This is a genomic window from Aestuariispira insulae (assembly GCF_003385955.1).
Classification (GTDB): Bacteria; Pseudomonadota; Alphaproteobacteria; order UBA8366; family Aestuariispiraceae; genus Aestuariispira; species Aestuariispira insulae.
On the sequence record NZ_QRDW01000003.1, the window covers coordinates 340481 to 430152 of the forward strand.

An 89672-nucleotide genomic window follows, 5' to 3' on the forward strand; every position below is an offset into this window, starting at 1 on the left:
TTCGGCGAATTGATGACCCAGGACCAGCTCAGCCTGGAAAAGCGGATTGAGCGTATGGAGGCCGAAGTGGTCGCCATGAAACTGTGGGCCCAGGAATTTGAAGAGGATAACCGCGATGCCATCAAGGCATCGGAAAAGCGTCAGCCGGGATCGCGCGGCATGCAGATGGTCGCGCGCGGCATGACCATGGCGGTTGCCGTCTTTGTATTGCAGGCCACCTTCCATGTGGCGGGTGACAATGACTGGCGCACCGCGCCCCACGGCCCGGCGGTGGTGAAGGTGAAGCGGCGTGAATTTACCTTGGGCGCAGCCTGACCGGCGATTATTGAATGGCCTGAAACGGCAGTATCATCGATAGCCCCCTAGAAAAAAACGGGCGGAACAAGACCGCCCGTCCTTAAAAGGGGGAAGGCGTATCAGTTTAAATGTTGATTGAAGAACGCTACGGTCCGGTCCCAGGCGATTTTGGCCTGCTCCTTGTTATAGCGCGGCGTTGAATTATTGTGAAAACCGTGCCTTGTGCCTGGATAGCTGTGCATTTCAAATGTCTTGCCATTGGCCTTGAGGGCGGCTTCGTAATCCGCGCGCATGGCATTAATGCGTTCGTCATCTTCGGCATAATGGATCATCAGCGGGGCTTCGATTTTTGGCACATCTTCTGCCTTGGCCGCCGCACCGTAAAAGGGGACGCCCGCATTTAGATCACCGCCCATCTCAACCGCCAGCGCATTCACGACGCCGCCGCCATAACAGAAACCGGTCGCGCCCAGTTTTCCGGTGGATAGTTCATGGGCTTTCAGGAATTTGGCACCATTCAACAGATCGGTGAAAAGCTGCCCTTTATCCAGTGATTTCTGCATCACCTTGCCATCATCATCATTGCCGGGATAGCCGCCGACGGGATAAAGCCCATCTGGCGCAAAGGCCAGGAAACCGGCGACGGCGGCGCGTCTGGCGACATCTTCAATATGCGGGTTGAGGCCTCGATTTTCGTGAATGACCAGAACGGCCGGAAAGGGGCCATCGCCTTCCGGCTGGACCAGATAGCCGCGCATTTGGCCCGACGTGCCGCCGGGTGAGGCATAATCCACATAGCGGGCCTTGATCCGCTTATCCGTGAAGGAAATCATATTGGCCTTGGCATAGCTGGGCAACAATGCCTTTGCCATGGCAAGGCCGGATCCCCCGATGACCACCAAGGCGGCAGCCCTGCGCAAAAACTCCCGCCGGGGCATGGCGGAATGGCAATATTCGTCATAGAGATCGTAAATCTTGGGATCAATGAAGATCGGTTCTGCTTCATCTGAGGTCGTTTTGACGGGTTCTGTTTTGGTGGCTTCCATACTGTCCTCCCTGGGGCATCGGATGTGATCACGAACTACAGAATTACCCTATATGCCCAAAAGCATAGCGCGCATGGGGTTGGATTCATATGACAATACGCAAAAGGAACCTGATTGGATGCACCGCCCGGCGGGGATACCGACCGGGCGGCGCAAGGGGATTGCCTAACCGGCGGCCTTGTCAGGCCAGGCCGTGGACTGGGCCGGTCTGGAAGTTGCGGATAGCCCGTTCATGGCCATCAGGCTGATATTCTCCTGGAAGGGAACACCGGATGTTTCGGCGGTGAATTTACCATTATCGGCCTTGAGTTGGGCCAGCCCCCGATCAATGGCCTGCTGGGCCAGAAACAGGCAGGGCGTGGAATAGATCACCAGACTGGCGCCCAGCTGCTGCAGTTTGCTGACCGTGACCGGTGGGGTTTTTCCACCGGCGATCAAGTTGATGGTCAGCATCAGATCGGGACCGATGGCCTCCCGGATTTCCGGGATGACTTCCAGGCTTGGCACACCTTCCACCAGGATCCCGTCGACGGGGCGGGTGGCATATAGTTTGGCCCGCCGGATGCCTTCCTCCAGGGTCGTGGCATCGGTCCGGGCGATCACACAGAGATCTTCGCGGACATCCAGGACCTTATCCAGGCGTTTGAGATAATCGTCGGTATCCAGGATATCCTTGCCCGGCAGATGCCCGCATTTCTTAGGGCGTCTTTGATCCTCCAGGATGACCGCGGAGGCCCCGACCCGTTCCAGCCTTTTGACGGTGTTGGCTGCCAGTTTCGGATCGCCATAGCCGTCGTCAATGTCGACCACGATATGCTGATCCGGCAGGACCGCGCGGATCCGTTCCACATAGGCCACCATGTCCGGCCAGGCAATATAGCCCTCATCGGGCAGGCCATAATAGCTCGCGGCAAAACCATAGCCGGAACAAAAAACCGCTTCAAAATGCCTGGCCGCCAAACTGGCTGAAAACAGATCGAATATGCCAATCAACGGCAGGGCACCGCCATGGGACACCCGCTGGCGCAACTGTGCGCCATATAGTTCCTTCCCCCAAACTTCAGTCATGAAATCCTCCTGATCAATGATGCCGGTCCACTTCTCTCCGGCATAAAACCCCTCCCGCCTGCGGTCCGTTTACGGTCTGCAGGATGCTGGTTTAACGATACTTAGGATTGCTATCATCATCCGGTGCGATGCGCCGGTTTGTCAAGATTATAAGTTGTATAATGTTAACATATACTCGCATGAATCGAATTTTATATGCAATTTAAAGTGGTTTATGATATATTGATACGATCGATGCGTGATTCAGGTGAGTAGATTGTGAGGGGCAAGATCACGTTAATTTGGCTGTTATCTTTTGTCCGATAAGGACGAAGGGGGGAAACTATGAATATCGTGAAAACTCTGTCTTTTTCCGTCGCTGCTGTTGCGTTGACCTTTGGCACGGCTTTGCCAATATCCTCCGTCTCGGCGGAGGAAGCCTATGAGCAATCAATTCGCGAAGTCGTTGAAGCTAAGCTGCGCGGCGTGCTGAGCGATAGCGTTGTGATTGAAGCCATCCAGGAACAAAATCTACGGCATCAGAAGCTTCAACTGGCGGATATCGACCGCCTTGACAAGGAATGGCGCGCTCAAGTTGATGCTGCTGCAAAACCGTTGATCACGGAAGTGCTCAATAAGCCCGTATCCGATTATTTGCGGGAAGTTCTGATCTCCGGAAAAGGCCTATACACTGAAATCATTGTCATGGATTCAAAGGGTCTGAATGTTGGAGCCAGCACAATCACGTCCGATTATTGGCAGGGCGATGAGGCGAAATTCACCAAAACCTTCGTTCAGGGGAAGGACGCCATGTTCGTCGATGCGGTGGAAATGGATGAGTCCACCCAGACACTGCAATCCCAGGTCAGTTTCACCATCGTTGATCCGGTCAGTGGACAGCCCGTTGGGGCGGTTACGGTCGGTATCAATATGGATGAGCTCTGATCCGGCGCAAAACCGGTCCCTAAATTTTTATGATGGAGGCTGTGATGCGAACATGGTCTGTGGGTCGGCGCGTGGGCCTTACGATGGCGGCGGCGACAATGGTTGGATGCTTGATTCTCGGGGGCGCGCTGGTCGTGACCCAATTCGGTGAAGCGAAGGAAAGCGAGCGGCAGAATATTGCGTTGCTGACAGGTCTCTTCTCCGAGCAGATTTCGGGATTTGTGCGCTGGAACAAAACCGAATTGATGGATGCAACGGTCCAGAATATGGGATCAGCGGCCCAGCGCCGGATGGCTGAAGTTCTAATTCTCGATACGGATGGAAAACCGGTATTTGAAGCACCGGCAACCGGAGCCGAAAGCTATGGAGCCCTTTACCCCCTGCCGGACGCGCTGGCGGTTGGGCTGGACCATGATGCCATGACAGTTGCCGACGCAGGTGGGCATTTCCTGACCCTGCAACCGGTAACAATCCTGAAGAAAGGTGAAAAGGTCAGGGTTGGCACCTTGGCGGTGGCCTGGAGTCAGGAATTGCTGCGGGAATCCCTGTTGCACCTGATTGGTATTGCAACCTTGGTGACCTTGGCGGTGATGACTGGTTTGGTTCTTTTGTTAAACGGGGTCCTGCAGCGCCTGCTGATCCGGCCGATCAACGCGATCACCCAGGTGATGACCCGTTTGGCCGATGGCCAGAATGATATTGAGATACCGGCCCTGGAGCGCGGGGACGAGATTGGTCATATGGCATTGGCGGTTCGGGTATTCCGCGACAATGCATTGGAACGCGAACGGCTGGAAGCGGCGGCGGAAGCCAACCGTGCCCGCCGGGAAAAACGGGTCGCGCGTGTCGATGAACTGGTTCACAGTTTTGAAGATGCGGTTACAGCCGTGATCCAGAGCCTCTCGATTTCGGCCAATGATCTTCATTCTACTTCGCAACAGCTCTCTTCAACCGCCAGCCAGACCACCAGCCAGGCGGCCACGGTCTCGGAGGCATCGGACCGCAACGCGGCCAGTGTACAGATGGTGGCAACCGCATCGGAAGAGCTTTCGGCCTCTATCCGCGCGATCAGCCAACAGGTGCATGACACATCCGAAATGACCAAACAGGTGGCGGGCGAGGTGCATGCCACCAATGAGGCCGTTGATAAACTGGCCGATGCGGCGCGCGAGATTGGCGATGTGGTCTCCCTGATCAATGATATCGCCGAACAGACCAACCTGCTGGCGTTGAATGCCACGATCGAGGCAGCCCGGGCCGGGGATGCCGGCAAGGGCTTTGCTGTAGTCGCAAGCGAGGTCAAGGGACTGGCCAGCCAAACCTCGCAGGCGACTGACAATATCACCGGTCGGATCACGGAAATACAAAACACGGTTTCTGTTTGCGTGGATGCAATCCGTTCGATCACCCGGAATGTCGGTCATGTGGAGGAACTGGCCGCCACCATTGCCGGCACAACGGAACAGCAGACTGCCACCACCGGCGAGATTGCCCAAAATGCCCAGATGGCCGCCGAAGGCACCGATGCCGTGGCCAGCAATATTTCCGGCATCATCAATGCGTCCAAAGAAACCGGGGATGCGGCATCGGTGGTGCTGCAATCCGCGTCTGGTTTAAGTGAGCAGGCGAGCACTTTATCGGCCCAGGTCAGCCGCTTCCTGGAAGATGTGCGAGCCGCCTGATGGGTGAAGGTCATCCTGGGCCGCGGCTCTCCCCACCGACCGCTGCCCGAACCATCCACTCCCGGCTGCAAACAAAGTCTCCCACAGCCGGGCGTGGATCGGTTGCTTGACGCCAGAAGGGAGGATTCAGCCAGGTCGCGGCTTATCTCCGGTCAAACAGGCCGCTATCCCGATATTGGCAAATGCCCGGAGGGCTATAAGATCACTTTTCTGATCAAACAGTTCAACTCAGGAAATGTGATCGATGGAACATGGCGGCCTTCTGGTGAATGCGGTGATTTATCTGGCGGCGGCGGTGATCGCGGTGCCGCTCAGCAAGCGCATTGGGCTGGGGTCGATCCTGGGCTATCTGTTGGCGGGCGTCATCATTGGCCCATGGGGCTTGGGCTTGATCACCGATGTGGAGGATATCCTGCATTTCTCTGAGTTTGGCGTGGTCTTGATGCTGTTCCTGATCGGCCTGGAGCTGAACCCATCCAAGCTTTGGAGCATGCGCAAACCGATCCTGGCGCTGGGGGGCGGCCAGGTGCTGCTCAGTGCGTTGGCGCTGGCAGGCGCGGTATCATTACTGGGTCACGGTCTGTCCGCGGCGATTGTTGCCGGAATGGGGCTTGCGCTATCCTCCACAGCTGTGGCGTTGCAAACGCTGGAAGAAAAGAAGCTGATGGGGACGCTGGCCGGTCGCTCCGCCTTTCCCGTACTTTTATTCCAGGATATTGCGGTGATTCCCATGCTGGCGATTGTGCCCTTGCTGGCGGTGGGTGCGGTCGAAACCGAAAGCCCGGCCGGGGCCGGCTGGATTGGGGCGCTGGAAATCCTGGGTGTCTTTGCCGGTATCATCATTGGCGGGCGCTATCTGCTGCGGCCCATCTTCCGCTATATCGCCAATACCCGCATGCGCGAGATTTTCACCGCCTTTGCCCTGTTGCTGGTGATCGGGATCGCGCTGTTGATGCAGATGGTGGATTTGTCCATGGCTCTGGGCACGTTCCTGGCCGGGGTTTTGTTGGCGGATTCCGAATATCGTCACGAGCTGGAGATCAATATCGAGCCGTTTAAGGGCCTGTTGTTGGGGCTGTTCTTCATTTCGGTCGGCATGTCGGTGGATCTGTCTGTCCTGCTGGCCAGCCCGCTTTTGGTGTTGGGCATGGTTCTGGGGCTGGTGGCGATCAAATTCCTGATTTTGTTGGGGATCGGCCGATTTGCAAAGATGGACGGCGCAGATCGCACGGTCTTTTCATTTGTTTTGTCACAAGGTGGCGAATTTGGCTTTGTCCTGTTTGCCATGGCGGAGAGTGCGGGCATTTTCTCGCCCGAGGCCAAGGCCCTGTTTGTGGTAACAGTCGCACTTTCCATGCTGACCACACCTTTGTTGATGCTGTTCAATGACCGGGTGCTGCAGGGGCGGTTCCATTGTGCCAATGAACCGGCCAGCGATGTGGAGGATGAAGGCTATGATGTGATCATTGCCGGCTATGGCCGTTTCGGCCAGATTGTCGGCCGCCTGCTGCATTCGCTGAAAATCCCCTTCACGGTGCTGGAATCGGATCCCAACCAGATCGAGTTGCTGCGCAAATTCGGGCGCAAGGCCTTTTATGGCGATGCCTCGCGGCTTGACCTTTTGGAAACCGCGGGTGCGGGGCATGCAAAACTGTTGGTCCTGGCGATCGATGACCATGAAAGTCTTCTAGAGACGGCGCGGCTGGCCAAGGAGCATTTCCCAAACCTGCGCATCCTGGCCCGTGCCAGGAACCGGACTGTTGCGGTGGAATTGATCCAGCTGGGCGTGGACAAGGTTAGCCGGGAAACCTTTGGATCGGCCCTGGAGATGGGTGAAAAAACGTTGCTTGAGCTTGGCTTCAGCGAAGAAAAAGCAAAGCGCGCGGCGGAAATTTTCCGGGCCCATGACAAACGCAATGTGACCAAGCTGGCTTCGCTGGAGATGGAAGAAGATGAGGTATATTCCTATGCCGCCCAGGCCCGTGCGGAGCTGGAGCAACTGATGCAGTTTGATGAGGATGAGGCGGTCCAGCCAAACGGGAAGCAGCCGGAAATATGATTTGCGGTAGCCTATTACGGTAAAATTTCCGCGAGCATGACTTGGGGAATACTGCCCAAGTATCTGAAAATAAACAATTCATCGGTAGGGTTGTGCTTGCCCAAAAAATGCCACAATTCGAACACTGTAAAAACCCATTAACCCTCCCATATTAGAGGTGCTGAGACCTCCCCTCTCAACGGGGCCTTTCCCCAAGCCCAGGCCCCGTGGCGGTTGAAAAAACCGTTGCAGCAGCGCGACCATCGGTACCCCCTACCGATGGTCGCAACTTTTTTGTGCCGCATCCGAAATAATCAAGAATCTGGTTGGCGAGAGGGCCTATGCGGCAGTATAAGGGCCGCCAAATCCCGTTTTAGAAAGGCTTGGGCCGTGGCAAATCAGAAAACCGATTATTCAAAATGGTGGCATGAGGAATCTGAGGATGTGGGTTTCACCCATGCGCTCGACATGCAGCTGGTCAAATCGGTGCAGAGCCCGTTCCAACTGGTGGAGATCTATGACCACCGGGAATTTGGCAAAGTGCTTTGTCTGGACGGCATTGTCCAGGCCAGCCAGGCGGATGAATTCATCTATCATGAAATGGCGGTTCATGTGCCGTTGCTGGGCCGCAAACGCGAGAATGTCTCTGCTCTGATCATCGGTGGCGGTGATGGTGGATTGCTGCGCGAACTGCTGGTTCATGATCATGTGACCAAGGTGGTGATGGCCGAGATCGACCGCACGGTGATTGATCTGTCCAACGAATATCTTCAGGTCAACGGCGATTATGACGACCCACGTGTGACCCTGATCTGTGATGATGCGGCGAAATACGTGAAGGCCGCGGTTGAGCGCGGCGAGCAGTTTGATGTGATCTTCCTGGATATCACAGAACCGGTCGGCCCCAGCGCCTCCCTCTTTACCGAGGAATTCCTGAACAATCTGGTCACGGTTCTAAAGGATGACGGGGTCTGTGTTGATTCAGACAGCATCTTCATCGGCAAGGACCGTATCCGCTTCCTGCAGGAGATTTGCGGCGAAGAGGAAAAAAGCCTGCTGGAGATCATGCGCTCAGGTGTCTATTTCCCGCATCTGGCCGGATACCGCTCCATTGTGCCCATGTATGCCGGCGCGGAATTTGGTTTCTTCCTCTATACCAAGGACGGTTTCGATTATTCCAAACCGTTCAAGGATCTGACCGGCCGCCATTATAACCCGCCGGTCCATTCGGCGGCTTTCGCCCTGCCGACCTGGTGGCAGGAACAGCTGGGGTTTTAAGGCTGACTCGCGGATCTTGAAAAGGGTCAGGCGGCGGTAAATTCCGATTGACGTTGGGAACGGATCTTTCTATTATTTCTGTAAGGACAGAAATTACGGAAATGACAAATGCAACTGACGGCACCAATGGAAAAATTCATCCTGCATTGGGGGGAGATGGGCACACGCTGGGGCGTGAACCGGTCGGTGGCACAGGTTCATGCGCTGCTCTATCTGATGCCCAAGCCCTTGTCGGCCGATGACATTGTGGAAACGCTTTCCATGGCGCGGTCCAATGTGTCCAACAGTTTGAAGGAATTGCAGAGCTGGGGCTTGGTGCGGGTGACCCATATTCTGGGCGACCGGCGCGATCATTTCGAAACGTCGAAAGATATGTGGGAGCTATTCTCGATCATCGTCGAGGAACGAAAACGGCGCGAGATCGACCCGACCCTGACCATGCTGCGGCAATGTGTGCTGGAGTTTGACACCGATACGGAAACGCCGGCGGATGTGAAAGAGCGGATCCAGAATACGCTGACCTTCATCGAAACCCTGACCCTTTGGTACGACAAGATGAAAGCCCTGCCGCGCGGCACCCAGCAATTGCTGATCAAGATGGGCGACAAGGTGGCCCGTTTCATCGGAAAGAATGAGTGAGGGGGAGAAGGTGTCAAAAATTTTTTACCCAATAGTTTCTCTCAATACAGAAATTAATGAAATAAAGAAAAAGACGGCGTAGATCGGGTTGGATGCAAAGGAGGTGCGATATGCACATCATGCAGAAAAACAGAATAGGGTTTGAATTTGCGGCCAGTCCGTCCTGGCTGCCGGGGCTGGTCCGGCGCTGGCTGACCGGTTCGGCCCGCCACAATCCCGTGCACCGCCGGTTGCCACGTAGTGTTCCGAACCTGTCGGAAGCCGATAATGACATTGTTCGAGCCATGGGGATTGCCGACTGGCGGCGGCTGACGCCGTCTATCCGGGCGCGCTTCCTGAAAACCTGCGACCATGCCAGCCATCTTCTCTATCAGGGCGTGATGACCAAGGTTCAGGCAAGCCCGCTTGGCTGGATGCTTGCACAGATCTGCCGCTTGACCGGCACGCCGCTGGCCCCGCACCGTGGCGAAAAAGTGCCGGTGGAGGTGGCGGTCTATCCGGACAGCGAGGGCAAAGGGGTGGTCTGGGCCAGGCGCTATTTCTTCGAGGGCAAAAAGCCGGTCACGGTGAAGTCCGCCAAGGCGCTCGATGCCCATGACCGATTGCTGGAATGTGTTGGCGGTGGGTTTGGTATGTTTTTACGGGTTTATGAAGAAAATCGGGCGCTGCATTTCAGGAGCACGCGTTATTTCTGGGAAGTCTTCGGATTGCGCCTGTTCCTGCCGGATTTGATCTCACCGGGTGTTGCCCACGTAATCCATGCGGATATGGGCGATGATTATTTCCGCTTCACCATTTCGATCAAGCATCGCTGGCTGGGAGAGTTGTTCTTCCAGGACGGTATCTTCAAAGAGAAGAAAGGAGGCCTGTAATGGAACTGGTCCTGATCATGCTGACGATCCAGGCGCTGATGGGTGCCTTTGATAATCTCTATCATCATGAAATCACCGAACGCCTGCCGTCCAAGCCAGAGGCCAGGGGCGAGTTGGCGCTGCATACCACGCGGGAGTTCCTCTATGCGTTGATTTTCCTGATGATTGGCTGGACCCAGCCGCAAGGGCTTTGGGCCTTGTTCCTGATCGGTCTCATGGCGGTGGAGATCGTGGTGACGCTCTGGGATTTCATTATCGAGGATCAGACGCGAAAATTGCCGAAATTCGAACGGGTCCTGCATACGGTGCTGGCAATCAATTTCGGGGCAATCCTGGCCTTCCTGCTGCCGATCCTGTGGGCCTGGACGCAGCTGCCAACCGCGTTGGTGCCGGTCAATTACGGCCTCTTCACGCCGGTCATGACGGTGTTTGCCATCGGTGTCTTCCTCTGGGCGCTGCGTGATCTGGTGGCGGTTATCCGCCTGGGCGGCGGCGGTCTGCCCGCCTGGCAGCGCCGCCCGATCAAAAAAGGGCAACAGGCAAAGCCGCGCACGGTCCTGGTGACGGGCGCCACGGGTTTCATCGGCAATCATCTGGTCCGGGTGCTCCTTGAGGAAGGCGATGATGTGATAGTTCTGGCGCGGGATGAAAAAAAGGCAAAATCCCTGTTCGGGCCGCATGCCGAGGTGGTGAGTGATTTGGCCCTGATCCCTGATGACCGTAAGATCGATGCCATCGTCAATTTGGCGGGCGCACCCGTGATCGGCCTGCCCTGGACCAAGGCCCGGCGGCAGGCATTGCTGGAAAGCAGGCTCGGTGTGACGGCACAAGTAAACGAATTGATCCAGCGCCTGAGTGAGAAACCGGAATGCCTGATTAACGGATCCGCCATCGGCTTTTACGGCAATCGCGGTGACGAGCCGCTGGATGAAGCCGGCGGCAGCCAGGATATTTTCATGGCCGAACTGTGCCGGCGCTGGGAGGAGGCGGCGAAACTGGCCCGGAATTTCGGGGTGCGGGTCTGCTGTGTGCGCACGGGCCTGGTTCTTGGCCATGATGGCGGGGCGCTGCCGCAATTGGCGCGTCCCGCCGCCTTTGGGCTTGGGGTGATTTTCGGTAGGGGCGATCATTGGCAAAGCTGGATCCATGTAGCGGATCTGGTGGCCTTGATCCGCTATCTGGTTGATCACCGGGACATCAAAGGCGCGGTCAATGGCACGGCCCCGCATCCGGTGCGGCAACGGGATTTCGTGAAGATCCTGGGCCGGGTGCTGGTCCGCCCGGTCTGGCTTCGGGTGCCAAAGACGCTCATTCGCCTGGCGCTCGGTGAAATGGCGGAGATCTTTACCGAAGGCCAGAAGGTGTTGCCCGTTAAGGCGCAGGCCCATGGTTTCAATTTCCACTATCCCATGCTGGAAGGGGCGTTGCGGGCGCTCCGCCATGATAAGGCCAAGGTGAAGCCGAACCGGGAGCCTCTGACGGTCTATTACAACCACGCCTGTGGCATCTGCCGCCGTGAGATCGGCCATTATCAAAAACTCGCGGAAGCCGGGAAGCGGCCGCTTGAATGTTTGGATATCAACAGCCATCCTCGGGCGCTGGCGGCTTATGGCCTGGGACCCAATGATATCCGGCGGCGCCTCTATGTGTTGGATGGTGACGGGCATTTATTTGGCGGAGTGGACAGTTTCATCCGGATCTGGGCTCTGATCCCGCGCTTTCACGGGCTGGCCGTCCTGGCCCAGATGCCGCTGGTCAACCCGCTGGCCGGTCTGATCTATGAACGAATGATGGTGCCCTGGCTTTGGGCGCGGAACCAACGTTTGAAACGGACGGAATGTCCGGTCTGCCATCAGGAATAGGCACCTGTGCCCGGCGGGCCTTGCCGCATCGGCGGGGCCCGCCTTCCGCCCGGTTGATCCTTATCAATCTTGTCCGTTCCACCCTTTCCCTTCCCCCATTCTTGCGCTAAGCAGGATTCATGACTGAATTTAGCGCCGTCGATATGGCCTGCCTGCGTGGCCAGACCCTGGTATTTGCCGATCTTGCCTTCCGCCTGAAAGCGGGCGAGGCCATGGTTCTGTCCGGGCCGAATGGCAGCGGGAAATCCAGCCTTCTGCGGGTGTTGGCAGGGCTGAACGCGCCTTTCAGCGGCGATGTTTCCTGGGATGGCGAGAATGTGTTCGAAGATCGCCAGGCCCATGCGGACCGCTTGATCTATGTCGGCCATCTCAACGCCATTAAGCCGCCCCTGACGGTGCGGGAAAACCTGGATTTTTGGGCGGGCATGCTGGGCAACCGGCCTGCGGTTGCCGATGCCATGGCGGCCTTTGATTTGACCGCGATCGCTGATGCGCCGGGCCGGGTCTTATCCTCCGGCCAGGGGCGCAGGCTGAACCTGGCCAGGCTCTGTCTGGATGATCGGCCGCTCTGGCTGCTGGATGAACCGACCGTCGGGTTGGATGTGGCCTCCTGCAGGAGATTGGAGGCATTGATCCAGGGGCATCGGGACAAGGGCGGCATGGTCATTCTTTCGACCCATGTGGGGATCGATGTGCCGGACCCAGTCACCCTGGATATGGCGCGCTTTTCAAGGACCGTTGATCTGCTGGATGGGGGCGTGCGGTGATGGCGGCGTTCTTTTCCCTGATCCGTCGGGATCTGCAACTGGCGCTGCGCCAGAGCGCGGATCTGGCCATGGTGCTGGCTTTCTTTGTGATTGCTGCCTCCCTGTTTCCCCTGGCGGTGGGACCGGACAAGGTGGTTCTGGGCCGGATTGCCGCCGGGGTAGTTTGGGTTCTGGCTTTGCTCTCTGTGATGATGTCGCTCGATCGGCTGTTCCATAATGACTATCAGGATGGCGCGCTGGAGCTGATCGTGCTGGGTCCGCAGCCGTTGATCCTGGTGGTATTAGGCAAAGTTCTGGCCTATTGGCTGAGCACGGGGCTGCCGTTGCTGATCCTGGCCCCGGTGATTGCCATGATGCTCAATCTGGAAGAGGCGGCTTATCTGCCCTTGATGACTGGATTGTTGTTGGGGACACCGGTCCTGGCGCTGATCGGCGCTGTGGGGGCGGCGCTGTCCCTTGGGGCCAGGCGGGCTGGGCTGTTGATGGCCCTGCTGGTCCTGCCGCTTTATATGCCGGTGCTGATTTTCGGGGTGACGGCGATTGAGGCAGCGACCACAGGTTTCAACTGGCAGCCGCATATGCTGTATCTCGGCGCGATCCTGGCCGCCGCTTTGCCGCTGGCCCCCTGGGCTGCGGCATCGGCCATCCGCCAGGCGCTGGATTAAATATTAGTGCGGCAAATCGTCATTGAAGCGCAATCAGGGCTTGAAAGCGGGCGTCGAAAGGAAAAGATTAGGGCCAATGATAAGGGCCATCCCAGATGATCAAACAATTCTTGATGATCTGGTGAGCCATAATTGATCTGGATCGTATCGACATGGAGCTCTCCGGCCTGCTATCAGTTTCCGGACAGTAACCTTAAGAAGACGGAATATGCACAGATTTGCCAATCCGACCCGCTTTATGAAGGTGGCAGATAGATTGTTTCCCTTTGTGAGTGCCGGTTTTCTGGCTCTGCTGGCCTGGGGCCTTTATGGCGCACTCCTCGCCTCGCCGGAGGATTACCAGCAGGGCAGCACGGTCCGGATCATGTATATCCATGTGCCGTCCGCCTATCTGGCCGTGATGATCTATGGTGTGCTGGCTGCCTGTTCGGCCAGTGTCCTGATCTGGAAACATCCGCTGGCCGACCTTATTGCCCGGGCCAGCGCGCCTGTCGGGCTGGTCTTCACCGTTTTGTGCCTGGCGACGGGATCGCTCTGGGGCAAGCCCATGTGGGGCACCTGGTGGGATTGGGACGCACGTATGACTTCCGTGTTGATCCTGTTTTTTCTCTATCTTGGCTATATCGCGCTCTTGAATGCGTTTGACGACCCGGCCCGGGGATCGAAACCTGCGGCGATCCTGGCCCTGGTCGGGGTGGTGAACCTGCCGGTGATTAAATTCTCCGTTGATTGGTGGAACACCCTTCATCAGCCGGCCAGCCTGTTGCGGTTTGACGGGCCGGCCATGCCGGCATCCATGTTGCAGCCGCTTTTGGTGATGATGGCGGCCTTTACCTTTTTCTATCTGATGGTCCTGGTGATCCGGCTGCGCGCGGAATTTGCTGCGGCCCGGATCCGGACCTTGCGTATTACGGGGGCCAGCGAATGACCGAGTTTTTCCAAATGGGTGGCTATGGCGCCTATGTCTGGAGCGCCTATGCGCTGGCGGGTGTTTTGATGGTCGTGGTTTTCGTTCTGTCCTGGGCATCCTGGCGCAGGAATGAAAAGACCCTTGCCGCGCTCAAGGCGGTGCAGGAACAATCGCGCAATCGGAGGGCTGCCTGATGGCAAAAAGCCGGGCGCGGGCCCGTAAGCAGGTCCGGATGAATATCGTGATTGCCGGCATGGTCATGCTGGGGCTTGCGGTCGGGCTTGGCCTCTATGCTTTCCGCGGCAATGTCTCCTTTTTTGCCTCTCCCTCGGAAATTGTTGCGGGCCAGCTGGTGTCGGGTGAAACGCTGGAAAGCGGCACCAGGCTGCGACTGGGCGGCCTGGTGGAGGAAGACAGCTGGCAGCAAAGCGATGACGGCGTTGTCCATTTCTTCCGCGTAACCGACGAAGTGCAGGCAGTGAAAGTGGAATATAGCGGTATTCTGCCGGATCTGTTTCGTGAGGGCCAAGGGGTAGTCCTGACCGGCCAGATGAATGACAAAGGTGTGTTCATGGCCAGTGAAGTCCTGGCCAAGCATGATGAAAATTATATGCCCAAGGAAGCGGTGGATGCCATGAAACGGGCCGGTACCTGGAAACATGCGGAAGAGGCGGAAGACGCCGGGGACGGGTCAGGACAATGATCGCGGAAATCGGACATTTTGCGCTGATCCTGGCGCTGATGGTGGCGGTTGTACAGGGCACCGTGCCTTTTATCGCGGCGGCAAAAAACCACATGGGTGGCATGCGCCTGGCATCCTCGGCAGCGATCGCCCAGTTCCTGTGTCTGGCGGTTTCCTTCGCCGCTCTGACCCATGCCTATGTGACATCGGATTTCTCCCTTTTGAATGTGGTGAACAACTCCCACTCCCTGAAACCATTGCTCTATAAGGTGGCGGGGGTTTGGGGCAACCACGAAGGCTCACTGCTGCTTTGGGTTCTGACCCTGACTCTGTTTGGTCTGCTGGTGGCGGTTTTTGGGCGCGCCCTGCCGCCGGGGCTGAAATCCCGGACCCTGGCGGTGCAGGGGCTGATTTCGGTTGGTTTCCTTATTTTTGTGTTGTTCACGTCCAACCCGTTTGAACGCATTCCCGTGCCGCCGCTGGAAGGGGGCGACCTTAACCCGCTGCTGCAGGATCCGGGTTTGGCCTTCCATCCGCCCATGCTCTATCTGGGCTATGTGGGTCTTTCCATAACCTACAGCTTTGCGGTGGCGGCCCTGATCGAGGGCAAGGTGGATGCGGCCTGGGCAAGATGGGTCCGGCCCTGGGCGCTGTTGGCCTGGGTGTTCCTGACCGGCGGCATCGCATTGGGCAGCTGGTGGGCCTATTACGAATTGGGCTGGGGCGGCTTTTGGTTCTGGGATCCGGTGGAAAATGCCAGTTTCATGCCCTGGCTGATTGCGACCGCGCTGATGCATTCCGCGATCGTGGTGGAAAAGCGCGATACGTTGAAATCCTGGACGATCCTGTTGGCGATTGTCGGTTTCTCCATGAGTTTGATCGGTACTTTCCTGGTGCGATCAGGCGTCTTGACCTCGGTCCATGCCTTTGCCAACGACCCGGAGCGCGGGGTGTTCATCCTGCTGCTGCTCATGATTTCCATCGGCGGCAGCCTGTTGATTTATGCCTGGCGTGCGCCGAACCTGCAGGGCGGCGGTTATTTCAAACTGGTCAGCCGGGAAGGCGCATTGGTTTTCAATAACATGCTGCTGACAGTGATCACGGCGCTTGTGTTCCTCTTCACCCTGGCGCCCCTGATTTTCGAGTTGTTTGAAAAACAGATCACCGTCGGCCCGCCCATGTTCAATTTCTTCTTTGTGCCATTGACCACCATCCTGGTGCTGGCCTTAGGGGTGGGGCCGTTGCTGGCCTGGAAACGTGGTGACTGGGCGGATGCAAAACGGCGCTTGCGCCTGGCTCTGCTGCTGACCCTGATCCTGACGGCATTGAGCGCGATTGTGGTCTGGGGGCGGGATGCCTATGCCCTGGTCGGGGTGGCGCTGGCGATATGGCTAACCCTGGCGGTAATTGTGGAAATGGCCAAAAAAGCTGGCTGGCCGCGTCAGTCTCTCTCGGGAACGTTACGGCGCGCGATCCGCCTGCCACGGGCATCCTGGGGCATGACGGTGGCCCATATCGGGGTGGCGGTGGTGATTGCCGGTGCGACGGGGGCTTCCCTGCTCACAGTCGATAAAACACTTTCCATGAGGCCGGGGGACCGGACCACCATTGCCGGTTTCGAGATTGAATTTACCGGCGCGGAAGAGGTTAATGGACCAAATTACATCGCACTACGCGGGCATTATACCGCTTATGCGGATGGTCAGGCGGTTTCCCGTTTTGAGCCGGAAAGACGGCGTTACATCGCCAATGGCCAGCAGACCACAGAGGCCGCCATCGAAACCCATTCCTGGTATGACTTATATGTGGTGATCGGTGATCAGACCAAGAATGGCGGCTATGTGACAAGGCTCTATCACAAACCGCTGGCACCCTGGCTCTGGCTGGGGTCCATCCTGATGATGCTGGGCGGCATTTTGTCCCTGACCGATCGTCGGCTGCGGGTCGGTGCACCCCGCAGGGCGGCTGCTCCCATCCATCAGCCAGCGGAATAGAGAGGGCCATGATGAGCAAACGTGTCTTTTTCCTGGTGCCCTTTCTTGTGTTGTTCGGGCTGGGTGTTGCCTTTTATTTCGGTCTTTTTGCTGCCGCGGAGCGTGGTCAGCGAGTGATACCCGATGCCATGGTCGGAAAACCGGTGCCGAATTTCGATCTCGCTTCTTACCGTTCGGATCAACCAGGTTTGAACACCGCGGATCTGAAAGGGCAGCCGCAACTGGTGAATTTCTTTGCCTCCTGGTGTGTGCCCTGTCTGGCCGAACATCCCCTGATCAGCAAGCTTGCAGAAGAGGAAGGGGTGATTGTGAATGGAATTGGTTACAGCGACACGCCGGAAAATATCGAAAACTGGTTGAAACGGCACGGCAACCCCTATGCCCGGGTCGGTGTGGATGAAACCCGTCGGATCGGAGTTGACTGGGGCGTTTCCGGCGTGCCGGAAACCTATTTGGTCGATGCGGAGGGCAAGATCGTCTTTAAATATGGCGGACCGTTGACCCGGCAGGTGATTAAGGAAGAGATTCTGCCGTTGATGAAAGGCCTTTCCCGATGATCCGCCATTTTCTGATTGTTGTGACGGCCTTGTTCTTTCTGGCCCAGCCGGGGGGGGCGGTTCAGCCAGATGAAATTCTAGCTGATCCGGTTCTCGAACAGCGGGCGCGGGAACTGTCCAAGAATGTGCGCTGTGTTGTCTGTCAGAACCAGACCATTGATGAATCGGAAGCCGATCAGGCGCGTGATCTGCGCCTGGTTGTACGCGAACGCCTGATGGCGGGCGACAGTGACGAGGAAGTCCTGGATTATCTGGTCTATCGCTATGGTGACTGGGTGCTGTTGAGAACCCCGGTCAAAGCTGAAACCCTGGCACTGTGGCTGTTGCCGCTGGTTCTGCTCGGGATTGCGGCAGCTTCGGTTCTTTTCTGGTATCGCGGTGTCAGCCGACGCGCAAAAAAACCGGCACAAGCCCTTTCGGCCGAAGAAAAAGCGCGTCTTGACGCTCTGCTGGGAGAGGATGATTGATGATGACCCTATGGCTGATCCTGGTTGTCCTGACCGTCGGCATCGTAGCCCTGCTTGTCTATCCGTTTCTGGTCAAGTCGCAAGAGGTTGCGGCGAGCACGGCGGATTATGATCTCCAGGTCTATAAGAAACAGCTTCGTGAAGTGGGCCGTGACCGGGACCGGGGTGTGATCAGCGCCGAGGATGCCGAAGCAGCGGAGGCAGAGATCGGGCGGCGCATCCTGGCTGCGGACCAACAGCGTCAACGTCAGGGCGGGGTCGGGAGCGGGCCATCGCGCCCCTGGGCCGCGGTCATGTTGCTGGCGGTGGTTGTGCCGGGCGGGGCCTATCTCATATATGACCGTCTCGGCAGTCCGGGACTGCCGAATTTCCCCTATGCGGAACGCAGTGAGGAAATCCGGGCGGCGCAGACGCAGCAAAACCGGGTGCAGGGCATGGAACAGGCCATGGCCCAGCTGGAAGCCCGTCTGGCCTCAGATCCCGATAATCTTGACGGCTGGATGCTTTTGGGCCGCTCTCACGTGATCCTGAAACGCTATTTGGAGGCGGTGCAGGCCTATGAGCGTGCGGTGGCGCTGGATGGCGGCAACCCCAATGTGCTGGGCCCCTATGGCGAAGCCCTGGTGTTGGCGGCGCAGGGTCAGGTGACCGAAGAGGCAGAGGCCACTTTCCGGCGGGTGGTGGCGATCGCGCCTGGAGACCCGCGGGCCAATTTTTTCCTGGCCCAGGCGGATTACCAGAAAAGCCGCTATCAGGCGTCCCTGGACCGGTTGCTGCCGATTTTGGCGCAGGCCAAAGGGGATGAGACCTGGTTGCCGGGTGTATTGGCCATGGCCCGTGGTGTCGCCGGCGAACTGGATCAGGATATCAGTGCGGAGATAGCTGCCCTGGAGGGTAAAAGCGGGTTGAATACTCCGGCGATGCCCCAGCCCTCTGAACTGGAAGCAATGAGCGAGGATGAACGCCAGGAGATGATCGAAGGCATGGTCGATCGTCTGGCGGCAAGGCTGGAAGAAAACCCGGATGATCTGGAAGGCTGGCGCCGCCTGGCCCGCGCCTACCAGGTTTTAGGTCGCAGGGAAGCGGCCTTGGCGGCCTATGACGGCATGATCAGGGCGGGGGCGGAGGAAGTGCCGGTCTTGCTGGCCAAGGCCGAGGCAATCCGTGCATTTAATAACGGGGAACCCAATGATGAAAGCGCAGCCCTCATGGCGCGTGTGCTGGAGTTGAACCCGGACCAGCTGGAAGCCACCTGGTACAGCGCGCTTGCGGCGCTGCGCAATGGCGACAAAACAGCGGCAAAAAGCCTGTTTGACCGGGTGCTGGCGGGCCTGGATCCGCAGTCGCCGGAATATGGGAAACTGGCGGCGGAAGTCGACCGCCTGATGGGAGAAGAGGGCTGAGTCCGATCGGCCCATTTTCCATTATTTGCAATTTTCGATAAAAATTTCGTTTTGTTATCCGAAATTTACGTCCTACTAATAGTTGGCGTATTATAGTAGCCGGGTGGATTGGTTATTGCTTGGAATGCCTTGCGGCATTTGCAGGGCGGTTAGAAGGACCAAACGGTGCAGAAAATGCAGGCAAAAAAAACATTCCGGATCGAAAAGAACCTGAAGCAGATGCTGCGTCAGGCGGATAACATCCAGCCCGGCAGCGGGGACGCCTATGATGACGAACGGGCGGAAGAGCGTCATCAGGAATTAATGTCTGCAATCAACAAGTTGCGGGATGAGTTGTCCAAGGGCGCTGTCCTGGAATCCACCAAACCGGCGGAAGCCGTGGATAAGGAAGTGGTGGAAGATTACAAACAGCAGGTGATCGAGGCCACCAACCTGCGCCGGGACCTGCAAGAGCTTTCCGAGGCGATTGAGAAGACCAAGCAGGAAATCGCCATGCTGGGGACGGAAAACGAGTCCGATGATAAATTGAACTCTGCCAGTATCGAGCTTTCCGCTGTTGTCCAGGATACAGAGGCGGCGACCGACAATATCATTGCTGCAGCGGAAAAAATCGAAGGATTGGGCGATACAATCCGTAATCATACGGATGATCCGGAAGAACATGCGACCCTGGATGAACTGAGCGAACAGATCGTTCAGATCTTCGAGGCCTGCAACTTTCAGGACATTACCGGCCAGCGCATCACCAAGGTGGTGAATACAATGAAATTCATCGATGATCGTATCAAGCGTATGATGGATATCTGGGGTGGCAGCGAATTGTTCAAAGGGTTGGTCGAGGCCGAGGAAGTGGTCGAAGATGGCGAGGTCATGCATGGCCCGGCATTGCCCGATGAACGGATCAGCCAGGCCGATATTGACGCCCTGTTCGATTAACGGACCTGTCCATGGATTGTCGCGGCATCTCCTTGTTTTTGCCATATTTCATGGTTAACAAATCCTCATGAACGTATCGCGCCAAGCCCGCATTGCTATGGCCTGCCTGGGTGCTGCCTTGGTGGGCTACCTGTGTTGGTGGGGTTTTGCCGCCTGGCAGATGCGCACAATCGTTCTCAGCCAGTTTGATGACTGGCGTGCCAATGGTTTGCATGTGGGGGGAGACAATCCGGATTTCGGCGGATTTCCTTTCGCCATCAGGCTGGATTTTGCCAATCTGGAAATCACTCATCCCCAGCATCAATGGCAGTGGATTGCGCGGGATTTGGAACTGGAGGCCAGACCGTGGAATCTGCGCAGCCTGAACCTTCATTTAGGGGGGACACAACGCACGACGGTGCCGGTCAATGGCCGTTTACTGATCCTGGAATGGCGGGCTGACCGGGCGGATTTCCTGGCGAGTATCGGGGACGGCGGTCGTTTGGAGCGGATTGATGTGGCCATGGACCACCTGACCGCGACCACTCCGCGAAAGCCGTTTTTCTTCCGAATGGCGGCCCTGGCCTTGGCCCTGGATTTCAACCCGGTGCCGGAACCGGGGAGCGATCCGGCTTTTGCGGAACTGATGTTGTCGGTCAGGGCGCTGGATCTACCGGATATCCTGTCCAAGCCAATGGGTAGTCGGATCGAGCGGTTTTCCACCCGGATGCTGATCCGGGAGATTGTGCCGTCTCTGGAATTGCAGGCCGGTCTGACCGGCTGGCGCAATGCGGGCGGTGCATTGGAAATTCCGCAATTGTCCATTGCCTGGGCGGGGCTGGAAGGGGACATGGCCGGTCGATTGACCCTGGATGATTATTTCCGGCCGGAGGGGGCATTCGAAGCCTCGGTCGCCGGGTTGCCCCAGGCCCTGTTGAACCTGGGGGACGCGGGGCTTATCCCGAAAAAAACCGCCGGTCTTGCCGCGGCGGGTGCCCAGTTTTTTGCTGTTGATCGCAATGCCGCAGGTCAACCCTCGGTCACTTTGCCGGTGTCCCTGCGCAATGGTGGACTGTTTCTGGGGCCCTTGAAAATGGCGGGAATTCCGTCCCTGCTGGGGCTTGAACCGGAATCGGAGCCAGCAAGAGAACCGGATCTTCCGGACGGTCTGCCCAGTGCCGATCATTTGGCGGAACCGCCGGTTTTTAGGATTCCGGAAGCCAGGCGCGAAAGTAAATAATCACAGGTGTTGGAAATTTTCCCTCTTTTGCTGCAGTTGATAGTTTTCTTCATTGATTCTTGGGGCTAAAACGCTATCTCCAAGGGGCAAGGGGCAAGGGGCAAGGGGCAAATGGGGATGGCAGGCATGACCAGTATTGATCACTTCAATCTTCGATCCTTTGATCTCAATTTGATGATCGCCTTTGACGCGATGATGAAAGAGCGCAGTGTCACCAAGGCGGCGGCAAAGCTGCGCATCCAGCAGCCCGCCATGAGCCATAATCTTTCCACATTGCGGATGCTGTTGGATGATGAATTATTCATCCGGATCGGCAATGTCATGCAGCCGACTGCCAAGGCAGAGGCGATTGCCGTATCGGTTGCGGACATTCTTGACCGCGCGCAATCGGTGATCCAGGCCAAGGATTGCTTTAATCCAGCCTGTGCCGAACGGGAATTCAAGGTTGGTTTCACCTGCGAGGAATTACTGCTATTGCCGGATCTGGTGGCGCGGATGGCTGTATCTGCCCCCGGTATCCGGATCCGGGCGGTACGCGTTTTCGGCGATGATGTGGGACGGGCTTTGGACCAGGGGGATATTGATCTCTCCGTCGTGTGTTTTCCGCTGGTACCGGCACGCTATCGCCACCAAAAGCTGCTCAATCAAACCCTCGCCTGTGTCTATAACCCTGATCTTTTGGCAGTCTCAGGCGCGCCGAGCAGGACGGAATATTTAGCGGCCCGCCATGTTTTCATCGCACTGCAGGATGATATTCGCGGCTGTGTCGGCACGCTCATCCGCGAAGCCGGGTTTGATCTCGATATCGTTGTCGGTGTGCCCGATTACATGGCTGCCCTGGAAATTGCTGCGGTCAGCCCGATGATAGCGACCATGCCCGATTTGATTGCCAGCCGTTATGCGAGCCGGTTTGGCCTGGCGGTTCACCCGGCTCCGGTGCCGATCGACCTGCCATCGGTCTCTATGGTCTGGTCGGCGCGCGGGGAAAGTGATCCGGCCATTCAGTGGTTGCGGGCGGAGATCACCGATATTGCCGCTGGTATCACCAGTGAGGGCCGTTTGCTGGCAGCTGAATAACACTATTAAAATTATCGATTTGGACCATAATCCAAATCGATTTGGATTATGGTCTGGGTCAGACTATCTGAAACCTATCGCAACAAGAAAGGTTTCAGACCCATGATTTCCCCCTCTCTCTCCTCCCGCTTTGCCAGCACCGTTTCCGCCGCGGCCCTTCTCACGGCCGGCTTGCTGATGGCCTCCCCGGTCTTTCAGCCGGGAATGGCCCATGCGGAAAGTGCTGCCATGGCTGCACCGATGGAAAAAGCCCAGGCAGGATTTTATCGGCTGCGCGTCGGTGATGTTAACGTGATTGCTGTCTCTGATGGCACGGTGCCCCTGGATATGGGCGTTTTGCATGGTGATGCGGATCATGTGCATGAGCTGCTGGTCCGGTCCCATCAGGCTTCGCCGGTTCAAACCTCTGTGAATGCCTATCTGATCGAATTGGAGGACCGCCTTGTCATGGTGGATGCGGGCACGGCCGACCGGTTTGGCCCAAGCCTGGACAAGCTGGAGATGAGCATCCGTAATGCCGGTTACACGCCGGACGACATCACCGATATCCTGATCACCCATATCCATCTTGATCATGCGGGTGGATTGGCAGCCCATGGCAAGATGCGTTTCCCCAACGCGACCATCCATGTGGACAAAACCGAGCTTGATTTTTGGATGGATACGGAACAGCAGGCCAAGGCGGCGGATCATCATAAGCCCGGATTTGACATGGCGCGCGAAGTCATGACGCCCTATCTGGAAAAAGGGCAGGTAAATGCCTTTGAGGATCATGCGGAACTGTTTCCGGGACTGACAACCATTCCGACGCCGGGCCATACGCCGGGCCATTCCTTCTATCAGCTGGAAAGCAAGGGCGAGAAGCTGGTTTTCTGGGGTGACATCATGCATGTGGCCGAAGTCCAGTTCCCCGATCCTTCGGTTACCATTCTGTTTGATATCGACCCCAAAGCAGCGGAGACCCAGCGCAAGCGTGTCTTTGCCGACGCAGCAAAGAACGGCACCCTGGTGGCGCCGGCCCATGTTTCCTTCCCGGGGTTCGGCCGCCTGCGGGCGGATGGTGACAGCTATGACTGGCTGCCAGTGACCTATGTGAATGATGCGGTGATCCCGTCCAACTAAACCGCTGGGCACCTGGCCGGTGGCTCTGTCCCCGGCCGGGTGCAGTCATTGCGCTTCCCGATTAGGCCCCGGTTAACTTTGATATGTTAGGCTGCCTTTCTCTTGGGCTGATTGGGGCAATGACATGCGAAATCTCTTGCGAATGGTCCTGCTGCTTTTCTTGCTGCCCCCCTGCCAATCCTGGGCGCAAAGCCAGGTTATCCGTCTGACCAATGGGGAGTTTCCGCCTTTCCTGACGGAGGAAAAAGAGGGCTATGGTGTTGCCTCGCGCATTGTGACCGAAGCCTTTGCCGCCTCCGGCTATCTGGTCAATTACGGTTTCTTTCCCTGGAAACGCGCCCTTGTCCTGGCCGAGCGAGGCGAATGGGACGGCAGTGTGGTTTGGTCCTGGTCGGAAGAAAGAGCCGAGAGTTTCCTTTATTCCGACCCGGTGATTGTCACCCGAGAGGTGTTTTTTCACCGATCCACCCGTGATTTCACCTGGGACGGCTATGAAAGCCTCACAGGATATCGGATCGGTGCGACCATCGGCTATTTTTACGGAGAAGAGTTTCATCATGCGCAGGATACGGGCCTGATCCAGGTGGAACATGTGGCAACCGATTACCATAATCTGCGCAAACTTGCCCATGACCGGATCGATATCTCGCTGGTGGAAATCAATGTGGGACGGGCCTTGTTGAAAGAACAATTACCTGAATTCAGGGATATGGTAGTCCCCTATGATGAAAAACCGGTGCGAGTAACCACGCTTCATCTGGTTGTTTCCAAAACCCTGATGGACGGTGAGGGGATTGTTTCAGCCTTCAATAAGGGAATGAAGCAGATCGACGATACAGGCAGGATTGAAGAAATTTTCAGGCAAGCGGGGCTAACCCGTCGGATGGATCATTACGAATAGCCGGCGGAAAGCAGCTTCGATGCGGTCCATGTCTTGGCTGAATTCAATTTTGCCTGCGCCAAATATGGAATGACGAGCCTTGGCGCTGCTCTCTTGCCTATTCGGTCAAATCCGCATCCGGTGAGCGGGACGGCTGGTTTACGACCGAACGCCTGATCTCGCGCGTCCTGGTGAACCAGTCATGCAGTTTCTCGCCCTCGCCCCAGCGGATCGCGCGCTGCAGGGCGACCAGATCTTCCTGGAACCGGCCCAGCATCTCCAGTGTTGCTTCCCGGTTGGTGAGGAAAACATCCCGCCACATGGTAGGGTCGGATCCGGCAATCCGGGTGAAATCACGGAAGCCGGAGCCGGAATAGCGGATAACCTCATTGGTTTTGACCAGATCGTCCGCATCGGCATTTTCCCGGTGCAGCTGGTTTTCCAGATCACTGGCGGTACCGACGATGGTATAGGCAATGAGATGCGGCAGGTGGGAAGTGATGGCCAGAACCCGGTCGTGATGTTCGGGTGACATAACCTCCACCTGGGAGCCGATGGCCTTCCAAAGCGCCTCGACCTTTTTCAGCGCGCCCTTGTCGGCTTTCGCTTCCGGGGTCAGGATCACATAGCGCCCGTCGAACAGTTCGGCAAAGCCAGCTTCCGGGCCGGAATTTTCCGTACCCGCGATGGGATGCCCGGCGATAAGGTGCACACCGTCGGGCCTATGCGCGTTGATATCGGCGATCACCTGGGATTTGCAGGATCCTACATCGGTAATGATGGCGCCTTTCTTGAGGGCAGGGGCAATGGCCTTGGCCACGGCTTTGTATGCTCCCAAGGGTGTGCAGATCACAATCAGGTCCGCCCCTTCAACCGCTTCCGCCATATTGTCGGAAACGCTGTCGACAAAACCCAATTCCAGAGATTTCTCGCGTGTGTCGGCGCTGCGGGCCGCGCCCACGATATGGCCTGCCAAACCGCCCCGTTTCATGGCACGTGCCATGGAGGAACCGATCAGGCCAAGCCCGATGAGACAGACGCGGTCAAACAGAACGCCCATGCTTACCCCTTGAATTCCTTCATAATATCCACGCAGAGCCGAACCTCTTTTTCCAGGCCGACGGTGATGCGCACATAATCCGCCAGGCCATAGCCGCCCATTTGACGGGCAATGACACCATTGCTGCGCAGATGGTTATAGGCGCGGTCGGCAGTATCTTTATCCCCGAACCCGGCAATCAGGAAGTTGCCGACCGAAGGCGGCACCTGAATGCCCAGATTTTCAAACTCGGTGGTCATGAAACTCAGCCATTTGTCGTTATGAGAGATGGATTTATCCGTGTGGCTGAGATCGGCAATGGCGGCGGCACCGGCGATCTGTGCCGGCACACCCACATTGAACGGGCCGCGTGTGCGGTTCAAAAGCTCGGTGATTTTCGGCGGCGCATAGACCCAGCCCAGGCGCAGGGCGGCCAGGCCAAAGATTTTTGAAAAAGTCCGGGTCATGACGACATTCTGGTATTTATCCACCAGTTCAACACCGTCGTTATAGTCATTCTTGCAGACATATTCCGAATAGGCGGCATCTATCACCAACAGCACATTGTCCGGCAACCCTTCCACCAGGCGCTTCAATTCTGCGGACGGGATATAGGAGCCCGTCGGGTTATTCGGGTTGGCGACAAAGACGATCTTGGTTTTATCGGTGACCGCCGCCAGCAGGGCATCCACATCGGTGGTCAGGTTGCTTTCCGGTGCCTTGACCGGGGTCGCGCCCACCTGGAGGGCGTTGATCGGATACATCAGGAAACCATGCTCGGAATAGAGCACTTCATCGCCGGGGCCAGCGAAAATGCGGGTCAGCATGGTGATGATTTCATCGGAACCGGCGCCGCAGGTGATCTGGTCCGGATTGAGGCCGAACCGCTTGCCGATTGCCGCCCTCAAATCAACCGCGCCGCCTTCCGGATAACGGAACAGTGCGTCGGCGGCACCATGATAGGCATCAATGGCCGCCTGTCCCGGACCCAGCGGGTTTTCATTGGCCGACAGGATTGCGGGTTCCGCAACGCCTTCCACATGGTGGCTGCCGGGGATATAGAGCGGGGCTTTTTCGATGCCTGGTCGCGGCACGAGGGGCATGGGTCTTACTCCGAAAAGATACGCTTGGGACGGTGGCTGTCAGTAAGATTACTTCTTATACATCTTGCGGAAATCCTGGGACCGGATCACATCGGCATAATGGCCGATGATGTGGGTGCGCTGAATGGAATCGCGCACTTCCAGCATTTCCAGGCGCGGGTCATCTGCCTCCAGATATTCATCCAGCTCCACCAGGTTCATCCAGCCTTCCACATCGGCGGATGTCGTATAAACCGCGTTCAGTTTGGCGGCTTTGAGGATCTTTTCCAGGCCCGCATGGCTCATTTGATCCGTGCTTTCGATCACCAGCAAGGTGCGGTCCCGCCCGGTCGGCTGGAGGGGGATCGAGGCAACGGCGAGGGCTTCCATCGGCGTGCCCCGGACATTGCCGACCCCGGCAAATGGCAGGCGTGAAATAACCTTGGGCGCGTTGGCTACCGCCAAAGCGGTCCACCAGGGATACATGTTTTTCACCGTCGGCAGGGGCAGCACAGCTACACCGGCCCGGCCCTCAAAAACCTGGGCCAGGGCTTCGCGTGTGCTGGGAAAGGCCGTGATCGGCGTTTGGGCGCCGAACTGGTCGCGCGCCAGATCCCACATGCTCTGATGATCGTCATCCACATAAACGGCGATGGAATATTGGTTCTGGATCTGGGTGAAGGCGGCGATCATTTCCTGCCAGATCCGGGCCAGAGCTTCGAACGGGAAGGGATCGCGATGATGGGCGGCCAGACGGCGCAGCATGGCTGCTTCGCGCGCCGGGCGGATCGGCAGATCGTTCCTTTCGGCAATTCCCTTGGCCGCAGCCACATGCTGGACCACGTCGGCCCGCTTCATGATCAATTCATGAATGGCGTCGTCAATCTCATCAATTTCGCGGCGCAGATCGTCCAGAGACCTGTTGGACATCGCGATGCCCCCTAACGTAATAAACTCCCAGAAGGACTTTGGTAGCGCCAGATTGCTTGGAAATCAAAGAAAAAGAAGGATGGGCGGCTGTCTCATCCCGGCCAAGCTGTTTATAATCCGGGTCACAGATGAAAGTGATTATGGTGCCGTGATCGTTTCCGCCAGCTACCGTACCGATATTCCGGCCTTTTATGCGCCCTGGTTTCTAAACCGCCTTCGGGCGTGTGAAGTCTTTGTCAAAAACCCCTATGGCGGCCGGGATTACCGGGTTTCCCTTGCTCCCGATGACGTGGATGGTGTTGTCTTCTGGACCAGGAATATGGCACCTTTGATGGCGGAGCTGGATCTTGTGCGCGAGGTGGCACCTTTCATTGTTCAATTCACCATGACCAACTATCCAAGAGCCCTGGAAACCAGCGTGATCGCAGCAGACCGGGCGATTGCGGATATGAGGGCGCTTGCCGGTCGGTTTGGCGCTCGGTCGGTGGTCTGGCGTTATGATCCGGTGGTGGTCACCGATCTGACCCCGCCGGAATGGCATCTGGAAAATTTCGCAGGTCTTGCCGCCCGGATGGAAGGGGTGACGGACGAGGTGGTGCTGTCCTTTGTGCATCTTTATAGCAAAACAAAGCGCAATATGGATCAGGCCGCGCGTTCCGGCGGGTTTGGCTGGCGGGATCCGGAGGTGGCGGAGAAACGATCATTGCTGGCAAAACTGGCTGGGATTGCCAAAAGGCACGGCATGGCGGCAACTCTCTGCTCCCAACCGGATCTATTGGCGGACGGTATGACGGGTGCTGCCTGCATTGACGCCAACCGCTTGGCGGATCTGGGCGGGCAATCGTTCAAATCCCGGCAAAAGGGCAATCGTGCAGGCTGTCTTTGCGCGGAAAGTCGGGATATCGGTCGCTATGACAGCTGCCCCCATGGTTGCGCCTATTGTTATGCCACCAGGAACCGGGCGACGGCCAAAAAAAGCTATGCCGGTCACAATGAAGACATAATCTGTTTGTAGCAGGCAGTAGAAAGCGCTCAAATCTTTCTATAAACTGATTTGTGCAGGAGTGGCAGAAGCCCATAGCAAAAAGGAAGTATTTTTATGATCCGGATCTTGATGATGCTCACACTCGCAGCCTTTACCGCAGGATCCCTGTCGGCCTGCCAGGTTTCCGCCAAAGGCAAGGAAGGCGCTGTCACCGTTGAAACCGGTGATGTGGATGATGACGGGGCGAAGAAAGACGGTAAATTCTGTCCGCCGGGTCAGGCCAAAAAAGGCACCTGCTGATAGGGAATACTCGACGGTTTGTGTCAAGGCTGGCATCATCTGCGGGAACCTGATCCATAGAATGTCAATCCAGGAAAAGAAATGGACTATATTCTCGCGCTTGCCACAGATCCGGCTGCCTGGGTAGCGTTTGCCACCCTCGCCACCATGGAGATTGTGCTTGGCATCGACAATCTTCTCTTCATTTCAATTTTGACGAATAAACTACCCGAGGAACAGCGCTCGAAAGCGAGAAAACTTGGTATCGGCGCGGCCCTAATCCTGCGACTTGGCCTTCTGGGAACGGTGGCCGTTATCGTGCAGCTGACTGAACCGGTTCTCACCGCGTTTGGGCAAGGCTTTTCCTGGCGAGATATTATCCTGATTGCGGGCGGATTATTCCTGGTCTGGAAAGCGACCAAGGAAATTCATCATCGTGTGGATCCAGATACGGAAATGGAAGGGGCAGGCGCGTCTGCGGTGACTGCCACCATGACAGCGGTGATCGGTCAGATTTTGGTTTTGGATTTGGTCTTTTCTATCGACAGCATTATTACTGCGGTCGGGATGACTGACCATATTCCGATCATGGTTGGGGCGGTGGTGCTGGCAGTGACAGTGATGTTGATCGCGGCTGATCCGTTGGCGAAATTCATTGAAGGCAATCCGACCATCATCATGCTGGCCCTTGGCTTTTTGATGCTGATCGGTACCACATTGATTGCGGATGGTTTTGGGGTTCATGTGCCGAAAGGTTATATCTATGCGGCCATGGCCTTTTCAGCCCTGATTGAAGCATTGAATATGTGGTCGCGGCATTCCAGGCGAAAACGTGCCCGCGACACCGGCGCGTGATAAGACTAAAAGGCTGTTAGGTAATCACAAAAGGCCGGGCATCGCCCCGGCCATTTTAGACTGGATTTGACTGGAGCTAGCTCAGGATTTTATATCCAGGACCTCTTCTTCCAGCTCAGCCGCGGCCTCCAAAACCTTGGCATTGGCCTTGTAGCTGTTTTCCGCAGTAATCAAATTGACCAGTTCTTCGCCCAAATCCACATTGGGGGCTTCCACCAGGCCTTCATCATTGGCCAGCGGCGAATTGGGGTCATAGGCCAGAAAACTCTTCGGATCGCGGGAAACGAAGGACGCAGAGGTGCCGCCCTGTTCCTGGGAGGTTTGGACCACATCCACTGCCTGATACACACCATTTTCATCCACCGAGGTTCCAACCTCACCCACCGTGCGGTGATTGGCGATGTTGCTGGCGGTGGCTTCAACCCGTTTTGACGAGGCTTTCAGCCCGGAAACGGCAATGTTCAAGGCATCAATGGCCATGATTACGGTCCTTCGGTTTTCTAACCTTTGGGTCTCAACTGTTAACTACACTAGCAGATCAAAGGCCTTCTGTCCGTGATCATCGTCACGGATTTTATCTAAATTTACCGGCTTTCCAGGCTATGATGCACGTTAACCAAGCTTTATCAGCTGATTGGGTATAAACGGCTTGGTGGGTATCTTCGATACATCCGCTCTGTTTGAGAGGCTCTATTGCGTCCGTTTTTTTCGCTACTTACCTTGATGTTTACAGTTTTGATCGGCCTGTCAGCCGATCGTCCGGCTCGGGCGGAGCCGTTGCGCCTGGCGGTCGTGGAATGGGGCGGCCTGACCTACAAGGACAACAATGGGCAATATACCGGACCGTGGTTCGACATCATGACCCGGATAGTGGCGTCACTGGGGCAGGATACCGAATTGCTGGTCCTGCCATTGCCCAGGATATTTCGCAGACTGGATATAGGTGAGACGGATCTCACCCTGTTCACCACCAATCTGGGTCAGAAATTCCTGGATATGGGCAATGGGCACGAACCCTATCACCGGGTGGTATTGGTGCATCAGGAGACGGGTATTGTAATTGTCGGTCGGAAAGAGAGCCAATTCACCGGCTATGCGGATCTAAACGGCCACCGGGCGGCCATCGGCATCGGCGGCTGCTGCTTTGCCGGTTTTTCGGACAATCCAAAAATCGAAAAGCTACAGGTGCCCGACAATGTGATCTTGAAAATGGTCACTGCGGGCCGGGTGGAAGCCGGGATATTGCTGGATCTCGACTATAATTTCTATGTAACCCATGCGGGTTTTAATGCCGCCGATTACAGCCCGCCCGTGGTCGCCACGCCCCTGGAGGCCTGGATCCATAAAACAAAGCATTTCAAGGACAATGCGGCCCTGAAAAGGGTCACCGAAACGGTGAACAGGCTTCGAACGCAAGGGGTGTTTGACCGGATCCTGGCCCGTTATCGCCCGCAGAGCTGAGCAGTCAGCTCTCGGAGTTACCCGACCATTCCCCCAGCAAATCAAACGCCTGGTTATGTTTGGTTGACCACAGACCCCGGTCGAGCGCCTCGCGCAGCCGATCGGCGATGTCTTTAAGCGCGTCCGGATTATGTTTTTCCAGGAAATCGCGCACCTGGTCATCGGCGAGATAAGCTTCATAAACCGCATCGAAATGATGGTCGCCGACGCATTTGGCGGTGGCGGCAAAGGCAAAGAGATAATCCACCGTAGCGGCCATCTCGAAGGCACCCTTGTAACCATGGCGCATTACGCCATCGATCCATTTGGGATTGACCACGCGGGCGCGCACCACCCGGCCGATTTCCTCTTCCAGCGTCCGGATCTGCGGGCTTTCCGGCCGGGAATGATCATTGTGGTAAACGGTGGGCTGGTCGCCCGAAAGCATGCGGATAGCCGCCGTCATGCCGCCTTCGAACTGGTAATAATCGTCCGAATCCAGCAAGTCATGTTCGCGGTTATCCTGGTTGTGCAGGACCGCTTCCACAGTGGAAAGCCTGCGTTCGAACAGGCCGTGCGCGGCCTCCCCCGTGGCCCCTGCGCCATAGGCGTAGCCGCCCCAGGCCACATAGGCCTTGGCCAGGTCGTCTTCGCTTTCCCAGCCTTTTTCATCAATCAATGCCTGCAGTCCCGCACCATAGGCGCCGGGCTTGGAGCCGAAAATACGCGCACCCGCCCGCTTTTCCGCATCCTCTGCAGCTATGCCGCCATTGATCAGCTCTTCCTTTTCCCGCTTCCAGCTGGCGGCTAGTGGATTGTCGGCTTCCGCTTCATCCAGTTTGGAAACCGCGCGTGCCGCACTGTCGACCAGATCGATCAGGCCGGGGAAGGCATCACGGAAAAAGCCGGAGATGCGCAGGGTCACATCGACCCGGGGTCGGTCCAGGATATCAACGGGCAGGATCTCGAACCCGGTCACCCGTCGGCTGGCCGGGTCCCAGGTCGGCTGGACGCCCATCAGGGCCAGCGCCTGGGCGATATCATCGCCGCCGGTGCGCATGTTGGAGGTTCCCCAGGCGCTCAACGCCACCCGTTTGGGATAGGAACCATGTTCCTGGGCATGGCGCTCGACCAACAACTGCGCCGATTTCCAGCCCAGTTTCCAGGCGGCGGGGGTGGGCACGGTCCTTGTGTCCACCGAATAGAAGTTGCGCCCGGTGGGCAGGACATCCGGGCGGCCCCGTGTGGGTGCGCCAGAGGTGCCGGGCTGGACATAACGGCCGTCCAGACCGGTCAGGATACCGTCAATCTCCGCCGTGCCGCAGGCTTCCACGGTGGGGCGCAGATGGTACCGGATCTTTTCCAAAACAGCGGCGGAATGTGCGCCGGGTGCGGCTTGTTTGTCCTGGACCAATGCCAGCGCCAGCGCCTCCAGCCGTTCCACCACATCGCCTTTGGTGCGCCAGGGGGCCTCGACTAGATCCAAAGCAGCTGGTTTTGGACCGTGCCAGGCGTCCCCCATCTGGCAATCCAACGGGTCGAAATCATCCCCCAGCGCCAGATCCTTGGCCAAAGCCCGGTGCAGGGAGGCATCTGCGCCTTCGCCGGTATCGCGCGGGACGCGGGCCAGCGCCACCAGCAGATTATCCAGCAATTCCCCGTCCGGGGAGGCCCCGAAGATATGCAGCCCGTCGCGGATCTGCAGCTCTTTTAGTTCACAGAGATAGTTATCCAGCTGGGCCAGGGCATCTTCGTCACTGGCGTTTTTCTCAATGCCGCAATCCTTGTCCAGCCCGATAGAGCGGGTCAGGTCCAGGATTTCGCGCTTGAGTATCTTGAGGCGGCGCGGATCGACACCGGCGGCCTCGAAATATTCATCCACCAATTGTTCCAGGTCTTTGAGCGGGCCATAGCTTTCCGCCCGGGTCAGCGGCGGGGTCAAATGATCGATGATCACCGCCTGCGCTCTGCGTTTGGCCTGGGTGCCTTCGCCCGGATCATTGACAATAAAGGGATAGAGATGGGGCAGCGGACCAAAGACCGCTTCGGGGAAGCATTCTTCAGACAAGGCCACCGATTTGCCCGGCAGCCATTCCATATTGCCATGTTTGCCCATATGGATAATGGCGTTGGCGTTGAACCGGTTACGCATCCAGGCATAGAAGGCCAAATAGCCATGGGGCGGCACAAGATCGGGGCTGTGATAGGTCTCGACCGGGTTGATGTTATACCCCCTTGCGGGCTGCAGGCCGATTGCCACATTGCCGAGCCGGAAGACGGAGAGCGCAAAGACACTGCTATCCGCCATGAAGAAGGGATCTTGCTCGGGCGCTCCCCATTTTTCCGTAATCTGGTCGCGTACAGCCTGCGGCAGATTGTCAAAGAAGGCCTGATAGTCGGCAAGATCCAGGGTCTCGCGGATTTCGCGGCCCTCAAATTCCGCATTGGTTGGTCCTGCCGCGAGGTGGTTGATCAAGGCGTCACTGTCGGCAAAGGGGATATCAACCATATAGCCCTGTTTTTTCAGCGCATGGAGCACATTCATAGCGCCTGCCGGGGTATCGAGGCCAACGCCGTTGCCAAGCCGGGCGTCGCGGTTCGGGTAATTGGCGAAAACCAGGGCCACCTTTCGTTCGGCCGCTTTCAAATTCCGCAGTTTTAGCCAGTTGGCGGCCAGATCGGCGACAAAGGCGCAGCGGTCCTCGACCGGTTGATACTCCACCAGATCCGCCTGGATGTTTTCGTCCCGCTGGGCCAGGCCTTTGAAGGAAACCGCACGGGACAGGATGCGCCCATCCACTTCCGGCAGGGCAACATTCATGGCGATGTCGCGGGCGGAGAGCCCGTTGGTGTTTTCGTGCCACAAATCCTCGTTGCCGCCGGAAAAGACCATCTGGAACACGGGACAGTCCAAGCTGTCGAACGGGGTTTGGGATTTTTCCGCACCGGGGGTCGAGATGGCAAAGCTGGTGGCGTTCAGGATGGCACCGGTTCCGGCTTCCTGCAGCAATTCCTCAACCGTGGCGGCGACCACCGGGTCCTTGAGGCTTGCGGCATAAAGCGGCAGGGCGTTGACCCCGGCCTTGTCCAGTGCCTCGATCATGGCATCCAGCACGCGGGTATTGGCGGCCTGGTAGAGCGCGCGATAGAAGGTGATGGCGGCCACCGGGCGGCCTGCGACCCAGGGCAGGTCGCTGATCTGTGGCTGGGTCAGGCCCGGCCAATAGATCCCGGCCCGAAGCAACGGGGCCGGTTCCAGCCAGTCTGTCTCACGGCCGATCAATGTGCCGGCATATTTCAGGAAATTGATTGCGTTATCCACACCACCCTGCACGCAATATTGCCACAGGCGGTAACTGGCATCCTGGGCGAGCGAGGAAAGCCCTGCCAGTTCTGCGTCGGGCTGGTCATCGCCGGGAATCCAGGTGAGCGGGATTTTCTTCTTACGGCAGAGCGCGGTGATCTGCTCGACACCATATTCCCAGTAGGAGCGACCCCCCAAAAGGCGGCCGACCACCAGTTTGGCATTGGCTATAATCTCTTCCGCATATAGATCGACGGAATAATTATGGCCCAAATGCAGAAGGTTTGCGACACGCACGCTGGGTGCATCCGGATTGTCTTTCAGGATCTGCGCCTGAGCGGCGGCCAGACAGGCAATCTCGGTATCCGCTGCCGTCAGGATGACAATATCGCCCGGAGTCTGTCCCAGGTCGATCGCTTCCGATCCGTCGTCCACCGCGCCCGGTGTCGCTGCCAGCAGATGCATAGGCCTATTCCCTGTCATTAAAACGGGCGCAAAGAAAAACGGGCCCGCTGTATCTCATACTGCGGACCCGTTTGCCTGTTTATAAACCCGGCGTCAAGCCTCGGGAACAGCCATGCCAATCACGTGATAGCCGCTGTCCACATGGTGGGTTTCCCCGGTCACCCCGGTGGAGAGGTCGGAGAGGAAATAAAGTGCACAGCCGCCCAGATCATCAAGCGTGATGTTCCGGCGCAGCGGCGAGTTCTCACCCTGCCAGTTATAGACAAAGCGGGCGCCAGAAATGGCGGAGCCCGCCAGGGTTCGCATCGGGCCGGCAGAAATGGCATTGACGCGGATTTGCTTGGAACCAAGATCGGTTGCCAGATAGCGGACAGAGGCCTCCAACGCCGCCTTTGCAACCCCCATGACATTGTAGGATGGCATGACGCGCTCGGACCCGGCATAGGAAAGCGTGATCAGGCTGCCGCCGTTGGGCATGACCGCTTCGGCGGCCTTGGCGACCGCGGTGAAGCTGTAGCAGGAGATATCCATGGTGCGGGCGAAATTATCCCGTGTGGTATCCACATAACGGCCTTTCAGCTCATTCTTGTCGGAATAGGCAATAGCATGGACCACGAAATCGACAGAGCCCCATTTATCGGCCACGTCGTTAAAGGCGCGCTGGATATCCTGGTCGTTTTCCACGTCACAGCTGATGCAAATCTCGGAACCGATGGAATCCGCCAATGGCTTCACCCGTTTGGCCTGGGTGTCCCCCTGATAGGTGAAGGCCAGTTCCGCGCCATGTTTGGCCAGGGCCTGGGCGATGCCCCAGGCGATGGAATGGTCATTGGCGACACCCATTACGATGCCGCGCTTGCCGGCCATGATTCCCTGTTTTTCTTGTTCACTCATGACCTGATCAACCTTCAAAGCGTTTCAATGCCAGGGTGCAGTTGGTGCCCCCGAAGCCAAAGCTGTTGGACAGCACCAAATCAAGATCCACGTCATCAATGCGGCTTGTGGCGATCTTCATGCCTTCCGCACCCGGATCCAGGTTTTCGATATTGATGCTTTCCGCGATGAAGCGGTTCTTCATCATCAGCATGGAATAGATCGCTTCCTGGGCACCGGTGGCACCAAGGCTGTGTCCGGTCAGGGATTTGGTGGAGCCGATCACCGGAAGGTCTTCACCAAACACTTCGCGAACCGCTTCCAATTCTTTGGTATCGCCAACCGGGGTGGAGGTGCCATGGGCGTTGATATAGGCAACCGGATCATTGATGCCGTCCAGTGCCTGTTTCATGCAGCGCACCGCGCCTTCACCGCTGGGGGCAACCATGTCATAACCGTCGGATGTGGCACCATAGCCGACCACTTCGGCATAGATCGTCGCGCCGCGGGCCTTGGCATGTTCCAATTCTTCCAACACCACGGTGGCACCGCCGCCGGCAATCACAAAGCCGTCACGGTCGGCGTCATAGGCGCGTGAGGCCTTTTCCGGGGTGTCGTTATATTTGGAGGAAAGTGCGCCCATGGCGTCAAATACCACGGTCATGGTCCAGTCCAGTTCCTCGCCGCCGCCGGCAAAGACGATATCCTGCTTGCCCCACTGGATCAGTTCTGCGCCATTGCCGATGCAATGGGCGGATGTGGAACAGGCGGAGCTGATGGAATAGTTCACGCCTTTGATATGGTAAGGGGTCGCCAATGTCGCTGAATTGGTCGAGGACATGATACGCGGTACCATGAAGGGGCCGACCCGCTTGGCGGATTTTTCCCGCGCCGTGTCCCAGGCCCACAACATATTCTTTGTGGACGGACCGCCGGATCCCATGATCAGGCCGGTGCGTTCGTGGCTGACTTCCGCCTCGGTCAGGCCGGCATCGGCAATTGCCTGCTGCATGGCGATATAGTTGTAGGCTGCGCCATCACCCATGAAGCGCATCAGCTTTTTGTCCACATGGTCTTCGATATTCAAACCCTTGATATCGCCATGGACATGGCTGCGGAAACCGCGCTCTTTGTAATCTTCGCAGAAAGAAATTCCCGACCGGCCGTTTTTCAGCGAATCCAGCACTTCTTCCTGATTGTTTCCGATGCTGGATACGATACCGATCCCGGTAACGACTACTCGACGCATGCGGTGCTCCCTTAGCATATCTTGAATGACCGGGACGGTGTTTTGCGACAATCGCAGGCCGTCCCGTCTGGTTTAATCCGGTGTCCGTCAGGTGCTTTCCGGAATGAACAGGCCAACCTTCATGTCGCGGGCTTCGGAGGCGGGCTTGCCGTCCACCTTCATGATGCCGTCGGCAACGCCCATGACCAGCTTGCGCATGATCACGCGTTTCAGGTTGATTTCATAGGTGACTTTTTTGGCGGACGGCAGAACCTGATCGAACAGTTTCACTTCGCCCACACCCAGCGCGCGGCCTCTGCCTGGTGCGCCCATCCAGCCGAGGAAAAACCCGACCAGCTGCCACATGGCATCCAGGCCCAGGCAGCCCGGCATGACGGGATCGCCTTGGAAATGGCAGTCAAAGAACCAGAGATCGGGTTTGATATCCAGCTCTGCCAGGATATGCCCCTTGCCATGCTCGCCACCGTCCTGGGTGATCGAGACAATCCGGTCCATCATCAGCATGTTGGGCAGTGGCAATTGAGCATTGCCGGGGCCGAACAGTTTGCCTTCTCCGCATTCGATGAGCTCTTCATAGGAAAAACTGTTCCGGTCGGTCAAGCCACCCGAGGTTTGGTTCGACAAGGGCGTCCTCCGTCTATTCTAATGTTTCTCTTCATATGTTCCGACCGTTTCCCCCTGTGTTCACGACCGATACATATTTTTTCCATCCTTATACCACAGCAACCGACAACACAATGCAAAGGAAGGCATTAAGCTGACAAACCGGGGTGGGATAAGCGAATAATCGGGTTGGATGTCACACATCCGGAAGAATGACCTTCGGTTTACGCGGCCGTTCCCGGTGGATGATGTAAAGCCCCCCGCCGATGATGATCGCGGCCCCAAGCCAGACATGTTCCGCCGGCAGGTCGTTCCAGACCCAATATCCGATCAGCACCGACCAGATCAGCGATGTATATTCAAACGGCACGATCACGCTGATTTCACCCACCCGGAAACCCATGGTCATATAGATATGGCCGGCCAGTGCCAGGGTCGCCATCAGGCCAACCACACCAAAATGTTCCCAGGTCATGGACGTCCAGAAGAAAGGCGCGATCGCGCTGGCGATCAGGGCGGTGCCTAGATTGAAATAGAAAACAATCTGGAAGGCACTGTCGGTGCTGCTGAGCCAGCGGGTCATGATATTGATCAACGCATAGGCGACGCAGCCGATGAAAACGATGAGCGCCGTGAACTGGAAGGCATCGGACCCCGGCTGCATGACGATGACAACCCCGATGAAACCGACAATCACAGCTGCCCAGCGATGCGGGCCGACGGTTTCCTTCAGCAAAGGAACGGACAAGGCGGTCATGATGAAGGGCGCGGCAAAGAAAATAACGGTGGCATCGGCCAGCGGCATGGTTTTCAGCGCGGTAAAAAAACAAAAGGGCGCGGCAATGCCGATCGTGGTCCGGATCGCATGCATTTTCCAGCGGCTGGTTTTCAGCGTGGGGATGATTCCGCCGCGCATCTGTGCCCAGAACAGCATGGCTATGGTGATCAGCCAGCCCCGTACCGCCAGGATCTGGATCACCGGATAATCCGCCTCCACCAGCCATTTGGCCACCGCATCCATGACCGACAGCAGGAAGATCCCGATATTCATGTAAAGAATGCCGCGCAGGTTATCCCGCGCCGGTGCAGCCGTCATGTCCGCCATGGATTTGTTCCCCAAATATTCTAATCGCCCAACCTACAGTATTACGGGCGTACAGCAAGGGGGAAAAATAGCAGTCGCCCTTATTGCAAACGATCGAGGCGCAGCCGGTGCCGCTGATCGGTCAGGCGCAAGATGCCAAGCCCGACGGCAGTGATGACGCCAAGCCCCGTACCGCCGAAGATCAGGAACATGATTAACATCTGATACTGGATCGCCTGCATGGGTTCGACCCCGGCCAGGATCTGGCCGGTCATCATGCCCGGCAGCGAGATGATACCGGTGGCGGCCATGGAATTGATGATCGGCATCATGCCGGTGCGCATGGCCTGGCGCGTGACGCCGGACAGGGCGATGAGGCGCGGCTGGCCCAGGGCAAGGCGGCTTTCAATGGCCTGGCGTTCACGAAGTGCCGTGGCGGTCAGGGTGTCGAGCCCCAGGCTGATCCCGGTCAAGCAGTTGCCCAAGATCATGCCCAACATGGGGATCGCATATTGCGGCATATACCAGGGATCGGGCCGGATGGCGGAGCCAAGCCCGACCGCGGTGGCCAGGCTGGCCGCCATCAGCATCGCCCCCGTGCCGATCCCATAGCCCCAAATTCCGGAGAATTTTTTATCCTGGCGGGCCCAAGCCTCGCGCCCGGCCAGCAACAGCATGACCAGGGCGATGCCGAGGATGAATACCGGGTTGGCGCTGTCAAAAAGCCAGGTGAGAATCAGGCCAATCAAACTGAGCTGGATAACCATCCGGATGACGGAAACCGCCAGGACCCGCAACAAGCCAAGCTGCATCAGAATGGAAAGGCCTGCATTGAAGATCACCAGCAGGGCAGCGGGCAACAGGTCGAGATAACCAAGCTGGATATAATCCGTCATGACGATCCCCCAACGGTATGCAGCTGCCCTTTTTCCATCCGATAGCTTTTATCCGCCAGCCGGGCGCTTTGTTCCGCATCATGGCTGACCAGCAGGATGGCGCCGCCTCGTTCCATAAAAGACCGGATCAAATGTTCGACAGCTTGTGTGCTTTCCGGATCCAGCGCGGCGGTCGGTTCGTCCAGCAGCAGGACCGAGGGTTCCGGTTCCATTGCCCGCAATAGGGCCAGGCGCTGGCGCTCGCCGGTAGAGAGATGAAGCAGGGGGCGGTCCAGGATATCTTTGTCCAGATGAAGCTTGGCTAGCGGCACCTCTACCGGATTCTTGAAATGCGGCCGCGCGGTTTCTAGCCACCAGCCGGGTTCCGCTGCCAGATAGCCAACCTGTTCACGCCATTTGGGCGCGGTAAAATCGTTTCGGTCCTTTCCATCCAGCTGCACCGTTCCCTGATTGGGGTCGAGATCGGCGATGGCACGCAAAAACAGGCTTTTGCCCGACCCGGACGGTCCCTGGATTGTGACACATTCCCTGCGCTCCATTGTCAGGCTGGCGGGTTGGAGCGGCGGGGCGGTCAGAGTCTGGATTTTGAGATAAGGCACAGGCCTGTCCTGGTTTCTGATCCGGGTAACCCGTTGACGGGGGCGGTTGCTTGGGCAATCTTTTCAGCAGATTAACGGGAAAAGGCGAATATTCAAATGGCCGTGACACATATCTGTTTCCTAGGTGCCAGCACGACCGAGGGCCAGGGCGATGAAACCGGCCTGGGCTGGCCCGGTCGATTGATGGATTTGACCTATCCGGCGACAGAGGGGGGTCGGCCGGCAGCTTATAATCTGGGTGTGCGCGGCCAGACCACCCGCATGCAGGCCAAACGCTGGGAAGCCGAATGTCTTGAACGTCTGCCCGATTACGGGAAATGTGCTCTTGTTGCATCCTTCGGGCTGAATGACGTGGCCCGTGTCGATGGCGGCCCGCCGCGCGTTCCCATGCGCCGTACTCTGGAAACGGTGCGTGCAGTCATGGAAAAGGCTGGATCCCTTGGCGAGGTTTTGTGGTTAGGGCCGGCCCCGGTGGATGAAAGTGTCATGCCGATTGTTTCGGAGGCGGGATATGAATTCCTGTTCACCCATGAGGCGATCGGGGAATTGAACCAGAACTACATTCGTCTCGCGGCAGAGCTTGATATTCCCTATCTTGATCTGTTTACGCCACTGCTGGGGGATGCGGGCTATCTGGCAGCGCTAAAGGCCAATGACGGTCTGCACCCAACAGGAGACGGGTATCAGATCGTGGCGGAACGGGTGGCTGTTTGGGATGCCTGGCGCTGCCTGACCGGATGAACCCGTCATCCCGGACTTGATGCGGGTGTTAACTGCCTGCTGTACCCTGGGAGATGTATTTCCCGATAATTTCAGCCATGCGTTCCGGCGCAGTGCCGTGGGGAATGAGGCTCAGGAAGTGACCGTCCGGCCCCATCAGATAGGTGAGGCTGGAATGGTTGACCAGATAATCATCCTCGCCTTCATCCGGCTGCGGCACCTTGACCCGGTGCACCCGATAGGCCTTGGCGGCGGCTCTGACCTGGTTCTCCGAACCGGTCAGGCCGATCAGGCCGGGGTGGAAATTGGCGACATATTCTTTCAGGATCTCGGGACGGTCCCTGCCGGGATCAACGGAGATAAAGAGGGGCTGCACCTTCCTGGCATCCTCTCCCAGTATCTCCAACGCCTGGTTCATCAGGAAAAGGTCTGTGGGGCAGATATCCGGGCAATAGGTATAACCAAAGTAAACCAGCATGAATGAACCGCGGAAATCCTTCTCTGTGCGGGGCTTGCCCTCGTGATCCACTAGTTCGAACGGGCCGCCGAATTGGAAGGGCAAGGCGGTTTCTTCGGCTTTCGCGGGCAGGGCGGCGAGGCTGAAAAACAGCCCCGCCAGGATCAGCTGTGCGATGGATCGCATGGTTTATTCCTCTGGTTCCAGGCCCGGAATGCCAAAGACCCCATCCTGTTCAATCAGGGCTTTGACCGTGGCATCGGACCGGAACCACTGGCCGGCCTTCTTGCCGCCATTGGCCTGTGACCAGTTCTGCCCGAATGCATTGGCGCGTTTCCATTTGCCGCCTTCCGGCCGGGTGAACTGGATTGCAAAGATTGGCATATGGGCTGTGGTGATCATCAAGCCGTCGGCGGTGATTTTCTTGCCGCAATGGGGGGCCAGATCATCAGCACCTCCGGCGAAAGGATCAAAATTCTTGGCCACCATGACCAGGGTGCCGTCTTCTTTCAACAGGCCGAGCTGGCGTTTGCCATCCCCGCAATTGTCGGGGCAGTTGCCGGTCAGCTCGCAGAGGATATCGACGACCTTGGCATCAAAGCGGGCTTTTTCCTCGCCCTCGATGCCCCATTCATTGGCGGCCTGGGCGGAGAAAGAGAAGGTGAGGGCGGCGATGGCTGTCAGGATTTTTTTCATGATCATTCTCCAAACGGCATGATGCCGTATTCTTCATGGGTCAGGTTCACCACGCCCTGATCGTCGGCCACCTGGGTGACGATTAGATATTTGACCCCGTCGCGCTCTATCAGGTCACCATCCACGGTAACCTTGTGGCTTTGAACGGTGAGCATGCGCGGACTGGCCACATTGGTGTCTTCATCTTCGACCCGGAGCACCACATAGACATTGCCGTCTTCGCCAAGAACGCTGACCGGAATACCGCCGACTGCACACCAGACCGCACATTGATGATGGGCGGTGCCTTCCGCATACATGATCTCGGTGACATAGCACCAAGTGTCGATCACTTCGCCTGTGACCTGGATGCGTGTGGGTTCGGCGGCCTGGCCGGTGCCCGACAGAGTCACGACGGCCAGCATGGCCGCCGCAGTTTTGATCGTTCGTAAAATCGTTCCCATGGGATTTACCTGTTCAATGTAATGCGTCTCCATTCTCTATAAAACCGACAGGGGGCGGGGGCTATTAACGTTGAATCGCAAAATCGTGAGACTGTGTTTATGAAAATACCGTTCCGTTGGACTTGATGTTGTGATTGGCGTTATACCGGTAGGAGCTGAATTGTTGCCGAGGGAGCCCGGTTCGTGAAATCGATTGTCACTTGTTTCGCGTCGTTATTGTTGCTGGCCACAGCCCTTGGCGGGGCCTTGGCGGATGTGAAAAAGGATGCGATTCAGGCTTTTCGGGCGGGCGATCACAAACGTGCCATTGCCCTGCTGGAACCGTTTGCGAAAGACGGTGATCATCATGCCCAGGCGGAACTGGCGCTGTTTTTCAGTCTGGCCCACAAGGATCAGAGGGATTACCGCCAGGCTTTCCATTGGGCAAAACAAGCGGCGGAAGCGGGCCATGGCGGGGCGCAGCTGACCCTGTCGCGCCTCTATGCCAGGGGGCAAGGTATTAGGGCGGATCATATCGCCGCTTTCAATTGGGCCAAGGCCTCTGCCGCGAATGGCATTCTTGAGGCGGAGATAGACCTGGCGGTAATGTATCGGGACGGCTTCGGTACCCCAAAGAAGCCGCATGAAGCCTATAAGTATATGAAGGCGGCGGCGGAACAAGGGTCGGCCAGGGCCATCCTGGCTTTGGCGGATATGTATCTCAAAGGTATTGGTGTCCGCCGGAATCCGGAAAAGGCGGTGGAGCTCTATGAGGGATTGTCAAAGGGCCAGGATCATCCGGAGGCGCATTATCATTTGGGACGGCTTTATTATGCCGGCGAGGCGGTGCCGCGGGATTATGGCCGGGCGATGCCGCTGTTGGAGCGCGCGGCGCAAAAGGAAGTATCGGGAGCGCAATATTTGATGGGCCAGGCCTATGCCCATGGCCACGGCCTGTCAAAGGATCAGGGGCGCGCTTTTTACTGGACTGAAAAAGCCGCCCATGGCGGGCATGATGCGGCCCAGCTTTTCTTAGGAATTCTCTATTCAACGGGAAAAGGCGTTCAGGCTAGCGGTGAGCGGGCACTTCATTGGTTTGAGCGCTCGGCCCTGCAGGGCAACGGTGCGGCTGCCTTTGATATCGGGGTCACCTATTGGTCGGGCAAGCTGGTGGAAAAAGACCCGGTCCTGACCTATGGCTGGCTGATCATTGCGGGCAAGTTGGGCCATGACAAAGCCCATGACTTTTCCAAAACCGTGCACCCGCATCTCAGCCAGACCGAACTTGACCAGGCCCGGCATCATGCCGGGCGCTGGTGGGATCGTTACAAGGGCCGCTGATAGATCTGCCGGGCCGGAATCAACCGGTTCTAACCGCTTTTGCTTGATGCGCGCCTCGGGGGACCAGTTTCCCGGCCAGTTGCAGGGCCAGTTTCACATACTCCCGGGATTGTTCGGTAGTGATCTGAAAATGGTCCCAGTGGGCCACCTTGTTCCGCAGGTCGCGCAATTCGTGATAAATTGTAAGATCCTTGTTCGCCAGCAGATCATGGTCCTGCAGCATCTGGCCAATCAGCAGATATGGCGCGCGGCTGTTATAATCCAGGGATTGGCCATGGGCCATCAGCAGGGATTTTGCCGCCGTTTCCAATTCGATCCAGGCCTCCAGGACAGCCGCTTTGGGGCCGAATGTAGCCATGTCGGACAGCTCCTGACCACGTGACCGCAGGGCTTTATCCTGAACGGCCTGAATGTCGCTATCGGCCTCAGTATGTCTTTTGATCTGTTGCAGATCTTTGGCAAACTCGGCTTCAAATTCGCTGATTTTCACTTTTGTGATGCCGGGCAGCAAAGCCAGGACCGGTTTACGCAGCATCAGAAATCCGGTAACGGCGGCGACGGGCCAAGCCAGCGCGCTGACCAGATTGGATATAAATGTCAGCCAGTCCATATTGCTTTCCCCAAAATTCTTCAATCTTGCAGCGATTTGATAAATATAAAGCAAGTATGAGTATCAGATCTCAGGGATCAAGCGGCTTTTTGAGTAATGATCGGCTATAGCCTGACGACTTCGCCGGTTCTTACTGATTGATCAGCAGCCAGGACGATGGCCATGGAATTCAGGGCATCTTCCAGATGGCTGGTGAGATCGATGTCTTTTTCAATCGCTTCCAGCAGATAAGCCTGCTCGCGCGCACAAAGAGCGTCGTGATCCGGTTCTTCCTTCATGCTTATCAGATCGTCCTGATGGCGGAAACGGCCGGTATGGTCCAGGTCCGCATGATGGATGCGCAACCGGTCGGTCTTGGTATGGGCATTCACATCATCCGATTGATGCCCCTGGCCCGATTGCTCGGCGGCGACAATGCTGACCGATCCTTCCGGGCCGATCACGTCTTTGACGAAAAAGGCGGTCTCGCTCATCATCGGGCCCCAGCCCGCCTCGTACCAGCCGACGGATCCGTCATCGAAACGAACCTGCAACTGGCCGTAATTATACATATTGGGGGCGATCTCTTCCGTCAGACACACGCCGATGGCATGGACGGAAACCGGCTTTGCACGAGTCATCTGGCACATGACATCCACATAATGAACCCCGCAATCGACAATCGGGCTGATGCTGTTCATCAGGTTCTTGTGGACGGTCCACATGGCGCCGCTGCTCTGTTGGTTCAAATTCATACGCATGACCAGCGGCTTGCCCAAAGTCTGGGCAATCTCGATGAATTTCTGCCAGCTTGGATGCTGGCGCAGGATATAGCCAACCACCAGCTTGCGGTTGGCGCTAGTGGCTGCGGCAATGACGGTGCGGGCATCTTCCAGGGTTTCGGCCAGTGGTTTTTCCAGGAAGACATGGGCCCCGGCGGCAAAGGCCTTCCTGGCAAAATCCGCGTGGCTATCGGGCCATGTGCAGATGCAGACAATATCCGGCTTCAACTCTTTGAGCGCGGTTTCATATTCGTCAAAGCGGGGATAGGTGGCCAGGTCTTCATCTAGATCCGTGATGGTGCTGGCCGAGCGGCTGCAAAGTCCCGCGATCTCGAACCCGTCCAGGCGGTGATAGGCCCGTGCATGGCTGAGCCCCATATTGCCGAGCCCGACAATCAATACCCGCTGCGTCATGCTTATCCCTTATCAGTGATGGTTTTGCCCTGATCCCTTGATCCAGGTCTTTTGAACGGCAAAATCGCTGTCCAATAGAACAAGGTCGGCATCATATCCGGCTTTGATCCGGCCGATTCGGTCATCCAGGCCCAGGAATTGGGCCGGGTAAAGCGATGCCATGCGCAGGGATTCCTCAATTGGCTGGCCCAGCCGGTGGATGGTATTTCTGACCGCGGTTGCCATATCCAGATCCGATCCGGCCAGGGTGCCGTCTGCAGTGGCGCATTTGCCCCCTTCGGCATAGATGGTCTGACCATAAAGTGTGAAGCTTTTTTCTGCTGCGCCGACCGTTGCCATGGCATCGGTCACCAGCATGATCTTGCCCCGGGGTTTTGATTTGATCGCGATGATCAGGCTGGCGTCATGGACGTGAAAGCCATCGGCAATGATGCCGCACCAGCCGCTGTCATTTTCCATCGCGGCCCCGACAACACCGGGTTCACGCCCGGTCAGGGGCGACATGGCGTTATAGAGATGGGTAAAACCGGCCAGGCCGTTTTCCAGTGCGATCTCGATATCACGGAAAGTGCCTGCGGTATGGCCGGCGCAAACCCGAACACCGGCTTCATCAAGCTGGCGGATATAGCGGGGATCAACACATTCCGGTGCAAGCGTATGGACAACAATGCCCATGCCACCGCCGGTCAGCAGGCCAATGGCCCGGTCATCCACCGGGCGGATGATTTCTTCCGAATGTACACCCTTGCGGGCCTTGTTGAGATAAGGGCCTTCGAAATGAATGCCCCGGACACCGGGCAAATCGGCGGCGATGGCGGTGCGCATGGCGTCTGCCGCCTGCTCCATCACAGACCAATCATCACTAATTAGGGTCGGGATCAGGGTGGTGCTGCCATAAGGGCGATGGCCCTCAACCATGGTGGCGATGCCTTCGGGGGTGGTGCTGTTATTGAACATAACCCCGCCACCACCATTCACCTGGACATCCACGAAGCCGGGGGCCAGCAGCTGGCCATCAAGATCGATCCTCTCGCCCCGACCGTCTTCGGCGTTGATCAGGCCTTCGATCCGGCTGTCGGCAATCTGGACCGCCTTATCCTCAAGGATTTCCTCGCCATCGAAAATCCGGCCATTGACCAGGATCTGATCCATCAAAGGGTCTCCGTCACTTTTTGAAGATTGGCCGGGCGGTCCGGATCATAGCCACGGGCCAGCGCAATGGCATTCACCAGCAGGTAAAAGCTCTGGATCATGGCGATCGGGGCGGTGGCAGCGGGCATGTCTGGCACGATTGGCAAATGCCAATCGCTTTTGCCTTCGGTTTCGGCGACAAAGGCGCGTGCGCCTTTGGACCGCAGGTTGGTGACCAGTTCCTTCACACCATCACGGGTTTCATCCTGCTGGCTGAAGACCAGCAGAGGATAACGGTCCTGGACCAGGGCCAAAGGCCCATGCATGACTTCCGCCGCGCTGAAGGCCTCGGCATGCAGCGCGCTGGTCTCCTTGAATTTGAGTGCCGCTTCCTGGGCGATGCCAAAGCCGAGACCGCGCCCGATCACCAGCAGGTCATCGCTGGCCGCCAGAGGGACGACAGCTTTCGACCAATTCAGATCGACCGCTTGGCGCAACTGGTCCGGCAGGGCCTTGGCGGCATTGATCAAGGTGTCCGATCCGCTCAGATAGGCGGTGACCTGCAGGATTGCGGTCAGGGAGGCAATATAGCTTTTGGTCGCCGCGACGCTATTTTCCGCACCGGCATGAAGCGGGATCACCATATCGGCGATCTCGGTGACGGGGGAGCCTTCCACATTAACCAGGGCCAGGATAAAGGCACCGTTGCGTTTGGCCCAAGCCGCATTGGCCACCAGATCCGGGCTTTTGCCGGACTGGGAAATCACGATGAACAGCGTATCCTGCAAATTCATCGGCCGGTTATAGATTGATCCCATGGAGGGGGCGGAAGAAATCACCGGCAGACCCAGTTCGGTTTCCATCAGGTATTTTGCATAAGCCGCGGCATGGTCCGAACTGCCCCTTGCGCAAGTGGCAATCATGCGCAGCGGCCGGTCCTTGAAATGGTCGGCCAGACGGGTGCAGGCATCTTCGTTGGCCGCCAGCTGTCGCGCAACCACGTCGGGTGCTTCCCTGGCTTCGCTTTCCATCAGGGTCATGGCGTCGTTCCTTATTTCTGGTAAGGCGGTCATAGTTGCAGCTCCGCGATGAAGTCATAGGAATCGCCCCGATAATAGGAGCGCACGAATTCGATGGGCCGGCCGCTGTTTAAGAAAGAGCGGCGTTCGATATAGAGACAGGCGGTGCCGGGCTGCACATGCAGCAGATGGGCCTGTTCCATCTCGAACAATTGGGCGCGCAGTTTTTGGAGTGCGCGCACCGGTCGGCTATTTTGTTTTTCCAACACCAGATACAATGAATGGCTGACTTCCGTCGGATCGGGCAGGATGTCGCTGGGCAGGGTGGCCTGTTCCAGGCACATGGGTTTGTCATCCGCATAACGGATACGATATAGCCTGGAGACCGGGGCACCGGGCGACAGGTTGAGGGCGATGGCCTCGTCCGGCGTGGCAAATCCAATGGCCCGGTCCAGCCATTTGACCGAGGGTGCCATGCCGCGGTCTTTCATGTCTTCCGTGAAGCCTGTGAGCCTGGAAAGCGGCTGTTCCACGCGCTGGGCGACGAATGTGCCTGCTCCCTGGCGCTGGACCAGCAGCCCTTCTTCCACCAGATTGCCCACCGCCTTGCGTACGGTCACCCGGGAAACACCAAGTGTGTTGGCAAGATCCCTCTCGGGCGGCAGGGCCTCCTCGCCTTTGATGACGCCTTTTTCCACCGCATTGCGGATGCCGTTCTGCAGCCGCTTGTAAAGCGGTGTCGCACTCTGGCTGTCGAGGCCCGCTTCGTCGCGCAGGGAGTCCATTACGGATTTATACATTGGTATTGCCCTCCGCCTGGGCGTTGCGAGCCATTCGAATGGCGCCATCCAGCGGATCACCTTTGGCGGTGACCAGCAGATGATTGATCTTGTCCGGCAGCCAGGGGCTGAGATATTTGAAAAATCCGCCCAGGCAGGCAATCTGCGCCACGCCTTTTGCTGCAACGGCCTGGATCAGATGGGTCGCTTCCTCTGCCGCCTGCAGCATCAGGTTGCGGGCAAGTGCATCCCCGCTTTCGGCACGGCTGACCACTTTCGGGGCGATCGCACCATAGTCCACCGGGCGGGCGGTTTCTGCCCAGATCACCGCTTGTTCGGCGCTGTTGGCAAATTCCGCCATGATGTCCTCTGCCAATGTGGAGGGGGGCAGGATGCCATCAAAGGATTGAAGAGCGGCCTGGACGGCCCGTTTACCGACCCAGGCACCACTGGCGTGGTCTGAGAGCCTGAAGCCCCAGCCGCCCACATTATGGCCGCGGCCCTCAAGGATGGCATAGCCACAGCTGCCGGTCCCGAAAATGACGATGCCGCCATTGCGGCCTCCATGGGCGCCCAGACAGGCGGTATGGGCATCCGTATTGACCGCGAGCGACGCAAAGGGGTGGGGATAGTTTAGCAACCGGTTTCGGTCGCGCCCATCGGGCAGTCCGGCCAGGCCAAAACCGGCATGGGTATGGGAAAAGGTGCTTTTATCCAGACCGGCCTGGTCGCAGGCGGCGTAGGCGGCTTTCAGGATCTCGCCAAAGGCCTGGTCAATACCAAGGGTGGTATTGGAGGGGCCCGCCCGTCCTTCGCCCAGGACCGTGCCATCCGCATCCACCAGGCGCGCCCGACAGTTGGTGCCGCCTCCATCAATGCCCAGGAACATCTCGACCGTCATGTTATGCCTGTCCGTTATGGTTTTTTATTTTAACACTCTAGATACCAATAGTAACAGGATTTCAAATTCAATCAATACCAATAAGAGACCAATATTTCGTTTCTAAAACCAATTTCCATATAGTTTCAAATTCAACAAATAAATATATCAATAAAAACAGCATGATATACTCGATTCACTGAGGGTGTGGTGGTGTTTGTGAAAAATTTCTGAAAAAAGAGTCGCCAATTATGTCCATTTGGTATTATATTGGTATCTAGATTGGATTTGTTACTGGTAGGAACCATGCGTGAGTCAGAGCGGATATCGCCCAAATACAAAGGGTTGGATACCTGGGGGGACGAGGATGTGCTGTCCGCCCTTTGGGATAGCCAAATGGCCGCGGTGGCGGCTGTGCGCCCGGCCCTCCCTTCCATTGCCGCGGCGGCACAGGCAATTGTGACCCGATTGAAAGCCGGGGATGCCCGCCTTGTTTATGTCGGGGCCGGATCATCAGGGCTGCTGGCAACCCAGGACGGCATGGAACTGCCGCCGACTTTTGGCTGGCCGCGCGAGCGCCTAACCTTCCTGATGGCCGGCGGCAGCGCCGCCAGGCTCTCGCTGGAGGGGGCTTCGGAAGATGATGCGGATGCTGCGCGTCAGGAGGTGGCTCATTACCATCTTGGTGAGGCCGATGTGGTGATCGGTGTGGCCGCCAGCGGCGGTACGCCCTATACGGTTGCTGCGTTGGAAGCCGCCCGTGAACGCGGGGCATTGACCGTTGCCATCGCCAATACACCCGGCTGCCGTTTGCTGGATGCCGCCGAATTTCCGATCTGTATTGAAACCGGATTGGAAGTGATTGCCGGTTCGACAAGGCTTGGTGCGGGCACAGCGCAAAAAGCGACCCTTGGCATGCTGTCATCCCTGGTGATGACCCGTATGGGGCATGTGATCGACGGCATGATGGTTTCGGTCGAGGCCGACAATATCAAACTGCGTGAGCGTGCGATCCGGATTGTGTCCGTCATCGCCGAATGTGACGAGGCGGCGGCCAAGGATGCGCTTGGCCGGACGCAAGGAAAGGTTAAGCCTGCGATTCTGGTGGCCATGGGCATGGCGCCGGAAGATGCCGACAGGCGGTTGAATGACAATGGCGGCGACGTTCGCTCGGTCATGAATTTGATCCAGGCTCAATAAAAACAAGAAGCCGGATCTGGTACCTTAGTAACTTTGTAAAGACTTGTTTTAATTATCAATCTATCCAAGGACAGGGGAGAAGATAAATGATGAAGAAGCTGATCAGCACGACTGCGTTGACAGGTGTTGTGGTTGGGCTTGGTATGAGTGCGGCGGTGGCCGACGCCAGCCTGACGATTGAAAGCTGGCGCAATGATGATGCGGATATCTGGAATGAGAAAATCATTCCGGCCTTTAACAAGGTTCACCCCGATATCAAGGTGACCTTCGCGCCGACACCCCCGGCGGATTACAATGCCGGCCTGAATGCCAAATTGGCGGGCGGCACTGCGGGTGATCTGATCACCTGCCGTCCGTTTGACGCATCCCTTGATCTTTACAACAAGGGTCATCTGACGGATCTGGGCAGCCTTGACGGTATGGACAATTTCTCCGATGTGGCCAAAAGCGCCTGGCAGACAGATGATGGCAAAGCGACCTTCTGCCTGCCGATGGCGTCCGTGATCCACGGTTTTATCTATAACAAGGAGATCTTTGAGGAAGTCGGCATCGATGTTCCGAAAACCATTCCGGAATTCATGGATGCGGTGAAGAAGATCAAGGATGAGACCCGTTATGTGCCGATCGCCATGGGTACCGCCGACCAGTGGGAAGCGGCCACCATGGGCTATCAGAATGTCGGCCCGAACTTCTGGAAGGGTGAAGAAGGCCGCAAGGCGGTGATTGACGGCAAAGAGAAGCTGTCCGATGACGCCTATGTGAAAACCTTCGAACATCTCGCCCAGTGGAAGGACTATATGGGCAACGGTTACAAAGCCCAGAAATATCCGGACACCCAGAATCTCTTCACCCTTGGCCGTGCCGCGATCTATCCGGCCGGCAGCTGGGATATCACCACTTTCAACAGCCAGGCCGACTTCAAATTCGGCGCCTTCCCGCCGCCGGTTCCGGCCAATGGGGATGAATGCTATATCTCCGACCATACCGACATTGCGCTTGGCATCAATGCTGCCTCGCCCAATAAGGAAGCGGCCGAGAAATTCCTGAGCTGGATGGCAACCTCCGAATTTGCCGAGATCTATTCCAACTCCCTGCCGGGCTTTTTCTCGCTCTCCAACCATAAGGTTGAGGTGCAGGATCCGGTTGCTCAGGAATTTGTCTCCTGGCGCGACAGCTGTAAATCCACGATCCGGAACAGCTATCAGATCCTGAGCCGTGGCACGCCGAACCTGGAAAACGAGCTTTGGAACGTGTCGGCCCAGGTGCTGAACGGCACCATGAGCCCGGAAGACGCGGCTGCCAAGACCCAGGATGGTCTGGCCAAGTGGTATAAGCCGCAGATGTAAGCTCCCTGCCTTGCCCGGGCCGGTTGGTTCGTCTTCCGACCCGGGCAGGTCTTTGTGGCACACTCCAAAACTATAAATGCGAGATCAGGGATGAAGACCACCCAAACAGGCTGGCTTGGGCGTTTCCCATGGCATATTGCCGTTTTTCTGGCACCGGCCGTACTCATCTACACCTTGTTTATGATCTATCCCCTGTTGGATTCGATCCGGCTGAGTTTTTTCACGGCTGACGATAGTGGCGCGATCAGCTATGCCGGTTTTGCCAACTATGTGACGATCCTTGGCGATCCGGAATGGCGCGCGAGTTTTTTAAATGCGCTCTATAACAACCTGGTCTTTTTCCTGGTGCATATGCTGGTGCAAAATCCGGTTGGCCTCTTGCTGGCGGCATTGCTGAGCCTGCCGCGCCTGAGGCTGCGGTCTACCTACCGGACATTGATTTTCATGCCGACCATGCTGTCGGTGGTGATCATCGGCTTCGTTTGGCAGCTGATTTTGAGCCCGCTGTGGGGGATTTCGGAAACCCTGCTTTATTATGTGGGACTGGTCGATTGGTTTGAACCTTGGCTGGGCCAGGAGAATACCGCCCTGGTGACATTATCGCTTATTTCTGTCTGGCAGTTTGTCGGCATTCCGATGATCCTGATCTATGCGGCACTTTTGCTGATCCCCGAAGATCTGACCGAAGCGGCTGAGATCGACGGCGCCAATCATTGGCATATCTTTTGGCATATCAAACTGCCGTTGATCCTGCCGACCATTGCCATGGTCTCGATCCTGACTTTCATCGCCAATTTCAATGCCTTTGACTTGATTTATGCGGTGAAGGGGGCATTGGCCGGGCCGAATTTCTCAACCGATATCATGGGAACGCTGTTCTATCGCACCTTCTTCGGATTCCAGCTGCAGCTGGGCAGCCCGACCATGGGCGCGACGGTGGCGACTCTCATGTTCCTGGTGATCTTGGTCGGTGTGCTTTTCTACCTGTTCGGTGTGCAGCGCCGCCTGCGCCGCTATGCAATGTAAGGGGGGTGGGGTCATGTCGATGCAAAAAATGAGAAAACCCCTGGGTGCTGCCGGTGTGCATGCCATTTTGGGTGCCTATACCGTGCTGGCGCTCTGGCCGATCTTCCTTGTGATCGCCAACAGTTTCAAGGAAAGGAAGGCGATCTTTCGCGACCCGCTGGCGCTGCCGACGATCGACAGTTTCAGCCTGATTGGTTTTGAAAAGGTCCTGGGCAAATCTTCCTTTGGGCTTTACTTGTTCAACAGCTTGTCCGTGACCCTGATCACCTTGGCGATTGTGCTGCTGATCGGGGCGATGGCCGCCTGGGCCTTGTCTGAATATAAGTTCAAGGGCAACACCTTGCTCTCGATTTATATGGCGATCGGGATCATGGTGCCGATCCGGCTGGGTTCGGTCTCGATCCTGCAATTGATTGTGGATCTGGATTTGACGAATACAAGGACCGCCCTGGTTCTGGTCTATGTGGCACAAAGCCTGCCGCTGGCGATATTTATTCTAAGTGAGTTCATGCGCCAGATTCCCGGTGATCTCAAAGAGGCGGCGCGCTGTGACGGGATCAGTGAATATGGGATCTTCTTCCATATCATTCTGCCGCTGGTCCGGCCCGCGATCGCAACCGTCGGGGTCTTTACCATGGTGCCGATTTGGAACGATTTGTGGTTCCCACTGATTCTGGCACCCAGTCCGGAAACGGCAACCATTACCTTGGGTGTCCAGCAATTCATCGGTCAGTATGTGACCGATTGGAATTCTGTTCTGGCCTCCCTCACCATGGCGATTCTGCCGGTTCTCATCATCTATCTGATTTTCTCCCGCCAGCTGATCCGTGGGATCACGTCTGGCGCGGTCAAGTAAGGATATCAATCATGTCCAGCATTCGATTGAATAACGTCAAAAAGGCCTATGGTGCGACCGAAGTGATCCACGGGGTGGATCTGGATATCAGCGAGGGCGAATTTGTGGTTTTTGTCGGCCCGTCGGGCTGTGGTAAATCCACGCTTTTGCGCCTGATCTCGGGGCTTGAGGATATCACCGACGGCGATCTTTATATCGGGGATGAACGGGTCAATGATTACCGGCCCAAGGAACGCGGCATTGCGATGGTGTTCCAGTCCTATGCACTTTACCCCCATATGACGGTCTATAAGAATATGGCCTTCGGGCTCAAGCTCGGCAAAACCGATAAGGCTGAGATTGACCGGCGCGTGCGGGAGACGGCAAAGATCCTGCAACTGGACAAACTGTTAGACCGGCGACCGTCTGAATTGTCCGGCGGCCAGCGCCAGCGCGTTGCCATTGGCCGTGCCATTGTGCGTCAGCCCAAGGTTTTCCTGTTCGACGAGCCGTTGTCCAACCTGGATGCGGCGCTGCGGGTCCAGACCCGGATCGAGATCGCCAATCTGCATGAGGAATTGAAGACCACGATCATTTATGTGACCCATGATCAGGTGGAGGCCATGACCCTGGCGGATAAGATCGTGGTTTTGAATGGCGGCAATGTGGAGCAGGTCGGGGCCCCGCTGGAGCTTTACAACAGTCCGCGCAATCTCTTTGTGGCCGGTTTTATCGGCTCGCCGTCGATGAATTTCATCAAGGGTGAGATTACCCTGATCAGTGATACAGGGGTCACTGTGACGGCCGGCGGCGGTTCCGCGGTCACCTTGCCGCTAAAGCCGGGCAAAGCCACGGTTGGGGAGGCGGTGACGATTGGCGTTCGGCCCGAGCATATGAATGAAGGGGCGGATGGGGATTTCCATCTGACCGGGCGGGTTGATGTTGTGGAGCGTCTCGGCGATGTTTCATATGTCTATTTCCATCTGCCGGATACGGAGCGTCTGACCATGTCCGTGCCATTTACCAGTGCGGCGAAAAAAGGCGAGGCCATTGCTGTTTCTGCGGCCTCTGCGGATATCCATCTGTTTGATGAACAGGGCCAGGCACTGGAGCGCTTGCCGTAAAGTCCTGGGATAAACGGAATCTTAGGATTAGTCCGATAAGATTTCCCTCCAATAACGGGGGGAAATCTTACGTTGGAACTGTGTCTTGAGCCATATCGGATTTATTCTTCCCAGTGTCCTGCCTTTGAAAGTTGTATCGGGCCTGGTCTTTCTGACGCTGATCCTATTCTCAGGCGTGGCCTTTTCGTCCGAGCGTTTAAAAGTCGCGATGTTCGAATTCGCGCCTTATGAATTCAGCCGTGACGGACAGGTGCATGGGCTTTCTGTCGAAATCGTCCGCGAAGTTTTCAACCGTTCAGGCCAGGCCTATGACCTTGTCCTGCTGCCCTGGTCCCGGGCGCTTCTGTATCTCGAAGATGGCCGGGTGGATGCCCTGTTCACCGTCTTGGATAATCCCGAGCGCCGCGAATTTGCTGATTTTTGTGACGAACCGCTGATTGATGAAACCGTTTCATTGTTTGTGCGCGGGGGCTCTCCAATTCGATATGAAGGACTGGTTGATACGCTGGCCGGGCAGCGTTTTGCCGTGCGCCAGGATTTCAGCTATGGCCTTGAATATGACGGCGCTGTCGAGGCGGGGCTTATCAAACCTTTGCTGAGGGTGGTGAACAGCAAGGATCTGATCCAGGCCCTGATCTTTGATCAGGTCGATGTGATCATCGGTGACAGGTATGGAATCCCCTATATCTACCGTCTGAACTTCATCGGGCATCCGCGCAGTAAAGGTATCCGGAAGCTGAATGAGGATCTTCAGGTTAGTCCGGCCTATCTTGCCTTTTCCAAGAAACGGCAGCGCCATCAGGAACGCGATCTTTTTTCAAAACATCTGCGCGACATGAAGCGGGACGGCACCCATGCGGCGATTATTAGCCGATGGGATGAAGTCCCCAATCCATGATTTCAGGACACTCCTTGAAACCTACAGCCAACACCGGCTGATATTGGCCCTTCATCCGGCTTTGGCTAACAGTCTGCATAACAAAGCCTGCTCTTCTTCACTCAGTGCCGCGAGCATGGATGCTTCGCGCGCGGTATGGGTGACCACCAGTTCATCGGCAAGTGTTTGGCCTTCCGCAGTCAGGGTGATTTTAAGGGCCCGTCGGTCGCCGGGATCACTTTGCCGCTGAACCAGCCCACGTTTTTCCAACCGGTCCAACCGGTTGGTCATGGCGGATGTGGACAGCATCATGTCTTTGGCCAGAACTGAAGGGGAGAGAGCTGCGCCTTTTCCGTTGCGGCGCAGAGTGAGCAGGACATCCATGCCCGGAAAGTCCAGATCATATTGTTTCAAGTTGTCCATGACGCCCGCTCTTAACCGGTCGGCCGCGCGCCAAACCTGTCCGCATATGGCCATAGGGGTCGGGTCGATATCGGGTCGTTCCCGTTTCCATTGTGCCATAATGGATCGCATTTCCGCACCCTGAAATTTATCTTCTTGATTTTCCATCATTTTTTCCAAAGAAGTTTTATTTCGATAAAATATTATTTGACGTCGGAATATCTAACGTCAATATATATCTCATCAAACAACACACCGATGGAATATATCGGATCAAAGGGAAAGTGAAGGAAGAAATTATGACCATGCAGAGAAAACCAAGTTACCCGATTGACCCGCTCTTCATCGAGCGCTGGTCGCCGCGGGCCTTTGATGCCAAGCCAATGCCGGACGAAGATTTGTTCACCATGCTGGAGGCCGCGCGCTGGGCCCCATCAGCCTTCAACATCCAGCCGTGGCGTTTTCTCTACGCGATCCGGGGTGATCAAAACTGGGACCGTATGCTCTGTCAGTTGGATGAGTTTAATACCAGCTGGGCCTGTGATGCCTCCGCGCTGGTCATGGTCATATCGGACAGCATCATGCCGGGTGATGAAACAATGAATCGGCCGGATATGCCATCGCGATACCATTCCCTGGATTCAGGTACGGCCTGGGCGCATTTCGCCTTGCAGGCCACCCGTATGGACTATCATGTCCATGCCATTGCCGGGATCGATTTCGAACAGGCCCATCGTGAATTCAAGATCCCGGAACGGTTCCGCATCGAAATCGCCATTGCCATCGGCCGCCGGACCGATCCGTCGAAGCTGCCGGATATGCTGCAGGAACGTGAAATTCCAAGTAATCGCAAACCCTTGAATGAAATAGCCTTTGCGGGATCCTTCCCGGATGGCGCATACTGACCGTCGGGAGTAAGAAAATGTCTGCTGTATCGGAAAGCACCATGAAAAGCCCAGCCGGCCTGATCGGCAGCCCCTCTGTCTTGTTGTTAGTCACCGGCACATTGATCGGTTTCAACTTTCCGCTGGGCAAAATTGCCGGTGAGGCAGCGGTTTCGCCCTTCCTTTGGGCGATGCTGCTGTCTGTCGGCGCCTCCGCCCTTTTGCTCCCTTTTCTGTTTTTCAAAGGCCATCTGAACCTGCCGCGCGGTCGGTTGATCCGCTATATCGTCTTTTCGGCGCTGATATCATTCGTGCTGCCCAATGTGCTGCTCTTTGCTGTTATCCCCCATGTGGGGGCAGGTTATGCCGGGTTGATGTTTGCACTTTCTCCGGTTTTTACCCTGACCATGGCGGCAATGTTCCGTATGCGTACACCCAATCACATTGGATTGCTTGGCATTGCGCTTGGATTGATCGGCGCGGCGGTGGTCAGCATCACTCGTGGTGCTGCACCGGAGGCACCACCCCTGGTCTGGCTGCTGGCGGCTCTGGCGGTTCCGTTTAGCCTGGCCTGCGGCAATATCTATCGCAGCCTGGATTGGCCGGAGGGCGCGCTGCCGGATGTTCTGGCCTTCTGGAGCCATGCTTTCGCGGTGGTGCTTTTCGTTGGTCTTCTTTTCTTCCTGGAAGGTGAGATCCCGGTTACCCAACTTGAAACGGTGCCTTGGGCGGCGCTGGCCCAGATGATCGGCGCCGGCCTGACTTTCCCGGTATTTTTCCGCCTGCAACAGCGGGGCGGTCCGGTCCTGCTGAGCCAGATCGGCTATGTGGCTGCCGCCGTGGGGCTTGGCGCCGGTACAATCTTGATGGGGGAAAGCTACAGCCTGACCACTTGGATCGGCGCGGCCGTCATCGGTGTGGGGATTGCCGTCACAATTCTGGCACAACGTAAGGCCTGATCAAGCAGCTATAACCCTGTTTTGTCATCGTTCGGTTCCGTCGACAAGCCTGCCCCGGGTAGAAGATCTTTCCGGGGCAGGCATTTTCACTGGCAGATCTAATCCTGAAACATCGCTCCCTGTCAGCCGGTTCGCCGGTCTCCCGCCGCTGCATATCCAAAAATCATCACGATTTTCCCCTTTCGATCGACAAGGGGCAGTAACAGCACCTCATAGGGAATCAAATGGCCTTTCTGCCGGTGCGGCAATGTTTCGACCCGCAGCCAGTATCGGCCATCCCTGATCGCGTCATATTGCTGCCAGAGATTATGATACAGGGATCTATCGGGCAGCATTTCACTCAGACGCATTCCCGTACATTCCCCATCAATCTCAACGATATCGGTGCCGACCAGGCGATACCGGTAATCCGTGGGGGTCTCATCAAGGATATCGGCCAGAAAGACATGCCCGAGAAGGGAGGTGATCTCTAAAGGGTCAATGTCACTCCGCTCGGGAAAGCGAGAGCCCTTACGCTTGGATTGCCAGTAATTATAGAAGGATCTTATTCGTTCACGGCCGGGTAGATTCAGAAGAACCTGGATCTCCTCGGCATGCCGATCAGCCTGGTCATCGCTGGTATGTGGTGCAGAATAGGTCATTACATTAGTATGTCACAACATACTATTCGTGTGCTATTTTTCTCTAATGTGAGCCCACGATTTTTTCCCAATGTAGATTAAGAAGGTTCCTTTCTTCTTGCCCTACTTGCTTTTGTTTAGGACAGATGGTGGACTATAGGTGGCAGATGTGGGTATGACAGGAGACTGAGACAGTGTTGGCCTGGCTTCCCGGCTTTGTTGCGTCCACTATTGATACAGTCTTGCTTGCGCTGGAGGCTTTGATCTATCCGGCTGTGGGCTTTTTGTTGCTGGCCTTGCTGGTTAAGCGCGGCAACGCGATCCGGGAAATTGCCAAAGCCATCCCGGAAACCGGGATCAATCTGGGGCTTGTCATTTTTAATGCGATCCTGGTAACCCCGGTTATTGCCGGGATCGCGATTCTGTTTTCCGAACTATTTGATGCGCAGGGTTATCGGGTCATCGATCCCGGGGTTTGGCGTGAGCTGCCATTTGTCCTGACCTTGTTCCTTGCTATTTTTATAGGGGATTTCACCGGCTATTGGCGTCATCGGCTGGAACATTGCCGATGGCTCTGGCCCGCCCATGCGGTGCATCATTCTGATACGGAAATGACCTGGCTGACCCTGGAAAGGTTTCATCCTCTCAACCGCCTCACGACCTACATGATCGATAGTGCGGTTTTATTATGGCTGGGCTTTCCACCGGAAGCGTTGTTGGCTAATAACCTGGTGCGGCATTATTACGGATATCTGATTCATGCGGATCTGCCCTGGCGCTATGGCTTCTTTGATCGGATATTTGTCTCGCCGACAATGCATCGCTGGCACCATGCGGATGATCCACGAGCGTTCAATACTAATTATGCCACAGTTTTTTCCCTATTTGATCGGGCCTTTGGCACCTATCGGGTGCCCGGCCCCTGTGATGCGCCGTTGGGCGTGAGCGCGGATATGGGTCAGGGCATAGCGGGCCAACTGGCCTATCCGCTAAGGTTGAAACCCTATCGGAGCCAAGCTTCTCAGTTTTCGTCCGGGGGTGAGAAAATATAAGCGGCGATCGCTTCAAGATCCTCTGGGGTCCAGAAACGGGTACCGGCTTGCACAACTTCGGTCATGGCCCCGCCAAAGGCATCCCCATCCGGCAGGATTCCCGTTTTCAACGCATATGCCAGATCTCTCTCGGTCCAGCCGGCCTTTTCAAGGGCGACCCTAGTGATGGCGGGGACCTTCTTACCTTCCGGTGCCAGACCGCCCTGGTATTGTTCATCGGTCTTTCGGGCACCAAAAAGATTGCGGGGCGTGTGACAGGCCCCGCAATGGCCGGTTGCCTCCGCGAGATAGCGGCCACGAAGCCATTTGGCATCCCGGTCGGGTAAATCAGGCTGCTTTCCCTGTTTCAAGAATAACCTTTGCCAGGCACCCAGCGGCAGGCGCAGATTGAAAGGAAAGTTTAGATCATGTTCCGGTGGGCCTCCTGCGACTGCGGGAACCGATTTGACGGCGGCCCACAAGTCAACGATATCCTGATCTTCGAGCCGGGTATAAAAGGCATAGGGGAAAGAAGGATAATATGCATGGCCTTGCGGGGATTTGCCGCCCGTCAGGGCGCGCGTGAAATCGTCAAGATCCCATGTGCCGATGCCGTCACTTTCATGGGGGGTGATATTGGGTGGATAAAAGCTGCCGAATTCCGTGACGATTGGCGCGCCACCAGCCAGAACCTTGCCACCGGCCTTGATGTTGGTATGGCAGGCGATACAGCCGGTCAGGCGGGCGATATAGGCGCCTCTTCCTACGTCTCCTTCAAGGCCCGTGAGGTCCCGATCAACGATGGCCGGTCCCTGAAACAGCCAGAATGTGAAAAAGCCGCCGGCGGTAACAATGATTGCAGCCAGCAGGAAGAGGCGACGCCGGGTCATTGTGGCGGTGCTACTCCTTTTTCTTACGGAACTGTTTATGGCAGGAGCCGCAAACCTTGCCCAGCGCCATGAAGGCGCTGTCCGGTGCCATGCCGGCCAGTTCTGCCGGGGTCGGGGCTGCTGGTGCGGCAGACATCATATCGCCGCCCATGCTGCTTTCCGCCATGGATCGGTCGTTCCCGGCAGCCTTGGCGAGGGCGTCTGCGTGGCTGGCCAGATCGGCGGCCAGTCTAGAAAAACCCTGCCAGTCTTCCCAAATTGCAGGCAGGGCGGCGGTGGGATGCTGGGTGCTGCCCTCGGGGAAAAGCCTGGTCAGATTGTCGCCACCGTGGCCGGCAATGGTCTTGGCGGCCATCCGGACCTTGTCGGCGTCATAGGTTATCTCACCAGTGATCATGGCTTTGAGCGCTTTCATGCTTTTGCCGACGTCTTCCATGGCTTCCATGCGCTCTTTCACCACACCGGTCGCGCCTTCATGGGCCTGAACGGCCAGGCCGCTGACGAGCATGGTGACGGTAAGGAGCGGTGCGGCAATTCGGGAAAAGCTGATCATGATCGATTCCTCAATAATCTGAATAATCTGAATAATCTGCCGATTCCATAGCAGAATGCGTCAGCATTGGATATTCACAAAATCGGGATATTGATGGTGCCGGTACAAGGCTGATCAGATGGTGAGCATCGCCAATGCGACTGACGCCGCGCCAAAGACGATAGCGGCAGAAGCCGCCACCGTCATGACATGCGTGCGCCAGCTGCGTTTCCGGCTAAAGATCCGTTTCGGCTGTTTTCTCTTAAACTCGCTCATGGTCCTATTCTTGGAATGCGTTTGATGATGGGGCTGGGCCGGATCAGTTAACGCTTACTTCTTCCGCCCAGTCATGCTGCATGCGGGCGACATCGGATTCCAGCTCAAAAAGAATTTGCGACAGGCGTTGTTGCAGCGCGAGCGCCAGTTCCAGTTTTTTGGCAATTCGAACCGATCCGGGCAATTGCTCTTCATAGCTGGGCAGTTCCTCGCCGCCTTCCAGCAACCATTGAACGGAAACGCCCAGCACGCCGGCGACCATGGCCATTTTGTTGGCGCGCGGTTCGCTGCGGTCAGACTCCCAGTTTTTCAGGGTGGTCGGTTTAACGGCGATCCGGCGGGACAGTTGCGTGACATTCAAGCCCTTGGCAAGGCGGGCCTGTTCGATGCGGGCACCCATTGTATCTGACATATTATTCTCCTTGTTCTTTTTCATGGTTTCTGTTGGGTGAGTCAGGAAACGGCACGGCTTTGCGGGAATAGAAGATCCACAAAACGTTCCGCTGTTGGCTGAGGTTCGTGATTGGCGAGGCCGGGTCGTTCATTAGCCTCTATGATGTGGTAACCGGGGCCGGTGATGGACGGGACCATAAGGTCAAGCCCGACCACCGGGATATCCAGGGCCTGTGCCGCTTTGACCGCGGCGGAGACCAAGGCCGGATGCAGGTGATCGGTCACATCATGGATCGTGCCGCCGGTATGCAGATTAGCAGTTTTACGGACGGATAGCTCGGTACCTTCGGGCAGGACATCCTGTAACTGATATCCCGCAGTTTCAACACAACGCTGTGTCTCCTCGTCGGCCGGGATCGTGCTTTCGCCGTCGGTGGCCGCGGCGCGGCGGCGGCTCTGTTTGGCGATCAGATCGGTAATGTTATGAACGCCGTCGCCCTGGATGCGTGCGGGGCGCCGAACTGCACCTGCCACGACGCGGTTATCAATGACGATGATGCGCAAATCCTCGCCTTCAACCATTTCTTCGACCAAAACCTTTTCGCAATATTGCCCGGCTTTGGTGATGGCGTCTTCCAGATCGACCGGGTCTCGGATATCGACAAAAATACCCCGGCCCTGTTCTCCGCGTGCGGGTTTTACAACCACCCGGCGATGTTCCTGCAGGAAGTGGCTGGCATTTTCCGGGTCGGTCACGGTGATTTGCGCCGGGGTTCGAAGTCCGGCGGCATTCAGCAGGCGGTGTGTGACGGCCTTATCGTCGCACCGGCTCATGGCCACTGCGCTTGTCAATTCAGACAGGGATTCCCGACAGGCAATAGAACGTCCGCCCAGATTGAGTGTGAAAAGACCGCCCTCCGCATCATCCAGCGTGACCTGGATGCCGCGGCGGCGGGCTTCATCGACAATGATCCGCGCATAGATGTTCAGCTGTTCTTCCGGGCTGGGGCCAATGAACAGCTTTTCATTGATCGGGTTTTTCTTCTTCAGGCAATAGACCGGTACCCGCTCGAAACCCAGCTTTTCATAAAGCGCGATCGCGTGGACATTGTCATGCATCACCGAGAGATCCATGAAAGCGCGGCCCTGGACGGCGAAGCGGGCGGCAAGCCCGCTGACCAGCAATTCTCCTATGCCGGGTTGGCTTGCTTGCGGGTCGACCGCAAGTGACCAGAGGCTGGCACCGTTATCCGGATCGTTAAAGGCGGCCCGGTGATCGATGCCGGTCACCACACCGACAATTTCACCGTTTTCCGTCGACTCTGCCACCAGGAAAATGAAGGTGGGGTCTATGGATTTTTCCGCGAAATAGCCAGGGCGAACCGGCACCATGTTGCGGGTGCGGTAAATCCGATTTACGGCATCTTCATCGGCGTCTGGATCCAACAGGCGCAGACGTACCATATCGTGGGGTGGCTCTTCCCGCATGTCGGGGGCCAGGGCCAGGCGGTAAGTGTGCGACGGGTCGAGGAACATTTCCTGCGGCGCGTGCGACATCACCACATGGGGGTCGCGGATGTAAAGCGCCACATCCCTTTTGCCGGTTTCTTCTGCCTGCAGGGCCGAGGCCAGCATTTCGGCTGTGGCAAATGTCTGGCCGAAGATAAGTCGGCCCCAGCCGCAATCGACCACACATTCCGCGCCGATGCTGTCGGGCAGATTCTGTTCGTCAATTTTCCCCCAATGGCGCAGCGATGCCATTTTTTCAAAATCAAAGGGGTCTTTTTCTGGTGTTTCCTGGGTCATAACCATTTTCCATATCCTTCCCGATGTCGGTTCAGGCGGCGTGGGTTTGAAGCCAGCATTCCAGCAGGGCGACCTGCCACAATTTCGACCCTCTGAGTGGCGTGATATGGTCCTTCGGGGATTGCAGCAGGCGGTCGACGTAGGCTTGGTTGAAAATCCCTCGTTCACGGGCCTGGTTGGAATTCACCGCGTCGCGGACATAATCCAGATAGGACCCTTCCAGATATTTCAGCGCCGGCACGGGGAAATACCCTTTGGGCCGGTCGATCACCTCATGGGGGATCACTTTGCGTGCGGCTTCCTTGAGGATGTATTTACCATCCCCTTTGATCTTCAAATCACTCGGGATGCGCGCGGCCAGTTCAACCACTTCATGATCCAGGAAGGGAACGCGCGCCTCCAGGCCCCAGGCCATGGTCATATTGTCAACGCGCTTTACCGGGTCATCAACCAGCATCACCGTTGTGTCCAGTCGCAGGGCCTTGGCGACGGGGTCATCGGCGCCCTGGTCGGCAAACCGGCTGGCAACAAAATCGGATGCCTGGTCGCCGCAATGGAATTTTTCGCTGATCGCGTCACAATATTCCGCGTAATCCCGGTCCATGAAGGCTTTGCAATAATCGTTGGCGGGGTGCTGGCTGTTGACCAGCGGCGGATACCAGTGATAACCGCCGAAAACTTCATCGGCCCCCTGGCCGCTTTGCACCACCTTGATTTCCTTAGAGATCACTTCGGACAGAAGGTAAAAGGCGATATTGTCATGGCTGACCATCGGCTCGGACTGGGCCTCGAACACTTCCGGCAGCCGGTCAAGCAGATTGCGGGAATCGACAAAGATTTTATGGTGTTTGGTACCGAAATGCTTGGCCACCAAATCGGAGTAGTAAAACTCGTTGCCGTCCTCGCCATTCACATCTTCAAAGCCGATGGAAAAGGTATTCAGCCCCTTCTGGCCCTGTTCTGCCAGCAGGCCGGTGATCAGGCTGGAATCCAGCCCGCCCGACAGCAGGACTCCGACCGGCACATCGCCGGTCAGGCGCCGGCTTACTGAACGGCGCAGAACGCTCAGCAACTGATCTTCCCATTCGTCCTGAAGCTGTGGCTTTGCGATGCCATCGCCGTTGAAATCTGTTTGCCAATAGAGTGTGTCTGTCCGGAAGCCGTCAGCATCGAATTCGGCGACGGTGGCTGGCGGCAGTTTTTTTACGCCATTCAGTATCGTGTGGGGGGCCGGGACGACCGCATGGAAGGACATATAATAATTCAGGCCCACCGGATCGATGCTGGTATCAATGCCGCCTGCGGCCAAAAGCGCAGGCAGGGAGGAGGCAAAGGCCAACCGTTCAGGCGTGTGCGAGATATAGAGCGGCTTGATGCCGAGCCTGTCACGGGCCAGCATCACCTTGCCACTGTCGCGCTCAGTGACGGCAAAGGCGAACATGCCGTTGAAATGCTGGACACAATCGCGGCCCCAGGCGTGATAAGCCTTGGCGATTACTTCCGTGTCGCCGGTGGAGAAGAAGCGATAGCCCATCCCCTCCAACTGCTGGCGCAATTCCGCATGATTATAGATGCAGCCGTTGAACACAACGCTTAAGCCAAGTTCCGGATCAATCATCGGCTGCTGGGCCCGATCACTCAGATCGACAATCTTCAGGCGGCGGTGACCCAGCCCGATACGCCCTTGAACCGATATGCCGTTGCCATCGGGCCCCCGCCGGGCCAGCCGCCGGGTCATTTCCGCGAGCTGGGCGTGATTAGGATCGTTAGAGGTCGAAAAGGATATGATACCGGCAATGCCGCACATGTCTAAGGGCTCTCCTTGCAGAGCTGTGATGAATAGGATCGGTGATTGACATCAGCAGACGAACGATCAGGCGCATCCGCACCGGACTCAGGCCTTGGGGAGGCTTGCTTCCAAAAGATGGAACCGAAAAGTCCCCCCGCCGAAAACATTTTGCTTTCGAAGATAAATACCATTAGTTGGCTGATAATATGTGCCTGGGCGCCGTTGATGTTTCGGCGTAAACTTACAGGTCGAAAGTTTTGATGTCAAATCGATGACTAATAAAAACTACCGTGGAAGGATTCCCTTGAAGGCGGTAGGGCTTGAGATGGCAAAAAAGGGATAATCAGGGTATGGCACTGAGTTACTGGCAGGAAGTTCTTGTTAATCTTAGGAAAATTATCAGGGCAACAGATCTGCATTCCAAAAGACTGACCAAGGAATGCGGTTTGACGATCCCACAAATCATGGTGTTACGTGCAATTGAAGAACTTGGGAATGTTACAGTTCGAAGAATTTCGGATGAAGTTTCCTTGAGCCAGGCCACGGTTACGACCATTCTAAACCGGCTGGAACAGCGGGCTCTGATCGGCCGGGTGCGTAGTGAATCGGACAAGCGCGTGGTGCATGCGAAACTTACCGATGCCGGTCGGTCGATCCTTCAGGAAGCCCCGCCGTTACTCCATGAAACCTTCATCGAGCGCTTCGATGCCCTGGAAGATTGGGAAAAGACCCAGACCCTGGCGGTGTTACAGCGGGTGGCATTCATGATGGACGCGGAAAACCTGGATGCGGCTCCGTTGCTGGATGTGCCCGCGGTCTCGGGCACGGGTATCGCTGAAGAGGGAGAGGAAGCGGTTTTGAACCCATAAAATCATTGAATGTGATAAGGCACGCTTGTTAGGGTCTGCCCGACGCCATGGAAACCAAACAGCAAGAGAGGTCCCATGACATCGTTGGAGATGAAAAACGGCCACGCGCAATCCAAGCAGGAATATGTCTGCTTTACAGTGGATCAGCAGCTGATGGGGCTCCCTATCAGGCAGGTAGAAGACATTTTTATCGCTGATCACCCGACATGGGTGCCGCGTGCGCGCCCTGACGTGATGGGTGTGGTAAGTCTGCGCGGCCAAATCGTGACGGTGATTGACCTGGCCACCCGTTTGGCGATGAAGGCGGACGAACAGGATAACGATCCTGACCAGGATCATCAGAATATCATTTTGGTGACACATCAAAATGAAACGTTCGGGTTGCGTGTCGACGAGATTGATGGGGTCCGCTACGCTGCCAAGAACTCTTTGGAAAAAATTCCGGATACCATGGGGCTGGGATGGGAGAAATACGCCAAAGGGGTGCATCAGCTGGATGGAGAGCTGTTGGTGATTCTGAAAGTTGAACCGCTAATCGCCGATGGTGGCCAGGAAAAAGCCTGACGTTGTGAAGTGATAATTTCACAGATCGTCAGGCCAATCCCTCAGAAATAGCCAGCGAGGCGTTTCTTGATCACGGGTCCTCAGCCGATGGGTTATTCTCGCTCGGGAAATCGCTTAGCGGGCCAAGGGCTTCTTTATCCCGCCGGAACAGGGCCGGGCTGAGCATGTAGTGATACAGCAGTTGGGCAAGGGATATGAGTGAATCCATATGGACGCGTTCATGTCCGTGTGATGCGTCCAGTCCAAAACAGACCAGCGCGGTTCGGATGTCATTGCCGGCCTCCAGTGCAGCGGCGGCATCGGACCGGTAATAGTTGAACACATCCCGGCTGTGATCGATCTCATTTTCCTGGCACAGGCCGATCAGATGCCGGGTGAGGTGCCAGTCGAACGGGCCTGACATATCCATCATGGAGAGAGTGACGCCATATTCCGCGGTATTCTGTTCCGGTGCGAAGGTTCCATTGTCGACTGAGACCAGTTCCGCGACATCCCCATGAAGGATGTGGGAGGCTCCGGCCCCGACTTCTTCGGTGATGGTGAACAGGATATGGCAGTCAAGCGGCAGCTCCTTGCCGCTGGCCAGCAACGCCTTTGTTGCGGCCAGTATGGCGGCGGCACCGGCTTTGTCATCCAGATGACGCGCCGAGACGAAGCCCGTTTCGGTGAATTCCGGCCTGGAATCGACAGAGATATGGTCCCCGACATTCACGCCGAGTGCTCGCGTTTCCTCGGCGCTGGATGTGCGTTCGTCCAGGCGTAATTCCACGCCGTCCCAACGGGTCGGCTGGCTGTCCACTTCTTTGTTATAAACATGACCGGATGCTTTGAGTGGCAGGATGGTGCCCCGTAAAACCCGGCCATCGTCGCAATGAACGGTGCAGCGCGCGCCCTCGGCAAAACGTGAGGACCAATGACCGATCGGCACAATGCGCAATCGGCCGTTTGGGCGGATCCATTTGACCATCGCCCCCAAAGTGTCGAGATGGGCAACGATCGCACGGTCCGGCGAATTTTGTCGTCCGGATAGATTGCCACGGATAGCGCCGCGCCGGGTCAATTCATACTCAATGCCCAATTCTTCCAATTCGTGACAGACTCGTGTCGTGATGGCATCTGTCATGCCGGATGGGCTCGGAATTGTCAGTAATTCCTCCAGAATGGTGCCCAGATATTTCCGATCGATCGGTGAGTCCTGCATGCATTCCTCCTTTGATCTTGCCCTCATACACTGTGTGTTCAGACCGCCTGTTGCAACCCGTGCAGTTGATATTTTTTTTGATAATGGGTTGTGATGTTGTGGTTTTTCTGGCGTCTCGCTGCAACGTTCTTTGAGAAATCGGGACTGTCGGCGACCTTAAGGGTTCTTTTACAAAACTCGGGTATGAATCAACCGTGGGCATATAAAGTTTTTTCGACTTTTTTGCGGAATGGCGTGAGGTTCAAAGAGGCATTCCCCTGGGGAAGGGATTAGGGATCGGGTTGGCTGCAGCGTGCATTCATGGACAACTCAAGATCTGGAGCGGTGTCTTCGCCGCTAAGGAGAGCCATGCCAAATGCATCATTGAATAGTGTCATTGAGGAAGATCGGGACAATCGGATCCTTGTGGTGGATGACGAGGAGATGATCCGGGATATGCTGGCGGCTATTCTGGAATCCGAAGGCTATGTAGTCTTTTGCGCCCAAAACGGCGAACAAGCCCTGCATTTGATCCAATCAGAACATCCCAGTCTGGTGATTTGTGATGTGCGTATGCCAAAGATGGATGGCACGGCCTTTGTGCAGCAATTGCGCGAAAATCATCCGGATCTCTCTTATATCCCTGTTATCTTTCTGTCTGGCGGCACCGATGAGAATGCCATCAGTAGCGGGTTGAAGAACGGTGCGGATGACTATTTGACCAAACCGGTGGATGCCAGTCATCTATTGATTAAGGTCGAAGCCATCCTGCGCCAGATCACCCGGATGAAACGCAAGAAACGCGTTGATGAGGTCAAGCTCTATAAAGCGTTGGTGGTCAAGGGAAAGGCGGCCTCTGAACAGGCGGTTTCGCTCTCGGCTGCGGGGGAAATGGATCCTGACAAACTCGCACCGGCCTTTCGTGAAAAACTCTCTGAAATGTGTCAATCAGAAGGGAAAGAAAGCTGTAGTGCAGTCCAGCTGTTTTCGCTCAGCGAATATGAAGACATCTTTGGTGAGGAATGGGAAAAATATGCCAAGAAAGCGATGGCGATCGCGGAACAGACAATCCGCCATCACTTGCGGGCCGGTGATGAATATAGTCCCAATGGTGAAAATGGCTTTCTGTTGTTGTTTCCCAAACTGGATGAACAAGCCTGCAAAGCGCGGATCGATATGATTGCTGACGAGATTCGGGTCAATCTTCTGGGCGAAGAAGCCCGGGTCTATCGGTCAATGTCGTTGGATGCCACCACCGTTGCCCTGGAGGATTTTTGTGATTCCCAAGGCAATATGACGGCGGAATCGCTCAACCGAGCCTTTGGTGGACGCATGGGCCATGCCGTGCGTGAGCGCGCGCCAGACCCGTCTCTTAGCATTACCGAACGGGTCCTTTCCCAAATTGAGGTGCGTTTTCAACCGGTTTGGGAGGCGACCAGCCAAAAAGTTTTTGCCTATGAATGCCTGCCCTATCGCCGGACGGTTTATGGCGTATTCACCGGCGCAGAGGTTCTTCACGGCGGTGAAGGGGATCCTTTGACCGTTGAATTGGACATTCACATGGCCAAGGCGGCTGCCAAGGCGATTGAAGGAACCAGTGAAGGCGAATATGGCGCACAGGTCTTTCTGCCCTTGCATTTTACAACCCTATTCGGCGCCGGCCGGGAGTGCCTGGAGGAAATACTGGGGCCTGTCAAAGGGCGGTCCCGAGAGTTATTGTATTTTGAAGTTATCAGTGTTCCCAGCGCGACCAGCCCGGTCCGGGTATGGGACGCCATGCGCTTCCTGAAAGAGTTTTCCAAGAGCATCTCAGTGGAATTGCCTGTCCTGGACCGGAATGTGCCGGTATTTTCATCGGCCGGTGCCATGGCGTTGAAACTCTCTCTCAAGGGCTTGTCCAACCAGGCGGAAATGGGACAGTTCACCGCTGACCTGAAACGGCATGTGGACGAGATCGGGAAGCAAAAGATGCTCACTTTCCTGAGCGAGGTGGATACCATCAACAGTTTCAAAGCATCTCTGGCGGCGGGCAGCGGCTATGTCAGCGGGCGGGTTGTTGGGCCGATCTCAGAGCGAGCCCGGCAGAGTTTTTCCCTGCCGGAGAAAAAAATACTATTTGGATAACGGTTCCCTGAAAGGCGGTTATCCAAACAGGATCTTGCGCCTGGGAAGTGTGAAGGATTGGCGGACCTTTTCGGTCACTGGCCCAACCACCCGGCCATTGATCCAAATCGCACCGGAGGCATCGGCGGCCTTGAATAAATTAATTGTATCAACGTCATAAAAATACGGGAACAGCTTCTGCTTGTCGATTTCCGTGACCATTTTCTTCAGATCATGGGTAAAGCGCCCAAGTTCCACATGGTCCGACCGATCCGAGACACAAACTTTGAGGGCTTTTGCACCCGCCGCCTGGAAAACCGGAACATTGCGATCCAGTATGGGCAGTTCAATAGCGATCTGTTCACCATACTCCTTCAGGAAACGCATGGCATCCCAGATCCGGTTTTGTGTCGTGGCACTGGGAATGCTGGACAGTTCATAGATGATGAAATCGTTGGATTTCCCTTTGAGGGGGGCCAGTATTTTTTGAAGGGAGGCGCGGCCGCGACCAAATAAGGTGCAGAAATGCAGAGGCAGGCAGACGGAGGGTGTATATTCACCTGATTTGTTCTGCAACACATTATCGACAGCCGATTGCGCCAGGGTCAAATCGAGATCCAGCGTCAGGGGATCGCCTTCGCGACCATGCAGCACATCGGGTCCTTTGAACATGCCATAGGCGGTTTTCCGGTAAGGCACACATTGATAGGCGAAAATTTCCTCATTCATTGAGTTCCAAACCGGTACAAACCGGACATCGATCTGAGACATGACACGATCGCTGACTGATAAACCGGCGTCAGTTGGATAGGGGGCAGGGGCCTGGGCCGAAATGCCGCCAAAAGCTGTTTCCAGGCCGTCTTGGGTGATTTTGCCGTTCGCATCACAGATATCCGTGACCGGTACATTGGTGGTCTCAATGGATAATGTTCGATAGACCCGGGCTTCTTCGCCCAGCAGATTGACCCGAATCTCGTCGGCGATCATCTGGACCCGCGCCTTGCTGGCGGCCTCGTCCAATTTGGGAAACAGCAACAGAAACCCGTTCTCGCCATTGGCGGAAAACTGATCACCACTACCAAGGTGATGCTTGATGGTCGTCTCGGCGATGCTCATGGCTTTGGTGGCATATTTGTTCCATTCCTCACCAAATATATTTTCATATTCGCACAGGCTGAACAGTTGCACGGAACCGCAGCTTTTTCCGTCATTTTCCGCATGCATCTTGGCCAGGCATTCCTGGAAGGCGGGCGGGATGTTGGCAGGATCCATCGTACCGGTCTGGGACAATGGTGCTTGTTCCGAATCCCTCGATTTTCCCTTGAGCACCAGTGCGCGATACAGCTTCACTTCGTCGGAACGTTTCTTGCGTTTCATACGGTCAATCTGGCGAAGGGCGGCATTCACCCGGCTGGCCAGAATGTCGGGATTAATCGGCTTGGTCAGATAATCATCCGCACCGGTTTTCAAACCCTTGGTTATATCCGGATCATCCGATGCACCCGAGAGCAGGAGAATGGGAATATAGGAGAGGTCCGGGTGATTGTCCCGCAATTCCCGAACAAACTCATGGCCGTTCATATTGGGCATATTCACATCACAAATAATCAGGTCCGGGGAACCGGAGTTGATCATGAATATGCCTTCACGACCGTCTTTGGCCGTTTCCACAATATACCCTTCCTGCGACAGGATTTCGGACAATGTATCCAGCACCAATTCTTCATCATCAATGACCAGGATGGTGCTTTCGGTATCTTCCTCGAAGGTCGAGATTTCCATGCTCCTCTCCGCCTCATTCAATTCACGTGGGGTAACTGGCCCGGGCCAGGATTTCATCACCGTAGGACCATTCCTGTGCCAGCCTGAAAAACTGGTCTGCCGGCAACGGGGGGCTGATGAAAAATCCTTGGACCTTGTCGCATCCCATGGCATCGACCATCAGCATAACTTCCTCGGTCTCGACACCTTCAATGCAGACAGATAGTTCCAGGTTTTGCGCCAATTCTATGATCGAGCGTACAATGATCTGGGATTCCCGGTCGGTTTTCAGATTTTCCACAAAGGACCTGTCTACCTTCAATTCATTGAAGGGCATGCGATATAATTGTTTCAGGGACGAATAGCCGGTGCCGAAATCATCAATACTCAGTCCGAACGATTTGAGGCGGAACCGGGTCAAGATATCCATCACCTTGGACGAATCCTCCATCGCCGTGCTCTCGGTCACTTCAAGTATCAACCGATCACCGGCAATATCGTGACATTTCAGCATGCCATCAATTATGTCGGGCAATGCCAGGGAATGAAAAATGGTCGGGGAAAGATTGACGGCCATTTGGATATCCAGCCCGGCACGCTCCCAGTCTTTCAACTGGCCAAGCGCGTTTTCCAGAACGAATTCCGTAATATCCATCATGACCGGGTGGGTTTCGATGACCGGGAAAAACGCGTTGGGCATAATGGTTCCCTGGGTTGGATGATACCATCTCAACAAGGCTTCGCAGCCTTGGATGGTCCAGGTTCCATATGGTGTGCGTGCTATTTTCGGTTGGTAATGATTGACGAACTGGCCCTTTTCAAGGCCCGCTTTAACCGTTGCCTCGCAAATCTCAAACCCGGTGGCATCCTTGCCTGAGATTAAATTCTCCAGCTTTTTCAGCGCGATCGGTTTCTGCACCCAGCCAATCATCGGCAGGCCCAGATCCTCGCCCAGCCGGCATGCGGTATCCAGGATCCTGGTATCAACACCGCTCACCAGCAGGATTTGGTATTTTACATGTTGTTGAGCCAGATGGCGCAGCAATTCAACCCCATCCACATCCGGCATCTGCAGGTCAATCACCACAATGTTTGGATCAAATTCTTCACAAATTTCCATGAACCGATCCGCATCACAGGACTGGCGGGTTTCGAAGCCGGCCATTTCCGCCGCATCACAAATGAACTGGCGGACATCCGCTTCGTCGTCTATGCAGACCAGGCGCTTTCCGTTCATTGGCTTTTCCAGCTGGGGCTGGCTTTCTCATGATCCAGGCTCTGTCGGACCTTTTCACTCAGCTTGGCAATATTATAGGGTTTCATCAGCCAGTTGGCCTCGATCGCTTCGTCCATGACTTCCTGCTGTGATTTATTGGAATAGCCAGAAACGAAAAGGAAGCTGACATCCGCATCAAGCAGACGGATTTCATTGGCCATTTCAATACCGGTCAGGCCGTTAGGCATGACAACGTCGGTAACAACCAATTGAAAATCCTGTTCTTTTCGGAAGGCTTCGATGCCCTGATAACCATCCTCCGCGACAATCACCTGATATCCAAGGTCGGTGAGCATGGCCAGGCCGAGTTCTCTTACATCGGGGTCATCCTCCACCAGCAGGATCTTTTCATGTCCTCCCTTGATATCCGATAATTCCGGTGATTTCGGCTCAGTTTCCTCAATGCTTGGAGAGACCATCGGGAAATACATTCGGATGGTTGATCCCATGCCTTCTTCACTGTAAATCACCAGATGCCCGCCGGATTGTTTGACAAAGCCATAGACCATGGAGAGGCCTAGCCCGGTGCCTTTGCCGGTTTCCTTGGTGGTGAAAAAGGGCTCCAGGATACGTTTTTTCACTGAATCTGACATGCCGCAGCCATCATCAGTGACGGTGATGACACTGTACCAGCCGATTTGAACTTCATCATGTTGGGCGGCATATAGCTGGTCCAGATACTCTCTTTGGGTTTCGATCAACAGATTGCCGCCTGCCTTCATGGCGTCGCGGGCGTTGACGCATAGGTTTAAAATAGCGTTGCCAAGCTGGTTTTCATCAAGATTTGCCTGACCTGGATCTTCGCATAACTCGATTTTTACGGAGATATCCTCGCCCAGGGTCCGGATCAGCATCGGTTCCAGATCGGTGATCACATCATTGAGATCCAGCATTGAGGTTTCCAGGACCTGTTTGCGGGAGAAGGCCAGAAGACGACCTGTCAGGTCTGATCCTCGTTCGGCGGCCTTCAGGGCGGTATCGATCCATTTCTGCTGCTTCTGATCACCCGGATTAACCCGGCGCAGTAATTCAAGATTGCCCAGGATTACTGTCAACAGATTGTTGAAATCATGGGCAACACCGCCGGTTAATTGTCCAATCGCCTCCATCTTGGAAGAATGGCGCAGCCTTTCTTCCGCACGGCGCCTCTCGGTCAGGTCGGAAAAGATCTGGCAGATGCCATAGGCTTTGCCGTTCAAATCCAGCAGGGGGAATTTATAGACTTGGAAATAGCGTTGGACCCCTTGCAAGACCAATCCAATCTCCAGGTTCCGGTCTTCCGCTTTGCGCATTACGTCCTGATCATGCTTGGCGAGTGTTTCCGCGATGGTCGTGTTCAGCAATTCCCGATCTGTTTTTCCGTTAATATTCTTGCGGCCTTCCAGGAACTGTTCCCGATAGCTTCTATTGACAAAGATATAGCGCCCTTCCTCATCTCGAACCGCGATCGGGGTGGGGGCGTTATTCAGGATCGCGCGTTGCCGGGTTTCGCTCTCGAAAAAGGCGTGCTCGGCCTGTTTCTGTTCGGTCAGATCCGTTGCCGCGCCGCGGTAACCGCAAAATTTTCCATTATTGTCGAAGGTCGGCTTTCCGCTGATGGAAAGATGGTGAAGGTTCCCATTTGTATCCCTCAACTGATATTCAAAATCCTTGAAGGGTTTACGGGCCTGGATTGCCTGATGATTTTCCACGAAATGGGGAGGAAGCTCCTCCAGCCTGGCCACTTCAAACCGTGTTTTTCCACGCCAGGCTTCCTCAGGATAACCGAGAAACTCCTTTTGTTTATCCGAGACAAAGATAAAGCGGTCGTTTTCGTCGGTTTCCCAGTACCAGTCGGATGTTGCTTCCACCACGTCCCGGAAGCGGTTCTCGCTCTCATGAAGCGCTTCTTCCGCCCGTTTGCGTTCCAAGACGGCCCCCAGTTGACTGATCACCGCGGAAACAAGCTTGGCGTTCCTTTGATTACCATGCCGTTTGGCAACGCTGAAGAATACCAGGACCGCCTGGATCTGACCGTTGGGTGATGGGATGGGAACGGCAAATCCGGATTTCAAGCCGGCTTTTTCCGCCGCGGCATGCAGTTGTGATGAGCCTCTCCAGGGAGACTGGCTCCTGCGGTGCCACCAGACTGGTTTGCCGCTGTTCCAGGCCTGGCCGGGCAGACCGGACCCTTTTTCAAAGCCGTGGATGCGGATGGCTGTGAAGAAATCCTGCAATTTTGTTCTGGGGCGGCCATACCAGGATTGGCAGCGCACCAGCCGGTCTTCATCATCTTCCCTCAGCCAGGCTTCCCCGTAATTCCAGCCGCATTCACAACAAATGACCTCTAGGGCGCTTAACATGGCGCTTTCCAGGTCCTCGGCTTCTGAAAACATTCGGATAATTTTGAGCAGCAGGGCGTTTTCCTGCTGGATGCGGACCATTTCGGTGACATCCCGGGTTATGCCGATCAGCTGCTGTGTCTCGCCATATTCATCTTTGATGGGGGCGATGGTGCTGGCAAACCAGGCGGTCTTGTTTCGGCCACGGGATTGTTTTTCAACATGCTCGGCGGCTGTTTTTCCGGTTGCCAGCACGCTGCACTCATTTTTTTGGCGCGATTGCATGCTTCTGTTGCCCTGCAGCTCCGCCGCGGTCTTGCCGATGGCTTGGGCGGGATCATCTATGCCCAGGATTTCCGCTTCGACTTTGTTCAGTTCAAGATAGTGCAGGTCTTTATCCTTGCGATAAACGGCATGCGGCAGGTTTTCCATGATCTGTGAAAAGGTGAACTGCTCGGTAATGTCGGTCTGACGGACGTTATGCGGGCGGCAGTTATTTTCGATCAGCGGCTTTATCTTCTCCGCTGTCAGCGGTTTGGTGACAAAACAGTCAACCAGTCCGGTCTTAACCGCTTGCCTGGCTGCGGGAATTCCCTGGTCATCGGAAAGCAGGATCCAGACGGCATCACTGCGTTTCTGCAAATCAATCAGTGCTTCATCCTGATAAAGGTTGGCGATATCCAACCCGTATAAGATCACCGAAATGTCGGGATGCTCGCGTCCGAGATTGAGAGCTTCTTCTGAAGAGCCCGCAGAAATGACATCAAACTCATCCTGGAAAGTTTCCGTCAGGATGGGGGGTATGTTGGGCTCATCACCGCACAATAGAATTGTGGAATGCACTTTCTCATCTCCCAAAGAGATTCTTCGAATGAATCCGTCTCTACGGGCTGTCTTGCAAATATAGATAGAAAATCACTCAGCCAACTTCACGGTATAACAAATTAGTAAATTAAACATTAAATGGAGGATGCTCAGAAAAACCTACTTCAGCGAGCGGGTCTTTCCTAGATAAAACAATATATTAAGTTGAAAGTCTTTCAAATTGATCTGGTCAAATAAATTCGGGCCCGCCGGGCAGGCGGGCCTAACATGACTTACTTGGGGGGTGAAAATGTTAAGTGACTCATAACTTGAGAATTCAATTTTCAAAAACCCGCCACCCTGTGACATATAAAATGCGAATGGAATGACGCATAACACGCGAATTATTATATGTGCGTCATAAAATATTGAAATTATTCATGAAAATTAAAACCCATATTTTACAATCAAACTCATATCCGTCAGTGACTCTGAAAGGAAGCCCCGCCTTTTGTTAAGGCGGGGCTGGTTGCTCAAAGGATGTTCACGACCATTTGGATGCTACAAGAGTTTGAAACTCGGTCGTGTAATCCGGATCGGTATCGACCGTGCCGGCTTCGATGTCCGCCACGGTGAAAGCGCTCATCGCATCCACTAGCGACTGCACATTGGCGGCACTGAGTATCTGGCCGTCGGCCAGTTCCAGACTGCCGACCTGTTGCGGGGTGGCGGCGTCATACCAATCCGCCACCGTCACCTTGTCGGTGGAGCCCAGCTGGCGCACCACCAGATCGTCGCCTTGCCTCGCAAACCAGACCTCATCTTCGGTGATGCCCGCGCCGAACAGGACCTTGTCGGACGCATCCGCATTTGTGATGAGATCCTGCCCGGATCCTTCACTGATGAGATAAATGTCAGCGCCGCTGCCGCCGGTCAGAGTGTCGTTGCCGGTGTCGCCGACAAGTTTGACTTCAGATCCTTCAACCTTCCAGACATCGGTATCCGGTTCCAACTCCAGCGTGCCATTGATCGTGAAATCGTTACCGGTTCCGCTGCTATCGCTGATGATCGACCCATCGTCGGCAAATTCAAGATTGAAGCCGTTATTCCCATATTCACCGGCAAACTCCTTGGCAATCCATTCGCCATCCACCATTGCCCCAAAGGAATCGGCATCAAGGGCTTGGCCATCGACCAGTTCGATATTCGCTTCCGTCACACTGCCGCTGGTATCGCTGCCGTAGGGATCGACGCCAATGACGGTTTTTGAATTATCCTTGTTGACCCCCAGCTCACCTCCGGCAACCGGCCAACTGGCGTTAAAGTTAACCGTTTGCTGGACACCATCGATATAGATCCGGATCTGGTCCGCCTGCTCCGTTGCCCCGGTATTCACCGAGAGCACAAGATGGAACCACTCATCCGCCGGCAGATCGATATCCACATAGGCAAATGTGTTGAAGCCACCAATATCCAGCTGGTTCAGATCTTTGCGGTATTTGACGGAGAATAAGGAGCTGTTGTCGGTCCCTTCAACCCCATAGAGATAGGTGAATTGGGAATCACGCGCCATGCTGGCCCAGGTGGAGAGGGTGAATATACTCCGATCCCCCGCCACATTGCTGGTCCTGCTGAGGTAATTGGCATCGCCATCAAGGACCACACCATTCTTCAGCCAGGGCTTTTGCACCCCATCCGCGGCAATTAGGATGTCATCCCCGTCACCGCCGATAAGGGTGGTTGCCGCGGCATCCCGGTCCAGCACGCCCTGATCCCGGAAAACGCTTCCCTGTTCGGTAAAGCCGCCATTTCCTGCGCTGTCGCTGGTCAGTTCGCCTGATCCATCAAAAGCCAGATGGAACCCGTTGCCGCCATGTTCACCGTCATAATCCCGGCCATCCCAGCTGCCGTCGGCCATTTCACCGAAGCTGCCGCTGTCCAGTGCCGTGCCGTCCACAAGATGCACATCGGCCAGGACAACATCACCGCTTGGCGAGGTGCCATAGGGATCGATGCCCAGAACATGATCCCGCCCTCCCATATTCACAGCCAGCTCACCGCCTTCACCTGGCCAGTAGGGATCGTTTAACTGAACCGTCTGCTCAGCACCATCGAAGGCAATCTTCAACTGCTCGGCTGGATCCGAGGCGGTCAGATCCACGGTCACGGTCAGGTGAACCCATTCATTGGCCACGAGCGGATCACGGTTGGCCCCCGTCCCCAGATTGACCTGGGCCAGGGTATTGAAGCCATCAATATCCAACTGGTTCAGATCTTTGCGGTATTTGATAGAGAAAAGATCCGAGTTTGTGCTGCCGCCCTCAACCCCGAAAAGATAGGTGAAGGTTTCGTCCAGTGACGGTTTCACCCAGGCCGCAAAGGTCCATGTCTGTCGGTTTCCATCCGCCGAAGCGGCCCGCTCCAGATAACCGCTGGTATCGCTCAGGGATGCTCCTCCGCGATATACAGCATCAAAGATACCTGATCCGTTTCTCAGGCGATCATCCCCGGCGCCGCCGTCGATAACCTGAACACCGTCATCACCGACAAGAACATCATTGCCGTCGGTTCCGGCGAGAATGCCCATCGGGCTGGTGATCGAAAGTTCCTCATACCCGGCCAATGGGGAATAATTCCAGGTGGTTTCCTGCAGATCCAGGGTAATTGAGTCATTCGCCGATTGCGCATAGAGCGCCGGGAACCAATCCAGCCGGGTATCCAGCGTTGCTACGGCATCGGCGCTGTTCCACCAGTCGTCACCAACGCCGAAACGCAACTCACCGCTATCCGCATCATAGGCAAAGCGATGGATCGTTCCCGTGCCAAAGGGAGAGGCATCCCCTGCCTGGATCGCATAGACAAGCGTGTCATTTACATAGAGCCCGTCGCTGCGCACACCAACATGACCGCCGGTCAGTTCCAAGCCTGCAAACGGCATGGCCAGCGACCCATACTGGCCTTCCGTGAAGTCGCTGGCCACAAGGCCGCTGCCGACACGTCCAGCCGCAGATTCACCTTCGATTTCGGTTTCCCAATAGGTCAGCCCGCTCAGGCGCTGTTCCAGCCAGACCTGGGAATAGGTGGCCGCACCGTCGGCCCCGCTTCCGGTATAGGTCAGATCCTCATTGGAGAGGCTGCCGTAACCGCCGTAGCGGGCGATGTTCTCGTCCAGATTGGCATAGAGCTTGGTGCTGTGAACCTCATCATAGCCCGCCGGGATATCTGTGCCCTGCCAATCATCCTCACGGATGACCAGCTCAATACGATCCGAGCTGGATTGTGCATAGACTGCAGGGAACCATTCCAGCGAACTGTCTAATGTGGCAACGGCCTCACCGCCATTCCACCAACTGCCATTCACACCGAAACGCAGGGCGCCGGTTTTCGCATCAAAGGCGTATTGGCAGCGCGCGCCTGCCTGCCAGACAGTGGGATCATTGAGCGTATCGCGGGCATAAACCAGGCTGTCGTTGACATAGAGCCCGTCATCGCGGATTCCCACATGACCGCCGGTCAGCTCCATACCAGAGGGCATGGCCAGCGAACCATACTGGCCTTCCGCGAAGTCGCTGGCCACCAGCCCGCTTCCCACACGGCCCTCGCCCACAAGGCTTTCCGCCGTCACCACGGTTTCCCAATAGCTCTGACCGCTCAGGCTGTGTTCCAACCAGACCTGGGAATAGGTATCTGCACCGGGTATGCCGCTCCCTGTATAACTGAGATTTCCGTCGGACAGGCTGCCGTTACCGCCAAAGCGGGCAATGGTTTCATCCAAGCTGCCATAGACCTTGCCAAGCAGCTCACCGATGGCGATTTCCACCGTTGCATCCCTGGAATAGCCATGGCTGTCCGTCACCCGGTAGGTGAAACTGTCGTTGCCCTCGAATCCGGCCGGATCGTAAGTATAGGTTCCGTCCGCGTTCACGATGACCGAGCCGTTGGCTGGACCGTCGACCAGCTTGAATGTCAGGCTGTCGTCTGCATCGGCGTCTGTTCCGTGCAGGATATGGCTGACTACCTCCGCTTCCGGGAGGACAATCCGGCCGCCCAGCGCCTTCGGCCCTCTGTTGGCTGGATCGAGGATTTCATCCCCGTCGGCGAAGCGCAGGGTCTCCACATTGCTGACGGTGTCGGTGCCGTCGTCGCCACCAGCGGCCGCATCCAGGTCGCGCACATTGATCGTGCCGTCGCCATTATCCTCGATCACATAATCGGCGCGGATGCCGTTGAAGATGGCGATATCCTCGCCGTCGCCGCCGTCGATGATGTCGTCGCCGACATTGCCGGTGAGGGTGTCATTTCCAGAGCCGCCATCCAGGCTGGTGCCGTCGGCCAGGTAATTGACTGGCGCGGTGTGCTGGAAGGCCTCCTGGCCGAAATTCAGCTTGGCATATTCAGGATGCGATCCGGCCGTCGTACCGAACATGGCATACCAGTCATCATCCGCAACCGCCGTGCCACCGGTCCCGGCATGGGGGTCACCATTCTGCCAGACGCCATTTTTGGCAAACCAGACCAGTCCTTCATCCGGGGAGAAGGCAACGGAGATTACATCGTTATTGTCATAGCTTTCGAAATTGGCCAGCACGGCCGCGCCGACCCGCAGTTCACCAGAACTGTGATAAACCACAGCATTGGTGGCGGAGTCGGAACTGCTGGAGGATTCGGTGTTATAATCTCTGTTGGCGATGCCGGTCATCTTATAGGGTTGGTTCCCCCCTGTATGGGTAACCTCCCAATACCAGAGGCGGCCTTTTCCCAGTACAGAGTTGGAAATGATCCTGTCATCGGATCCAGTCCGGACTGTCAGATAATCTGCCCCAAGATCGATATCCTCCCCATTTTCCGGTGTCTTCCAGGTCAGTTCCGGCTGAATATCCCTGGCAGAGAGCTGGTCATCCCCGGCGCCGCCATTGACATCGCCAAAGGCGTAATCGCTGATGATCACATCATTGCCGTCCGTACCGGAAAAGTCGGACTGATTCAAATTGAACTCACCGCTCAAGGGCTGGTATTCAAGGCCCGGATCATACCAGAAGCCGGTTTGCCCGTCATTGGTATTCGCGCCGAAATTGGCCCGGATATCAGACCCGGTCTTATAGGTTCCATAGTCGGCTGTCAGGCCATCCGATGCGACCGAATAGTTATCATCAAAATCCGTAAGATTCGCGACAAGACTGCCATTGCGGTAAAACTCCACATTCCCGGTTTCGGCATCATATGCCATCCCGACGCGATCATTGCTGGTATAAGCCAGATTCGGTATTTCCAGCGAGTCATTCAATTCAACCGCATTGGTCGTTTCGGCGTCAATGAACGTGATCCGGCCATCATTCACCCAGACGGCTTGGCTCAGGTTCGATGTGCTGCCCTCCATGGAACGGAAACCAAAGAAAACCGTACCATTGATAGTGATCGGCTCCATCTCGATATAGGTTTTCCCAGTGGTCGGCACTTCAGTGCCGGACTGATACCAGACCGTGGTGTCATTGGTTGAGATAACCCGAGTGCCATTCTCACTGAGTGTCGCGGTTCCACCGCCCACATTATTGACCAATTTTGCGAAATCATCCGAATTCTCAGGTTCCCTGCCACCATCATAGGATTCGATCTCCATCACCGCATCCGACGAATAGCCATGGCTGTCGGTCACCCGGTAGGTGAAGCTGTCGGTGCCGGTGAAGCCTGCTGGATCATAGCTATATGTGCCGTCCGCATTGACGGTGACGGTTCCATTGGCCGGGCCTTCGATCAGCTCGAAGGTCAGGCTGTCGCCCGCATCCACGTCGGTGCCGTGCAGGATATGGCTGACCGCTTCCGCTTCCGGCAGCACAATTTTGCCACCCAGCGCCTCCGGCCCGCTGTTGGCTGGATCGATAACGGCATCCCCATCGGCAAAGCGCAGGGTCTCCACATTGCTGACGGTATCAGTGCCGTCGTCGCCACCAGCGACCGCATCCAGGTCGCGCACTGTGAGGGTGCCGTCGCCATTATCCTCTATCACATAGTCGGTGCGGTTGCCATTGAAGACGGCAATATCGTCGCCGTCGCCGCCGTCGATGATGTCGTCGCCGACATTGCCGGTGAGCAGGTCATCGCCACCGCTGCCGTCGATGGTATCCCCACCGGAATCACCGATCAGCACATCATTGCCGTCGGTGCCATCCAGTTTTTCACCGGAACCGCTGAACACCCGCTGCTGGATGGTGCGTCCGCTGCCATCCTCGCCGGCGCCGCTCCACCAGGTCACTACATAGCCGCCGTCCCTCAGGGCGGCGACCTGGGCATTCTGGTCATCCGATACCTGGCTGTCCGCATTCACCAGGATCTCGTCGGTCTGGGCATTGCCATCCGCATCATAGCGACGCAGATAGACATCCCTGCCGTTCGAGGACCCGTTCTGGTCATTGGACTGCCAGACAATGACAAAGCCACCATCGGTCAATGCCGTAACGGCGGGCATGTCCTGATACTTTGTTTCATGCTGATTGACCTGGAACTCCCCGCCGACCTTATTGCCATCGGCGTCGAATACCTGGGCGAAGACACCCCGGCCGTCCGCATCCTGACCGGCGCTCCACCAGGTCACCACATAGCTGCCATTGGCAAGACCGGTCACCTGGGGATCCTGGTCATCGGAGGGCAGATCCGTATTCACCAGGGTCTCGTCACCGACCTTATTGCCGTCGGCATCATAACGCTGCAGATAGACATCCTTGGCATTTGAGGACCCGTTCTGGTCATTGGACTGCCAGACAACCACAAAACCACCGTCGGACAAGGCGGTGATATCCGGCATGTCCTGGGCGTAGGTTTCATAGCTGTTGACCAGGAATTCCCCGCCGGTTTTGATCCCATCCGCATTAAACATCTGGGCATAGACACCCCGGCTGTCCGCATCCTGATAGGCGCTCCACCAGGTCACCACATAGCCGCCATTGGCCAGGCCGGTCACCCGTGGTTCCTGGTCATCGGAAGCCAGATCCGTATTCACCAGGGTCTCACCATCGACCTTATTGCCGTCGGCATCATAACGCTGCAGATAGACATCCTTGGCATTCGGCGAGCCGTTCTGGTCGTTGGACTGCCAGACGATCACATAGCCGCCATCCGTCAGCCCCGCCGCATCCGGCAGGTCCTGGCTGAAGGAGGTGAAGGTGTTGACCTGGAACTCGGAACCGACCTTGTGGCCGTCAAAGCCATACCGCTGGGCATAGATCCCTTCCGCGCTGCCGTCCTGGCCATCGGAACTCCAGGTGACAACCCAGCCGCCATCCTCCAGCGAGGCGATGGCCGGATCGCTCTGGAAATCAGTGCCGTAACTGTTCACGATCTCCTCGGCACCGCCGCTGTCCGGTGCGGCGTCACCTATTTCAATCTGCATCACCGCCTGGGTGACAACTCCGTCACTGTCCTCCACCCGGTAGGTGAAGTTGTCGGTGCCGGTGAAGCCTGCCGGATGATAGGTATATGTGCCATCCGCATTGACCGTCACGGACCCGTTGGCCGGGCCGGAGACCAGGCTGAATGTCACCGCGCCATCCACATCCGCGCCATGCAGGATATGGCTGACGGTTTCCGGCGCGGGCATCACAATCCGCCCGCCAAGCGCTTCCGGGTCGCCGTCATTCACCGAGACCAGATTCACATTCAGGCTGGCAATCTCACTGTCGTCAGTCCCGTCATTGACCTGGTAGCTGATCACACGCGCGGTCACGTCCGGCGCTTCGGAGGTATTTTCATAAGCGATGCTGCGGAGCAGATCCTGATAGTCCGCAAGCGGGGCTTCGCCGCTGAAGGTGAGCACGCCGGTTGCCGCGTCAAAATCCGCCGACACACCGGACGGCAGGCTGCCATGGGTGAGGATATCCTCGCCCGCAACATAACCGCCGATGCTCACCGTTGCCGAAAACAGGCTCGTGCTGTCCACATCTGTGACTGTGAGGTCCGCATCCAGCAGCAGCGGCGCATCCCCTTCCGTGAAGGTAACATCGGGACCCACATCCCCGATTACCGGCGCATCATTCACCGGCGTTACATTGATCACCGCTGTCGCGCTGTCACTCAGGCTGCCATCACTGATGGTGAAGGAGAAGGTGACGTCGGCATCACTGAGATCCGTCGCCGGGGTGAAGATCCAATCGTCACCGGAGGCGACAATTGTGCCCAAAGCCGGGTTCACGGTCACAGCCGTGACGGTCAGGTCATCGCCATCTACATCTGTGCTGTTGGCCAGCAGCTGGGCCGCGGTGATTGTGAGCGCCGTGTCTTCAGGCGTTTCGCCCAAATCCACATCACCCGCCATTGGTGCGTCATTGACCGCCGTCACCGTGATCGTGCCGGTTGCCGCCGTGGTCACCGTGCCGTCGGAAACGGCATAGCTCAGATCCATCGTGCCGTTGAAATCAGCATCCGGCTCAAAGGTCCAGGTGTCGTCCCCATTGTCGGTCACCGTGCCGTTACTGGCGGTAACCGGGCCAACGACCGACAGGTCATCCCCATCCACATCCGAGGCATTGGCCAGAAGCTGGGCCTCGGTCAGGGTGATCGCTGTATCCTCCGCCGTCACATGGCTGACCGGACCGCTCACCACCGGCGCGTCATTGCTGCCGGTGATGGTGATCGTCAATGTGGTTTGCGCGGTGCCGCCATTGCCATCGTCAATGGTGTAGGTGAAACTGTCGGTGAGGCTTTCGCCCACGCCGAGCGACTGCACCAGGCTGTTTGCATTGTCCAGGGTATAGTGATAATCGCCGCCGCTCTGGATCACCACAGACCCGAAACTGCCTGCCGTTGCAACGCCTACATTGCCTGTGGCGCCGTTGACCTGGGAGACAGCGAGGCTGTCGCCGTCCACATCATCGTCATTGGTCAGCACATTGCCGGAAACCGGATTCAGTGCCCCGTCTTCAACAATGCTGTTGGCATCCGCCGCCGCAACCGGCCCGTCATTGGAACCGTTGATGGTGATGGTCAGGGTGGTCTGGTCGGTGCCGCCATTCCCGTCATCGACGGTGTAGGTGAAACTGTCGGTGAGGCTTTCGCCCACGCCCAGCGACTGTACCAGGGCATTGCCATTATCCAGGGTGTAGGCGTAACTGCCGTCGGCCAGAAGCAGCAGGCTGCCGAAGTTGCCGGAAACCGTATTGCCCACATTGCCCGCAGCCCCACTGACCTGGGAGACGCTGAGGCTGTCGCCATCCACGTCGCTGTCATTGGTCAGCACGTTGCCGGTCACCGGGTTCGGCGCGCTGTCCTCGGTCACACTGTTGCTGTCCGCCACCGCAACCGGACCGTCATTGGAACCGTTGATGGTGACGGTCAGGGTTGCCTGATCGCTGCCGCCATTGCCGTCATCGATGGTGTAAGTGAAGGCTTCCGTCAGGCTTTCGCCCACGCCCAATGCCTGAACCAGGCTGTTGCTGTTATCCAGGGTATAGGCGTAACTGCCATCGGAGAGCAGCAGCAGGCTGCCATAGCTGCCGGTGAGGCTGGTGCCCACATTGCCGGCATCGCCGTTGACCTGCGAGACATTGAAGCTGTCACCGTCCGCGTCACTGTCATTGACCAGCACATTGCCGGTGACCGGGTTGGGGGCGGTATCCTCGGTGATCCCGTCCGCGTCATCCGCGGCCACCGGCGCGGTATTGGGATTTGTGGAAATCGGGCCGTCGTCGAACAGAAGATATTCCACATTAGTGAGGAGATCGGTGCCGTCCGTGCCGCTGACCGTGGTCACGCCCGCATCGGTGGTGATGGTGTAATCCGTGCTGTTGCCACTGAAAACGGCCGTGTCGGTACCGGCACCGCCATCGATGGTGTCGTTGCCGGCACCCCCGGTGATCACATTGTCGCCGGCATCCCCGGTGAGGATGTCATCGAAATCCGAACCCGTCAGGTTCTCGATGCCCGTATAGCTGTCGCCCGCCGCATCGCCCGTGTTGCCGGAGGCATCGGCAAGATTGGCCGTGACACCGGCACCGGCATCCTCATAGCTGGCGGTATCCGACCCCAGGCCGCCGGTCAGCACATCCGCCCCAGCCCCGCCGATCAGAAGATCATCATCGGCACCGCCATCCAGATTATCATCACCGGCGCCCCCCATCAGCGTGTCATTGCCCGAATCTCCGGTGATGGTGTCATTCCCGGCGAACCCCTGGATCACGTCATGGCCGGTGCCGCCGTCGATCACATCATGCAGCGAGCCGCCGTTGATCACATCATCGCCGCCCTCGCCGTAGATCTGGTCGAGGCCGGAATTGCCCTCAATGGTGTCATTGCCGTCACCGCCGTGGTATCACATCATCATTGGCGCCGCCGATGATGGTGTCGTTGCCATCGCCGCCATCCAGATAGTCGTCACCGGCATTGCCGGTGATGGTATCGTCCCCGGCACCGCCGTAAATGGTATCGGAAGCCGAGCCGCCGCTGATCTCATCATTGCCCGCCCCGCCGTCGATGGTGTCGTTGCCGCCATTGCCGTCGATCACATCATCATCGTCGCCGCCGTCGATCACGTCATTGCCGGAACCGCCGTCGATGGTATCCATCCCGGCGCCGCCCTCGATCACATCGTCGCCGCCCTGTCCCTTGAGCACATCATTGCCGCCCAGCCCCTGGATCAGGTCATTGCCCGAACCGCCGGTAATGGTGTCGTCGCCTTCGGATCCTGTAAAAGTGCTCATTGGTCATTTCTCCCGCGTGACAGATCAAAAACAGCCCGGACGGCCCGGCCAGACCGGGTTCCGGAAGGGATTGAGGGAGAAGAATGGGAATGGAAACAAGGCGGATTCCGGACGATAATGCGCCCAAATCAGGAATTGATATCCGCCCAATAAACTTCTAGATGAGTTTGCTTCCTGCCCCTGAAATCACCCCCACAGGAACGGCCCGCACATGGCCATTCGCAGCCTTATGAATCGCAGTCTAATGGCACCGCTTTCTTGAAGGCAACTATTAATAATTGAATTTTAAAGGAAATTTTTGGTAAGGCAGAACATTAAGGCGTGTTGAGATGTCGGTAACTATTGGATGCGGTCCTGTCGGCATTGATGGAATTATTTATCGAAGTCGGCGGTTCTGAAATGTGGTGGGAAACAGCGGCTAGGCTGGAAGAAATCGCATAATTCTCTGACTAATCCACGAAATGAAAACGGGCCCGCATTGGAGGGCCCGTTCGCATTTTATGAGTCAAGTTTCTCAGGTTATGAGTCACTTAACAACAAATGTTAAGTGACTCATAACCTGAGAATTCAATCTTCCAAAACCCGCAGAATTCCGCGACCCCGTGACACATAAAGTGCGAACGGAATGACGCATAACGTGCGAATTATTACGTGTGTCATTTAAGTTATTGAAATAAAACAATAAAATATCACCACAATCTTTGGGCTGCCTTCGTATCTGCCAGGGGCTTGAAGAGCGGCCCCGCCTTGAAGAAAGGCGGGGCCGGTTGTTCAAAGGACATTCACGACCATTTCGAGGCCACAAGGGCCTGGAAACCGGTGGTGTAATCCGGGTCGGAACTGACCGCGCCTGCTTCGATGTCGGCCACGGTAAAGGCGCTCATGGCATCCACCAGGGACTGGACATTCGCGGCACTGAGCACCTGGCCGTCGGCCAGCTCCAGTTCGCCCAGCTGCTGCGGTGTTGTGGCATCATACCAGTCCGCGACAGTGACCTTGTCGGTGGAGCCCAGCTGGCGCACCACCAGATCATCGCCTTCATGGGCAAACCAGACCTCGTCTTCGGTGATGCCGGCCCCGAACAGAACCTTGTCGGTGGCATCCGCATCGGTGATCAGGTCCTGGCCGGCGTCTTCATTGATGACAAAAGTGTCGGCGCCGGTGTCGCCGGTGAGGGTGTCGTTGCCGGTGCCGCCGTCCATTACCGATCCGCTATTGGCAATCAACTCCAGACCTGTCTGAGAGACCAGATCCGTTGTATCCAGATTGGTGCCGACAAAGTTATTCCCACCATTGCTCTGGTCCTCACCGATATTTTCACCATTGGAGAAATCCAGATGGAAACCATTGATACCTAGGGATATCTCCGCATCAGGCATAGACATCTGCCAGTTGCCTTCCACCGATTGCCCCAGCATCAGGTCATTCGAGCTTTCGATTGTCGCGCCGTCCCGGAATAGGACGGCACCAATGTCACCACTGAAATCATATTCGGAGGCTCCCTGCAAACCACCAATTCGGTGTTCCCAGCCATAGCCGATCACGGAGTCCGCCCATCCTGCCAGGAAGGCGGAACCTGCCATAGTGCTCGTGGAATATTCCATACCGTTGACAAACAGGCGGACATACTGGCCGCCGCTGTCATTGACATCAAAGGCAACAGCCACATGCGCCCACTCACCAACCGTATCGATAACAGTATCGCTGCTCACGGAATAGTAGGTGCCGGGGCTTGGGTAATCCACGCTGTAACTGCCAAGGTGCAACCGGTTATCATTCGTGAAACCGAACCAGCCGTAACCGGTTCCCGGCCCGCCATTGCGCGCGGTTAAGATGGCATCGGTCTGGTTCTGGCTATCGCGTTTTACCCAGCTTTCAAACACCCAGGTCTGGTTGCTGCCCGAAGATGAGAGAGCCCGGGATAGATATTCCCCGCCATCCAGGGAAAGGGCCGATTGGACGACTCCCGTCTGTATACCAGTGCCCGCCAGCAAAATATCATCACCATCCCCTCCGATGAGAACATCTTTGCCCGTGTTGCCGACCAATGTGTCATCACCGTCACCACCAACAAGTGTTACACCACTTGCCGGGAAGGACAATCCAGACTCCGCAACCAAGTCACTGGAATCAAGGCTGTTGCCGGAGAAGTCGTTCCCGCCACCGCTCTGGTCCTCGCCGATATTTTCACTGTTGGAGAAATCCAGGTAGAAACCGTTCGTCCCAAGGGAGGTTTCCGCATCCGGCGACGCCATCTGCCAGTTGCCTTCCACCGATTGCCCCAGCATCAGGTCATCCGAGCTTTCGATTGTCGCGCCATCCCGGAATAGGACGGCACCAATGTCACCACCGAAATCATATTCTGAGGCTCCCTGCAAACCACCAATCCGGTGTTCCCAGCCATAGCCAAAAACGGAATCCGCCCATCCCGCGAGGAAGGCTGACCCTTGCAGCGTACTCGTAGACAGTTCCACACCATTGACAAAGAGGCGTACAAATTGTCCACCGCTGTCATTGACATCAAAGGCTACGGCCACATGCGCCCACTCACCAACCGTATCGGTAACTGTATCGCTGCTCACGGAATAGTAGGTGCCGGGGCTTGGGTAATCCACGCTGTAACTGCCAAGGTGCAACCGGTTATCATTCGTGAAACCGAACCAGCCGTAACCGGTTCCCGGCCCGCCATTGCGCGCGGTTAAGATGGCATCGGTCTGGTTCTGGCTATCGCGTTTTACCCAGCTTTCAAACACCCAGGTCTGGTTGCTGCCCGAAGATGAGAGAGCCCGGGATAGATATTCCCCGCCATCCAGGGAAAGTA

76 protein-coding genes and 1 pseudogene (1 of these 77 cut by a window edge) are annotated in these 89672 nt (G+C 56.5%); 40 read left to right on the forward strand and 37 right to left on the reverse strand.

What is annotated here, in order from left to right; translation table 11 throughout:
- Positions 1–315 carry the 3' portion of a hypothetical protein gene (locus DFP90_RS10540; protein WP_115936422.1) on the forward strand. It extends 228 nt beyond the left edge of the window, so 315 of the gene's 543 nt are visible here — the last part of the coding sequence; its start codon lies off the left edge, out of view; the stop codon is at positions 313–315.
- 101 nt (positions 316–416) lie between these two features.
- Here the strand turns inward: DFP90_RS10540 and DFP90_RS10545 are convergent, their stop codons facing one another.
- Together DFP90_RS10545 and DFP90_RS10550 are read right to left on the reverse strand one after the other, a co-directional pair.
- Positions 417–1343 carry a dienelactone hydrolase family protein gene (locus DFP90_RS10545; RefSeq protein WP_115936423.1) on the reverse strand — a complete coding sequence of 309 codons (927 nt, stop codon included), beginning with the start codon at positions 1341–1343 and terminating at the stop codon, positions 417–419.
- Between the two features lie 165 nt (positions 1344–1508).
- The gene (locus DFP90_RS10550; RefSeq protein WP_115936424.1) at positions 1509–2411 is read right to left on the reverse strand and encodes an isocitrate lyase/PEP mutase family protein; all 903 of its coding nucleotides are present in this window, start codon (positions 2409–2411) and stop codon (positions 1509–1511) included.
- A 324-nt stretch (positions 2412–2735) separates the two neighbouring features.
- Between DFP90_RS10550 and DFP90_RS10555 the strand changes: the two genes are divergently transcribed.
- From DFP90_RS10555 to DFP90_RS10655, 21 genes and pseudogenes are all read left to right on the forward strand, one after another.
- Positions 2736–3335 carry a hypothetical protein gene (locus tag DFP90_RS10555; protein ID WP_218044635.1) on the forward strand — a complete coding sequence of 200 codons (600 nt, stop codon included), beginning with the start codon at positions 2736–2738 and terminating at the stop codon, positions 3333–3335.
- Positions 3336–3970: 635 nt separating this feature from the next.
- Positions 3971–5017 (forward strand): annotated as a pseudogene (locus DFP90_RS23425) (methyl-accepting chemotaxis protein); the annotation flags it as partial.
- Between the two features lie 244 nt (positions 5018–5261).
- Positions 5262–7076, forward strand: coding sequence for a glutathione-regulated potassium-efflux system protein KefC (gene kefC, locus DFP90_RS10565; RefSeq protein WP_115936426.1), 1815 nt, complete (start codon positions 5262–5264; stop codon positions 7074–7076).
- Positions 7077–7445: 369 nt separating this feature from the next.
- The gene (locus tag DFP90_RS10570; RefSeq protein ID WP_181905296.1) at positions 7446–8333 is read left to right on the forward strand and encodes a spermine/spermidine synthase domain-containing protein; all 888 of its coding nucleotides are present in this window, start codon (positions 7446–7448) and stop codon (positions 8331–8333) included.
- A 108-nt stretch (positions 8334–8441) separates the two neighbouring features.
- Complete coding sequence (locus DFP90_RS10575; RefSeq protein ID WP_115936428.1) at positions 8442–8972, forward strand: GbsR/MarR family transcriptional regulator; 531 nt, start codon at positions 8442–8444, stop codon at positions 8970–8972.
- A gap of 110 nt (positions 8973–9082) precedes the next feature.
- On the forward strand, positions 9083–9844 hold the full coding sequence (locus tag DFP90_RS10580; RefSeq protein ID WP_218044636.1) for a DUF4166 domain-containing protein: 762 nt from the start codon (positions 9083–9085) through the stop codon (positions 9842–9844).
- Entirely contained in the window at positions 9844–11706 is a 1863-nt protein-coding gene (locus DFP90_RS10585; protein WP_115936429.1) for a TIGR01777 family oxidoreductase, read from the forward strand. Before DFP90_RS10580 ends, DFP90_RS10585 begins: the two co-directional genes overlap by 1 nt.
- A 119-nt stretch (positions 11707–11825) precedes the next feature.
- On the forward strand, positions 11826–12473 hold the full coding sequence (gene ccmA / locus DFP90_RS10590) for a heme ABC exporter ATP-binding protein CcmA (RefSeq protein ID WP_115936430.1): 648 nt from the start codon (positions 11826–11828) through the stop codon (positions 12471–12473).
- Complete coding sequence (ccmB, locus tag DFP90_RS10595; protein ID WP_115936431.1) at positions 12473–13138, forward strand: heme exporter protein CcmB; 666 nt, start codon at positions 12473–12475, stop codon at positions 13136–13138. Before ccmA ends, ccmB begins: the two co-directional genes overlap by 1 nt.
- 208 nt (positions 13139–13346) lie before the next feature.
- The gene (locus DFP90_RS10600) at positions 13347–14066 is read left to right on the forward strand and encodes a heme ABC transporter permease (RefSeq protein WP_115936432.1); all 720 of its coding nucleotides are present in this window, start codon (positions 13347–13349) and stop codon (positions 14064–14066) included.
- A complete protein-coding gene (gene ccmD, locus DFP90_RS10605; protein ID WP_115936433.1) occupies positions 14063–14242 on the forward strand; it encodes a heme exporter protein CcmD in 180 nt (59 codons plus the stop codon). Before DFP90_RS10600 ends, ccmD begins: the two co-directional genes overlap by 4 nt.
- Positions 14242–14751 carry a cytochrome c maturation protein CcmE gene (ccmE, locus tag DFP90_RS10610; protein WP_115936434.1) on the forward strand — a complete coding sequence of 170 codons (510 nt, stop codon included), beginning with the start codon at positions 14242–14244 and terminating at the stop codon, positions 14749–14751. Before ccmD ends, ccmE begins: the two co-directional genes overlap by 1 nt.
- The gene (locus tag DFP90_RS10615; RefSeq protein WP_115936435.1) at positions 14748–16724 is read left to right on the forward strand and encodes a heme lyase CcmF/NrfE family subunit; all 1977 of its coding nucleotides are present in this window, start codon (positions 14748–14750) and stop codon (positions 16722–16724) included. The genes ccmE and DFP90_RS10615 overlap by 4 nt, the downstream gene beginning before the upstream one ends.
- Positions 16725–16732: 8 nt before the next feature.
- Complete coding sequence (locus tag DFP90_RS10620; RefSeq protein ID WP_245957032.1) at positions 16733–17281, forward strand: DsbE family thiol:disulfide interchange protein; 549 nt, start codon at positions 16733–16735, stop codon at positions 17279–17281.
- Positions 17278–17748, forward strand: coding sequence for a cytochrome c-type biogenesis protein (locus DFP90_RS10625; protein WP_115936436.1), 471 nt, complete (start codon positions 17278–17280; stop codon positions 17746–17748). The genes DFP90_RS10620 and DFP90_RS10625 overlap by 4 nt, the downstream gene beginning before the upstream one ends.
- Positions 17748–19151, forward strand: a complete 1404-nt coding sequence (gene ccmI, locus DFP90_RS10630) for a c-type cytochrome biogenesis protein CcmI (protein WP_115936437.1) — start codon at positions 17748–17750, stop codon at positions 19149–19151. Before DFP90_RS10625 ends, ccmI begins: the two co-directional genes overlap by 1 nt.
- Before the next feature lie 174 nt (positions 19152–19325).
- A complete protein-coding gene (locus tag DFP90_RS10635) occupies positions 19326–20087 on the forward strand; it encodes a protein phosphatase CheZ (protein ID WP_115936438.1) in 762 nt (253 codons plus the stop codon).
- Between the two features lie 67 nt (positions 20088–20154).
- Positions 20155–21306 (forward strand): DUF2125 domain-containing protein, encoded by a 1152-nt coding sequence (locus tag DFP90_RS10640; RefSeq protein WP_115936439.1) that lies wholly within the window; start codon positions 20155–20157, stop codon positions 21304–21306.
- A gap of 126 nt (positions 21307–21432) precedes the next feature.
- Positions 21433–22383, forward strand: a complete 951-nt coding sequence (locus DFP90_RS10645) for a LysR family transcriptional regulator (protein ID WP_181905297.1) — start codon at positions 21433–21435, stop codon at positions 22381–22383.
- A gap of 102 nt (positions 22384–22485) precedes the next feature.
- A complete protein-coding gene (locus tag DFP90_RS10650) occupies positions 22486–23505 on the forward strand; it encodes an MBL fold metallo-hydrolase (RefSeq protein WP_115936524.1) in 1020 nt (339 codons plus the stop codon).
- Positions 23506–23629: 124 nt separating this feature from the next.
- Entirely contained in the window at positions 23630–24406 is a 777-nt protein-coding gene (locus DFP90_RS10655) for a substrate-binding periplasmic protein (RefSeq protein ID WP_115936441.1), read from the forward strand.
- Between the two features lie 97 nt (positions 24407–24503).
- On the opposite strand, the gene DFP90_RS10660 is transcribed toward DFP90_RS10655, so the two are convergent.
- Genes DFP90_RS10660 through DFP90_RS10670 form a run of 3 tightly spaced genes read right to left on the reverse strand, consistent with a single transcriptional unit; the run spans position 24504 to position 27436 of the window.
- Complete coding sequence (locus DFP90_RS10660; protein ID WP_115936442.1) at positions 24504–25445, reverse strand: prephenate/arogenate dehydrogenase family protein; 942 nt, start codon at positions 25443–25445, stop codon at positions 24504–24506.
- Positions 25446–25447: 2 nt separating this feature from the next.
- Positions 25448–26527 carry a histidinol-phosphate transaminase gene (hisC, locus tag DFP90_RS10665; protein WP_115936443.1) on the reverse strand — a complete coding sequence of 360 codons (1080 nt, stop codon included), beginning with the start codon at positions 26525–26527 and terminating at the stop codon, positions 25448–25450.
- Positions 26528–26575: 48 nt separating this feature from the next.
- Positions 26576–27436, reverse strand: a complete 861-nt coding sequence (locus DFP90_RS10670) for a chorismate mutase (protein WP_115936444.1) — start codon at positions 27434–27436, stop codon at positions 26576–26578.
- Positions 27437–27515: 79 nt separating this feature from the next.
- Here DFP90_RS10670 and DFP90_RS10675 point away from each other — a divergent pair, with 79 nt between their 5' ends.
- From DFP90_RS10675 to DFP90_RS10685, 3 genes are all read left to right on the forward strand, one after another.
- Complete coding sequence (locus DFP90_RS10675) at positions 27516–28451, forward strand: DUF1848 domain-containing protein (RefSeq protein WP_245957033.1); 936 nt, start codon at positions 27516–27518, stop codon at positions 28449–28451.
- Between the two features lie 84 nt (positions 28452–28535).
- Positions 28536–28721 carry a hypothetical protein gene (locus DFP90_RS10680; protein ID WP_115936445.1) on the forward strand — a complete coding sequence of 62 codons (186 nt, stop codon included), beginning with the start codon at positions 28536–28538 and terminating at the stop codon, positions 28719–28721.
- An 81-nt stretch (positions 28722–28802) separates the two neighbouring features.
- A complete protein-coding gene (locus DFP90_RS10685) occupies positions 28803–29555 on the forward strand; it encodes a TerC family protein (RefSeq protein ID WP_115936446.1) in 753 nt (250 codons plus the stop codon).
- An 81-nt stretch (positions 29556–29636) separates the two neighbouring features.
- On the opposite strand, the gene DFP90_RS10690 is transcribed toward DFP90_RS10685, so the two are convergent.
- Complete coding sequence (locus tag DFP90_RS10690) at positions 29637–30035, reverse strand: flagellar basal body rod protein FlgC (protein WP_115936447.1); 399 nt, start codon at positions 30033–30035, stop codon at positions 29637–29639.
- 243 nt (positions 30036–30278) lie between these two features.
- Between DFP90_RS10690 and DFP90_RS10695 the strand changes: the two genes are divergently transcribed.
- Positions 30279–31016 carry a substrate-binding periplasmic protein gene (locus tag DFP90_RS10695; protein ID WP_115936448.1) on the forward strand — a complete coding sequence of 246 codons (738 nt, stop codon included), beginning with the start codon at positions 30279–30281 and terminating at the stop codon, positions 31014–31016.
- Between the two features lie 4 nt (positions 31017–31020).
- Here the strand turns inward: DFP90_RS10695 and cobN are convergent, their stop codons facing one another.
- The 7 genes from cobN to DFP90_RS10730 form a co-directional block, all read right to left on the reverse strand.
- Complete coding sequence (gene cobN / locus DFP90_RS10700) at positions 31021–34764, reverse strand: cobaltochelatase subunit CobN (RefSeq protein WP_115936449.1); 3744 nt, start codon at positions 34762–34764, stop codon at positions 31021–31023.
- A gap of 93 nt (positions 34765–34857) precedes the next feature.
- On the reverse strand, positions 34858–35658 hold the full coding sequence (locus DFP90_RS10705; protein WP_115936526.1) for an enoyl-ACP reductase FabI: 801 nt from the start codon (positions 35656–35658) through the stop codon (positions 34858–34860).
- Between the two features lie 7 nt (positions 35659–35665).
- Positions 35666–36886, reverse strand: a complete 1221-nt coding sequence (fabB, locus tag DFP90_RS10710; RefSeq protein WP_115936450.1) for a beta-ketoacyl-ACP synthase I — start codon at positions 36884–36886, stop codon at positions 35666–35668.
- Between the two features lie 87 nt (positions 36887–36973).
- On the reverse strand, positions 36974–37510 hold the full coding sequence (gene fabA, locus DFP90_RS10715) for a bifunctional 3-hydroxydecanoyl-ACP dehydratase/trans-2-decenoyl-ACP isomerase (protein WP_245957034.1): 537 nt from the start codon (positions 37508–37510) through the stop codon (positions 36974–36976).
- A gap of 175 nt (positions 37511–37685) precedes the next feature.
- The gene (locus tag DFP90_RS10720; RefSeq protein WP_115936451.1) at positions 37686–38594 is read right to left on the reverse strand and encodes a DMT family transporter; all 909 of its coding nucleotides are present in this window, start codon (positions 38592–38594) and stop codon (positions 37686–37688) included.
- Positions 38595–38674: 80 nt separating this feature from the next.
- Positions 38675–39469: an ABC transporter permease gene (locus DFP90_RS10725; RefSeq protein WP_115936452.1), complete on the reverse strand. Its 795-nt coding sequence runs from the start codon at positions 39467–39469 to the stop codon at positions 38675–38677.
- Positions 39466–40068, reverse strand: a complete 603-nt coding sequence (locus tag DFP90_RS10730; protein ID WP_245957035.1) for an ABC transporter ATP-binding protein — start codon at positions 40066–40068, stop codon at positions 39466–39468. Before DFP90_RS10730 ends, DFP90_RS10725 begins: the two co-directional genes overlap by 4 nt.
- 96 nt (positions 40069–40164) lie before the next feature.
- Between DFP90_RS10730 and DFP90_RS10735 the strand changes: the two genes are divergently transcribed.
- On the forward strand, positions 40165–40809 hold the full coding sequence (locus tag DFP90_RS10735; RefSeq protein ID WP_115936453.1) for a GDSL-type esterase/lipase family protein: 645 nt from the start codon (positions 40165–40167) through the stop codon (positions 40807–40809).
- A gap of 28 nt (positions 40810–40837) precedes the next feature.
- On the opposite strand, the gene DFP90_RS10740 is transcribed toward DFP90_RS10735, so the two are convergent.
- The 3 genes from DFP90_RS10740 to DFP90_RS10750 are packed head-to-tail and all read right to left on the reverse strand — an operon-like array spanning position 40838 to position 42384.
- The gene (locus tag DFP90_RS10740) at positions 40838–41431 is read right to left on the reverse strand and encodes an SCO family protein (RefSeq protein ID WP_115936454.1); all 594 of its coding nucleotides are present in this window, start codon (positions 41429–41431) and stop codon (positions 40838–40840) included.
- 3 nt (positions 41432–41434) lie between these two features.
- The gene (locus DFP90_RS10745; protein ID WP_147300989.1) at positions 41435–41941 is read right to left on the reverse strand and encodes a hypothetical protein; all 507 of its coding nucleotides are present in this window, start codon (positions 41939–41941) and stop codon (positions 41435–41437) included.
- A 2-nt stretch (positions 41942–41943) separates the two neighbouring features.
- Positions 41944–42384, reverse strand: a complete 441-nt coding sequence (locus DFP90_RS10750) for a hypothetical protein (protein WP_115936456.1) — start codon at positions 42382–42384, stop codon at positions 41944–41946.
- A gap of 183 nt (positions 42385–42567) precedes the next feature.
- Here DFP90_RS10750 and DFP90_RS10755 point away from each other — a divergent pair, with 183 nt between their 5' ends.
- Positions 42568–43704, forward strand: coding sequence for a tetratricopeptide repeat protein (locus tag DFP90_RS10755; protein ID WP_115936457.1), 1137 nt, complete (start codon positions 42568–42570; stop codon positions 43702–43704).
- A 19-nt stretch (positions 43705–43723) separates the two neighbouring features.
- Here DFP90_RS10755 and DFP90_RS10760 read toward each other — a convergent pair whose 3' ends face one another.
- From DFP90_RS10760 to DFP90_RS10785, 6 genes are all read right to left on the reverse strand, one after another.
- Entirely contained in the window at positions 43724–44314 is a 591-nt protein-coding gene (locus tag DFP90_RS10760; RefSeq protein WP_147300990.1) for a hypothetical protein, read from the reverse strand.
- A 104-nt stretch (positions 44315–44418) separates the two neighbouring features.
- A complete protein-coding gene (locus DFP90_RS10765; RefSeq protein WP_115936459.1) occupies positions 44419–45489 on the reverse strand; it encodes a Gfo/Idh/MocA family protein in 1071 nt (356 codons plus the stop codon).
- A 12-nt stretch (positions 45490–45501) separates the two neighbouring features.
- The gene (nagA, locus tag DFP90_RS10770) at positions 45502–46641 is read right to left on the reverse strand and encodes an N-acetylglucosamine-6-phosphate deacetylase (protein WP_115936460.1); all 1140 of its coding nucleotides are present in this window, start codon (positions 46639–46641) and stop codon (positions 45502–45504) included.
- Positions 46641–47693: an SIS domain-containing protein gene (locus tag DFP90_RS10775; RefSeq protein WP_115936461.1), complete on the reverse strand. Its 1053-nt coding sequence runs from the start codon at positions 47691–47693 to the stop codon at positions 46641–46643. Before DFP90_RS10775 ends, nagA begins: the two co-directional genes overlap by 1 nt.
- A complete protein-coding gene (locus DFP90_RS10780) occupies positions 47690–48439 on the reverse strand; it encodes a GntR family transcriptional regulator (protein ID WP_218044638.1) in 750 nt (249 codons plus the stop codon). Before DFP90_RS10780 ends, DFP90_RS10775 begins: the two co-directional genes overlap by 4 nt.
- Positions 48432–49319, reverse strand: coding sequence for a glucosamine kinase nucleotide-binding domain-containing protein (locus tag DFP90_RS10785; RefSeq protein WP_115936462.1), 888 nt, complete (start codon positions 49317–49319; stop codon positions 48432–48434). Before DFP90_RS10785 ends, DFP90_RS10780 begins: the two co-directional genes overlap by 8 nt.
- Positions 49320–49604: 285 nt before the next feature.
- Here DFP90_RS10785 and DFP90_RS10790 point away from each other — a divergent pair, with 285 nt between their 5' ends.
- From DFP90_RS10790 to DFP90_RS10815, 6 genes are all read left to right on the forward strand, one after another.
- Positions 49605–50498: an N-acetylmuramic acid 6-phosphate etherase gene (locus DFP90_RS10790; protein WP_115936463.1), complete on the forward strand. Its 894-nt coding sequence runs from the start codon at positions 49605–49607 to the stop codon at positions 50496–50498.
- A gap of 86 nt (positions 50499–50584) precedes the next feature.
- Positions 50585–51844 (forward strand): ABC transporter substrate-binding protein, encoded by a 1260-nt coding sequence (locus DFP90_RS10795; protein WP_115936464.1) that lies wholly within the window; start codon positions 50585–50587, stop codon positions 51842–51844.
- Positions 51845–51934: 90 nt separating this feature from the next.
- Positions 51935–52870, forward strand: a complete 936-nt coding sequence (locus tag DFP90_RS10800) for a carbohydrate ABC transporter permease (protein WP_115936465.1) — start codon at positions 51935–51937, stop codon at positions 52868–52870.
- Positions 52871–52883: 13 nt separating this feature from the next.
- Complete coding sequence (locus DFP90_RS10805; protein ID WP_115936466.1) at positions 52884–53726, forward strand: carbohydrate ABC transporter permease; 843 nt, start codon at positions 52884–52886, stop codon at positions 53724–53726.
- Positions 53727–53737: 11 nt separating this feature from the next.
- Positions 53738–54829 (forward strand): ABC transporter ATP-binding protein, encoded by a 1092-nt coding sequence (locus tag DFP90_RS10810; RefSeq protein ID WP_115936467.1) that lies wholly within the window; start codon positions 53738–53740, stop codon positions 54827–54829.
- Between the two features lie 85 nt (positions 54830–54914).
- Positions 54915–55727: a substrate-binding periplasmic protein gene (locus tag DFP90_RS10815; RefSeq protein ID WP_115936468.1), complete on the forward strand. Its 813-nt coding sequence runs from the start codon at positions 54915–54917 to the stop codon at positions 55725–55727.
- A 51-nt stretch (positions 55728–55778) separates the two neighbouring features.
- On the opposite strand, the gene DFP90_RS10820 is transcribed toward DFP90_RS10815, so the two are convergent.
- Positions 55779–56240 (reverse strand): MarR family winged helix-turn-helix transcriptional regulator, encoded by a 462-nt coding sequence (locus DFP90_RS10820; protein WP_115936530.1) that lies wholly within the window; start codon positions 56238–56240, stop codon positions 55779–55781.
- A 167-nt stretch (positions 56241–56407) separates the two neighbouring features.
- Between DFP90_RS10820 and DFP90_RS10825 the strand changes: the two genes are divergently transcribed.
- Together DFP90_RS10825 and DFP90_RS10830 are read left to right on the forward strand one after the other, a co-directional pair.
- On the forward strand, positions 56408–57013 hold the full coding sequence (locus tag DFP90_RS10825; RefSeq protein WP_218044639.1) for a nitroreductase family protein: 606 nt from the start codon (positions 56408–56410) through the stop codon (positions 57011–57013).
- Positions 57014–57030: 17 nt separating this feature from the next.
- Positions 57031–57951 carry a DMT family transporter gene (locus DFP90_RS10830; protein WP_218044640.1) on the forward strand — a complete coding sequence of 307 codons (921 nt, stop codon included), beginning with the start codon at positions 57031–57033 and terminating at the stop codon, positions 57949–57951.
- Between the two features lie 122 nt (positions 57952–58073).
- On the opposite strand, the gene DFP90_RS10835 is transcribed toward DFP90_RS10830, so the two are convergent.
- A complete protein-coding gene (locus DFP90_RS10835; protein WP_115936469.1) occupies positions 58074–58592 on the reverse strand; it encodes a PAS domain-containing protein in 519 nt (172 codons plus the stop codon).
- A 173-nt stretch (positions 58593–58765) separates the two neighbouring features.
- Between DFP90_RS10835 and DFP90_RS10840 the strand changes: the two genes are divergently transcribed.
- The gene (locus DFP90_RS10840; protein WP_115936470.1) at positions 58766–59623 is read left to right on the forward strand and encodes a sterol desaturase family protein; all 858 of its coding nucleotides are present in this window, start codon (positions 58766–58768) and stop codon (positions 59621–59623) included.
- Here the strand turns inward: DFP90_RS10840 and DFP90_RS10845 are convergent.
- The 6 genes from DFP90_RS10845 to DFP90_RS10865 form a co-directional block, all read right to left on the reverse strand.
- On the reverse strand, positions 59593–60492 hold the full coding sequence (locus DFP90_RS10845; RefSeq protein ID WP_115936471.1) for a c-type cytochrome: 900 nt from the start codon (positions 60490–60492) through the stop codon (positions 59593–59595). The genes DFP90_RS10840 and DFP90_RS10845 overlap by 31 nt on opposite strands.
- Positions 60493–60502: 10 nt before the next feature.
- Positions 60503–61045: a c-type cytochrome gene (locus tag DFP90_RS10850; RefSeq protein ID WP_115936472.1), complete on the reverse strand. Its 543-nt coding sequence runs from the start codon at positions 61043–61045 to the stop codon at positions 60503–60505.
- A gap of 114 nt (positions 61046–61159) precedes the next feature.
- A complete protein-coding gene (locus DFP90_RS22840; RefSeq protein WP_181905298.1) occupies positions 61160–61300 on the reverse strand; it encodes a hypothetical protein in 141 nt (46 codons plus the stop codon).
- 43 nt (positions 61301–61343) lie between these two features.
- Positions 61344–61712 (reverse strand): helix-turn-helix domain-containing protein, encoded by a 369-nt coding sequence (locus tag DFP90_RS10855; RefSeq protein ID WP_218044641.1) that lies wholly within the window; start codon positions 61710–61712, stop codon positions 61344–61346.
- Between the two features lie 41 nt (positions 61713–61753).
- Complete coding sequence (ngg, locus tag DFP90_RS10860; RefSeq protein ID WP_218044642.1) at positions 61754–63505, reverse strand: N-acetylglutaminylglutamine synthetase; 1752 nt, start codon at positions 63503–63505, stop codon at positions 61754–61756.
- Between the two features lie 25 nt (positions 63506–63530).
- Positions 63531–65306, reverse strand: coding sequence for an N-acetylglutaminylglutamine amidotransferase (locus tag DFP90_RS10865; protein ID WP_115936474.1), 1776 nt, complete (start codon positions 65304–65306; stop codon positions 63531–63533).
- A 332-nt stretch (positions 65307–65638) separates the two neighbouring features.
- On the opposite strand from DFP90_RS10865, the gene DFP90_RS10870 reads away from it, so the two are divergent.
- Entirely contained in the window at positions 65639–66157 is a 519-nt protein-coding gene (locus DFP90_RS10870) for a MarR family winged helix-turn-helix transcriptional regulator (protein WP_115936475.1), read from the forward strand.
- A gap of 75 nt (positions 66158–66232) precedes the next feature.
- Complete coding sequence (locus DFP90_RS10875) at positions 66233–66721, forward strand: chemotaxis protein CheW (RefSeq protein WP_115936476.1); 489 nt, start codon at positions 66233–66235, stop codon at positions 66719–66721.
- Between the two features lie 70 nt (positions 66722–66791).
- Here the strand turns inward: DFP90_RS10875 and DFP90_RS10880 are convergent, their stop codons facing one another.
- Positions 66792–67922: an osmoprotectant NAGGN system M42 family peptidase gene (locus DFP90_RS10880; protein ID WP_115936477.1), complete on the reverse strand. Its 1131-nt coding sequence runs from the start codon at positions 67920–67922 to the stop codon at positions 66792–66794.
- A gap of 348 nt (positions 67923–68270) precedes the next feature.
- Between DFP90_RS10880 and DFP90_RS10885 the strand changes: the two genes are divergently transcribed.
- A complete protein-coding gene (locus DFP90_RS10885; protein ID WP_181905299.1) occupies positions 68271–70025 on the forward strand; it encodes a response regulator transcription factor in 1755 nt (584 codons plus the stop codon).
- Positions 70026–70043: 18 nt separating this feature from the next.
- Here the strand turns inward: DFP90_RS10885 and DFP90_RS10890 are convergent, their stop codons facing one another.
- From DFP90_RS10890 to DFP90_RS22845, 6 genes are all read right to left on the reverse strand, one after another.
- Positions 70044–71786, reverse strand: a complete 1743-nt coding sequence (locus DFP90_RS10890; RefSeq protein WP_181905300.1) for a response regulator transcription factor — start codon at positions 71784–71786, stop codon at positions 70044–70046.
- Between the two features lie 22 nt (positions 71787–71808).
- Positions 71809–73002 carry an EAL domain-containing response regulator gene (locus tag DFP90_RS10895; protein WP_115936480.1) on the reverse strand — a complete coding sequence of 398 codons (1194 nt, stop codon included), beginning with the start codon at positions 73000–73002 and terminating at the stop codon, positions 71809–71811.
- Entirely contained in the window at positions 72999–76205 is a 3207-nt protein-coding gene (locus tag DFP90_RS10900; protein WP_147300991.1) for a PAS domain-containing protein, read from the reverse strand. Before DFP90_RS10900 ends, DFP90_RS10895 begins: the two co-directional genes overlap by 4 nt.
- Positions 76206–76710: 505 nt before the next feature.
- Positions 76711–86385 (reverse strand): tandem-95 repeat protein, encoded by a 9675-nt coding sequence (locus DFP90_RS10905; protein WP_115936482.1) that lies wholly within the window; start codon positions 86383–86385, stop codon positions 76711–76713.
- Between the two features lie 64 nt (positions 86386–86449).
- Positions 86450–86851 carry a calcium-binding protein gene (locus tag DFP90_RS10910; protein WP_115936534.1) on the reverse strand — a complete coding sequence of 134 codons (402 nt, stop codon included), beginning with the start codon at positions 86849–86851 and terminating at the stop codon, positions 86450–86452.
- A gap of 782 nt (positions 86852–87633) precedes the next feature.
- Positions 87634–89672, reverse strand: a 2039-nt coding sequence (locus DFP90_RS22845; RefSeq protein ID WP_281269699.1) for a LamG-like jellyroll fold domain-containing protein, incomplete at its 5' end; no start/stop codon positions are given.

Bases quoted from the DNA above. Each gene is read 5' to 3' on its own strand.
- DFP90_RS10545 (WP_115936423.1), bottom strand. From the start codon at position 1,343: ATGGAAGCCACCAAAACAGAACCCGTCAAAACGACCTCAGATGAAGCA.
- DFP90_RS10550 (WP_115936424.1), bottom strand. From the start codon at position 2,411: ATGACTGAAGTTTGGGGGAAGGAACTATATGGCGCACAGTTGCGCCAG.
- DFP90_RS10555 (WP_218044635.1), top strand. From the start codon at position 2,736: ATGAATATCGTGAAAACTCTGTCTTTTTCCGTCGCTGCTGTTGCGTTG.
- kefC (WP_115936426.1), top strand. From the start codon at position 5,262: ATGGAACATGGCGGCCTTCTGGTGAATGCGGTGATTTATCTGGCGGCG.
- DFP90_RS10575 (WP_115936428.1), top strand. From the start codon at position 8,442: ATGCAACTGACGGCACCAATGGAAAAATTCATCCTGCATTGGGGGGAG.
- DFP90_RS10580 (WP_218044636.1), top strand. From the start codon at position 9,083: ATGCACATCATGCAGAAAAACAGAATAGGGTTTGAATTTGCGGCCAGT.
- DFP90_RS10585 (WP_115936429.1), top strand. From the start codon at position 9,844: ATGGAACTGGTCCTGATCATGCTGACGATCCAGGCGCTGATGGGTGCC.
- ccmA (WP_115936430.1), top strand. From the start codon at position 11,826: ATGACTGAATTTAGCGCCGTCGATATGGCCTGCCTGCGTGGCCAGACC.
- ccmB (WP_115936431.1), top strand. From the start codon at position 12,473: ATGGCGGCGTTCTTTTCCCTGATCCGTCGGGATCTGCAACTGGCGCTG.
- DFP90_RS10600 (WP_115936432.1), top strand. From the start codon at position 13,347: ATGCACAGATTTGCCAATCCGACCCGCTTTATGAAGGTGGCAGATAGA.
- ccmD (WP_115936433.1), top strand. From the start codon at position 14,063: ATGACCGAGTTTTTCCAAATGGGTGGCTATGGCGCCTATGTCTGGAGC.
- ccmE (WP_115936434.1), top strand. From the start codon at position 14,242: ATGGCAAAAAGCCGGGCGCGGGCCCGTAAGCAGGTCCGGATGAATATC.
- DFP90_RS10615 (WP_115936435.1), top strand. From the start codon at position 14,748: ATGATCGCGGAAATCGGACATTTTGCGCTGATCCTGGCGCTGATGGTG.
- DFP90_RS10620 (WP_245957032.1), top strand. From the start codon at position 16,733: ATGATGAGCAAACGTGTCTTTTTCCTGGTGCCCTTTCTTGTGTTGTTC.
- DFP90_RS10625 (WP_115936436.1), top strand. From the start codon at position 17,278: ATGATCCGCCATTTTCTGATTGTTGTGACGGCCTTGTTCTTTCTGGCC.
- ccmI (WP_115936437.1), top strand. From the start codon at position 17,748: ATGATGACCCTATGGCTGATCCTGGTTGTCCTGACCGTCGGCATCGTA.
- DFP90_RS10635 (WP_115936438.1), top strand. From the start codon at position 19,326: ATGCAGGCAAAAAAAACATTCCGGATCGAAAAGAACCTGAAGCAGATG.
- DFP90_RS10640 (WP_115936439.1), top strand. From the start codon at position 20,155: ATGAACGTATCGCGCCAAGCCCGCATTGCTATGGCCTGCCTGGGTGCT.
- DFP90_RS10645 (WP_181905297.1), top strand. From the start codon at position 21,433: ATGACCAGTATTGATCACTTCAATCTTCGATCCTTTGATCTCAATTTG.
- DFP90_RS10650 (WP_115936524.1), top strand. From the start codon at position 22,486: ATGATTTCCCCCTCTCTCTCCTCCCGCTTTGCCAGCACCGTTTCCGCC.
- DFP90_RS10655 (WP_115936441.1), top strand. From the start codon at position 23,630: ATGCGAAATCTCTTGCGAATGGTCCTGCTGCTTTTCTTGCTGCCCCCC.
- DFP90_RS10660 (WP_115936442.1), bottom strand. From the start codon at position 25,445: ATGGGCGTTCTGTTTGACCGCGTCTGTCTCATCGGGCTTGGCCTGATC.
- hisC (WP_115936443.1), bottom strand. From the start codon at position 26,527: ATGCCCCTCGTGCCGCGACCAGGCATCGAAAAAGCCCCGCTCTATATC.
- DFP90_RS10670 (WP_115936444.1), bottom strand. From the start codon at position 27,436: ATGTCCAACAGGTCTCTGGACGATCTGCGCCGCGAAATTGATGAGATT.
- DFP90_RS10675 (WP_245957033.1), top strand. From the start codon at position 27,516: ATGGGCGGCTGTCTCATCCCGGCCAAGCTGTTTATAATCCGGGTCACA.
- DFP90_RS10680 (WP_115936445.1), top strand. From the start codon at position 28,536: ATGATCCGGATCTTGATGATGCTCACACTCGCAGCCTTTACCGCAGGA.
- DFP90_RS10685 (WP_115936446.1), top strand. From the start codon at position 28,803: ATGGACTATATTCTCGCGCTTGCCACAGATCCGGCTGCCTGGGTAGCG.
- DFP90_RS10690 (WP_115936447.1), bottom strand. From the start codon at position 30,035: ATGGCCATTGATGCCTTGAACATTGCCGTTTCCGGGCTGAAAGCCTCG.
- DFP90_RS10695 (WP_115936448.1), top strand. From the start codon at position 30,279: ATGTTTACAGTTTTGATCGGCCTGTCAGCCGATCGTCCGGCTCGGGCG.
- cobN (WP_115936449.1), bottom strand. From the start codon at position 34,764: ATGCATCTGCTGGCAGCGACACCGGGCGCGGTGGACGACGGATCGGAA.
- DFP90_RS10705 (WP_115936526.1), bottom strand. From the start codon at position 35,658: ATGAGTGAACAAGAAAAACAGGGAATCATGGCCGGCAAGCGCGGCATC.
- fabB (WP_115936450.1), bottom strand. From the start codon at position 36,886: ATGCGTCGAGTAGTCGTTACCGGGATCGGTATCGTATCCAGCATCGGA.
- DFP90_RS10720 (WP_115936451.1), bottom strand. From the start codon at position 38,594: ATGGCGGACATGACGGCTGCACCGGCGCGGGATAACCTGCGCGGCATT.
- DFP90_RS10725 (WP_115936452.1), bottom strand. From the start codon at position 39,469: ATGACGGATTATATCCAGCTTGGTTATCTCGACCTGTTGCCCGCTGCC.
- DFP90_RS10735 (WP_115936453.1), top strand. From the start codon at position 40,165: ATGGCCGTGACACATATCTGTTTCCTAGGTGCCAGCACGACCGAGGGC.
- DFP90_RS10740 (WP_115936454.1), bottom strand. From the start codon at position 41,431: ATGCGATCCATCGCACAGCTGATCCTGGCGGGGCTGTTTTTCAGCCTC.
- DFP90_RS10745 (WP_147300989.1), bottom strand. From the start codon at position 41,941: ATGAAAAAAATCCTGACAGCCATCGCCGCCCTCACCTTCTCTTTCTCC.
- DFP90_RS10750 (WP_115936456.1), bottom strand. From the start codon at position 42,384: ATGGGAACGATTTTACGAACGATCAAAACTGCGGCGGCCATGCTGGCC.
- DFP90_RS10760 (WP_147300990.1), bottom strand. From the start codon at position 44,314: ATGGACTGGCTGACATTTATATCCAATCTGGTCAGCGCGCTGGCTTGG.
- DFP90_RS10765 (WP_115936459.1), bottom strand. From the start codon at position 45,489: ATGACGCAGCGGGTATTGATTGTCGGGCTCGGCAATATGGGGCTCAGC.
- nagA (WP_115936460.1), bottom strand. From the start codon at position 46,641: ATGGATCAGATCCTGGTCAATGGCCGGATTTTCGATGGCGAGGAAATC.
- DFP90_RS10775 (WP_115936461.1), bottom strand. From the start codon at position 47,693: ATGACCGCCTTACCAGAAATAAGGAACGACGCCATGACCCTGATGGAA.
- DFP90_RS10780 (WP_218044638.1), bottom strand. From the start codon at position 48,439: ATGTATAAATCCGTAATGGACTCCCTGCGCGACGAAGCGGGCCTCGAC.
- DFP90_RS10785 (WP_115936462.1), bottom strand. From the start codon at position 49,319: ATGACGGTCGAGATGTTCCTGGGCATTGATGGAGGCGGCACCAACTGT.
- DFP90_RS10790 (WP_115936463.1), top strand. From the start codon at position 49,605: ATGCGTGAGTCAGAGCGGATATCGCCCAAATACAAAGGGTTGGATACC.
- DFP90_RS10795 (WP_115936464.1), top strand. From the start codon at position 50,585: ATGATGAAGAAGCTGATCAGCACGACTGCGTTGACAGGTGTTGTGGTT.
- DFP90_RS10800 (WP_115936465.1), top strand. From the start codon at position 51,935: ATGAAGACCACCCAAACAGGCTGGCTTGGGCGTTTCCCATGGCATATT.
- DFP90_RS10805 (WP_115936466.1), top strand. From the start codon at position 52,884: ATGTCGATGCAAAAAATGAGAAAACCCCTGGGTGCTGCCGGTGTGCAT.
- DFP90_RS10810 (WP_115936467.1), top strand. From the start codon at position 53,738: ATGTCCAGCATTCGATTGAATAACGTCAAAAAGGCCTATGGTGCGACC.
- DFP90_RS10820 (WP_115936530.1), bottom strand. From the start codon at position 56,240: ATGCGATCCATTATGGCACAATGGAAACGGGAACGACCCGATATCGAC.
- DFP90_RS10825 (WP_218044639.1), top strand. From the start codon at position 56,408: ATGACCATGCAGAGAAAACCAAGTTACCCGATTGACCCGCTCTTCATC.
- DFP90_RS10830 (WP_218044640.1), top strand. From the start codon at position 57,031: ATGTCTGCTGTATCGGAAAGCACCATGAAAAGCCCAGCCGGCCTGATC.
- DFP90_RS10835 (WP_115936469.1), bottom strand. From the start codon at position 58,592: ATGACCTATTCTGCACCACATACCAGCGATGACCAGGCTGATCGGCAT.
- DFP90_RS10845 (WP_115936471.1), bottom strand. From the start codon at position 60,492: ATGACCCGGCGTCGCCTCTTCCTGCTGGCTGCAATCATTGTTACCGCC.
- DFP90_RS10850 (WP_115936472.1), bottom strand. From the start codon at position 61,045: ATGATCAGCTTTTCCCGAATTGCCGCACCGCTCCTTACCGTCACCATG.
- DFP90_RS22840 (WP_181905298.1), bottom strand. From the start codon at position 61,300: ATGAGCGAGTTTAAGAGAAAACAGCCGAAACGGATCTTTAGCCGGAAA.
- DFP90_RS10855 (WP_218044641.1), bottom strand. From the start codon at position 61,712: ATGTCAGATACAATGGGTGCCCGCATCGAACAGGCCCGCCTTGCCAAG.
- ngg (WP_218044642.1), bottom strand. From the start codon at position 63,505: ATGGTTATGACCCAGGAAACACCAGAAAAAGACCCCTTTGATTTTGAA.
- DFP90_RS10865 (WP_115936474.1), bottom strand. From the start codon at position 65,306: ATGTGCGGCATTGCCGGTATCATATCCTTTTCGACCTCTAACGATCCT.
- DFP90_RS10870 (WP_115936475.1), top strand. From the start codon at position 65,639: ATGGCACTGAGTTACTGGCAGGAAGTTCTTGTTAATCTTAGGAAAATT.
- DFP90_RS10875 (WP_115936476.1), top strand. From the start codon at position 66,233: ATGACATCGTTGGAGATGAAAAACGGCCACGCGCAATCCAAGCAGGAA.
- DFP90_RS10880 (WP_115936477.1), bottom strand. From the start codon at position 67,922: ATGCAGGACTCACCGATCGATCGGAAATATCTGGGCACCATTCTGGAG.
- DFP90_RS10885 (WP_181905299.1), top strand. From the start codon at position 68,271: ATGCCAAATGCATCATTGAATAGTGTCATTGAGGAAGATCGGGACAAT.
- DFP90_RS10890 (WP_181905300.1), bottom strand. From the start codon at position 71,786: ATGGAAATCTCGACCTTCGAGGAAGATACCGAAAGCACCATCCTGGTC.
- DFP90_RS10895 (WP_115936480.1), bottom strand. From the start codon at position 73,002: ATGAACGGAAAGCGCCTGGTCTGCATAGACGACGAAGCGGATGTCCGC.
- DFP90_RS10910 (WP_115936534.1), bottom strand. From the start codon at position 86,851: ATGAGCACTTTTACAGGATCCGAAGGCGACGACACCATTACCGGCGGT.